This is a genomic window from Pedobacter sp. JCM 36344 (assembly GCF_046546555.1).
Classification (GTDB): domain Bacteria; phylum Bacteroidota; class Bacteroidia; order Sphingobacteriales; family Sphingobacteriaceae; genus Pedobacter.
The window spans coordinates 288,357-385,722 of the sequence record NZ_JBKHKK010000002.1 but is presented as its reverse complement, the minus strand read 5'-3'; the positions used below and the strand labels follow the sequence as shown (position 1 = coordinate 385,722).

84 protein-coding genes and 3 tRNA genes (1 of these 87 running past the window's edge) are annotated in these 97,366 nt (G+C 41.4%); 26 read left to right on the top strand and 61 right to left on the bottom strand.

The window, feature by feature from the left end; all coding sequences use genetic code 11:
• The first annotated feature begins 15 nt into the window (after positions 1-15).
• From ACHFIZ_RS03510 to ACHFIZ_RS03500, 3 genes are all read left to right on the top strand, one after another.
• On the top strand, positions 16-2,778 hold the full coding sequence (locus ACHFIZ_RS03510; protein ID WP_410882906.1) for an amidohydrolase family protein: 2,763 nt from the start codon (positions 16-18) through the stop codon (positions 2,776-2,778).
• Positions 2,771-4,081, top strand: a complete 1,311-nt coding sequence (locus ACHFIZ_RS03505; protein WP_410882903.1) for an amidohydrolase family protein — start codon at positions 2,771-2,773, stop codon at positions 4,079-4,081. The genes ACHFIZ_RS03510 and ACHFIZ_RS03505 overlap by 8 nt, the downstream gene beginning before the upstream one ends.
• A 126-nt stretch (positions 4,082-4,207) precedes the next feature.
• Complete coding sequence (locus ACHFIZ_RS03500; protein ID WP_410882902.1) at positions 4,208-4,972, top strand: glycerophosphodiester phosphodiesterase; 765 nt, start codon at positions 4,208-4,210, stop codon at positions 4,970-4,972.
• Between the two features lie 78 nt (positions 4,973-5,050).
• Here the strand turns inward: ACHFIZ_RS03500 and ACHFIZ_RS03495 are convergent.
• A tRNA-Asp gene (locus ACHFIZ_RS03495) sits at positions 5,051-5,195 on the bottom strand.
• 56 nt (positions 5,196-5,251) lie between these two features.
• A tRNA-Asp gene (locus ACHFIZ_RS03490) sits at positions 5,252-5,358 on the bottom strand.
• Between the two features lie 153 nt (positions 5,359-5,511).
• Between ACHFIZ_RS03490 and ACHFIZ_RS03485 the strand changes: the two genes are divergently transcribed.
• Entirely contained in the window at positions 5,512-5,985 is a 474-nt protein-coding gene (locus tag ACHFIZ_RS03485) for an Lrp/AsnC ligand binding domain-containing protein (protein WP_410882900.1), read from the top strand.
• A gap of 24 nt (positions 5,986-6,009) precedes the next feature.
• Here ACHFIZ_RS03485 and ACHFIZ_RS03480 read toward each other — a convergent pair whose 3' ends face one another.
• The 7 genes from ACHFIZ_RS03480 to ACHFIZ_RS03450 form a co-directional block, all read right to left on the bottom strand.
• On the bottom strand, positions 6,010-8,358 hold the full coding sequence (locus ACHFIZ_RS03480; RefSeq protein WP_410882898.1) for a Tex family protein: 2,349 nt from the start codon (positions 8,356-8,358) through the stop codon (positions 6,010-6,012).
• Positions 8,359-8,458: 100 nt separating this feature from the next.
• Positions 8,459-9,445 (bottom strand): pyruvate dehydrogenase complex E1 component subunit beta, encoded by a 987-nt coding sequence (locus tag ACHFIZ_RS03475; RefSeq protein WP_410882896.1) that lies wholly within the window; start codon positions 9,443-9,445, stop codon positions 8,459-8,461.
• Between the two features lie 300 nt (positions 9,446-9,745).
• Complete coding sequence (locus ACHFIZ_RS03470) at positions 9,746-12,598, bottom strand: PD-(D/E)XK nuclease family protein (RefSeq protein ID WP_410882894.1); 2,853 nt, start codon at positions 12,596-12,598, stop codon at positions 9,746-9,748.
• A 4-nt stretch (positions 12,599-12,602) separates the two neighbouring features.
• Complete coding sequence (locus tag ACHFIZ_RS03465; protein WP_410882892.1) at positions 12,603-15,824, bottom strand: UvrD-helicase domain-containing protein; 3,222 nt, start codon at positions 15,822-15,824, stop codon at positions 12,603-12,605.
• 35 nt (positions 15,825-15,859) lie between these two features.
• A complete protein-coding gene (locus ACHFIZ_RS03460; RefSeq protein WP_410882890.1) occupies positions 15,860-17,566 on the bottom strand; it encodes a glycoside hydrolase family 3 protein in 1,707 nt (568 codons plus the stop codon).
• A gap of 114 nt (positions 17,567-17,680) precedes the next feature.
• Entirely contained in the window at positions 17,681-17,857 is a 177-nt protein-coding gene (locus ACHFIZ_RS03455) for a hypothetical protein (RefSeq protein ID WP_410882888.1), read from the bottom strand.
• Positions 17,858-17,909: 52 nt separating this feature from the next.
• Positions 17,910-18,518, bottom strand: a complete 609-nt coding sequence (locus ACHFIZ_RS03450) for a porin family protein (protein WP_410882886.1) — start codon at positions 18,516-18,518, stop codon at positions 17,910-17,912.
• 451 nt (positions 18,519-18,969) lie between these two features.
• Here ACHFIZ_RS03450 and ACHFIZ_RS03445 point away from each other — a divergent pair, with 451 nt between their 5' ends.
• Together ACHFIZ_RS03445 and ACHFIZ_RS03440 are read left to right on the top strand one after the other, a co-directional pair.
• On the top strand, positions 18,970-19,146 hold the full coding sequence (locus ACHFIZ_RS03445) for a histone H1 (RefSeq protein ID WP_410882884.1): 177 nt from the start codon (positions 18,970-18,972) through the stop codon (positions 19,144-19,146).
• A 174-nt stretch (positions 19,147-19,320) separates the two neighbouring features.
• Positions 19,321-20,211, top strand: coding sequence for a bestrophin family protein (locus tag ACHFIZ_RS03440; RefSeq protein WP_410882882.1), 891 nt, complete (start codon positions 19,321-19,323; stop codon positions 20,209-20,211).
• A gap of 293 nt (positions 20,212-20,504) precedes the next feature.
• Here ACHFIZ_RS03440 and ACHFIZ_RS03435 read toward each other — a convergent pair whose 3' ends face one another.
• The 13 genes from ACHFIZ_RS03435 to ACHFIZ_RS03375 all read right to left on the bottom strand — a co-directional run bounded on the left by ACHFIZ_RS03435 (position 20,505) and on the right by ACHFIZ_RS03375 (position 41,973).
• The gene (locus tag ACHFIZ_RS03435; protein WP_410882880.1) at positions 20,505-23,087 is read right to left on the bottom strand and encodes a TonB-dependent receptor; all 2,583 of its coding nucleotides are present in this window, start codon (positions 23,085-23,087) and stop codon (positions 20,505-20,507) included.
• Between the two features lie 261 nt (positions 23,088-23,348).
• Complete coding sequence (locus tag ACHFIZ_RS03430) at positions 23,349-24,284, bottom strand: alkaline phosphatase family protein (protein WP_410882878.1); 936 nt, start codon at positions 24,282-24,284, stop codon at positions 23,349-23,351.
• 25 nt (positions 24,285-24,309) lie between these two features.
• Positions 24,310-25,698: an aspartate aminotransferase family protein gene (locus ACHFIZ_RS03425; RefSeq protein WP_410882876.1), complete on the bottom strand. Its 1,389-nt coding sequence runs from the start codon at positions 25,696-25,698 to the stop codon at positions 24,310-24,312.
• A gap of 12 nt (positions 25,699-25,710) precedes the next feature.
• A complete protein-coding gene (locus ACHFIZ_RS03420; protein WP_410882874.1) occupies positions 25,711-27,249 on the bottom strand; it encodes an Ig-like domain-containing protein in 1,539 nt (512 codons plus the stop codon).
• 24 nt (positions 27,250-27,273) lie between these two features.
• Positions 27,274-27,759, bottom strand: a complete 486-nt coding sequence (locus ACHFIZ_RS03415) for a hypothetical protein (protein WP_410882872.1) — start codon at positions 27,757-27,759, stop codon at positions 27,274-27,276.
• 11 nt (positions 27,760-27,770) lie between these two features.
• Entirely contained in the window at positions 27,771-29,408 is a 1,638-nt protein-coding gene (locus ACHFIZ_RS03410) for a LamG-like jellyroll fold domain-containing protein (RefSeq protein ID WP_410882870.1), read from the bottom strand.
• A 5-nt stretch (positions 29,409-29,413) separates the two neighbouring features.
• The gene (locus ACHFIZ_RS03405) at positions 29,414-30,253 is read right to left on the bottom strand and encodes a DUF5007 domain-containing protein (protein WP_410882868.1); all 840 of its coding nucleotides are present in this window, start codon (positions 30,251-30,253) and stop codon (positions 29,414-29,416) included.
• 9 nt (positions 30,254-30,262) lie between these two features.
• Positions 30,263-30,898, bottom strand: a complete 636-nt coding sequence (locus tag ACHFIZ_RS03400) for a fasciclin domain-containing protein (RefSeq protein ID WP_410882866.1) — start codon at positions 30,896-30,898, stop codon at positions 30,263-30,265.
• A gap of 17 nt (positions 30,899-30,915) precedes the next feature.
• A complete protein-coding gene (locus ACHFIZ_RS03395; protein WP_410882864.1) occupies positions 30,916-32,442 on the bottom strand; it encodes a RagB/SusD family nutrient uptake outer membrane protein in 1,527 nt (508 codons plus the stop codon).
• 69 nt (positions 32,443-32,511) lie between these two features.
• Entirely contained in the window at positions 32,512-35,577 is a 3,066-nt protein-coding gene (locus ACHFIZ_RS03390; RefSeq protein WP_410882863.1) for a SusC/RagA family TonB-linked outer membrane protein, read from the bottom strand.
• 5 nt (positions 35,578-35,582) lie between these two features.
• Positions 35,583-36,875, bottom strand: a complete 1,293-nt coding sequence (locus tag ACHFIZ_RS03385) for a RagB/SusD family nutrient uptake outer membrane protein (protein ID WP_410882861.1) — start codon at positions 36,873-36,875, stop codon at positions 35,583-35,585.
• A gap of 23 nt (positions 36,876-36,898) precedes the next feature.
• Positions 36,899-39,310 carry a TonB-dependent receptor plug domain-containing protein gene (locus tag ACHFIZ_RS03380; protein ID WP_410882859.1) on the bottom strand — a complete coding sequence of 804 codons (2,412 nt, stop codon included), beginning with the start codon at positions 39,308-39,310 and terminating at the stop codon, positions 36,899-36,901.
• Between the two features lie 176 nt (positions 39,311-39,486).
• Positions 39,487-41,973 carry a phosphocholine-specific phospholipase C gene (locus ACHFIZ_RS03375; RefSeq protein WP_410882857.1) on the bottom strand — a complete coding sequence of 829 codons (2,487 nt, stop codon included), beginning with the start codon at positions 41,971-41,973 and terminating at the stop codon, positions 39,487-39,489.
• Positions 41,974-42,089: 116 nt separating this feature from the next.
• On the opposite strand from ACHFIZ_RS03375, the gene ACHFIZ_RS03370 reads away from it, so the two are divergent.
• Positions 42,090-42,773: an HAD-IA family hydrolase gene (locus ACHFIZ_RS03370; protein WP_410882855.1), complete on the top strand. Its 684-nt coding sequence runs from the start codon at positions 42,090-42,092 to the stop codon at positions 42,771-42,773.
• On the opposite strand, the gene ACHFIZ_RS03365 is transcribed toward ACHFIZ_RS03370, so the two are convergent.
• The 6 genes from ACHFIZ_RS03365 to ACHFIZ_RS03340 all read right to left on the bottom strand — a co-directional run bounded on the left by ACHFIZ_RS03365 (position 42,770) and on the right by ACHFIZ_RS03340 (position 48,464).
• Positions 42,770-43,909 (bottom strand): TIGR03364 family FAD-dependent oxidoreductase, encoded by a 1,140-nt coding sequence (locus ACHFIZ_RS03365; RefSeq protein ID WP_410882853.1) that lies wholly within the window; start codon positions 43,907-43,909, stop codon positions 42,770-42,772. The genes ACHFIZ_RS03370 and ACHFIZ_RS03365 overlap by 4 nt on opposite strands.
• The gene (locus ACHFIZ_RS03360) at positions 43,906-45,252 is read right to left on the bottom strand and encodes a DUF5690 family protein (protein ID WP_410882851.1); all 1,347 of its coding nucleotides are present in this window, start codon (positions 45,250-45,252) and stop codon (positions 43,906-43,908) included. The genes ACHFIZ_RS03365 and ACHFIZ_RS03360 overlap by 4 nt, the downstream gene beginning before the upstream one ends.
• A 72-nt stretch (positions 45,253-45,324) precedes the next feature.
• Positions 45,325-45,909, bottom strand: coding sequence for a helix-turn-helix domain-containing protein (locus ACHFIZ_RS03355; RefSeq protein ID WP_410882850.1), 585 nt, complete (start codon positions 45,907-45,909; stop codon positions 45,325-45,327).
• Positions 45,910-46,420: 511 nt separating this feature from the next.
• Positions 46,421-46,511 (bottom strand) — tRNA-Ser (locus tag ACHFIZ_RS03350).
• Positions 46,512-46,539: 28 nt separating this feature from the next.
• Complete coding sequence (gene pyk / locus ACHFIZ_RS03345; RefSeq protein WP_410882848.1) at positions 46,540-47,970, bottom strand: pyruvate kinase; 1,431 nt, start codon at positions 47,968-47,970, stop codon at positions 46,540-46,542.
• Positions 47,971-48,044: 74 nt separating this feature from the next.
• Positions 48,045-48,464 carry an IPExxxVDY family protein gene (locus ACHFIZ_RS03340; RefSeq protein ID WP_410882846.1) on the bottom strand — a complete coding sequence of 140 codons (420 nt, stop codon included), beginning with the start codon at positions 48,462-48,464 and terminating at the stop codon, positions 48,045-48,047.
• A gap of 157 nt (positions 48,465-48,621) precedes the next feature.
• Here ACHFIZ_RS03340 and ACHFIZ_RS03335 point away from each other — a divergent pair, with 157 nt between their 5' ends.
• From ACHFIZ_RS03335 to rnc, 3 genes are read left to right on the top strand one after another with little or no spacing between them, the layout of a single operon-like run.
• Positions 48,622-48,858 carry an acyl carrier protein gene (locus ACHFIZ_RS03335; protein WP_008508386.1) on the top strand — a complete coding sequence of 79 codons (237 nt, stop codon included), beginning with the start codon at positions 48,622-48,624 and terminating at the stop codon, positions 48,856-48,858.
• Positions 48,859-48,883: 25 nt separating this feature from the next.
• Positions 48,884-50,137: a beta-ketoacyl-ACP synthase II gene (gene fabF / locus ACHFIZ_RS03330; protein ID WP_410882842.1), complete on the top strand. Its 1,254-nt coding sequence runs from the start codon at positions 48,884-48,886 to the stop codon at positions 50,135-50,137.
• A gap of 17 nt (positions 50,138-50,154) precedes the next feature.
• Positions 50,155-50,883, top strand: coding sequence for a ribonuclease III (gene rnc, locus ACHFIZ_RS03325; RefSeq protein WP_410882840.1), 729 nt, complete (start codon positions 50,155-50,157; stop codon positions 50,881-50,883).
• Positions 50,884-50,888: 5 nt separating this feature from the next.
• Here the strand turns inward: rnc and ACHFIZ_RS03320 are convergent, their stop codons facing one another.
• On the bottom strand, positions 50,889-51,599 hold the full coding sequence (locus ACHFIZ_RS03320; RefSeq protein ID WP_410882838.1) for a hypothetical protein: 711 nt from the start codon (positions 51,597-51,599) through the stop codon (positions 50,889-50,891).
• 110 nt (positions 51,600-51,709) lie between these two features.
• Between ACHFIZ_RS03320 and ACHFIZ_RS03315 the strand changes: the two genes are divergently transcribed.
• From ACHFIZ_RS03315 to nadD, 3 genes are read left to right on the top strand one after another with little or no spacing between them, the layout of a single operon-like run.
• Positions 51,710-52,573, top strand: a complete 864-nt coding sequence (locus ACHFIZ_RS03315; protein ID WP_410882921.1) for a YicC/YloC family endoribonuclease — start codon at positions 51,710-51,712, stop codon at positions 52,571-52,573.
• Between the two features lie 29 nt (positions 52,574-52,602).
• On the top strand, positions 52,603-53,172 hold the full coding sequence (gmk, locus tag ACHFIZ_RS03310; protein ID WP_410882836.1) for a guanylate kinase: 570 nt from the start codon (positions 52,603-52,605) through the stop codon (positions 53,170-53,172).
• A gap of 7 nt (positions 53,173-53,179) precedes the next feature.
• Complete coding sequence (gene nadD / locus ACHFIZ_RS03305; RefSeq protein ID WP_410882834.1) at positions 53,180-53,752, top strand: nicotinate (nicotinamide) nucleotide adenylyltransferase; 573 nt, start codon at positions 53,180-53,182, stop codon at positions 53,750-53,752.
• Here the strand turns inward: nadD and ACHFIZ_RS03300 are convergent, their stop codons facing one another.
• Positions 53,753-54,463: an SAM-dependent methyltransferase gene (locus tag ACHFIZ_RS03300; RefSeq protein ID WP_410882832.1), complete on the bottom strand. Its 711-nt coding sequence runs from the start codon at positions 54,461-54,463 to the stop codon at positions 53,753-53,755.
• 305 nt (positions 54,464-54,768) lie between these two features.
• Here ACHFIZ_RS03300 and ACHFIZ_RS03295 point away from each other — a divergent pair, with 305 nt between their 5' ends.
• Together ACHFIZ_RS03295 and ACHFIZ_RS03290 are read left to right on the top strand one after the other, a co-directional pair.
• The gene (locus ACHFIZ_RS03295) at positions 54,769-55,971 is read left to right on the top strand and encodes a DUF6600 domain-containing protein (protein ID WP_410882830.1); all 1,203 of its coding nucleotides are present in this window, start codon (positions 54,769-54,771) and stop codon (positions 55,969-55,971) included.
• Positions 55,972-56,059: 88 nt separating this feature from the next.
• Positions 56,060-57,640, top strand: a complete 1,581-nt coding sequence (locus ACHFIZ_RS03290) for a peptide chain release factor 3 (RefSeq protein ID WP_410882828.1) — start codon at positions 56,060-56,062, stop codon at positions 57,638-57,640.
• 31 nt (positions 57,641-57,671) lie between these two features.
• On the opposite strand, the gene ACHFIZ_RS03285 is transcribed toward ACHFIZ_RS03290, so the two are convergent.
• Both ACHFIZ_RS03285 and argH read right to left on the bottom strand, forming a co-directional pair.
• Entirely contained in the window at positions 57,672-58,925 is a 1,254-nt protein-coding gene (locus tag ACHFIZ_RS03285; protein ID WP_410882826.1) for a pyridoxal phosphate-dependent aminotransferase, read from the bottom strand.
• A 23-nt stretch (positions 58,926-58,948) separates the two neighbouring features.
• A complete protein-coding gene (argH, locus tag ACHFIZ_RS03280) occupies positions 58,949-60,280 on the bottom strand; it encodes an argininosuccinate lyase (RefSeq protein WP_410882824.1) in 1,332 nt (443 codons plus the stop codon).
• Positions 60,281-60,457: 177 nt separating this feature from the next.
• Between argH and ACHFIZ_RS03275 the strand changes: the two genes are divergently transcribed.
• Complete coding sequence (locus ACHFIZ_RS03275; RefSeq protein ID WP_410882822.1) at positions 60,458-60,652, top strand: hypothetical protein; 195 nt, start codon at positions 60,458-60,460, stop codon at positions 60,650-60,652.
• A 37-nt stretch (positions 60,653-60,689) separates the two neighbouring features.
• On the opposite strand, the gene ACHFIZ_RS03270 is transcribed toward ACHFIZ_RS03275, so the two are convergent.
• From ACHFIZ_RS03270 to ACHFIZ_RS03235, 8 genes are all read right to left on the bottom strand, one after another.
• The gene (locus tag ACHFIZ_RS03270; protein WP_410882820.1) at positions 60,690-61,757 is read right to left on the bottom strand and encodes a M20 family metallo-hydrolase; all 1,068 of its coding nucleotides are present in this window, start codon (positions 61,755-61,757) and stop codon (positions 60,690-60,692) included.
• Between the two features lie 2 nt (positions 61,758-61,759).
• A complete protein-coding gene (proC, locus tag ACHFIZ_RS03265) occupies positions 61,760-62,578 on the bottom strand; it encodes a pyrroline-5-carboxylate reductase (RefSeq protein WP_410882818.1) in 819 nt (272 codons plus the stop codon).
• 1 nt (position 62,579) lies between these two features.
• Positions 62,580-63,368: an acetylglutamate kinase gene (gene argB / locus ACHFIZ_RS03260; RefSeq protein ID WP_410882816.1), complete on the bottom strand. Its 789-nt coding sequence runs from the start codon at positions 63,366-63,368 to the stop codon at positions 62,580-62,582.
• A gap of 79 nt (positions 63,369-63,447) precedes the next feature.
• Complete coding sequence (locus tag ACHFIZ_RS03255; RefSeq protein ID WP_410882814.1) at positions 63,448-64,410, bottom strand: acetylornithine carbamoyltransferase; 963 nt, start codon at positions 64,408-64,410, stop codon at positions 63,448-63,450.
• Positions 64,407-65,540, bottom strand: coding sequence for an aspartate aminotransferase family protein (locus ACHFIZ_RS03250; protein ID WP_410882812.1), 1,134 nt, complete (start codon positions 65,538-65,540; stop codon positions 64,407-64,409). The genes ACHFIZ_RS03255 and ACHFIZ_RS03250 overlap by 4 nt, the downstream gene beginning before the upstream one ends.
• 49 nt (positions 65,541-65,589) lie before the next feature.
• Positions 65,590-66,561: an N-acetyl-gamma-glutamyl-phosphate reductase gene (gene argC / locus ACHFIZ_RS03245; protein ID WP_410882810.1), complete on the bottom strand. Its 972-nt coding sequence runs from the start codon at positions 66,559-66,561 to the stop codon at positions 65,590-65,592.
• On the bottom strand, positions 66,551-67,744 hold the full coding sequence (argG, locus tag ACHFIZ_RS03240; RefSeq protein WP_410882808.1) for an argininosuccinate synthase: 1,194 nt from the start codon (positions 67,742-67,744) through the stop codon (positions 66,551-66,553). The genes argC and argG overlap by 11 nt, the downstream gene beginning before the upstream one ends.
• Before the next feature lie 14 nt (positions 67,745-67,758).
• The gene (locus tag ACHFIZ_RS03235; protein ID WP_410882806.1) at positions 67,759-68,463 is read right to left on the bottom strand and encodes a GNAT family N-acetyltransferase; all 705 of its coding nucleotides are present in this window, start codon (positions 68,461-68,463) and stop codon (positions 67,759-67,761) included.
• Between the two features lie 436 nt (positions 68,464-68,899).
• On the opposite strand from ACHFIZ_RS03235, the gene namA reads away from it, so the two are divergent.
• On the top strand, positions 68,900-69,970 hold the full coding sequence (namA, locus tag ACHFIZ_RS03230; RefSeq protein WP_410882804.1) for an NADPH dehydrogenase NamA: 1,071 nt from the start codon (positions 68,900-68,902) through the stop codon (positions 69,968-69,970).
• 77 nt (positions 69,971-70,047) lie between these two features.
• On the opposite strand, the gene ACHFIZ_RS03225 is transcribed toward namA, so the two are convergent.
• A complete protein-coding gene (locus ACHFIZ_RS03225) occupies positions 70,048-70,650 on the bottom strand; it encodes a GIN domain-containing protein (RefSeq protein ID WP_410882803.1) in 603 nt (200 codons plus the stop codon).
• A gap of 330 nt (positions 70,651-70,980) precedes the next feature.
• Here ACHFIZ_RS03225 and ACHFIZ_RS03220 point away from each other — a divergent pair, with 330 nt between their 5' ends.
• Positions 70,981-71,286, top strand: a complete 306-nt coding sequence (locus ACHFIZ_RS03220) for a YbaB/EbfC family nucleoid-associated protein (protein WP_410882801.1) — start codon at positions 70,981-70,983, stop codon at positions 71,284-71,286.
• 15 nt (positions 71,287-71,301) lie between these two features.
• Entirely contained in the window at positions 71,302-71,979 is a 678-nt protein-coding gene (locus ACHFIZ_RS03215; RefSeq protein ID WP_410882800.1) for a metal-dependent hydrolase, read from the top strand.
• A 20-nt stretch (positions 71,980-71,999) separates the two neighbouring features.
• On the opposite strand, the gene polA is transcribed toward ACHFIZ_RS03215, so the two are convergent.
• On the bottom strand, positions 72,000-74,813 hold the full coding sequence (polA, locus tag ACHFIZ_RS03210; protein ID WP_410882798.1) for a DNA polymerase I: 2,814 nt from the start codon (positions 74,811-74,813) through the stop codon (positions 72,000-72,002).
• 371 nt (positions 74,814-75,184) lie between these two features.
• Here polA and ACHFIZ_RS03205 point away from each other — a divergent pair, with 371 nt between their 5' ends.
• Complete coding sequence (locus tag ACHFIZ_RS03205; protein ID WP_410882796.1) at positions 75,185-75,865, top strand: hypothetical protein; 681 nt, start codon at positions 75,185-75,187, stop codon at positions 75,863-75,865.
• Here the strand turns inward: ACHFIZ_RS03205 and ACHFIZ_RS03200 are convergent, their stop codons facing one another.
• From ACHFIZ_RS03200 to trmB, 3 genes are read right to left on the bottom strand one after another with little or no spacing between them, the layout of a single operon-like run.
• Positions 75,866-76,429: a DNA-3-methyladenine glycosylase I gene (locus ACHFIZ_RS03200; RefSeq protein WP_410882794.1), complete on the bottom strand. Its 564-nt coding sequence runs from the start codon at positions 76,427-76,429 to the stop codon at positions 75,866-75,868.
• Between the two features lie 16 nt (positions 76,430-76,445).
• The gene (locus ACHFIZ_RS03195; RefSeq protein WP_410882792.1) at positions 76,446-76,772 is read right to left on the bottom strand and encodes an MGMT family protein; all 327 of its coding nucleotides are present in this window, start codon (positions 76,770-76,772) and stop codon (positions 76,446-76,448) included.
• Between the two features lie 7 nt (positions 76,773-76,779).
• A complete protein-coding gene (gene trmB, locus ACHFIZ_RS03190) occupies positions 76,780-77,436 on the bottom strand; it encodes a tRNA (guanosine(46)-N7)-methyltransferase TrmB (RefSeq protein WP_410882790.1) in 657 nt (218 codons plus the stop codon).
• A 129-nt stretch (positions 77,437-77,565) separates the two neighbouring features.
• Here trmB and ACHFIZ_RS03185 point away from each other — a divergent pair, with 129 nt between their 5' ends.
• Genes ACHFIZ_RS03185 through ACHFIZ_RS03175 form a run of 3 tightly spaced genes read left to right on the top strand, consistent with a single transcriptional unit; the run spans position 77,566 to position 81,184 of the window.
• Positions 77,566-78,498, top strand: a complete 933-nt coding sequence (locus ACHFIZ_RS03185; protein ID WP_410882788.1) for a hydrogen peroxide-inducible genes activator — start codon at positions 77,566-77,568, stop codon at positions 78,496-78,498.
• A gap of 2 nt (positions 78,499-78,500) precedes the next feature.
• Positions 78,501-79,460, top strand: a complete 960-nt coding sequence (locus ACHFIZ_RS03180) for a formylglycine-generating enzyme family protein (RefSeq protein ID WP_410882786.1) — start codon at positions 78,501-78,503, stop codon at positions 79,458-79,460.
• Complete coding sequence (locus tag ACHFIZ_RS03175; RefSeq protein WP_410882784.1) at positions 79,448-81,184, top strand: arylsulfatase; 1,737 nt, start codon at positions 79,448-79,450, stop codon at positions 81,182-81,184. Before ACHFIZ_RS03180 ends, ACHFIZ_RS03175 begins: the two co-directional genes overlap by 13 nt.
• A gap of 341 nt (positions 81,185-81,525) precedes the next feature.
• On the opposite strand, the gene ACHFIZ_RS03170 is transcribed toward ACHFIZ_RS03175, so the two are convergent.
• The 4 genes from ACHFIZ_RS03170 to ACHFIZ_RS03155 all read right to left on the bottom strand — a co-directional run bounded on the left by ACHFIZ_RS03170 (position 81,526) and on the right by ACHFIZ_RS03155 (position 83,451).
• Positions 81,526-81,783 carry a hypothetical protein gene (locus ACHFIZ_RS03170; protein WP_410882782.1) on the bottom strand — a complete coding sequence of 86 codons (258 nt, stop codon included), beginning with the start codon at positions 81,781-81,783 and terminating at the stop codon, positions 81,526-81,528.
• A 148-nt stretch (positions 81,784-81,931) separates the two neighbouring features.
• Complete coding sequence (locus ACHFIZ_RS03165) at positions 81,932-82,540, bottom strand: superoxide dismutase (RefSeq protein ID WP_410882780.1); 609 nt, start codon at positions 82,538-82,540, stop codon at positions 81,932-81,934.
• Positions 82,541-82,626: 86 nt separating this feature from the next.
• Entirely contained in the window at positions 82,627-83,100 is a 474-nt protein-coding gene (locus ACHFIZ_RS03160; protein ID WP_410882778.1) for a nucleoside deaminase, read from the bottom strand.
• 15 nt (positions 83,101-83,115) lie between these two features.
• Complete coding sequence (locus ACHFIZ_RS03155; RefSeq protein ID WP_410882775.1) at positions 83,116-83,451, bottom strand: tRNA-binding protein; 336 nt, start codon at positions 83,449-83,451, stop codon at positions 83,116-83,118.
• A 259-nt stretch (positions 83,452-83,710) separates the two neighbouring features.
• On the opposite strand from ACHFIZ_RS03155, the gene ACHFIZ_RS03150 reads away from it, so the two are divergent.
• Positions 83,711-84,895 carry a class I SAM-dependent rRNA methyltransferase gene (locus ACHFIZ_RS03150; RefSeq protein WP_410882773.1) on the top strand — a complete coding sequence of 395 codons (1,185 nt, stop codon included), beginning with the start codon at positions 83,711-83,713 and terminating at the stop codon, positions 84,893-84,895.
• Between the two features lie 4 nt (positions 84,896-84,899).
• Here the strand turns inward: ACHFIZ_RS03150 and ACHFIZ_RS03145 are convergent, their stop codons facing one another.
• From ACHFIZ_RS03145 to ACHFIZ_RS03125, 5 genes are all read right to left on the bottom strand, one after another.
• Positions 84,900-85,139 (bottom strand): DUF6814 family protein, encoded by a 240-nt coding sequence (locus tag ACHFIZ_RS03145; RefSeq protein ID WP_410882771.1) that lies wholly within the window; start codon positions 85,137-85,139, stop codon positions 84,900-84,902.
• A 9-nt stretch (positions 85,140-85,148) separates the two neighbouring features.
• Complete coding sequence (locus tag ACHFIZ_RS03140; RefSeq protein ID WP_410882769.1) at positions 85,149-86,684, bottom strand: MFS transporter; 1,536 nt, start codon at positions 86,682-86,684, stop codon at positions 85,149-85,151.
• Between the two features lie 51 nt (positions 86,685-86,735).
• On the bottom strand, positions 86,736-87,791 hold the full coding sequence (locus ACHFIZ_RS03135; protein WP_410882767.1) for a nucleoid-associated protein: 1,056 nt from the start codon (positions 87,789-87,791) through the stop codon (positions 86,736-86,738).
• Positions 87,792-87,806: 15 nt separating this feature from the next.
• Positions 87,807-88,589 carry a TerC family protein gene (locus tag ACHFIZ_RS03130; protein WP_410882765.1) on the bottom strand — a complete coding sequence of 261 codons (783 nt, stop codon included), beginning with the start codon at positions 88,587-88,589 and terminating at the stop codon, positions 87,807-87,809.
• A 181-nt stretch (positions 88,590-88,770) separates the two neighbouring features.
• The gene (locus ACHFIZ_RS03125; protein WP_410882763.1) at positions 88,771-88,920 is read right to left on the bottom strand and encodes a sigma factor; all 150 of its coding nucleotides are present in this window, start codon (positions 88,918-88,920) and stop codon (positions 88,771-88,773) included.
• A gap of 194 nt (positions 88,921-89,114) precedes the next feature.
• Here ACHFIZ_RS03125 and aspS point away from each other — a divergent pair, with 194 nt between their 5' ends.
• Positions 89,115-90,860, top strand: coding sequence for an aspartate--tRNA ligase (gene aspS, locus ACHFIZ_RS03120; protein ID WP_410882761.1), 1,746 nt, complete (start codon positions 89,115-89,117; stop codon positions 90,858-90,860).
• A 34-nt stretch (positions 90,861-90,894) separates the two neighbouring features.
• Here the strand turns inward: aspS and ACHFIZ_RS03115 are convergent, their stop codons facing one another.
• From ACHFIZ_RS03115 to ACHFIZ_RS03085, 7 genes are all read right to left on the bottom strand, one after another.
• On the bottom strand, positions 90,895-91,353 hold the full coding sequence (locus ACHFIZ_RS03115) for a hypothetical protein (RefSeq protein WP_410882759.1): 459 nt from the start codon (positions 91,351-91,353) through the stop codon (positions 90,895-90,897).
• Positions 91,328-91,711, bottom strand: coding sequence for a phage holin family protein (locus ACHFIZ_RS03110; RefSeq protein WP_410882757.1), 384 nt, complete (start codon positions 91,709-91,711; stop codon positions 91,328-91,330). Before ACHFIZ_RS03110 ends, ACHFIZ_RS03115 begins: the two co-directional genes overlap by 26 nt.
• 17 nt (positions 91,712-91,728) lie before the next feature.
• Entirely contained in the window at positions 91,729-91,995 is a 267-nt protein-coding gene (locus ACHFIZ_RS03105) for a YtxH domain-containing protein (protein WP_410882755.1), read from the bottom strand.
• A 58-nt stretch (positions 91,996-92,053) separates the two neighbouring features.
• Entirely contained in the window at positions 92,054-93,100 is a 1,047-nt protein-coding gene (locus ACHFIZ_RS03100; protein ID WP_410882753.1) for an AI-2E family transporter, read from the bottom strand.
• Positions 93,101-93,133: 33 nt separating this feature from the next.
• Positions 93,134-94,531: a sigma-54-dependent transcriptional regulator gene (locus tag ACHFIZ_RS03095; protein ID WP_410882751.1), complete on the bottom strand. Its 1,398-nt coding sequence runs from the start codon at positions 94,529-94,531 to the stop codon at positions 93,134-93,136.
• 156 nt (positions 94,532-94,687) lie between these two features.
• Positions 94,688-95,470 (bottom strand): enoyl-CoA hydratase/isomerase family protein, encoded by a 783-nt coding sequence (locus ACHFIZ_RS03090; RefSeq protein ID WP_410882749.1) that lies wholly within the window; start codon positions 95,468-95,470, stop codon positions 94,688-94,690.
• A gap of 4 nt (positions 95,471-95,474) precedes the next feature.
• The gene (locus ACHFIZ_RS03085) at positions 95,475-95,894 is read right to left on the bottom strand and encodes a cobalamin B12-binding domain-containing protein (RefSeq protein ID WP_410882747.1); all 420 of its coding nucleotides are present in this window, start codon (positions 95,892-95,894) and stop codon (positions 95,475-95,477) included.
• Between the two features lie 78 nt (positions 95,895-95,972).
• On the opposite strand from ACHFIZ_RS03085, the gene ACHFIZ_RS03080 reads away from it, so the two are divergent.
• Positions 95,973-97,366, top strand: partial view of a glutamine--tRNA ligase/YqeY domain fusion protein gene (locus ACHFIZ_RS03080; protein ID WP_410882745.1) — the 5' portion only. The gene runs 268 nt beyond the window's last position; the window shows 1,394 of its 1,662 coding nt (coding positions 1-1,394); the start codon lies at positions 95,973-95,975; its stop codon lies off the right edge, out of view.

Here is a 97,366-nt window from a genome sequence, read left to right as displayed (position 1 = left end):
ACTTAACTATATTTTATGAAGAAAATTCTACTAAGCCTGGCTTTGTTCTTTTCTGCGACACTAACTTTTGCTCAGCAAACTTATCCAGTTAATGGGTCTTATGACATCAGACAGGGTTTATTTGCATTCACAAACGCAAATATTGTAGTAAATGCAAACCAAACCATCAAAAACGGCACGTTATTAATCAAAGGCCAGACTATTCAGTCAGTCGGTACTGGCACAACCATACCTAAAGGCTACGTAGTGATCGACCTTAAAGGTAAATTTATATACCCTTCTCTTGTGGACGCATTCACTTCATATGGTACGCCAGAGGCAGCTGTGACAGCTAGCCGCGGATTTGGCAGTGGTGCTGCTCGTCAATCTATTTTCACTTCGACAAAAAAAGGTGCATATGGCTGGAATGAAGCCATCAGACCAGAAACCCATGTTTCTAATACTTTCGCAGCTGATACTAAAAGGGCCGACGACCTTCGCAAGGTTGGATTCGGAAGTGTCAATGCAATCAGTCGCGATGGCATAGCAAGAGGAACCTCTGCCGCTGTCACCCTAACAGATGAGAAGGAAAATATCAGCCTGCTAAATGCTAAGGCTGCGGCTAATTATTCCTTTAATAAAGGAACATCACAGAACGACTACCCAACCTCCTTAATGGGGTCTATCGCGCTGTTGCGTCAGACTTATTACGATGCACAATGGTATGCCAAACAAAAAAAGGAGTACAATATTTCTTTAGCTGAGTTTAATACCCAGCAAGCAATCCCTCAGATTTTCGAAGCTGATAGCTGGCAAAACGTGCTACGTGCCGATAAAATCGGAAAGGAATTCGGAAAGCAATACATCATTAAAGCGGGCGGCGATGAATATCAACGCATAGCGGCAATTAAAGCAACAGGAGCTAGCTTAATCGTTCCAATAAGTTTTGTTAAAGCTTATGATGTCGACGATTCTGTGGAAACCAGAAACATAACATTGGCACAAATGAAGGGATGGGAATTAGCGCCAACTAACCCTGGAGTACTAGAAAAAGCCGGAGTTAAATTCGCGATCACCTCATTCGGATTGGAAGATATCAAAGATTTCTGGACTAATATTCGCACTGCAATCGAGAACGGACTAACAGAAAAACAAGCACTACTATCAGTTACGGAAATTCCTGCTACTATGGTAGGTATCGCGGACAAAGTCGGCACACTTGAAAAAGGTAAACTGGCAAACTTCATTGTCACTTCTGATAGCTTATTTAAGAAGACGAATATTATAGAAGAGAACTGGGTGCAAGGAAAACGTTTTATCCTGGTTCCAAAAAAAGATGGCGTGATTACGGATGCAGCGAAAGACAGCCTAACCAAAGCAGCAGCTAAAAAGCCAGAGCTTAAAAAACCTTTAGTTATGGGCTCCATAATATATCCGTTCACGGCATTTGGTAATGCTAGTACTCCTGTTCCCGAAACGGTGTTACTGAAGAATGCGACAGTATGGACAAATGAGAAAGAGGGCATCCTCCAAAATGCAGACGTACTAATAGAAAATGGAAAAATAAAGGCGGTTGGCAAAAATTTAAGTGCAGGATCAGCAAAAGTGATTGATGCAACTGGAAAACACATAACTCCAGGAATTGTAGATGAACACTCGCATATTGCCGGATCCGGAGGTATTAATGAAGGTGCACAATCCTCTTCCGCTGAAGTGAGGATCGCAGATATCATTAATTCTGAAGATGTAAATATCTACCGTCAGCTTGCTGGTGGGGTAACTACTTCCCACATATTGCACGGTTCTGCGAATCCAGTAGGTGGACAATCTCAGTTGATAAAGTTGAGATGGGGGAAATTACCTGAAGAGTTGAAATTCCAAGGCGCTGACGGTTTTATCAAGTTTGCATTGGGAGAGAATGTTAAGCAAAGTAATTTTGGTACAGGAGCACGTTTCCCGGTGACTAGAATGGGCGTGGAACAATCATTTGTAGATGAGTTCACTCGTGGAAAAGAATATAAAAATGCGTTGGCTGTCAAAGGTAATACGGTACGGAAGGATTTGGAACTGGATGCGATTGTCGAGATCCTTGACAATAAACGCTTCATAACTTGTCACTCTTACGTTCAATCTGAGATCAACATGCTCATGAACGTTGCCGACAGTCTTGGCTTCAAAATCAACACTTTTACGCATATTTTAGAAGGTTATAAAGTGGCAGATAAGATGAAGGCAAGAGGAATCAGTGCTTCCACTTTCTCTGATTGGTGGGCTTACAAATATGAGGTTGCAGAAGCTATACCTTACAATGGTAAGATCATGCACAATGTTGGTATCACTACTGCATTCAACTCTGATGATGCCGAAATGGCGAGAAGATTAAATCAGGAAGCTGGAAAGTCTATCCTTTATGGCGGCCTACCAGAAGAAGACGCACTTAAGTTTGTGACACTAAACCCCGCAAAAATGCTACATATTGACAATAAGGTTGGCAGTTTGAAAGCGGGAAAGGATGCTGATATTGTTGTTTGGTCGGACAACCCATTATCTATTTATGCCAGAGCAGAGAAGACCTTCGTAGATGGTGTTGAATACTGGGATATGGAAAAGGATGCTCAAGTTAGAAAAGATCAATTGACGGAACGCAAAAGATTGATCCAGAAGATGGCTGATAGCAAAAAGATAGGATTAAAAACGCAGCGGCCAGTTGGAGATGCACCTCATTTGTACAATTGCGAGACGTTAGAAGATTATTCTTCTGAACTTAATAAATTAGAAGGGAACCACACTGATGAATAAATATATTTTAACGCTGTTTTTAGCAGCGGCAGGAATCAAGACTTTTGCACAGGCAGACATAATACCTGCAAAGGCTCAGGATAAAAAGATTGCAATCATGGGCGCCAAACTTCACCTGGGCAATGGTCAGGTGATTGAGAATGGGTATGTAATGTTTGATAAAGGAAAGATTACAGATGTTGGAGATGCCACTGTAGCAAAGTTTGACCTTACGGGAGTAACAGTGATCACTGCAAACGGCAAACACGTTTATCCTGGTTTTATTGCTCCTATTACGACGCTTGGACTAACCGAATTTGAATCCGTAAAAGCAACATTGGATTTTGAAGAGATTGGCAACATCAATCCCCACATCAGGGCACTTGTTGCTTACAACACAGATTCGAAAGTTCCTGCCACACTTAGAAGTAATGGCATTTTGATGGCGCAGGTTACTCCCCAAGGAGGTACAATTTCAGGAAGTTCTTCAGTAATGCAACTGGACGCCTGGAACTGGGAAGATGCAGCCATAATCAAAGATGATGCTCAACATATGACTTGGCCGGTTATGCCAAGGCTAAGAGGTGGTTTCGGGAGAGTAGGCGGCTTAACGCCGGATGCTTTAAAGGAGCGCACACAAGCGTTGATCAACGAATTGGACGGACTCTTTGCGGAAGCTAAGGCCTACGCAGATACAGAAAAACCAGAGGTAATAAATGCACGGTTAGCTGCTATGAAACATCTGTTTGAGGGAAAACAGAAACTGTTTATCACGGCAGATTCACAAAAAGACATCATCGATGCGGTAAAATTCGCTAAGAAGTACGGCATCACGCCAGTAATCGTTGGTGCAGACGAGGCTTACCTGATCATTCCATTCTTAAAAGAAAACAATATCTCTGTAGTTGTTAAACAACCCCATGCGTTACCGAATAACAATGACGATGACGTGAACATGCCTTATAAAAATGCGGGTATTTTAGCGAATGCAGGTGTTGAGGTTGTAGTTAGTATCGATGGATATTGGCAGCAAAGGAATTTACCTTTCATGGCTGGAACTGTTGCGGCTTGGGGATTGGATAAAGAAAAAGCACTTTCTACAATTACGTTGAACACTGCCAAGGTACTTGGGATCGACAAAACTACTGGTAGCTTGGAGATCGGTAAGGATGCTACCTTATTCATTTCCGGAGGTGACGCGCTGGATATGAAAACCAACAATGTAGAAAGGGCATTTATTCAAGGTAGGGATATTAATCTGGATAACTTACACAAACAACTAGATAGAAAGTTTAGCGGAAAGTACAGCGCGGAAAGGAAATAAGTTAACAATGCACATCGCTAAAGCGACCATCCGAAGAGAGTGTTTTCTTAACACTCCCTTCACTTTCACGTAACATTACCGCTCTAAACTTTATTCATATTTGCATATCTTTAAATGTAGCACACTATGAAAAAACTATTCACATTAGCAATACTCAGTCAATTGGCATTATCAACTGTTACATTTGCGCAAACTAAAGTGGTTGCCCACCGCGGTGCCTGGAAAAACACCGGGGCTCCCGAAAACTCAATCGCCTCCCTGAAGGCAGCAATCAAAATGGGCTGTGATGGTAGCGAATTTGATGTTCACATGTCTGCAGACTCCGTACTTTTTATTAACCACGACGCACATATACAGGAGCTGCCAATTGAAACGACCTCTTCAACAATTTTATCTAACTTGAAATTAAAAAATGGCGAGGCCTTTCCTACGTTGAAAGAGTACCTAAAAGAAGGTATAAAACAGAAAAGAACAAGACTTGTACTGGAAATAAAACCATCAGCAATCAGTAAAGAAAGAGGAATCGCCTTAACGCGCAAAGTAGTCGATATGGTTAATTCAATGAAAGCAGCATCCAGAGTAGATTACATTAGTTTCGACTACGACATCTGCAAAGAGATAACAAAGATTGCCCCAAAAGCGACTGTTCAGTACTTGAACGGAGATAAAACACCTGATGAATTGTTGACCGATGGTATACATGGTTTTGATTACAACCTTAAAATATTGGACAAGAATCCATCTTGGATCAAGGAAGCCAAGAGCAAAAAATTGATTACTAATGCCTGGACTGTCAACGATGAGAAAAGCATGGACTGGTTATTGACAGAAGACATCGGCCTAATCACGACCAATGAACCAGAATTATTGTTGAAGAAAGTCCACAAATAGCTAAAATTCTATAAATAAAAAAGAGTGGCCCTATCCGGGGTCACTCAATTTTAACTAACTTATTATTCATAAAAAAACTGGCTGTTGGGGAAGGAGTCGAACCTTCAAGGGGTAGTTAGCTACAGTTCAAAAATTAATTTGTGGTCAACCCATAAACTGCGTTTATCCATTGGTCCCCACCACCGAGACAAGGAGGCGTGTCTGCCAATTTCACCACCCAACATTATATAAAGAACGAATAAAGTGACTTTTTTAGATTAAATAATTATCACTTAATAGCTGTAGGGGAAGGAGTCGAACCTTCATGGAGTAGTTAGCCCTTACGGGTTTCCCGATTCTCCACCACCGAGACAAGGAGGTGCGTCTGCCAATTTCACCACCCTACAGAGTATAAACAAGTTTTAAAGAACTACCTTTTTGTTACTTGCTTGACACAAATGTAACAACAACCCCCTTACGTTGCAAATATTTTAAGTAATTAATTTTATTATTGTGATATTAATAATTAACTTCGATGTTAGTTGTCAAATATTCAAACGATGCTAAAAAAAGAAAACCAAAATTTAGAAATTGATAACCTTGATATCGACATTCTGAAGCAACTCATGCAGGATGCAACCAAGCCCTACACTGAAATTGCCAAGGATTTGATCGTTTCAGGTGGCACTATCCATGTCAGGATGAAAAAACTGCATGAAATGGGAATCATAAGGGGCTCTCATCTAATTATCGACCCACAAAAAGCAGGTTACGATATCTGCGCTTTTTTAGGAATCTATTTAGAAAAGGGGATTCAATACAAGGATGCTGTAGCTCAACTCAGTAAAATCAAAGAAGTGGTAGAACTGCATTACACAACTGGCTCTTACAGTATGTTCGCTAAGATCATTTGTAGAGACACCAGCCACCTCAGACATGTCCTTAATGAAGAGATACAAGCGGTAAAAGGAATCCAACGTACAGAAACATTGATTTCTTTGGAAGAAAGTATAAAAAGGCAAATAGAGCTATAAACCAAGCTCGATTTGCCCTATGATTTATTTAAAGAGGTTCTTTAAGGCCTCTAATTTCATTTGCAGATCGCCATCGGCATTCTTTTTTTCCTTCTGCGGAGCCTTGGTTTGATTCGGCTTATTTTTTTGAGTTGCAATTACTGGTTTCCTTTGGTGATCCGTTCTGCCAGCACCAGGCTTAGCGCCTGAAGAAACTTTGGACTTCACATTTTCCCGTTTGCGCTCTTGCTTAGGTTTGGCAGCGGCAACTTCTGTTTTCATAGAGAGCGAAATGCGCTTTCTTGCCACATCAACTTCTACCACTGTCACCTCTACCCTTTGCGCTACTTTCACTACTTCATTTGCATTCGAAACAAATTTGTTGGCGAGCTGACTGGTATGAACTAATCCATCCTGGTGAACACCTATGTCGACAAATGCACCGAAGTTTGTAATGTTAGTTACAATCCCAGGCAATTTCATACCTACCTTAAGATCGGCAATCGCATTGACACCTTCTTTAAAGCTGAAAACTTCAAACTGCTCACGAGGATCTCTTCCAGGCTTAGCCAGTTCTGCTATGATATCATTTAAAGTTGGCAAGCCAATTTCTTCAGAAACATAATCCTGCAGTTTAATCTGTTTACGAAGTTCAGGATCCTTCATTAACTGCGCTACGTTACAACTTAAGTCCCTCGCCATTTTATTGACCAAAGCATATCTTTCAGGATGTACTCCGCTTGAATCCAACGCATGATCTGCATGTCTGATTCTTAAAAACCCTGCTGCCTGTTCAAAAGCTTTGTCACCTAAACGAGGAACTTTTCTCAAACTTTCGCGATTCTTAAATGCACCATGCTCATTGCGGTAGTTCACAATATTTTGCGCAAGCTGCGGCCCAAGTCCTGAAACATAGGATAAAATTTGCTTAGAGGCAGTATTGAGCTCCACACCCACTGCATTTACACAACTGATCACCGTATCATCTAATGAGGTCTGTAGCTTATTCTGATCTACATCATGCTGATACTGCCCAACACCAATCGACTTAGGATCAATCTTAACCAGTTCTGCAAGGGGATCCATCAAACGACGACCAATTGAAACTGCTCCACGAACAGTAATATCTTGTTTAGGGAACTCTTCCCTGGCCACGTCAGACGCGGAGTACACAGAAGCGCCATTTTCATTAACCATAATAACTAGAATGTCTGGCAAAATCAGACCACGAATAAAGACTTCCGTCTCCCTACCAGCAGTACCATTACCAATTGCAATTGCCTCTACTTTATAAGTAGCGATTAAATTCCTAACAACAGTTGCAGAATCCTGCTCAGACTTCTTGCCATTATGAGGATATATTGCCGTGTTTTCTAAAAGTTTACCCTGTGCATCCAGACACACAACTTTGCAACCTGTACGGAAGCCAGGATCAATTGCCATTACATTCTTCCCTCCCATTGGAGCAGCCAATAAAAGTTGACGTGCATTCTCGGCAAATACCCTAATCGCTTCTTCATCAGCTTTCTCTTTAGAGATTCCACGGAATTCGGTCTCCATAGCAGGGCCCAACAAACGTTTATAACTGTCTTTGATAGCTAACGTAACTTGCTCTGCGCTTTTATTAGCTGATTTTACAAACTGGTTTTCTAAAATATTGATGGCAGCACCCTCAGCAGGCATAGTTTCAACCTTCAATATATTCTCGTTTTCAGCTCTTCTAATGGCCAACAAGCGATGAGATGGAACAGATTTTAGTGGTTCTTCCCAACCAAAATAATCTCTGTACTTTACTCCTTCCTCTGCCTTTCCTTTGATCAATGTTGACTTGAACGTAGCATTTTGCTGAAAGTATTTTCGCATTGAAGTTCGTACTTCCAGATTTTCGGAGATCATTTCGGCAATAATATCTCTTGCGCCGGCTAAAGCATCGTCCAGAGAAGCAACCCCCAGTTCATCGTTTAGATATTTTGCAGATAGCTCTTCTAAGCTCCCGTTTCCTTGCTCAAGAATTTGGAGTGCTAATGGCTCCAAGCCCTTTTTGCGGGCTTCAGAAGCTCTTGTTTTACGCTTAGGCTTGTAAGGCAGATAGATGTCCTCAATAACAGTAATATTATTTGCAGCATTGATCTTTGCCTCCAACTCAGGAGACAACTTATCCAACGCCACCAGAGCTTTTAAGATCGCTTCCCTTCTTTTATCTAATTCCCTCAACTGCTGAAACCTATCCCGCACCGCAGCTACCTGCACCTCATCAAGTGTTCCTGTAGCTTCCTTGCGGTATCTGGAAATGAACGGAACTGTTGCCCCTTCATCCAGCAATTCAATAGTCGCAATAACTTGCTTTTCGGCTACGCCCAGTTCCGCAGCAATTATTTTAGAATGATTACTCATCTTTACTTTCTTTGATTTTAAACACAATGGCGCCAAAATTAACTAAAAAATCCCGCAGGCTTTTCGGCAGCGGGATTATATTTTTATGAATAAATACGTATTACTTTGATACGTACATTACTTCTTTAACTGCTTTAACAACTCTTTCTGCATTTGGCAAACTTGCTGCGATCAGCGTTGGGGCATATGGCAATGGAACATCAGCGCAAGTAATTCTTGTTACCGGTGCATCCAGGTAATCAAAAGCATTTTTTTGTATGTTAAAAGCGATCTCTGAAGAGATCGAAGCCAATGGCCATGCTTCTTCGACAATGACCAACCGATTCGTTTTCTTAACAGACGCAATTATTGTCGCATAATCAATAGGACGTACAGTACGTAAATCAATCACTTCAACATTTACACCCTCTTTAGTCAATTCTTCAACTGCAGGATTAACCACACGTGTCAACATTTTACCAAAGGTTACAATTGTAACGTCAGTACCTTCCTTAACCACATTTGCTTTTCCTATTGGCAAGTAATATTCCCCTTCAGGAACTTCGCCCTTATCACCATACATCACCTCAGATTCCATGAAAATTACTGGATCTGGATCAAGAATAGACTGTTTTAATAAGCCTTTAGCTTCATAAGGAGTAGATGGTATTACTACTTTCAAACCAGGGCAGTTTGCAAACCAGTTTTCGAAGTTCTGAGAGTGCTGCGCACCCAGCTGGCCAGCATTACCTGTAGGACCTCTAAAAACGATTGGTATAGAGAACTGACCACCGCTCATAGACAACATTTTTGCCGCACCATTAATTATTTGATCAATAGCTACCAATGAGAAATTGAAGGTCATATACTCAATGATGGGTACTAAACCATTCATAGCAGCCCCAATACCAATACCGGTAAAGCCTAATTCTGCAATCGGAGTATCGATAATACGTTTGTCGCCAAACTCATCCAGCATACCCTGACTAACTTTATAGGCACCATTATACTGCGCAACTTCTTCGCCCATCAAAAAAATGTTCTCGTTTTTGCGCATTTCCTCACTTAAGGCCTCACGTAAAGCTTCTCTAAATTGAATCTCTCTCATTATATATGAAAATATTAATGGGAACAAACTTAGATAAAATTGTTTTTATATGCAATTTATTCAAGGTCACCAGAAGTATTGAAAGTAAAGTGTTACACTTTACCTGAAATGTCTTCACCGAAGTGGATAATATTGCCATTATTATTCAAAATAGAGAATTGACCATCTTCCAAGGCATATCACGTCGCCATTATGCCTCAAATTAAACCAGACCTCCGTATCTTGCAAAGTATGTTTCTCGTAGGACCAATCGTTCTGTTTCTATTGTTGGAAACGCAGTGAAGCTCAGTTTTAACATAGCTATTTACCAAATAATGTTTTATAAATGGAATATTTATAGTTGTCTTCTACTTCAGAAACTTCAAAATAAGCACTTTCGAAAAGTTCAGTCAGCTTGTTACGCAGCTCTTTCAAAAACTCTGGCTTGATCTCTTCCAGGAATTCACCATTTAGATTCTGCCGACCTGTCTTAAACCAAACGCCATCCTGGGTCATAGTTTTCACAATATATAAATTAGGTTCCACGCAGGTTTTTCCTGAAAACTGTTCGTACGCATAGGTATACAAAAGCGTTTGTACCAATGCTTTATTTATGTTCTTCCCGTTGGTATTAAACAGCTCCGGAACATCCTTAAAAGTTAATTTATCGCTCCCTGTCTTGTAATCAATGATTTTAGTGACCCCATCTTTTAAATCTACCCTGTCGATAAAACCCAAAAGCTTCACAGTTGCTGGCTTTCCGTGTAAAGTGAAGCTCAGCTCTGCTTCTACCTTTTGTTCCAGACTGATGATTTGAAATGGCGTCTGTGCCTCGTCTTGAGTAAGAATAATATCTACATATGCGTCTACTATCGCGAGTATCACCTTCTGCATACCCTTGTACTCAATCACCTTATCCGGACTCTTGAACATGACCGCAGCGAAAGCACGTTGAATCAGGGCTGGCACTCTCTTTCTCCTCAACTGTATCGCCTCTGCGCTGATTTCAGATCCTTTAAGATCTACATAGAAATACTCCATCACCTGGTGTAGAATAGAGCCGATCTCATTCGCTTCCACCACAGCACTCACCTCTTTTGGTTCTTTAATTCCCGCAATGTAATTGAAGAAGAAGTCGATCGGATTGGAAATGTATTGAGTCATTGCAGAGGGTGAAAACTTTCTTTTCCCCTCCAGATAAAGCGCTAAAGTATCCTGGACAAACTTACTTCCTGTCTTTTCGATCTTGACTTCTCTGGCTACTTCTGTCTTGACGGTCATGTTGAGCTCATGATAATCAAACTTAAAGCCACTTTCATAGGTCAGTTGCTTTAAAATCCGACTCACTTCACCCGAAGTTGATTCATCAGTCAGATTGTTGTATACCAAGCTAATGTTCTTTGCGCGCTGTATTAATCTGTAAACCATGTAAGAAGAGATGGCGTCCAGATTTTCCAGAACAGGTAAACCGTATACTCTTCTTAAACTATCCGGAATAAAGCTATTTCCTATGGAAGACTTAGGGATAATTCCTTCATTGAAGCCTAAAATCACCACGTTATCAAAATTCAGATTCCTCGTTTCCAGCAATCCCATCACCTGAATTCCGTTTAACGGGTCACCGGATAACGGTACGGCGATGGCCTTTAGTGCCCTTTGTACTAAGTAAATCACAAATGAAGTCTCTTCACTCCCCACGTGTTTGCCAAACGTATCATGCAGTCTGTTTAACTCTTGAATGGTTTTTACAAAAAGCTCTGCATCAATCTTCTTCAATATTTGAGCCGTTGACAAACGGGTCAAAACAACCGTGAGCACGTTTATCAGCGTGGAAACAACCTGCTCAGAATTCTCAATTTTCTTGAAAAAGACCTCAAAAAGACCACTTTGTCTCAATAACCTTGGATGATCAATTTCCAACTGATTCTCATTCAACAAAGCCGTCTGGATTTTATCGCGCATCTTATGGCTGAGTCCACTCAAGGGGTGTGTCAGGAAAGCCTCGACATTCTGATAAGAAACTGTAGTCTTTTGTAGCAATTCAAGTTGGGTAGAGAGCCAAAGGTCAATTAACCCAAAGATACTAGAGGTAGCTAGCGCAAATCCCATAGTGACGTTTAGATCTATTTCCTGTCCATTACGCGAAGTAGGTATGGTCTGCAAAGTAGGGATTAGCAAACTTTCATCTGCGAGAACTACCACCGTGCTGCCCAAGTCATACCTTTCCTCATACTGATCAGCCAAAATATTGTTCAGGATTTTCGCTTGTGCGGACTGTCCCTGAACTTTATAAACATCGACATGGTGAGGCGTGGCCATCAGGCTTTGTTGATTAGCGAACACGTTCATCAAGCCCAACTGATGGATGTTCTTCCTTAAAAACAAGCCAGCCTCTTGCAAGGGGTCGTCAAGGTAGTAAGGGTCAGTATCGAAATAAAATAGTCCTTGTCCAGACTCTTGCAAACGGCTAAAGATTTTAGCTTCAGCACGGCTTAAGGCATTGAAACCAACAAAGACAATCTTCCCCTTATCAAACCCACGTAAAAAAGTCATTTCGCTGATTTGGCCCTCTGCCAGATCCCGGTAAACGGCGCCATTATTGATGTACTTCTGGGCTTTAAGGGTTGCATGGAATTTATGGTAAAGCTTTGGCATTCTGCGCCACATCCGAATGAAAAGTTCCTGCTGTTTCTTATGCTTTCCTTCAGAATACGAAGTCCAAAACTGAGACAAAAACTCATATTGTTCCGGACTGAGGTAGTCGAACTCTTGATTGATCAGCGATATATCCTCCAAATCAGAATACAACTTCCCTGCATCAACAAGGTCGATGTCGATCTGGTTGAAATCACTCAAGATGATTTTTGCCAAGGGGAAAAATTTATGGCTACTGATGGGATCAAAGCCTTCTTCGGCCAGCAATTCGTTGTAAATTTTATGCAATGTGAAGAACTGCAAATAGAAATCCGCCAACTTTTCTGGCGATGCAGCAGCAAAAAACTCTTGAACAGTATAAAGCGATGGACTAAAAAAAGGCTTACTAATGATGTTAGCGAGGTATTTCTGCAGGTACACTGCCGGACGCTTATTATTGAAGACAATGGCGCAATGATGGAGATTGTCTCCAAATTTCGTTACCAGATCTTCCGCAACTTCTTGTAAAAAAGGCTTCATAAGTTTACACTAGTTTTAATTTGCCGCTCAAGGCATAGAACAGATAGGTTTGAACGTTAGCATAGCCCATTGCAACCAGTAACTCCTTGTATTTGCCCACCTGCTTCAGGTGACTGTCACTCTCTTCCAGAGTAAACTTATAATCCAAAATTATGACGCCTTCTTCGGTGATTAGCACCCGATCTGGCCGATGCATCTTACCCTCAGCATCAACGATATTCTTTTCGGTAATACTTTCGGTCGCTTTGCTTAAGATGGATTTTAGTTCTGTATTATTAAGAACCTCCAAAACAGATGCTTTCAAACTATTAACCTCGTCCTGCTGAATGGCACCAAATAACACCAGCTCATCTACAAACTTATTTACTTCGCTTTCGGAGCTTGCATTGGCAAGAATGTCGTGCAGCAAAGATCCTTTGCGCCCAGACTTTTCTATGTTCAAAACATGCTTTAAATGCTTTTCTTCTGAGGGTACATAGAGCTCTGCCAATCTGGACGTAGTTGGATATTGAGACAAATTAATGAGGCTTAACTGCTCCTGAATGTTCTGCTTTTCGTAATGTTCTACAATCTCATACAGGCTATTGTCGTCGAAATTGCTCTCAAAAGTATAGTTAAGTACGTCTCCCATATTAGAGAGCTTGACTTCTTTTTTAGCCATTGTTCCAATATATAAGTAGTCTTTACACCGCGTAGTAGCCACATAAAGCATGTTCAGCGCGTCCATATTGTTATAAAGCAACTCCTCATAATATGCTTTCGCGATCGAAGAATCCGCAAGTGCCTCATTATACTTTAATGGTATTCCTTTGAGCTCCTTATACATGGTATCTTCCGAGGATACCCAGAAATTAGCATTTGTTTTTCCTTTGATATCCCAATTGCAAAAAGGGATGAAAACTGCCCTGAAGGCCAAACCTTTTGACTTATGAATAGTGATTACCTGAATCGCATCGGCCCCTTCAGGGGAAGGCAACGATTTGTTCACACCATCTTCCTCCCACCATGTCAGAAAGGATATAATTCCTTTTTCTCCCAACTTGTTCGCATGGGCCGTCAGGTCTCTGAAAGCAAGTAGGTAAGACAGGTGGTTAGTCAAGTCTTTTAAACCATAACTATCTATTAATATTTCTATCAGCTCTGGCAAAGGCAGTTGCAACCAGGATTGCCAGTTTTCACAAAGCGCTGGAGGCAGTACATGACCAAGCTGACTTAATGGCGTGATGGTTAGGTTGAGGTAATGAATAGCTTCGGGCGTTTGATGCTGCAGCCCTTGATAAAGTGCGATGCAGTTCGCTTTGTATAAGGCTATTTGAGCCTCGACCCCTACCAACATTTTGAGTGTGTTAATGATCAGTTGAATCGCCTTGTTATTGGCGATAAGTAAAGCATCTCCTGAAATAACCGGGAGGTTTTGTTCCATCAATTTTCTTACAGTGAGCAACGCTTCGGAATTAGACCTCACCAAAATGGCGATGTCCTTCAAAGCAAAATGATGATCGGCTCTAAGCTCATTGATTTCCTGCACAACGTTATCCAACGCAAGATCTTTAAACGTAGTTTCCGTAAATCGAGCCTCGGAGGGGGCATCCTCCTTACTGAATCTCTTAATCTTTATAGTGCCACCCTTAACTGTATTCCCGGCAAAGTTTTGAGTAGAACTGGTGTATATATCAGTTATGATCTGTTGATAATTCTCCTGTTGCCACCAAATTTTAAGCTCCTCTGCCCTGCCCTCAATGTTCTGGTTTAACTCATTTTGCAGCGTTTGAGGAATCTTTTGATATAGATAATTATTAAAGGTGATGATATTTTCTGCACTGCGGTAATTTTCGGCCAAGCTTTCCTCGAGTACGTTAGCCCCACCAATGTCCAATTTTGCATGCTTATGGAGAATGTTCCAATCTCCGTTTCTCCATCGATAAATTGATTGTTTGGTATCACCAACAATCAGGTGATCAATCATTTCTGGGTTCGGACTAGCGATCGCGTTAGCGATCAAGGATTTGAAGCTTCCCCACTGACTAGTAGAGGTATCCTGAAACTCGTCAAAAAGGAAGTTCTTATACCTATTACCAACCTTTTCCCAGATGAAGGAGGGATTATCCCCTGCATCTTTTGTGATCTCAGAGAGCAACTTTTGCGCATCACTTATCAGGAGGTTTTCGTTCTCATCCCGATATTGCTTTAGCAACACGGCGATTTCCTGCATCAGTCGCAAATAATAAAGGTTTTTGTTGAAAGCAACTGCCAGACTGTAGTTGGGGAGATGGGTTTGATAATGTGACCGTATTTCTTTAAGCAGAGGATTTACCACATCGTAGAACCTAGGTTCATTGGTGTTTTTCTGAAACCAGTCCTCAGGTTCGTCAATAAGGCAGAACAACCCATCAACTTTAGAGAGATCCCCCCTGGCAACCATTACAATTTTAAGCAGGCCACTTCTACTCTTACCTTTTAAACTTTCAGTTTTTATACCAAATCTGTCGAACGCTTCATAAGCCTGGGTTGCAAGCGCTATTATTTGTTCTTCAAAACGCTTTATCTCAGCTCTTGTGATCGAAATATAGTTTTTAAATAACTTATCAATATTATCAGGCCCTACCTCTTCGATTGCATCCTCAAATACCTGAAACCTTTCCGTAAAGATTTCCCCTATCAGACTGTAAAGCTCAGTTTTATAATTCCAGCTTTTATTGTCGCTGATTCGTTCGATTGCCAAATCAATGATCCATTGCAGAAGCTGCTCATTGTGATTCAGCGCTTCATCTAGCTTGGCAACCAAGTCGTCCTTCACCTTATTATAGTTCATTTCCAGACTATAATCAGCATTAAGTCCCAACTCGAATGCAAACCCGCGGATCACTTTTTGGACAAAGCCGTCAATGGTACTAACAGAAAAACGACTATAATCGTGCAGGATCTTACGGTAAATCTTATCCGCCCTGATTTGAAGTTCCTGAGCATTCAACAGCGGATGGGCCTTCAAAATAATAACACGATAATCTTCAATCTTCCTGGAAGTGTCTCCTTTAGCCAAGCCAAAAAGCACTTCCAAAATCCGACTTTTCATCTCCTCTGTAGCCTTATTGGTAAAGGTTACCGCAAGAATTTCCCGGTATTTATTATCTCCCGACAGCAATAATGTCAGATAATGTGCTGTTAAACTAAAGGTTTTACCGGAACCAGCTGAAGCTTGTAATATTTTAAGAGGCAGTTGAGGCATAAACGTAAATCTAGATAAATTTACATTCAATCCGTCTATTCTCCGTCGCCGTATTTAAAGAAGTTGTTCACCGTTACGGGAAGTTTCCCCGTTGCAATCAATTGATTTTTCAGCACTGAAGCAGCAGCCAGTTGCATGAATTCTTCTTTTTGGTAAGCAACGACAAGTGCTTTGCTATTTTCTAGTCCGGGTAATGCCGACAGGTTATATGGATTGGCAAACAAGGCGAAAATTGCTCCCTTTTTAGCCATCTCACTGATCAATATCTTGAGATCTGGGCTTAATACCATACCATTACCAGGTCTTGTGCGGGTATCGTGAATTCCAATAATGATCTGGCCAAATGAATCCATTTCTGCCATCATTTTAGCTATGGTATTTGCATTTGCGTTCTTGTCAAGTGCATAAAAAATAGAATTTGGATAATAAGCACCTAAGTTTCGCTGGAAGGTGGTGACATGAGGGCTACCAATACTGATAATCACGGTTCTCATTTCCTTTTTCAGCGCCCGAATGTTTGCTTTTCCCCTTAAGACAGTCATCGATGCATCTGCAAGTTGCTGTACGAGTGTTAAACTTTCTTTTCTGGTTACATCAGGAAGCACGTTTTGCGTTACAATGGTGTCTCGTCTATTTAGACCAGCCCAATATTTGGCATACAAGATTTTTTTAACACTTTCATCGATGCGTTCCATAGTAATCCTGTCTTTACGTACCGCTTTACGAACCAGTTTGATGGCTCGATCACTGTTTTCTGAAAGTTCTAGAATATCATTTCCGGCAATAACTGCCATTACATCTGCTTCACCATCCTTAAAATATTTTACCACGCCTTTCATCCCCATTGCATCAGAAACAATCAGGCCTTTAAAACCAAGTTCTTGCTTAAGTATACCAGTAACAATAGGTTTTGAAAGCGTCGATGGCATGTTCGGAGTAGAATCCAATGCCGGAATATTCATATGGGCAATCATAACTCCCGAAGCACCGGCTTGTACCAACTCCCTGAATGGATAAATTTCTACACTATCGAGTCTAGCCTTACTGAATCTTAGCTGTGGTAGGTCATAATGTGAATCTACATCAGTATCGCCATGGCCTGGAAAGTGTTTTAAGCTCACCAATAATCCTCCGTCCTGCATCCCTTTCATGTAAGCACCAGCTTTTTGTGCCACATTATATTTGTTCTCCCCGAAAGAACGATAGTTTATAACGGGATTTTTGGGATTATTGTTCACGTCAACATCCGGTGCAAGGTTCAGGTGCATACCGATCCGCTTGAAATCCTTTGCAACTTCCAATCCCATATGATAAATGAGTTCCTTATTTTGTACTGCACCGAGAGCCATTTGATAAGGATAAGAAATTGTGCTATCCAAACGCATTCCAAGACCCCATTCGCCATCTGAAGAAATCATCAGCGGCACTTTGGCCAACGACTGGTATTTGTTTGTTAATATCGCTTGTCGTCCAGGACCGCCCTGAAAAAAAACAACACCCCCTAAATGTTCCTTCTTAATTACCATCCCAACTGAATCCTCATATGTTTTACCAAGGTTTGTATGCGCCCTCACAAAGAACAATTGTGCGATCTTATCATGTTTGTTTAATTTTTTAAATACAGAATCAACCCAAATGTTCGGCATATTCAAGCTTTGAATAAAAGAAGGTTTTTCTGTTTGACCATTACATAAAGTGGTTAAAACCAGGAGAGGTAAGATTAGGAAATGTTTATAAGTCATTATCGGTAGATTGTTCAGAAAATGCAAAGTTATAAAAAAGCGGGTAAACAAAAGCCGCCTGTTTTATGCAGGCGGCTTATAATAGGGATGTTATCCTCACAAAAAATAACGCTTTTACTTCTTCTCGCGTTTACGTGCGTTGTCTTTGTTAGAAGTTTGGTCGGAGCGTTGTCCGCCACCATTCGTTATACCTATTTGCTTCTTATCATCTTTGGCATTATGAAATGCCCTGTCGGATGTAGGATTTCCCTGAGGACTTCCCGCATGCTTTAAATCTTCATTACTCTTCATAACTTTAAATTTAAGTTCGTATTGTTAATGCTGAAGCTCGGAAATTGTTTCGTTAAAACTTAACGCCAACGCCCACAGAAAATACCTGGTTTTTGAATTTAGGTGTTTGACTAGTTCCGTCTTCATTGTTTTTTTGGAAATCCAATGCATAACGTCCATGGATGTCAAATTTGTTATTGATGTCATATCTCAGGCCAATTACACCACCCAAAAGACTTTTCTTAAATCGATCAGAGTCCTCATTGTACTGCGACTGTGTAGTTCCAAAGCCATTATCAAACTTATTTTTTGTACTTGTTAAAAATGATACTTGAGGACCAACTACGATGTTCAATCCGCTACCTGCCACTTTAATACTTGCAAGAATAGGTACGTCAACAAAGTAACTAGTTTGAGTAAACTCTCCTAGTGCGGTAGTTGCTTTATATCCTTTTGAAGCAAATAATAGCTCCGGAGTAAAAGCGATACCCGCAACTAAAGGGATGTCAACAGTAACACCAGCATTAAATCCAGGATTTACCTTTGTGCTAAAATTGTTATTGCCATTGTCTTTAATAATGTTTGAAAGATTTAAACCTGCTTTAACTCCAAATCTGATGTCTTGTGCGTTTGCTGCTGTCGCTGCAAATAGGCCAAGTGCCAAAATAATTATCTTTTTCATGTGTGAGTAATTTATTTAATAGTTTAATTTTTATGGGTTATGAAAGAAATGTGCCACAAAAATTCACTGTCAACTTTTTAAGGCAATATCAATGGTTTGGACGGGGATAAGTGCATTTAGCGTATACTCTAACCGGAGAAAACAATTATATTAGGACGACAAAAAATGTATTCAATTTGATACATTTTTTGAAAACAAAGAATTTTTGAAGGAAAGCGCGAACACCTACCATCCATCTGAAGCGGGCATAGTAGCCGCAGAAACATTACACCTGCATTAACCGATAATGCGAACAAACTAGGTAGGCATTATTTGCAAAGGTTTTCAGCCAGTTCGTTGAAAACCTTTTTTATGACACAAAAAAGCCGAAAATAAATATAGTATTTAGATTTTTTAATATATTCACAAGTCAAAACCAATCAAATATAAACTCATAAAGAAAAATTAAACTATGGACAAGTTTCAAAAAGTAAAAGATCTTGTGGATTCAATCCAAAAAGATGCAGAGAAATTTTACACGGGCGGCAATGGAGCTGCAGGTACACGCTTGCGTAAAGGCATGCAGGATTTAAAAAACCTAGCTACTGAAATCCGTAAGGAGATCACAGAAAAAAAGAACGCAAAATAATATACCCTATTGTTTGTGAAAAAAGAAAGCTGCCCTGGACAAACCAAGGCAGCTTTTTTGGCATGCGGCGTTTGATGCAATTTCAACAATAAATACAACAATCTGTAAATTCAGTTTGTATTTAAGGATCATTTGCTGCTTATTAAAAAGAAACAAGTAGAACACCACAACAATATGCTATTAGTACAAAACATTCGGTTAAGCAGGATTTTAAGAAATACCTGGAAAGTTGATCTAATCATGATAGCCTCCTGCACTGGGGCATATCTTATCCGCGAGTACCTAATTGCTCATCATTTTGAGATTCCTGTTATCATTCCATCGTTATTAGGTACTGCCATTGCATTTTTCATCGGATTTAATAATAATCAGGCATATGACAGATGGTGGGAAGGCAGGAAGATATGGGGATCACTCGTCAACGATTCGAGGTCATTTGCACGATCCCTTATTAGTTATCCATCAGGAAGTGACGAAATATCGAGAAGAATGATTTGCAGACACATTGCATTCCTCTACGCATTAAAAGCAAGCCTACGCGGGGCCACAGATGAAGGACTTTCTAAATACTTGACTGATGAGGATATTTTAGAAATTAATAGTCAATCTAACATGCATAATGCTTTGTTAAATATACAGGCCAGAGATCTCCAAAAGCTTTCTCAGAATAACCAAATTGATGGTTTTAGGTTTATGGACCTCAATCAAATGTTGGTGCGGTTTACGGATTCTATGGGAATGAGTGAACGAATAAAAAACACCGTTTTTCCAACGACATATACCTACCTGACTAAGGTTTTCATTTGGCTTTTTGTGGTAAGCTTTACATTGGTAATCAGTCAATCTGCAGGGGTATACTCGATTTTTCTTGGATGGTTAATTGGCTTTGTATTTGTTTCCACACAGATAAATGGAATGAGCCTGGTAGATCCCTTCCGAAACAATTCATCAGGTGTTCCTTTGAACCAGATCACCAGAGCCATAGAGATCAATCTGCTCGAAATGCTTCAGGAATCAGACATTCCTGAGCCTGTTAGAGCAATTAATGACGAATATATTCTGTAAAAAACTTAATCTTTCGAGACTTTTTAACTAGAGCTAAGGCTAAACTAAGATAGGACAGTGGTTTGGTTGTAATTTGGGCAAGTCCAATGCAAGTCCAATACAAAAGCAATGCAAGTCCAATCTGATCCGACAAAACTTGGATTCACAATGAATTTGCAACGTAATTATAATGGATTTATATAAAGCCCATATGCACCTTTCTCTCTAAGACAACAGTATACCTGATCGGGGTTAAGGTCACTCCATATTTAAAGTAAGCCTCCGGATTGTCCGGAAGTTTACTTTATGAGTTTTTAGTAGAAAGCATAACGCAAGGTGGCGCCGTAAGTTTTTGGATCGCCAAGTACACCTGCATACAGCCCGGAGTTACCTGCTGCTGCCTGCAATTGTTCATAATAATTTGTGTTACCAATGTTTCTGCCCCAAACAAATATGGAGAACTTATCTGATTTGAATCCTAATCTCGCATTTAACAGGGAGTAGCCATCAACATTTAATACCCGTGATGGAGTTGGATTTGATGAGTAATCTGAACGGTAACTTGCGTCTCCCGCTATAAAATATCTGCCATCTTTCGTTGCAAGAGCACCCGGTATACTAAACTCGGCACCGCCAGAAACATTCCATTTAGAAATCCCCGGTAATCTTCCGCCTGAGGCGTCCTTAAACGCGACTTGGGTTGCAACACCATTAACAAGTTCTGTATGCCCCGTTTCTTCTAATGGAAGTGGAGCATTTTTGAACTTGACATATTTTCCATCAAGATAAGCTAAAGCAGCATTTAAACTTAGAAATCGCTCTACCTGGTAAGTTCCATCAAGCTCCAAACCTCTTACCTTCACTTTTTCTGCGTTTGCTAGGTACCCCCTGTTTACACCTAACTGTGGGGATTGAACATTAGTCTGATAATCTTTAATGTCTGTTTCGAAAATAGTAAGATTTACTATTGCTCCTTTAGCAGGCTTGGATTTTATACCTAGTTCATAATGTTGCACATACTCCGGTTTTACGACTGCTAAAGATAAATTTGCTTCGCCAGCAGCGGTTGTTGGCAAGCCCCCTACGTTGACTCCAACAGGTTTATAGGCTGTCGAAAAAGTTCCGTAGGCATTTAATTTAGCAGTTGGGCGATAGGAAACCGTGATGTTACCTGAAAGGTTTTTATTATCTACGCTGGTAACAAATTGCTGATTACTATAAACCGCGGCTTTCAATGCTAATAATACTGCATCTGAGGTCTGCAAACCACCGTAGGTCATCCTAGCATAATCAACATCCTTCTTGTCATACGTAAACCTTAATCCGGGTAACACATGCAGATTATTTAAAAACTCCCAATCGGCCTGTGCAAATATTGCAGCACTTAAAGATTTGATTGTCGAATTCGTTTTGATACCAAAGCCGTCTAATAATCCCGGTGTCGAATACAATGCTTGAGTACCTGTGGCGCTCGTTTGTACAAATCTCCACTGATCTTTACCCACCTCTTCAGTTTGGGCTAAACCTTTTAGGTTCTGACCAAGTGCGAATAAACCAATTACACCACTTAGCCTTTCGGTGATGTCTCCGGCATATCTGAACTCTTGCGAGTACTGGTCATGACGAGAGTTTCCTTGCGATTTTGTAAGCGCTGACAATTCAGAGAAATCTCGATCATTAGTAGGATCCCAGTTCCAGAATCTCCAGGCAGTTGTGGAAGTAAGCGTACCGTTACCTATTTTATAATCTACATTTAGGGATGTTCCTCCAATCGATTGATTGTGTCTCCATGGCGTGTTTGTATTGATCTCTCGTGAGAAGGGATCAATTTTAGGTTGCTGATAGTCAAGGTCTGAAACAATCTTTGCATACTGACGGTAAGCACTTCTTTCTGTAGTTGTAACACCTGCGATTACCAAAGGATAACCTGCCGGATGTTGTATACTTACATCTCCACTAAGCAGTACTTTCAATCTTTCTGATGGAGTGTAGTAGAGCTGACCTTTGAAACCAAGGTTATTCTGACCACTATATTTCCGTTCTTCTCTGGTGTTCCAGATGGTTCCATCTCTCTGGGTTCCAGAGATCGATATTTTTGCCGCAAGATTTTTTGCAACTCCACCGGAAACAGATGTTTTAGCCTGTATAAAGTTATAGTTACCAAATCCCAGTTCTATTTTGGCCGTTGGGGTTTGGGTTGGCTTTGTCGTAGTAATGTTAAATGCTCCGGCAGTTGTGTTCTTGCCGAACAATGTCCCCTGAGGACCGCGGATAACCTCTATTTGCTCAATGTCAAGAAAGTCTGTAGAGGTAGCAGCAGGACGAGCGTGATAGACACCATCTACGTAAAAACCGACTCCCGGATCAATACCATCATTGGTCAGCCCAAAAGTTGAACCTAGTCCACGAATATTAAGCGTAGTATTTCTGGCATTTGATGCGTACAATTGTACAGAAGGAACCAGTTCTTTCAAACGATTCACATTGAAAGCGCCAGCATTTTCAGCTGCTTGTCCACCAATAACAGTGATGGCAATCGGAACTTCCTGTAACACCTCTGATCTTCTTCTGGAAGTTACCATGATTTCGTCCAGCAAAGCACTCTCTACCAATACTAGTTCCAATGGGGCATCCTGAACCTTTAATACCTGGAAATCCTGAGCTTTATAACCCACTGAACTTACTTGAAGATAAAATGGTGGTTCTTGTTTAGTAGTGATTGTGAAAACACCATTTGTATCCGCAATGGTTGTTATTTTAGTCCCTCTTATAATGATTGTCGCGTTGGGAATTGGAGTGCCCTTATCACTTTTTATAACCCCATTTATTGAGATCTGTGCGGATGCGTATCCAACTGAAAGCAGCATTATTAAGGAAATGAGTAAGCTTTTCTTCATGATTTTTAAAAATTTATTCGGCAAATATAATACGATTTTCTTCATTTGCAATTAAATCTATAGATTTAGTAGTTATTAAGAATCCTGAGGTGTTATCGTTTTGTATATTTTAGCCTAAGTCGACGACTAGAATCTAAATAAAATACCTTTAACTCATGAAATGAATTTAAATTACCTGACTGTTGCTAACTATTACACAAATGAACGCACAATCGCTTAAGCCTTTCGTAGATGGAGACAGGGTAGCGTTTAGGTGAAAAACTATAGACCAACCTTAAGGTTAGTTGGCTCAGAGAAGCCTTTGAAAGCAGCTTTAACCGGGCGTGAAGTCCAGGAATAAGGCACCTCAAGATTGAAAACAAATGCAACAGTGGCCGCAACGTCATACTGGTAAACTGGCTGCTGAATCTTATAGCCTTTCTTTACCCCATTGCCATAATAGATAACAGGTATATTGATCTCCTCATCAGATTCGCCGCCATGGCCCATTTTGATACCACCATGATCTGCAACAATCATCACCAAGGTATTGTCTTTCATCCCTGCTTTATCAATCGCGGCCAAAACTGTTCCGACCAGACTATCTGCTTTTGCAATAGATTGTAGATACTTCGGCGTCATGTGACCGTCTTCATGACCCGCATGGTCTACATGATCCAGATGAAGTAAAGCAAAAGTTGGCTTTTTAGCGCTGATATATTGAGCGAACTTTGCGGCGGCTTCTGATTCTGTTTTGGCATATTCATAATGGTTCACCATATCTTTTTGCAACAGACGGCCATAATCATCCCAATGAAAAACAACACCTTGCTCTGCCTTAGGGCGTTGCTGACGAATGATATCATAAATACTTGGAGAACGGCCAATACCATTTACTGCAACAGGCGTCATATGCTTGGCATCTGGCTTCCAGTCATTTGAAGTAACACCGGTGATTTCCGGACCTGCACCAAGAATCTGCGCCGACCAGTTAGAGGAACTCGAAGAAGGCAACACGGTTCTTGCATCTTTTTTAAATGCACCTTCGGCAATCATCTTGTGCATCACAGGGGCATCTGCGGTCAGCAAGCCCATCACACTTAAGCCGTCAATACCTATAATCACGACATGTTTGAATAGCTCTTTACCCTTTTTCTGCTGAGCCTGTGCATTCATACCTAATGTGACTAGGGCCAATACGCAAAGAAAATGTTTCATAGTTTTAAGTTCTTAAAATTAATATTTATTTCTGCTGCGCTCCATGTGCAAGCACCATAGCCTGCTCTAAAATATTCAAGGCCTCATCCAATTCTTCAATTGAGATGATTAGCGGGGGGTAAAGGCACAGCACATTACCATCCGAAACTTTTAGACTCAATCCCAATTCCAAACATTTATAAAGGGTACGGTCCGCCGTCTGGTTGTCTTTTTCCCTGGTTACCCTATCTTTCACCAATTCCAGTCCCCACAATAGTCCCTTCCCCCGTATGTCTCCGATAAAATCATGACGCTCTTTCATTTCATGAAGGCGCTTTGCGATGAATACTTCGCTCTGGACCGCCTGTGCCAGGATATTGTTGTCTTTCATATAGTCTAAAGCAGCCAGAGCTGCAGCTGAGCCCAGCGGACTTTTCTCATGGGTAAAATGACCGAGCGATACCTCTGCGGCAACATTCAATTCTTCTTTACAGACAATCGCAGCCATGGGTATAATTCCTGCACCCAAGCCTTTCCCCAGAACAAGTATATCTGGTACAATACCATAATGCTGATAAGCAAACATAGCTCCCGTACGACCCATCCCTATTGAGATCTCATCAAAAACCAATAGTACGGCATGCTTGTCGCAAATCTCGCGCACCTTTTGCCAGTAGGCCTGTGATGGTACATGAACAGTTGTACTGCGGATGGTTTCTGCAACCAACACGCCCACATCACCTTCTTTTTCAATAACATACTCCAGGTAATCGGCATAAGCCAGATCGCCATTCTCCCTTTGATCTGGATTGAACCATATTCCTCTATAAGTGTCGACAGGTGGTACGTGAACGCTGCCCGCCATTAGCGGACCAAGGCCCTGCTGAAAAACAAACTCCCCGCCCAGGGAAATACTATCCATTGACGCGCCGTGAAAAGAATCGTACATGGCGAGCGTCTTATATTTACCTGTATAAATGCGGGCAAGTTTCAGTGCCATCGCTATGGCAGAAGTGCCGCCTGGCGCAAAAAGTACCCTGGTAAGCGCATGACCGGTTAAGGCCGAAAGTCGCTCCGCAAGGCTTATCGCCGGCAAGTTGGTGTAACGCCGCGGACTAAAAGCAAGTGTGTCCAGCTGGGTCTTTACCCGCTCAATAATAAACCTATTGTTGTAGCCCAACTGGTGAACATTGTTTCCATGAAAATCAATGTATGATCCGCCAGATACAGTATTGATCCAGATCCCATCAGCAGATTCCAACACATCCAGACATGGTGTAGACAATGCCTGATGCAAAAAGCTGTCGGAATCCGCCTTTAGTGCTGTCAACGTAGCAGGGTCCTGAATACCCTTATTCCAGCGTTGGCGGCCTTCACCGAGATTGAGGTCACCTTCTGTATGCAAATAATTATGGGGCACTGTCATTTTGTTCATGTATCTGCTTTTCTAATCAACCACATATAATGCAGCTACCTCAGCTGCGTTCAGGGCTTTTTTATAGATCCTGACATTGTCTACCAAACCGCTTAGGGTTTTACGTGTATCGTCTCCGGAATTGTATTTCCCGGTCCCATCTTCCCAAATGGTAAATGGATAATCATTTTTACTATCCCAAAGCGGACCCTTCAATGTATTCAGATCGAAGCTTGCGGGCTTAGAAGCTTGCATGTAGGCTTTAGCATCTATATATACTACAAGTCTCTTAGTTGCCTGATCAATCACGGCGGTTATCATGTGCCATTTGTCATCTGCAAGAGCAGCGGCCTGTGGAACAGTCTCGTTTGCCCTCCAGTCCATCCGGTTGCTTACGCCGCCTGCATCGCCTGTCATCTTCAATAACCAGCCCCTCCCTGATGATCCCGGACCTGTGTAGGTATCGCCATCATCAGTTGCCAAGACAAAACCTGGGTTACCGCCGCTATCCCAATCGGAGTTGGAGAATATTGCAGGATCAGATCCTATACCCTTAGTCTTTACCCAGAAGTTGAAACTGAAGCTCTGTGTGAGAGATGGTCTTAATAGGTCATGCTTAGGGAATACGGCATAAGAACCGGCTCCAAATGACGCTACTTTTCCACGTTCTGCATCTGTTACAAACACAACGTCAGTAGTCGCAAAATCGCCCAGCATCGCATCCAGTTTATTGCCGCTGGCGTCAGACAGGTCATTATCCATAGGTAACCAGGCAACAAGTGCGTTACCGCTACCACTTGTCGTGGTAAAGCTCCAGGAAGCTGGAAGTAAGAAGCCTTCAAAGGCCTTACCATCGTTGCTCATTACAGTACCTGCATCAGCAAGCACATAATAAGCAGTCGCAAATTTCAAAGGAGTTCCCAACTTTAAGGTTACCTTTTTGCCACTTACTACTACTCCTTGTCCTGTAACGGCAAGATCCGCGACCTTCACATTACCCGCAGCTTCAAAGACGCTGAAGTTACCGGTACCCCTTTTTATGTCGGCTGCAAAATTCAATTCCAGTTTAATTATCGAACCGGTTGCACTGCCCGGGATTGGATTCAATGCTACAATAGGAAGCCCGCTTGCACCAACCGTTTTAAATTTCCAGGAAGTGGCGTCAGGAAATCCCATATACTTGTTTCCTAAAAGATCAGTCACAATACCCTGATCCATAGTTACGGTATAGATTTCATCCGATTTCAGATCTTTTGGTGGGTTAATCGTTAAAATGTGCTTGTCTTCTGAGATGCTCACCGCATCTGAATTCATGCTTACCCTTTGTGTGTCTATAGCGCTGGCGATAACGATCATCCCTTCCGCTTTTTTAATAGCCTCATTAAAGGTCAATATTAGGTTACTATTAACCGCAACGCCTTCTACAGCCGATGTAGGATTGTAGCTAACTACAATTGGGTTACCTGTATCCGTTGTGTGATCGAGTTCCTTCTTGCACGACTGGAACAGAGCCAGGCCAAGCAGCGAGATTGTGCAGCTCAGCGCAAACGATTTATTGTACATATTTTTCATATCTTTTCTTTATCAATTCAGGTATTATTGGCGGCTAAGTGTTACCTTAAAATTTCCTTTGCCAGTCGCTTTGGTATCAGTATTTTCCCAGCCCATAAAAAAGGAGAGGTTGAGCGAGTTAGCCGAAACCTTTACTTTGAAATCATCTACAGGTCCTACTCCAATAAGATTGACCTGCGCACTATCCGCATTACCGGTGATTCGCCATGCACCCGCGACAGCATTGCTAAATACGATCGGACAATCCTGGCCAATAAACTTGGATGGATTTCCAGATTCATCAGTAGTAAATACCAGACGCATAGCTCCAAAAACACCAGGCGGAACGCCTGTTGGTGTTACAATGTTTGTTGGTTTTGTCCAGGTGCCATCCAGGCGACTTGAAATCAATCGATCACCACTAAGAACATCAGGGCGTAACATCTCCTTGGCGCAGGAGCTTAACCCTACCAACAAGACGAAAGCCGCCAGCAGCGTAAAGAATGCTTTAAAATTGAATCTCTTTTTCATATCAATCTATATTAATTATTGACTTTAAATAAGCGAAACGGTACGTTCGACTTCAGAACAGTTCCTTCAAGTCCCCAGCTACCGTCGGCGCGAATGCCCATATGATTTAAAATATTAACAGATACATCGGTAAGGCCAATCGGGTAATATGGATGACGTTCGCTTGCGATACCCACCAGTTCTCCATTGTTGTTTTTACCGCTATAGTCTTTCACTATTGTACCTCTTAAATCATCCATTTTCAGGTAAAGGTTTAAAGCGGCTTTATTGGGGTGATTGCTGCTTTCAATATTGCGGAGAAACATATATTTTTGAATGGTCTCGGTTGACAACACGTCTGTCCATATCCTGACCTCGTTGAAAGAACCAGCCCAGTTGGGTTCACCTCCACTATAGACTTGCGTACCATCTTGTCCCAAGCAAAGGTAATCGTATGGAGAGGCCATGTTGTCAGCCTCTTTATAGGTCAGCACAGATTCTGCTACAACCACACCATCCTGATAAATCTTACATGATCTGGTTTTATCGAAAGTCACCGCCAGATGGTGCCAGTTACCGTCTTCCAGTGCTTTGGTAGAACCGATATCATAACGTTCTGACTTCTGATTGGCGATATTGATCTTCCATGTAGACCCGCTCCTACAGATTGTATATCCAGGTAAACCCCCGGAGTCCCAGTTCTTATCGCCAATTATGGATGGATCACTGTCATTAGGCCCTGCTTTAACCCAGGTCTCGATGGTAAACTTACTCATTCCCTGAAGTGCCGTACCTTTGATCGGCACACGTACATAGGTACGGTCGCCCGAGCTTGCCTTATTCAAGGTTAGGATATTGTCTGCACCTTCACGCGGCGCGAGCGCCATCCCAATCAGTTCTTTATTGTCCATTTCACTTCCTGAAAGGATGATTGGTACGTTCACTTCTTCAGGGCTCGTGCTCTGTGGCTGACCAGATTCGGTACCACCGTGAGTAGACACAAAAAAAATACTCCAGTCCTCATTTGCATAAGTTGCTCTGGATTGAATACTGGCGTGTAAGCCTGCAACATATTCATCTACCTTTTGAATAGCGAGCACGTAGCTGGCCTTTCGAAGCTGGAAGCCTTGTGATTGACCAATATCGCTGGGGCTACTTAGCTGTACGAACACAGCAGCCATATTTGGATCTTTTAATAGTTCTGCTGATTTCTTGTATACCTCCTCATCAGTATTATACTGGAATTTCTGATCGGCAGACTGGTTCAGCAGGGTATTGATTTCGGAAGTGCGAACTACCGAAGCCACTACCAATGATGGCGCTGCAGTTTTGATGCGACTTACCACTGAAGGATATTGAGTAAATCGGTTACCGGAATAAGATTTATTTACGGATACACCATGCTTATCAGCAGATACACCTGTAAGCAAGGTTGCCCAACCAGTACTGGAATAGGCAGGTATACCACTGTAGCCATTCATGCTGTAAGACGCATCTGCAATTAACCTGTCGATGCCTGGCGTTGCAGCATATTCTATCGCATTGCTGATGATACCGTCCACACCAATCATTAATAACTTTTTAGTTTTAGCGGTCTGGGCAAAAGAAACTGTTGTCGCAGTCAACATTACAGCTAGGACCAGGCAAGAATATTTAAAAATGCTTTTCATATCTTTTATTTATATAACCGGACAACGTAATTGCCCGGCAGGCCTATCACAAAATTGAAGTTTTCGCTCAGGTAACTCACAGCACCACCATTAGGGTTAGTAATTTTCCAGGAGCAGTAGGTATTCGATTCCTTGACAGGAAATTTTACCTGCCAGATCTCGCCATCATTGGTATCGTTTATAAAGGTGCCTTTAAAGCCTGCTGAGCGCTCTTTGGTAAAATCTATCTGATCACCGGAGAGCGGAATATTATTTAAATAGCCTACAAAGCGAATTTGGTTGGGTGCATCACCAATACGTTCTATTTCAGGTTGCTTAAGCATGCCTGACGACCATGACTTCACCTCTAACTCTTTGAACTCTATTACCAGTGCATCCTTTAAAATCTTAGCGCCTGAATTGTTGGCTACCTTAATGTCAAAATGGTATTCTCCAGCAGGGATCTTATTGCCTTCCAGTATTTCAAGCTGACCGGTAAAGGGATTTACGCTTACGGCAGGAGTCATTACGGTATCCGTTTTCAGCAGTAGCTCAGCCGCAGTTTCATTACCAACAATCGGCTCTTTAAAGCGCACTACAGGTATATTCTCAGTCAACGAAGCAGTCACTTTGCCGGTTAGCTCCCGCACTTCCACGATCTCAAATTTCAGCGGTAAAGTAGAAGTCGAAACTTGAAAATTTCCGATATTCTGCTGCAGACCTGAGATAGCATATTGCTTTCTATTTTTATAACTAATATCGGGGGCTAAACTACCTTCCATTGGAACCTTTGTACAGGATCCTAAAAGCAGTGTTCCACATAGCGTAATTGCATTGAGGAGGCCTTTGTTGTTATTGCATTTCATTACCTTATTCTAATTAAATCCAAAAATGTGTGCGTCTGAAGCCAGCACGTGCAACACTCCCGTAGTAGAGCGGAGATCGGTAGTGGCTACCGATACTGTCTCGTACTGCTCTTTACTTCCCGGTGGGGCAACGTTCAGAGAAAAATTTACGAATCTGGCGCCCATGTTAACATTACCCAGATAATCGGTAGTCACCACATTGAAGCGTGCTTTTTTACCAGCTGCAGTGACCTCATAGCTATAGGTGGTCGCCAATCCACTGCTGACGATTTCTTTTTTGGGAATGATATAGTTTTTAATGATCCCTGCAATTTTATCCTTCTCTTGCTGTGGCAGGGCGTCTAAAGTTGCCGGCATGTTCGCTGGATCCGGATATAATAATTTAAAATAGTTGTGGATAGAAAAATCCCTTGGTGCCAAGAAAGTGCTGCCTTTTTCATTCACAGCAGTTTCAAGTCCGGTCAGTTTGATCAAACGTGCGAGCGTATCAAAAGTAGATGGGTTATTTTGCAGGTATTGCATCGTCGTAATGCCTAGTTCTCCCGATTGACCATTGGGCTTAAGATCATCTGAAAAGTAGTCGTCTTTACAGCCCATCACGAACAAGGCAGAGATCAACGCGATGGCTTTTATCAATTTTATCATATCGATGTGTATTAAGGTTATTGATTAAACTGCCAGTAATAAGTTTGCTCCATGTTTGGGTTGTTGTTGAAAGCCTCATCACTCACAGGGAAGAAACCGGCTCCATCCCTTTCGCCTTGAGCTGTCACAAAACTGTTGAACTCGTGAAGGCGGCCTAAGCGTACCAGGTCATACACACGGTGAAACTCGCCAATCAGTTCCCGGCGTCTTTCTGCCAATACTTCTTCTATGACGATAGGCGCATCATCTCTGGTAAAGGCAGGAATGCCGGCACGTATACGTACTTTATTCAGGTTTTCTAAAGCATCTGCTACCCTTCCTAACCTTGCATCAGCCTCAGCTTTCAGCAACAAGATCTCTGCATACCTGAAAATAGGTACGCTACCGTCCATTAGATTATAGCTTCTGTCTTTCACTTTTCTAAATTTGGCAAACATGATGGCACGTTCACCATTCTGTAACGGGTCTGGAAGTACCGGGCGCAGTTCGCTGGAGCTGACAGAGAAATCAATACTCTGGAAAAATTCAGCAACTCTTTTGTCTGACTTGTCTCTTGCATAATCTGGATAGATCTCCAGGATCTTCGACCTTGGCACCGCTAAAGAAAGGTTGCCCCTGTCTGTGTAAGGATTGGTTAGGTAATAAGTCATAATGTGACCATAGTAGCCAGAATACTCCCCTTTTTTAGCGTTATAGTACATCTGAAAAATCATCTCCTGAGACTCACCAGTATCGAATAAGGTCCGAAATTGATTGATCGGCACTAATCTGTAGACATTCGCATCTATGATCTGTTTCATGGCGTCTGATGCCCCTTGATAGTCTTTTAACCACATCAACGCATGGGCTTTTAAGGCCAATGCTGCACCTTTTGTTGCTCTGGAACTCGACTCTTTAAGCGTTCCTTTATTAGCCAAAGCCAGGCTTGGCAATGCTAGGTCTACCTCAGTAACCACCATCTTCATGACCTCATTAAGCGGCGACCTACCTAATGGCTGCACATTACGTGCACTCATGTTGATTGGAATATCACCCCAAATACGTGCAGCATAAAAATGTGACATTGCACGCAAGAAACGGGCATCAGCTATTAATTGGGCTTTTCTTTCTTCCGTAAGGTTGGTCTTAATTGCCGGAATCTTTTCCAGAACCAGGTTACATTGCTCGATGGCACGGTAGAATAATCGCCAGTTGGTCATCGGTTCCAGCTCGGTGCGGGAGATCAGATGATTTTGAAAACCAGCAGCCCAATCACCATCATTGTTTGGTGTGATCCAGTCGCCTGAACGTGAATCTCCCCAGAAATAGTAATCTCCCCAGGATCCATTACGAGTGGTTGAAGGTGTATCATCCTTGGTAAGGCCCGACAGGCCCCTGCGAAATATGGAGTACGCTGCTGCAACTGCTCCCTCGGCATCAGTACCGTTCTGCAATGCCTGGTCTTCTGTCACCGTATTGATGGGTTGCTGATCCAGCCACTTTTTACAACTTGTTCCAGCAAGCGTTACAACGAGCAGAAACAAGGCAATTAGCTTATTTTTCATCTGTCTGTTTTTTATATTTTGATAATGCTTTTTGATCTTCATGGTAATGTTATTTCTAAGTCTTTGACTTTATAATCCAATCGAAACTCCGAACAGTAGCATCCTACGCATAGGATATCCCCCAGAAACGTCGAAACCATCTACACTAACCAGCTCTGCATCCGGTCCGCTATATTTTTGAAAAGTAACTACGTTGTCCATAGTGCAGTAAACCCGCATTCTCTCTAGCGGAAAGCGTGGCATTGCGTTTTTAGTAAAGGTGTAAGAAAGTGTAGCTGACTTGATCTTTAGATAGGAACCATCCTCTATGTACTCAGAGTCCATGTTGACGATTTGAGAAACGCCATTCCAAGGGTTTAGTGTCGGGTATTTGGCATCGTCGCCGCTTTTTTGCCAGATAGAATAGTTGTCGAAGTTTGGCATGGAAGAACTTCCTGCAAAATCTTTCCCATACCTAAGCCTGTTCAACAGCGTACTGTTAATGATATCTCTTCCTATTACAAATGTGGAAACCAGATTTAGACCAAAACCTTTATAGTTAAAATCATTTGTCCAACCGCCTGTCCATTTCGGATTAGGATCCCCGGCATAAACGCGATCTGAAACGTCTATCTTAAAATCACCGTTTTGATCCTTAAAATTCCGGTCACCTACAGCCAGCTTCTTGTTCTGAAGACCAATGAGGCGTGCACCAGTCTTTGGATTTACAGGTATTTGATTTTCAGCCTGGTAAATTCCTTGGGACTGGTAAAAGAAAAAGCCGTTTAGCGGGATACCAACCCTCACAACGGATCCAAAGTCTTGTCCGGAAGTACTTGTTTTAATAATATCGGCATTGCCATCTGGAAGTGCCACAACGCGGTTTTGATTGTAAGCGAAATTCAACCCCATATTCCAGTTAAAATCCTTGCTTGAAGTAATATTTGTATTTACCGTGAATTCTAATCCTCGGTTTAAGACATTGGCTGCGTTTCGGTAAACTTCATTATATCCTGATGTAGTAGGCAGTGAGGTAGTGAGTAGCAAACCTTTTGTAAACTTGTGGTAGGCATCAAAAATAAACTCTACCTTATTATTAAAGAGTGAAATATCCAGTCCAATGTTGCCCATTTGTGTTTTCACCCAGGTTAGATTCTCGTTTTTAAAACCATCATACCAGGTAGGTGTAAAACCGGATATTCCACCATAAGAAATCTGCAATAAGGAATTATACTGATCCAGTGCTCCACCGCTCATCACGCCTAATGCTAAATAGTCATTGTTCCATGTAGTACCGGTCAATCCATAACTTGCGCGGATCTTACCGTTGCTAAGCCACTTTAAGCCTTTGAAAATCTCTTCCTTATTGAAGTTCCAGCCGGCAGAAGCGGATGGGAAAACACCCCAGCGGTTAGCAGCTCCGAACTTTGACGAACCATCCGTACGTATTGAGGCCCCAACTAAATATTTACCATCAAAGGAATAGTCTAAACGGCTAAAGAATGACGCTAACGTACTTGCCGTAAAATCACTTCTACCAATAGTGGTACCTTGAGGTCCATTAACGGTCTGTGATAAACCAGCCATACTGCTCACATTGTTCACTTGGGTTAATTTGGACTCTACTCTTTCGGCACTTTGACCAAGAAGAACACTGATCTTATGTTTACCAATCTGTGGTGCATAAGTCAGGGTATTTTGAAACAACAAGTTTCTATTCTCACCTGCCCCACTCCTGGTATCCGCCCGCAGTGTACGGCGTGACATAGAATAAGAATCCTGCATTGACCGCAGATATTCCATACTCAGATTGACATTGTAGCTTAAATCCTTAATTAGGTTCAGGGTCGCGTCTGAGCTAAAACGCACCCTATCGTTCAGGTTTGCGCTCTTACCAGGTTGATAAACTTCTGCACCACTTACGAGTACATTATCAGGAAGGGGTAGCAATGCAGAATAACCAGTTGAAAGTGCATCGGGATTGCGGCCCTGATCAGTCCTGGAAACCGCCAACGTGTTATTGATGATCAGCTTTTTATTCAGCGCATAGAAGGTCGTGCTGGCCAAAGAACTGTAGCGTTTGAAGCCTGTATTAAATAATATTCCCTTATTGTCCATGTAACCCAGACTGATGCTGTATTGTCCATAGTCGCCGGCACCCCGGATTGAAGTATTGTAATCTTGTGTTACTGAAGTGCTGTATAAATAACCTTGCCAATCGGAAGAATTGTTGTAAAAAGGGTTGGTGATATCTGTATACATAGCTGGCATGTAAGTGCCGTAAGGTGCGTATTGCTGATATAGACTAAGCACCTGAGCACGTTCTCTGGCTCCCCCTGCAACATCCAGTAACTGCGGTACAAGGTTTATACCAGTACGAATGTTGAAGTTGATCTGAGGCTTGCCAATCTTACCTTTCTTTGTGGTGATCAGGATTACACCGTTAGCTGCACGGGAACCGTAGATCGCTGCAGCCGAGGCATCCTTTAGCACAACGACGCTTTCTATATCACTTGGATTCAGGTCGGCTAACACGTTGGTGCTGGTAACGGAAAACTCACTGCTGGTACGGGAGATGATTGGCATTCCATCTACTACGTATAGTGGCTCAGATAATGCAGAAGCATCATCGCGGCTTACGGCAGCTAAGCCCCTTATGATAATTGCAGGCGTTGCACCTGGTTCGCCAGAATTCAATTGAATGTTCACCCCAGCAATTCTGCCTTGCAACAAGGATTCAAAAGACTCTGCTGTTTGCGCTTCCGTAACTTTATCCATCTTAATGGCAGCAACTGAGCCTGTTATCTCTTGTCTCGATTGACTCCTATAACCAACTACCAAAACCTGTCCCAAAGTTTTACTGTCTTCGGAAAGACGGATGATAAGATCTGTTGCACTTCGGTAAGCCACCTTTTTTGGCTGAAAGCCAATAGATGTACAAAGCAATGAATCGCCTATGCTTGCTGATATACTGAAACTACCGGAAACATCACTGATGGTAGCTGCCTTTTTACCGATTATCCTGACAGTAGCGCCGATGACCGCGCCACCTTTATCGTCGATCACCTTGCCGGTATGTTCCGACTGTGCGAGCAGACCCATCGGGATCAACAATACCGCAAGAATAAGGCAGCCTCTTTTTATTAATGACTTCATTAGATTTAATTTTTTGATAACCAATAACTGTTTTGATTCAATGAATTGCCACTTAAACTATTTGCCGACAAAGGCCAGTATGCTGCGCCCTTCTGCACATCCGCAGCAGTAAATGCCGGAATGAAGACCGTTACTTTAGCTAGCCTGATCAGATCAAACACGCGCTGACCAGTGCCCATTAGCATACGCCTGCGTTCTTTCAAAAGCGCATCTCCAAAGTTTGCCTGGGTCAAAGTGCTATAATCTTCTGCTGCACCAGTAGCTGCTTTAATCAAGTAAATTTTAGCCTCGGCTAACCTTGAACTGCTCCATGCGGCCTCAGCCAAAAGAAGATTTATTTCCCGCAACGGCAGCAGTTCCAGTACATCTGCCTCAGTAACAACTAGTGTTGCTTTGTTTTCGCCGGCAGAAATGTTGTACATGCTGCGGCGTGTATCAGTTGCAGGGTAGATTGCATTGAACCGGTCTAAAGGCACGCTTACTACATTGCTTGCCAGGGGTAATAGAGGCACTTCTGTACGGCGGTCTGCACCTAATGACAGACCAAAAGTTGAAAGGCTGTCCGTAGTGGAAGCAGTAAAAGTATTCGTTAGCAAAGTATAGGCATCACCAGCCTTGCCAAGCCACAATTGTTCTTGAGCTAAAAGAGAGGTAACTGCTGTTTTATTGAAACGGACGCGGGTTAATGCCAGACTTTCAATGCCATCATCATTGATAAGCATCCACGGCAAGATGGCCTTTGCTTCGCCAGCAAAATTGCTTGCCAGGATAACCGCCTGTTTATTGGTAAAAACTTTTCCAAAATCATTCTTCTCTGCAGAAGGAATGTCTGACCAGATGCGGGCCAGATAGAAATAGCTGATGCTTTTAAGCGCTAGGGCTTCTCCTTTGAATAAATTGCGTTGATAGGCATTAAGAACCTTATTATCAGCTTTGCTTATGATGTCTAGCAAATTATTTGCATCGCGGATCACGTCGTAAAAATAGCCCCAGTCGCTAATCTGCTTCACATATCGCTGGTCTGCCGTCAGTTTCTGGTCTGATACAATTTGCTGGAAATCTACGGCAACTTTAAGGTCACCTGTACGTGCTTCGCCGTACATTAAAAAGGCATGATTAGCTAGCAAAGCCCTTCTAAGATCTACATACCCACCGATCACGGCCTGCTCTACTTTTTGGGCAGAGTCATAGTAGCCATCAGCAACTGTCCTGTTATCTGGCTGGATCGTCAAGCTATCCTTACAGGAAGAAAGATTTAGGAGCAGCACCAGGATAAGAATTGGTCTAAAGAATTTCATATCGTTCATTTAAATCGTCGTTTTTATAGTGCCAGTTTAAGGCCCAGCACAAGAGATGAAGGTAGTGGAGTGCCAGTTAGGCTTAGGTCACGTCTACGGATACCGGTTATATTTTCCTCTGGATTGACCCCGCTGTAATTCGTCAATGTGATCAGGTTATCAGCACGAAGGAATACCTGTATATCACTGATGGATGCGATACGTTTGAGTACTGGCCCGAGATGATAAGTGATCGCCGCTTTGTTTAAGCGGATAAAACTTGCATCCTCAACTGTTCTTATACCCTGGTAAACAGTGCGACCTGTAACATCCCTTGAGCTGAAGTAATATGGAGTCTCTGCATTTTTGAGCGGGAAACTGTTACCTACCAGATCTGCAAAATAAGTACTGGTGAATGATTCGGTAAGCACCTCTGCACCCCAGGCATAACTGGCCGTGAAGCTGGCTGAGAACTTTTTATATCTAAAGGTATTACTAAAGCCACCAAATGCTTTGGCTTCCGTATTGCCCACTACTTTTGCTACACCTCCTTCATAAGCCACCAGCGAAGTCACCGCATCTCCTTTAGATAATGCAGACAGATAGTTAAGGTTTGTACTTTGAATATTAATTGGCAATGACCTTACCATATTTTTATAAGCTGCAATGTTTACAGCTGTAGACCAGCCGAAATTAGGCGTATTGAACCAAACACCTTGAACTTGTGCTTCGAAGCCCGAAAGGCCCAGAGAGGCACCTGTTTCGTATTGATAGTCGGTACCACTAATGTTAGGAAGGTTTCGCTGATAGGTAAAGTTCCTATACGTTTTGTCGAAGTAGTTGACATCAAGATTTAACCCAGGTAGGATATTGAACGACAGTCCGGCGTCAAGCTGATAAACACTCGCGCTTTTTGCATCTGGGAAGGCAGAGTAAAGAAGGCCCACTCCGAGCTTGTTTCCACCGCTGTAATCGCCGTAAGCTCCCAGTTCACCGCGGTAAACATCTGAGCCACTAAGTATTCCCGTTTTGCCGTAGGCAACGTTGGCTTTTACAGGAATGTTTAAAGTATTTTTAAGATTGTAATGAATTCCTAATGCTGGATAAAATGCCCATTTATCATCATATAATGAACTTCCATCGGCACGAATTATCATATTTACATCCAGATCATTTTTATAATTCCATTTCCATGTACCAAAAAACGATAGGATCTTTTCCATTTGATGGTCAGAGAAAGCGTTGACCTGATTGGCATTGTAGCCAGTAACTACCTTTACAAAGTCAGAGCCTCCGCTTTTCAACCCGCGACTTCCATCAATGGAAGTTAGCCTGTCATCATTGCTCCTTAACTCATTGCCAATAGTCATATCCAGCTTCAATACATCAGAAAGCTGTGTAATGTAATTTAATGAAGTATTGATCGTGAGTAATTGTCTCTTAAGTGTTCCGCTTATTGCGTAAATCCTCCCGTCTAGGATATTAGATGGTACATATGCATCACGACTTGCAGCATCATAGGAAAGCGAGGGAACCGCAGTGATTTTCAGTTTAGGGTTAAATGCGTAGGATAACCTAAGAGAAGAGACCAAACCAACATTTCTGTTCTTATCCATCAAAAAGCCTTCTTCATTGATGATCGGCAATACCATTTCGCGATTAAACTCGCCAGCATAACGGCCGTCTCTTCTGGTTAGCGAAAGATTATTATAGAAATGCGCTGACAACTTTGGGGTGATGTTATACTTAGCATTTAAAAATAAAGACTGGCGGCCAAAGCCTGAGTCCTTTATATATCCTTTGTCTTTGTAGTTTGTTAACCCGAAGAGATAGGAACCATAGTCACCACTACCATCTACTGTGAGATTCTGTTCGTTTACAAAGCCTCCATTACCGTATACTTCTCGGCGGGCCTGAGTATTGAAATTATAGAAAGCATCATCCCGATAGTCCATTCCTTGCAGAAAGTTTGCGCCTGCAAATGCATTGGCACTTACATGAATGGCACCTGATACTCCTTCTTTCATAATAATGTTGATGGCTCCGTTTGGTGCTTGCACACCAAAAGCAGCCAGACGATCGATCTCTTTGATGACTTCAATCTTATCAATCTGATCCACAGAAAAATAGGAGAGTGGATTGATCCCGGTTACATCAGAGGGGCTGGCGACAATTGGAACACCGTTGATCAGAATCAGCGGCATGGTAGATTTACTGGTAGGATTCAAACTTAGACCGCGCAAGTTCAATATCGACTGGGAACCGGGGGTACCAGACCAGTTTTTGATCCGGAGTCCAGGAATGTTTCCTGATAGAATATGCTCTATCCCGCTTCGGTTGGATGTTACAACGCTGTCTACCACCAGCGTATCCTGTGCACATACATCCATAACCACGCTGCTGATAGCAATCAACAGAAACATAGCTTTCCAAATGCATTTTGGCAATAACTTCATAATATCGATTAAAATTTTGTGACTATCCCTAACCTTAAGGGGCTGTCTTATCGACTACCCTAAAAGTTAAGCAATACTAAACAATGTTTATTAAGATAATAGTCTACAAAAATTAACGAATTGTGAATACGCGACTTTTTAAGCCTTCTTGATGTTAAATAATACTACCAATCCTCCTATGCACCTATAACCGGATCTGTGAAGCCGTGTAGCCCATTCTCAACTCGCCCGGCATAGCGACGGGAATAATTGTTGTAACCTGTTACCCCAATATGCAGATCGTACCATTGATGGCTCTTTTGAAGATCTATCATTCTTCCAATTTTTTGTCCGCCTTTAAGGCTGATGATTTGATCGGGCAGTTGGTAAGCCTGATCTATAATAATGATCTGCAAATCTTTCGTTTTATTCAGGTTGACCAGATTGATTACCAGCCCTGCATTTCTATCGGCGAAAACCTGAATGGCAAGCTCCGGATCACTCTGATTACCTGCGAATAATCTAAAGAAACCATTCGGACCATTCAATACTAAGTCGTATCCCCCATCTTTGAACGCAGAGAGCGGCCAGGTGTATCTCAGCTCGTCATTGCTTTTTACTGCAAAGTTCCAGTTCCGCATGGCCTCTGGGTTTTCAGTACCCTCCTTATTAGGCTTGTGTGTAGAAATGTTAAAAGGTACACCACTACCTTTTCCGCATTTCATCCGAATCTCAAAGTCATCGCGCGAATGACTCAGTTCTCCATTGACGTTTAACTCATATGGCAATGCGCAAGAGCGTCTTTTACCCCTTTCTTGTCGAGGGAAAGACTTGAACGAAGCCGGACTTTCATTTACTTTCGCAATCTCTTGGCTGCTAAGCGCTTTAAAGTTATCCGGCAATGCCTTAAACTTTGCATTGTATATGCCTTGTATGGTTCCGTTTCTATCTAATGGCGTTGGGTAAGTGATCTTTTCCCCATTGTAAGGCCTAAACACTGAAGTCAGGTCGCCACAAACTGTACGTCTCCAATCGCTGATGTTTGTTTCTGTAATTGCTTTGCCTGTTTTCTTTTTCAAAAAGGTTTCCAAAAATTGCAGGCATGACGTATGGTCGAAGATTTCTGAGTTTACCCAGCCCCCGCGACTCCATGGCGATGCAATCACCATTGGCACTCTGAAACCAAGTCCGAGAGGACTTTCGCGACGGCGGTCGCCTTCTTTATCGCCCAGTTGATCTACTTGCTCTTTTGTCACATGCTCTACACGGGTATCTATACCGGAAGAACATTTACCTGTCCCCGGTTTTCCTGTTTGAGGAGGCACATATGGCGCAACATGGTCAAAATACCCATCATTTTCATCATAATTAAGTATGAAGATTGTCTTCTTCCATACTTCAGGCTTTTTGGTTAAAATATCCAATACCTCAGAAATGTACCAGGCGCCATACCATGGTGAGCCCGGATGATCTGAAAAGTTAGATGGCGCTACAAGCCAGCTAACGACTGGCAGCTCATTGTTCTTTACATCTTGCCTGAACTGATGCAAGACATCTCCCTTAGGCACCTTCAGTTCACGTTCTACGCCGTTATCATTGTAAATAAGCTGTTCCAACTTGTGATAATTTGGATCACCTGTATTGGTTACGAAAGCTTTTTTATGGATACTTTTTTCAAAATCAGACAGCCGATCGAACCGCTCATCAGTCCATTCTAAATTCGCTTTTTCTAAGAGCAATAGCTCTGCCCTTCTTTCTGTTATTTCATTTAGAACCTTAGGCGTCTGCTCTTGCTGTAGCAACTCCCGTATCGATTTTTCTACTTCCGCTAGTCTAGTTGGAAGATAGTCCCGATGGGCCTTGTGCAGCCGGACATGATATTGTTTAAAAAACTCCAGGTCATTATCGGTAAAATTAGTGAGCCAGTCATCTTCTTCACCATTTAACCCAACACCGATACTAAGTTCATTTTGATAAACTTTCCAAGAGACACCTGCTTCTTCCAAACGCTCAGGATAGGTTTTCCAATGGATGTCTTTGTGATCTATTTCACCATTATAAACCTTCGCGGGAGAATGTTCTTGCTGCTGCTCGCGGAGGGTACCTGACCAATACATGACCCGGTTTGCACTTGTACCGGTAAGCACAGAACAGAAGTTCTGATCGCAAACAGTGAATGCATCGGCAAGTGCATAATAGAAAGGGATGTCATTACGATCATAATAGCCCATGGTTAGCGGCATTTTTTCATAGTCTGGATTCCCCGATTTCTTACTTTCCAACCATCCATCCATCATACCTTGGTTGCGCGCATCGACCTGGTTGTCCCAAGAATGCGGCAAGGACTGCATCCAGGTAGCCTTAGAGTTTTTGATGTCTAAATTAAAGGGTATAAAAGTTTCGTTTATCTTGTTAGTCTGCAGCCATACCGTGTTCTTATTCGGCAACTGCATTGCACGGGGATCATCAAATCCGCGGACTCCCTGTAGCGTACCATAACAATGGTCAAAGGAACGGTTCTCCTGCATCAGAAAAACAATATGCTCGGCATCCAAGTAAGTACTACCCTCTTCTGCTTCGATGGCGAGGGCCTTTATGATCGAATCTGGCATTATTGAAAAGAGCCCGGCTGCACCTGTTAGCAGTGATGCTTTTTTTATGAATTCACGGCGTGTATCAGTCATGGTTTGTGTTTTATGATTGTTTGTGCCAAATATAACAAACCCATGTTAACTGAAATTTAACATAGTGTTTGTTTATTGTATATAAATATTGTTTAGTTTTGCTAAACAATATTTATATGGGCAAAAAAATAAAAATGGTTGTTTTCGATATGGCCGGGACAACTGTAAACGAAGATAACATTGTGTACAAAACAGTTAGAAACGCAATTAATAATACCGGATTTAACTTTACACTAGATCAGGTTTTAACGGAGGGTGCAGGAAAAGAAAAATTACAAGCTATAAAAAGCATTTTGAAAACTTACGGTAATAATACCGACGAGAAGCTGGCAAACGAAATCTATATCGACTTCTCAGCTAAATTAACAACCGCTTACCAAAATGCCAGTCTGATTCCTCAGCCAAATGCTGCTGAGTTATTCTCAACTTTGAAAGAACGCGGTATATTAACGATTTTAAACACGGGATATCAAAGGACAGTAGCTGAGTCGATCATCGAAAAGCTAAAGTGGAATGAAGGAACAGAGTACGACAAACTGGTTACTGCGACAGACGTAAGTGGTAGTCGCCCAGAACCTGACATGATCCAGTTTGCTGCAGAAGAATTTGGCATTGTACCCTCTGAAGTAATAAAGATAGGCGATTCAATTATCGATATTCAAGAAGGGAAAAACGCTGGCTGTGCGCTAAGTATTGGCATTACAACTGGGGCACATACAGCTAAACAACTCCAGTCTGCTAATCCTGATTACATCATAGATAACTTATTGGAGTTGTTGCCGATAATTGACCGGTATTAAGCACTTTTGCCATGACGAGCTTCGATTAGCTGTTCACAAAGGCCGAAAGATAATGTCATGCCGTTGCCCCCCATGCCATTAATGATGGTTACACCATCTGCGGGCTCAAGTATCAATTCAGTCTGACCGTTGGTTAGCTTAGGCAAGATGCCATTCCAGGTCTGTATGATTTGGGTATCTTTAAGACGTGTGAAGGTGGCGAGGTAAGTAAGGATCAGCTTGTTGATAAAATCCTTATTGAAAGGGTCGTGAACCAGGCCATATTCATGCGAATCCCCAATGGTCAATTCGCCAGTATGGTTTTGCGAGGCCATGACGTGAATTCCCCACTTCAGGTATTCTGCATATTCTACCTCATACCTTTCACGAAGTGCGGGTAGTGAAGGCGCTACCTGAAAACCAGGATAATGTACCATGGATAAACTACCACATAATGAAGGACCAATACGCCAGTTTTCTGGCTGTGCGATCATGCGCATCATTTGCAATTTACATTTGGTAATAGGTGTAGCTGCAAATAGTTCGGGATAAAGCGTTTCAAATTCATCGCCACCACAAACAAATATTTCATCTGCCGACCATATACGGGTTCCACTACGCACCGTATTCTGGTTAATTTCAGTAATGGCTGTGTTCCAATGAAAAGCAACGGAATATTTTTCAGATAAGTACTTGGCGATCTGCCCGATGGCAGCGCGTGCTTCAACAATCATTTCGGTACCACTCCACAAAGCGCCTTTCAAGCCATCGGGATTTACAGCGGCAGATTTTGCCAGAGTCTGATCAGGCGTTAACAGCCTGCAGTCTCGAAGATCACGGTTGATCCCGACGTACTCTTCCATCACGCGAAGCTCGTCGTCATGGTATGCCATATGTAAGGAACCAAGCTCGTCATGCCAGATACCCGCCTCTACGGCGATTTCCTTCCAGATGCAGCGGGACAACATGGCACGTTCGAAAAGCGGACCGTTTGGTTGACCAATTGGCCACACCATGCCAAAATTACGGATGGAGGCCCCTACCGCGTGCTCGTTACGTTCAAATACAGTAACTTGATGACCACGCATAGCCAATGCTCGTGCAGTGGCCAAACCAACAATACCAGCACCAATCACGATGGCTGTTTTTCTACTCATATAACTGATAAATTTAATGTTTTATTTTGAGCGAGCGAACGACGTGCGCTTTGAGAGAAATAGATTGAGGATAGTAAAGCCGCCGAAGCGCCGACTACAGACATGATTATAAGCCCATTCTGAAAAAAAACGTTCCAACTGACCTTAGAATGACCAAGTTCCTTTACCATTAATACACTGATGCTGCCCAAATATCCTATCGCATCGGCGACGTACATGATGAAGCCGACGTTGCTTTTATAATTGAAGGCTGCGATCATCCGTTCAAAGAAAATAGCGTTGTAAGGAACATAGCCTGCATATAAACCCAGACCAGCGAGCGTCATCCAGGTCGTGGGACTAATTATGTCCGCCTTGAACAATATGGTAGAGCCGCCCGCTAGTAAACATCCGCAGAAAATGAAAACGTGAATAATACTGAAGGCTTTTAAATTGTCTTTCACCAGTATCAGCAAACTCATCCCTATAAGTACCGCTACTGAAATAATAGAATCTATATAAGTGTAAATACTATTGCTATTGACGCCTAACCCTGCCCATATTTCTACTTCAAAATTGTCGCGAACATCACGCATAACAGTGAGCAAAACATAAACGATTATGGTAAGGATGATCCCTGGTAAAAACCGGGCTATAAAGGCGCGGCGGTCCGAAGCACTCATGGCAACGCGCTCAGTACGCATTTGCTTATCCTTCGCATCTGGCGGCGGCATTAATTCCAGCAGCAATACAAATAAAAGCAACGGGATTGCGAAAATAGCCCCCGTTAGAAAAGGCATCTGATATTCACTGACTTGAAAGTCGGTGATCAGCGTGCGTCCAACGGTTTTGACAAAGCCGGAAGCAAATATGAGGCTAATGGAAAGTACAGCAGCCATAAATTCAGTTGCTCGCCGACCTTCAAGATAACCAAATACAAGACCCCAGATCATGCCTAACGGACAACCGTTTATGAATAAGAAGATAATATTATAAGGTGCGGGCACAATTGAAAAACCAAGTAAAGCGAGCCAGGAAATACCCACCAGTACCAATATCGCTTTGCCGCGATTCATAGCCTTTATCTCTGCTATGAACTTTATGCCATAGAATTTACTCAATGTATAGCCCAGAATCTGGGCAATAACCAGCCAAGCTTTATAATCGACATTCAGGAATTCGAGTCCGGAGTAACTGCCGGCAGCGAAAGCTTTACGGAAGGCGTACATAGATGTATATGCCCCGAATGCCGAGACAGCCCCCAATACCGAAAGGGCACCATAGGGCCAGGTGGCCATAGTTAATTTTAAGGCCTTGATCCAGCCTGTTCCAACAGGCCTTTCTGGTGTTACTGACTGCCCCATGCTAAACAATTAATGTTTAGCAATTATAAACTATGTTTATTAATAATAAACTAACTTAATGTTAAGATAACTTTAAGAAGCAGAGCGTTCTTCGAAGAAATAAACCACCAGCATGCTTGCAGGTTTATCGGTATTGTTTTTTGGAGTGTGCGGGATGCGGCCGTCGAATAACATGGAATCGCCCTGACTCAAATAATAACTTTTATCATTAAAGAGATATTCTACTTCTCCCGACAAGATATATTTGTATTCATAGGCTTCGGTTTCTACCAGATCGCGGTGTGAATCTGGCGCCAGCTCCAATATCACCACATCTACTGTAGAATTTTTTATGGATTGGGAAAAGATGCGCTGGTAATGGAAACCTTCTGCATCTTCTTTCTCAAAATGCTCGTAATCGGCCTTGCGTTTAATGATTGGCTCCGTTTCTTCGCTTTTGTGACGAATATCTTTAAAGAAAGCATTCAGATCGATGTCTAAAGATTTGATAATATCTATCAGCACAATCAGCGAGGGTATTGTCCGGCTGTTTTCTATTTGAGAGATTAGCCCTTTACTTACACTAGCCCGGGTTGCCAATTCCTGTACGGTGATGTTCTTATCTCGCCGGCGTTCCTTTATTCGGTTGCCTATTTGTATTAATATATCGTCTTGCATGGGATATGCTTAGTTTGAATCGGTTAAAATATGGATTATTTTTTATGGAACAGACCGATGGCTGGATTGATTTATATTACAGTTGTCCCTTTTTAATCTCTTTAAAGACTGATCAGTTAAACTATCCACTCTTTAAGTTCCATCATTTATACTGTAGGCAATCAAGATATCCTTATCAAAAACCATATAGTTATGTGGTTCCACTGAACTGAAACAGACCAGGTTGGACACATCATGTCTAGCAGTAATCATCGTATGCATCTTAACTCCGCCATTTTTTTCCAGGTAAGGGATTGCATTCCGCACCCATTCAAACATCACTAAACAAGCTGGTCGTGTAGGAATCTAAGATCCTTTTTAGGCAGTGTTCTTGGCTTGATATCCTATAAAAAATTCTTGTATTGCCCAAAGATAGCACGATACTTTAGCGCTGATCCACGACTACTTCTTAGAAATAGCACCAACGAATAATGCCTTTAGCTGTTAACCAAAGGCATTAAATCAATTTACTTGGCGGAGAGTGAGAGATTCGAACTCTCGATACCCTTTTGAGGTATACACACTTTCCAGGCGTGCTCCTTAAACCACTCGGACAACTCTCCTTTTTGCGAGGAGTGCAAAAGTAAAAAATTAATCGATTACTGTTACTTTTAACATATTCGTTTTCCCTTTTGCTTCCATCGGAATAGCCGCAGTGTTAATAATCACATCGCCCTTTTTAACCAATTTATATTTTTTTAACAACTCGTTCACGTCTTCGATCGTTTCATCAGTACTTTCAAACTTGTCATAGTAGAAACCTTGAACACCCCAGATCAAACTTAGGCTATTTAATAAGCTTCTGTTGCTGGTGAAAATATAGGTTAATGCTTTTGGTCTGTGGCTTGAGATTTCGAATGCAGTGTAACCACTAACAGTCATGGATACGATCCCAACAGCGTTAGTCTGTTTAGAAAGAAAACAAGCTGAATCACATACCGCATCACTCAAGAAAGTATCAGCTTTAGGCTTAAGGAACTTCTCAGGATGGAAAGGGTAATTGTTATGCTCTATATTCTGAATGATCTTTTGCATGGTTTCAATAACTATCAATGGAAATTCTCCAACCGAAGTTTCACCACTTAACATTACAGCATCAGCGCCATCAAGTACCGAGTTAGCTACGTCATTCACCTCAGCACGCGTTGGTCTCGGAGTAGTGATCATACTTTCCAGCATCTGGGTTGCAACAATAACAGGTTTTGAAGCTGCACGACATTTTTGAACGATCATTTTTTGAAGCAAAGGAACTTCTTCCATTGGCATCTCTACACCCAAGTCTCCACGGGCAACCATGATTCCATCAGAAACAGCAATGATCTCATCGATATTCGCAATTGCTTCGGGTTTCTCAATCTTAGCAATAACTCTCGCTGTTTTCCCTCTCGCTTTGATAATTTCCTTTAGCTCGACGATGTCTGCTGCATTACGTACAAACGAAAGACCGATCCACTCTACGTCATTCTGTAAAACAAATTCCAGGTTATCTCTGTCTTCTGGGGTTAGCGACGGAATAGAAACTTTGGTATTAGGAAGATTAACGCCTTTTCTTGAAGTAAGAATCCCACCATGAACTACCTCGCAGATCACCTCATCTTTAAGGTTGGTTTCGATCACGCGCATTTGTAATTTTCCATCATCTAAAAGGATGATTTCACCTGGCTTAACATCCTGAGGAAAAGTATCATAAGTGATGTAGATACGCTCTTCATTACCTACACATTTTTCTGTAGTAATGGTAGTTCGAGCACCGTTAATAAGGTTTATTCCACCTTCTTTTACCGTGCCGATTCTGATCTTAGGACCTTGCAAATCGGCAAGTATGCCTACATTATAATTATATTTTTCATTAAGGCTTCGAATGGTGTCCAATACCGCCTGGTGATCTGCTTGTGATCCGTGAGAAAAGTTTAAGCGGCACACATCCAGTCCGGCATTAAACATACTATATAAAACTTCAGGTTTGGCGGATGCAGGACCTAAGGTGGCTACAATTTTTGTTCTTGAATGAAATGGTTTCATTAGGTTATTAATATTATTTTGTCTGATATACTAGATTCAAATATAGTGTATTTAATACACCTACAATATAAAATTTACATTACCAAGTTTTCTCTGGACTTCAATCTTTTTGGGTCAATTTGCGCAGCCACCTGAATATCAGCTAGTTTGTTTAGCCCCGTAAGTATGTAATTCAAATCTTCCTTATCGACATATTGATGGATGACCATAAAAAAATCAACTTTGTTCATCTCAGGAATTAAAAACCCTTCTGCATTTCTATTGTTAATCAGGTAATATTCAAGCTCGCCCTGCTCGACGAAAAAGTAATATTTAGAAAAGGCAAGAGGTTCTTCGTCGATGTTAAAGTAGACTTCATGGTCGCCTATTTTCTGAAAATCGAAGTTAAGGCTAGTATTGATTTTATGACACAAAACATAATCCTTTAGAGAAGCGGTGATCGCGATCAATACAAAATCAAGGTCTAACGATAGCTTTAAATAAGTTTTGTTCAAATCAGATATATTAGGGGAATGCGAAATTATAAAACTAATTTTACTTTAATGTTCCGAATAAAAACATTAAAATTGGTAGAGAAATAAAAACATTTGAAATGTGTTAGAATTTATTTTTCTTTGCACTGAATTATTTAACCATTAAATTATAATCATTATGTCTGATATTGCTTCAAGAGTTAAGGCTATTATCGTTGAAAAATTAGGTGTAGATGAAAGCGAAGTTACACCAGAAGCTTCTTTCACTAACGACTTGGGTGCGGATTCTTTGGATACAGTAGAACTTATTATGGAGTTTGAAAAAGAATTCAATGTAGCAATCCCTGATGATCAGGCTGAGACCATTGGTACAGTAGGTCAAGCAATTGCTTACTTAGAGAAAAACGTTAAGTAATACGGTCTCCGTATAATCCGTATAAATGGAATTAAAAAGAGTTGTAGTTACGGGGTTAGGTGCGCTCACTCCGATTGGTAATACCATCCCAGAGTTCTGGGAAGGTTTGCTGAATGGTGTGAGCGGCGCCGGTCCTATCACTGGTTTTGACACGTCGAAGTTCAAAACCAAATTTGCATGCGAGCTTAAGAACTTCAAAGCTGAAGACTTTTTGGATAAAAAGGAAGCGCGCAAGTTGGATCCATTTGTTCAATATGCGTTAGTATCTACAGACGAGGCCGTTAAAGATGGGGGCTTCGATTTTTCACAATTAGACACGAACCGGATTGGCGTAATCTGGGGATCTGGTATTGGTGGATTTAAAACTTTTCAGGATGAAATGAAGAACTTCTTTCTAGGTGATGGTACTCCACGCATAAATCCGTTCTTTATCCCTAAAGTAATCATTGACATTGTTCCCGGCCATATATCGATAAAATATGGTTTACATGGTCCAAACTTCGCTACAGTTTCTGCATGTGCTTCTTCCACAAATGCTATGATTGACGCATACAACTACATCCGTTTGGATATGTGTGACGTTGTTATAAGCGGTGGTTCGGAGGCGATCATAAACGAAGCTGGAATAGGCGGTTTTAATGCAATGCATGCGCTTTCTACTAGAAATGATGATCCAAAAACAGCCTCCAGGCCTTTCGATAAGGACCGCGATGGTTTTGTCGCCGGTGAAGGAGCTGGAACAATCATTCTTGAGGAGCTAGAACATGCTATAAAACGTGGAGCTAAAATATATGCCGAACTGGTAGGTGGCGGAATGAGTGCCGATGCCAATCACATTACTGCTCCACATCCTCAGGGCTTAGGTGCAAAAATGGTAATGACTAATGCATTGAGAGACGCGAGAATGACCACTGCTGATATTGATTACATCAATGTTCACGGCACTTCTACTCCACTAGGAGACATTTCTGAAAGCCAGGCTATTGTAGACCTTTTTGGAGAAGATGCCTATAAGCTTAACATTAGCTCTACAAAGTCGATGACAGGTCACTTATTGGGAGCGGCTGGTGCTATTGAGGCTATCGCTTCGATTCTTGCCCTTAAGAATGGCGAGGTACCTCCTACTATCAATCATTTTAATGATGACCCTGCCTTTGATCCAAAACTGAACTTCACATTCAATAAATCACAAAAGAGAGAGATTCGTGCTGTAATGAGCAACACCTTTGGCTTTGGTGGTCACAATGCGTCTGTGATTTTCAAAAAATACGAAGCGTAACAGTCTTAATTTAATTAATGTCAATATTTGACCTATATAAGCTTTATCTATCTGCAGATAAAGACTTTATAAAAAAGTTGAACAACATTTTGGGCTTCGTGCCAGGCAATACCGTTTTGTACAAAATGGCGTTCAGACATAGGTCTGTGGCAAAGCTTTTAAAGAACGGGAGCAAAAGCAGCAACGAAAGACTGGAATTTTTAGGTGATGCTATTTTGGGATCTGTGATCGCAGAACTTCTCTTTAAAAGTTATCCCTACAAAGAGGAAGGCTTTCTAACAGAAATGCGCTCCAAGATTGTAAACCGCGCCAACTTAAATCAATTAGCTCGTAAAATGGGCTTCGACCAGCTTATCGTTTTTGATCAAAAGACGGTTAACATACAGACCAAGCATCATTCTATGTTAGGTGACGCGTTCGAAGCATTGATCGGAGCAATCTATCTAGACAAGGGCTACAACTTCACGAAAGACTTTTTAATTAAAAGAATCGTAAAGCCTTATGTTGACATCCATACGCTGGAATTGACAGAAACAAATTTTAAGAGTAAGCTCATCGAATGGTGCCAGCGCCATGGTAAAGACATCAGTTTTGATATGGTTCAAAATGGAGAGGGTGAAAGCGCTAAACTATTTACGATAAATGCAGTAATTGAGGGTGAAAGTTTCGGTGTAGGCAGGGATTACAATAAAAAAAATGCCGAAAAACTTGCTGCTGAAAAAGCTTGTGAAGCTTTGTCGATTTAAAAGGACTATTTCTTAAGGGTTGCTTTGTGAGTTTTGTATGCTTCCTTAATGTATTTTAAAGCATCATACCGCGCCCAATTTTGAGCTTGTTCGTATTCCGGTCTGTAATTGAGCATAAAGTTCTCCAGTTCCTCACCCTTAAGATCGGTATTCGCCTGAATGATGGTTTCATTAAAGAAGCCGTCGATTAGGGTTTGTTGCATTTCCGTTTCATAATACCTCCCAAATCTTCTGGCATTCTTCGGTGTACGTCCAAACGTTTCATACAAAGCTGTTAACGGTTTGAACAAGAAAGACAAGACTGGAGGTTTTCCTGAGTAAAAAGCACCCTTGTTCCGGTACTCTTGTTTCATATCCGTCAGCTCCTGCTTCTTACTTATTCGATTGATGTTTACCTCACTCAGCATTTGACCCCGGCGCAGTCTAATAACAAGATCCTTTGCTGAACTAACTGTGATATTGGAGTCCGTATATTCTCTCTGGTAAATTTGAATGGTATCACCTATTGCGGCCTTGATCTCAAAAATACCCAGACTGTTGGTTGTAGAAGTGTAAGTTGTGCGTTTATTGTACAGCTGTGCCCCAACTACCCGGCTACTGTTACCCAATTCCATTAGTACTCCTTTGAGCATAAAATCCTGCTGGGCAAATGTTGGTGCCACCGAAAAAAGGCAAACCAATAAAGTCAGGAAAATATTTCGTTGATTACTTGGCATCAGTGATTGTTAATTTGTAAAATTAAGTAATGTTTACCAATCCAATAAGTTAAATAAAGTTAAATGGCGAGTACAGCCAATAAATTATATCTTTGCACATGATAAAATCGATGACAGGATATGGCCTGGCTGTTGCTGATCAGGAAAATGTAAAGTTTTCAGTAGAGATCAAATCGTTGAATAGTAAGTTCCTGGAACTGAACCTAAAGCTGCCCCGCGCATTCTCTGAAAAAGAACTATTACTTCGTAATATTTGTAGCAAGGACATTGAACGTGGTAAAGTTAATATCGCAATTAATGTTGATCGCGGCGAAGAAAGTCTAAAGGGTGCTACAATAAATGCCACCTTATTAAGCAAATACTACAAGCAACTACATGAAATCAATCTTTCATTAGGAGCAGATTCCACCAATTTGCTTCAGGCGGTGCTGAACTTTCCGGAAGTGATTAGTTACACAGAAGAAGAAATAAATGAGGGGGACTGGGATATCTTGAACAGTACATTTCTTAAAGCACTAGCAAATTTTAATGAATTCAGAGCTGATGAAGGAACGGTATTAAAGTCCGACCTCGAGTTGAGAATCAAAAATATACTGCAATTTTTCACCGAAGTTGAGGTATTGGAACCTTTAAGGATTCCTTCAATCAGGGCCAGGCTTAATCAATTTCTTGAAGAAAATGTAGGCAAATTGAATATAGACCAGAACCGTTTAGAACAAGAGCTTATTTATTATATTGATAAACTCGATATTACTGAAGAGAAGATCAGGTTAAGAAGTCATTGCGATTACTTCATCGAGTCTTTAAAAAGTAAAGATGCAAATGGTAAAAAACTAGGATTTATATCGCAGGAAATTGGTAGGGAAATCAATACCATGGGGGCAAAAGCTAACGATGCGCAAATCCAACAACTTGTTGTGGGCATGAAAGAGGAATTAGAAAAAATTAAAGAGCAATTATTAAACGTTCTTTAAGCCAATTGCTTAAAGAACATAAGAATAGAATGAAACAAGGCAAACTAATCATATTTTCAGCACCCTCAGGAGCAGGTAAAACCACCATTGTTAAACACCTTTTGCAAAAGTTCCCTAACCTAAATTTCTCCATTTCTGCCACCACCAGGGAATCAAGGGGAGATGAACAAAATGAAAAAGACTATTACTTCATTTCCAAAGAAGACTTCTTACACCGTGTAGCCAGACAGGAATTCGTAGAATTTGAGGAGGTCTATAACGGAACATTTTACGGTACATTGAGGTCTGAGATTGAACGTATCTGGAATGAAGGCAAACATGTGATCTTCGACATCGACGTAGAAGGTGGTTTAAGATTAAAACGTAAGTATGAAGACTTCGCACTTGCGATCTTTGTTCAGCCACCATCTCTTAAAGTTTTAAAAGAGAGGTTAAGCGGTCGGGGCACTGACAGTCCGGGAAAGTTACAGGAACGTTTTATCAAAGCAGAAAAGGAACTGGAATATGCAGAAAAGTTTGATGTAATCTTGAAAAACAACGATTTAACTACGGCTTGTTCGGAAGCGGAGGAACTGATAGGAAACTTTATAAAAGCCTAATTTGATAATGAAAACAGGGTTATTCTTTGGTTCTTTTAACCCCATTCATATTGGCCATCTTGTAATTGCCAATTACATGGCGAGCTTTAGTGGACTGAAAGAGGTTTGGCTCGTAGTTTCGCCACAGAACCCACTGAAGCAAAAAAGCAATCTGAGCAATATGTACGACCGGTTGGAAATGGCGAAGTTGGCAACAGAAAACGCTCCCCAAATTAAAGTCAGCGATATTGAGTTTGGGCTACCCCAACCATCTTATACCATTGATACGCTTGCCTATCTTCAGGAGAAGTATCCAAGCAGAGAATTCGTCCTGATCATGGGGGCAGACAACCTTGCTTCATTCAAAAAGTGGAAAAACTATGACATCTTGTTAAAAAACTTTGAAATCTATGTTTATCCAAGACCTGGCATTGACCTAACCGACTGGCTGAATCATCCATCAATCAGAATAACAGAGACGCCGCAGATGGACATTTCCTCCACTTTCATACGTAAGGCAATCGCCGCAGGGAATAATGTTCAGTATTTCGTTCCGGATGCGGTACTTTCTTTTATAGATGGCAAAAGCATGTACCGTTAACTAGCTACGGTACAGTAGAAATATTGTCGGTTTCTTGTGAAGGTCAATACGCTCCTGTTTCCACTGTCCCACAGACATAGTTTTAATGTATTCTTCTTCGGCAGTGATGTTACAGGCTACACAAAGCAAAGTCTGTGCCGCTGTATTTTTAAGAATATCCTCGAATAGGTGGTTATTCCGAAATGGCGTCTCAATGAAGATTTGAGTCTGTTTTTTCTGCTGGGCAATTAGTTCCAGCTCTTTAATTTTCTTGACACGTTCTACCTTATCAATTGGCAAATAGCCGTTGAACGTAAAGCTTTGCCCGTTGAAGCCGGAAGCCATCAAAGCCAATAATATTGAGCTGGGCCCAACTAAAGGAACTACCTTTATTCCGCGCTTATGCGCTTCGGAAACGATCTCCGCACCGGGATCTGCCACACCGGGACAACCTGCTTCACTCATCAAGCCGACATCTTTGCCTGTCATCAGCTCTTTAAAGTAAGGCACCATGGAATCGCTTCTCTTGTGCTTACCGTAATCATGGATGATCAGATCTTGCTGAGCAGTTTTGATACCTGCTTCCTTTAAAAATTTACGGGCAGTTTTCTCATTCTCTACAATATACGTCGTCAGTACATTAATCGTTTCGCCAAGGTAAGCGGTAAAAGACTTTTGTGCAGCGTTTTCCGCCAATGGGACAGGAATCAGAAAAAGTGTACCTTTTTGCATAAATTTTAGTGTGATTTAATCCAGGCTGGAAATGAGATACCATCTGACTTCTAAACGCAAAGGTGGCAAAATATTGCAATCTGGATGCAACCTTATCGGATTAAATATCATCATTACAAAAAGGTTTTGTAAATTGTCTACAACGGAAGCAGATTATAAGACTGCATTTAACAGACTTAAACCAATTAAATTACGTTATATCACATAACCATAATGTAATATTTTATAGCTGATTAAACTTTTGAGTTGGTTCGGAACTCAAATTGATATACAAAGAGCGTTAGGAAAATTAAAACACACACACAATGAAAAACATGATCAAATTACCGGCTATTGTGCTGGGGCTCATGCTCCTTCTAACCGGAACCACGCAAAAGGCTGTGGCGCAAGATGAGGACATCTCCATGCAGTCCTTTTATGATGAATTATCGCCTTATGGCACTTGGATCCAGGACCCTCAGTATGGGTACGTATGGAGACCTGATGTAGAGCAAGGTGAATTTAGGCCCTATTACACGAATGGTCGTTGGGCAATGACCGAATACGGAAATACCTGGGTATCTGATTATGATTGGGGATGGGCCCCGTTTCATTATGGGCGCTGGGTTTACAACCGTTACAACCAATGGGTTTGGCTACCCGACACCGTATGGGGACCGGCATGGGTTAGCTGGAGAAGTGGTGGAGGCTATTATGGCTGGGCACCTATGGGTCCTGGTATGAACATCAATGTCAACATCAATATTCCCAGTTTATGGTGGGTATTTGTACCACAACGAAATATTTATTATAACGGATTCCCACGTTATTATTCTCGTAGAAACACGGTGATCATCAACAACACGACGATAATCAACAATACTTACGTTAGAAACAACAGGTACTATTCAAGTGGTCCACGTGCAAATGATATCAGACGTTATACTGGTCGTGATGTAACTGTTTACAATGTGAACCGAACCACAAGACCAAGCCGGACTAATCTTGATGGAAACAGGATTGACATGTACACTCCCGGCAGAAGCGGCAGAACTGGAAACAATAATGGTGTAGCTGCACCAAGAGAATCTGTAAGAGGAGAAGGTTATGCTTCTGCAAGACCGGATCGTGCAGTTCAAGATGGCAGACAAGGTAGTTATACGAGAGATGACAGGACAACATCTGAGCGTGTTGGAAAACAGAGACAAACCACACCGCAAAGAATTGATCAACCTCAAAGACAAGTACAACCTCAAAGGGTTGATCCAAGAGTAGAGCAGGTAGAGCAACCTCAAAGGCAAGCAAGGCCTGAGCGGCAAGCGCAACCTCAACCTCAGAGACAAGTTCAACCTGAGCGCCAACCTCAGCCTCAAAGACAGGAAGCTCCACAACGAATGGAAAGAAGACCAGAAGTTCAGCAGGCTCCGCAGCGAATTGAACGTTCTGAACCGGCACCGAGCAGGTCATCAGGAAATGAAAGTCGCGATAATTCCGGATCAGCAAGACCAGTAAGAAGTGGGCGAGGGTAGTTTAAAAAGCGAGTAATGAGAAAGCCGGCAGACAGCCGGCTTTTTTATTATCTTTGCAGCTTTGCAAAAAGCATACGCTTAAATCTTTATGATTAACCCGGAAATAGAAAAACGAAAAACATTTGCCATTATCAGTCACCCGGATGCAGGGAAAACTACTTTAACAGAGAAGTTTCTTTTGTTTGGTGGTGCCATTAATACCGCAGGTGCCGTAAAACGAAACAAAGCCAACCAAAGCAGCACATCAGATTTCATGGAAATTGAGAAGCAGCGTGGAATTTCTGTAGCAACCTCCGTAATGGGTTTTGAGTATAATGGCAAACGTATTAATATTTTGGATACTCCTGGTCACAAAGATTTCGCAGAAGATACTTATCGTACCCTTTCTGCTGTAGATAGCGTGATTCTGGTAGTGGATTGTGTGAAGGGGGTAGAAGAGCAAACAGAAAAACTTATGGCGGTATGCCGCATGAGGAACACTCCTGTAATTATCTTCATAAACAAGATGGACCGCGAGGGTAAAGATGCTTTTGACCTACTGGATGAAATTGAAAATAAGTTAAATATCAGTCTGTGCCCGCTTTCATGGCCAATTGGTTTGGGTCATACCTTCAAGGGTGTGTATAGCATTTACGATAAGCACCTGAATTTATTTGAACCCGACAAAACCAAAATTAGCGAGCCGGTAATTCAGGTGAGCGACCTTAATGATCCCAATCTGAATAATTTTTTAAAGCCAAAAGAACTTGACGGACTTAAAAGCGATCTGGAGTTGGTTGATGGCGTATACGGTTCTCTAGATAAATCAATGTATATCGAAGGATTGCTGGCTCCCGTATTTTTTGGAAGTGCGATCAATAACTTCGGAATTAAAGAACTTTTAGACACATTCATAAATATTGCGCCAAGCCCTAAGAGTCGCGAGGCCGAGCAGCGTGAAGTGATGGTAGATGAAAAGAACTTTACTGGATTTGTATTTAAAATCCATGCTAACCTTGACCCTAAACATCGTGACCGAATCGCCTTCTTAAGGGTATGCTCCGGCAAGTTTGAAAGAAATAAGTTTTATTACCATTCCCGACAAGAAAAGAAGCTGAAGTTTTCCAATCCCATGGATTTCATGGCTAATGAAAAAAGCATTGTTGAAGAAGCCTGGCCGGGAGACGTTGTTGGCTTATATGACAGCGGCAACTTTAAAATTGGCGATACATTGACTGAAGGAGAAAAACTTCAGTTTAAAGGCATCCCTAGCTTCTCTCCGGAGATATTTAAGGAGGTGGAGAATAGAGATCCACTTCGTACCAAACAACTTGAAAAAGGGATTCAGCAGTTGACAGAAGAAGGTGTAGCACAATTATTTGTACAGCAACCCGGAAATAGAAAGATTATTGGTGCCGTTGGGGAACTTCAGTTTGAAGTTATTGCCTTTAGGTTAGAGCACGAGTATGGCGCGAAAGCCCATTTCAGGATGCTGACTTACGGCCGTTCCAATTGGGTAACTTCTAAAGATAAAAAGAAATTAGAGGAATTCTTGAAACGTAAGCAAGCACACATCGGACAAGATAAGGATGGTAATCCCGTATTCCTCGCAGATAACGATTTCATGATCAATATGACCATGAGGGATTATCCGGATATTGAATTCCACAAGACTTCGGAATTCAAATAGAAAAAGGCGACCCCATCGATCGCCTTTTTTATTATTTAAGCTGATCTAGAGCTACCTTAATCCTTGGCAGCATATCTTTAATGTCCTGCAAGGTACAAGCACCTACAGAAGCTCGATACCACGGCATGTTATCATCGTTACCAAATGCCGAAAAAGGAACCAATGCCACTTTAGCTTCCTTGATTAAATAGAAATTTACCGCAGCGCTATCCTTCAGGATCTCTCCATTGGGTGTAGATTTACCGATATAATCAATTTTAATGGTAAGGTAAATTGCGCCCATGGGCTGAACGGCATCGACCTCAAAACCTTCTGCTTTTAGGGCGAGGAAGCCCTTATATAACGCGTTCAGACTATCTTGGATCTTAGACTTAAATAGATTCAAAAAGGAATCAAGCACCTCTTTTTTTCCAAAGTAGCCTGCCATAGCTACCTGCTCGGCCTTGGGAGCCCATGCACCCATATGACCAATCAATGCTTTCATCCTGTTTATAATGTCGGTAGGACCGAATCCCCATCCCACCCGAACTCCTGTAGCTGCCAGGCATTTAGAACTTCCATCCACAAAGATCACATAATCTCTAATCTCTGGTCTCAAACTTACTGGATTGACATGGTCAACCCCAAAGGTCAATAATGAATAAATCTGATCATACATGATGTAGAGTGGCTTTTCATTTATGCCCCTGGAATGATTCTCTTCAATCACCAAGTCACAGATTTCTGTTAGTTGGTCTCTAGTAAACATGGTGCCGGTTGGATTCAATGGGGAACACAATGCGAGTAGCGTTGCGCCCTTTAAATGTGGCTTCAGCTGTGCCGCAGTCGGCATAAAATTATTAGTTTCATCTGTTTCTACCGCAATAGCTCTTGCAGATGTAAGGTGACAGTAATGATTATTGTTCCAGGACGGTGCAGGAAATACTACAGTGTCTCCCGGATCAATCAATGCCAGATAAGTGGCATAAATTAATGGACGTGACCCTCCCGAAACCAATATTTCCGAAGCATTATATTCCAATCCGAAGCGCTCTTTCAAAATCTCTGAAATCGTTTCACGTAATGGTAGAACACCATCTGCAGGCGGGTAATTGGTCTGGTGATCATTATATGCGCTAACGATACCGTCTTTTAACTCTTCAGGAATAGGAAAAATCGAGGGGTCAAAGTCACCAATTGTCAGGTTGGCAATCTGTGCACCTTTGCGCTTCATCTCATTAACCTCGTTACCTATTTTAATGATTTCCGACCCGATAAGGGAGCTCGCCAAAACTGATACATTCATTTTCTTGTTTTTTTATATAAATATTAGGCCAATAACTTCTCTATCGCCACCCTTGGTTTTTTAAAATTAAACTGTTCAAGCACTTCTTCCATCATTGCCTCAATTTCAGGATTACAAAGATTACCAATACTTCCTTCATGAGTATGGTTTACTTTGGTGCCGGGAGTAAACGTTCGATTATCTATCGTTTCACCAACAATCTTGTAGGCCTCTCTAAATGGGGTTCCACTCAGAACCAGTTCATTAACAACCTCAACACTAAACAGATAAGCGTACTTTTTATCGTCAAGAATGTGATCTTTTATGCTTATATTCTGAAGCATAAATGTACTCATCTCCAAGCAGTCATTAAGTGAGGTAATGGCAGGAAAGAGATTTTCTTTTAACAGCTGCAAATCACGATGGTAACCGGAAGGAAGATTGGTTATCATCATAGCAATTTCATTAGGCAGCGCTTGAATTTTATTGCAACGTGAACGGATCAACTCGAACACATCTGGATTTTTCTTGTGAGGCATAATGCTGGATCCTGTCGTCAATTCATCAGGAAAACTAATAAATCCAAAATTCTGATTGATGAACAAACAAACATCCATGGCCATTTTAGCCAGTGTAGCTGCGATAGAAGACATCGCCTGACCAAGGATCCGCTCGGTTTTCCCCCTACCCATCTGCGCATAAACTACATTGTAGTTAAGCTTTTCGAATCCAAGCAACTCTGTAGTCATCGTCCGGTTCAATGGAAAAGAAGATCCATATCCGGCTGCAGAACCTAAAGGATTTTTATTACAAACCTTGTATGCAGCCAGCATAAGCTCCATATCGTCTACAAAACTTTCTGCATAAGCGCCAAACCATAATCCGAAGGACGATGGCATTGCAATTTGCAAATGGGTATACCCTGGAAGTAGCTTGTCTTTATGGGTATTGCTAAGCGAGATCAGCTGGGCAAAAAGCATGGCCGTATTCCCCACCATCTTCTCAATGGAGTCTCTAAAGTATAATTTTAAGTCTACCAGAACCTGGTCATTTCTAGATCGTCCGCTATGGATCTTTTTCCCTGGATCCCCAATGCGCTGCGTAAGCATCCATTCAACCTGCGAGTGCACATCCTCCACGTTATCTTCAATGACAAAATTCCCGCTTTCAATCTCTGAATAAATGCTTTTCAACTCCTTTTGAACTGCTATCAATTCATCCGCAGTCAAAAGACCTATGCTTTCCAGCATCTCCACATGGGCCAATGATCCAAGTACATCGAATGCTGCCATCTGTAAATCCAGTTCCCTGTCTTTGCCCACAGTAAAAGTCTCTATATCTTTGTTAACGGTAACGTTCTTTTGCCAGATCTTCATTTATTTTTCAATTAGCTATCGCTGCAAGGGCAGCTTAAGTTTCCTTACAAATATCATAAAAATATGCTTAATCAAAAACGCAACTCCATTGCACAACAATCTTGTCATGCGGGCAATAATTAGGGATAACTGTACTGGCCCAACGGAGATTCAAAATATGCCGCATTTAAAGTTTCAGTGATTGACGCAGAAGCAAAGACTGCCCGTAAGACGATGAAACTTACCTACGATAAGTTGATCGTCGTTTCTCTGCCAACAAACGACAAAACCACGTTTGAAAAGGTAAAAAGCTTTAGTTTCTCCGGTGATCTTCATGATTGGATAGCAATACAATTCGCCAGTCTGAAAACAATGCTAAAGAGCGTGATCTGAAGAATTAAATATGCTGAGACAGGGCTACCTAGCTTATTTATTTGCCGTTTATAACGGGCTTAAGCATAGCAATGTACAATTCAATTCCTTCAGCGATTTCTTCAATAAAGATAAACTCATCGGCCATGTGAGATCTCCCAGAATCCCCAGGGCCAACTTTAACTGAAGAAATACTTAGCAAGGCCTGATCTGAGGTAGTTGGAGAGCCATAAGTAGTTCTTCCCAACGCAATTCCAGATTGAACAAGCGGATGACCTTTATCTATTGATGAAGGTTTAAGCCTGATGGAACGCGGCTTAACGTCGCAAGCAACATTAGTTCTGATAATTTTTAGTACTTCTTCATTAGTATAGGAATCCGTAACACGAACATCAACAGTGAACGTACAAGTTGCAGGAACTACGTTATGTTGAGAACCGGCATTAATTATAGTCACCGTCATTTTTAGGGGCCCGAAAACTTCGGAGACCTTTGAGAAACGATAGTTCCTAAACCATTCGATATCGCTTAAAGCTTTGTAGATCGCATTGTCGCCTTCTTCTCTTGCTGCATGGCCCGCTTTTCCTGTTGAGGTGCAATCCAGCACTAACAACCCCCGTTCAGCGACAGCCAGATTCATTTGCGTTGGCTCACCTACTATAGCAAACTCCAAGTCACCAAGGTCTGGCAGTACGCATTCTAATCCATCATTTCCAGAAATCTCTTCCTCAGCAGTCGCAGCCAGACAAATGTTATAGCTCAGCTCCTCTTGCTCATAGAAGTACAAGAAAGTGCCGATTAAAGATACTAAACAACCCCCGGCGTCATTACTTCCCAGTCCAAATAATTTGTCTTCTTCCACAGCAGCATCATAGGGATCTCTGGTATATCCGGAATTGGGTTTTACAGTATCATGATGTGAATTGAGCAGCAAAGTTGGTTTAGCCGAATCAAAATACTTGTTATACGCCCAGATATTATTTAGCTTTCTAGTCGTTTTAATATCTCGATCTTGCAAAAATTGTTCAATAGCATCAGCTGTTTTATCTTCCTCTTTACTAAAAGATTGAATACTAATCAACTTTTTTAAGAGTTCAAAACTATCTTTTTGCAGTTGTGCTATCATAATTAATCTTTTGTATATAGTGCTCCGGCTTTTATCGCCGATAATTTGATGCCTTTAATTAACGAGGAGCTGAAACCATTGTGCTCCATTTCATTTAACCCAGCAATTGTACAACCTTTAGGGGAAGTGACCTTATCAATCTCTTGTTCCGGGTGAGATTGCATTTGAAGTAATAGGTCGGCAGCTCCTTTTGCGGTTTGCACAGCCATCTTAAGTGCCTCATCTGCATGGAATCCAATCTCAACACCTCCTTGTGATGCCGCTCTTATTGCTCTTAGGAAAAATGCAATGCCGCAGGCGCACAAAGCTGTGGCAGAGGTCATAAGATCTTCATTGATCTTTACCACAGAACCAACTGTTTCAAACATTCTAACTACCTCTTCTACGTTCTCTTTTGCTGCATTATCGGTCGCAACGCAAGTCATAGATTGGCCAATAGCGATCGCAGTATTGGGCATAGCTCTTACGACCTGCACCTCCTCACCAATTTTAGTTCTAATATCTAAACAGCTTACACCAGAAGCAACTGAGATAAACACTTGCTCACCGGACCTTATTGAAGGTTGGATTTGTTCCAACAAATTATTTAATTGTTGCGGCAAAACCGCCAGCACGATGATATCGGCACCAAAAACTACGGATGCATTATCTACACTTACCACAAAGCCTTCTTCAGCTAATGCAGACAGATTTGCGAGATTACGCCTGGTTAGGGTGATCTGCTCAGGTTTAGCATAATTAGCTTTAACTAACCCTTTAGCTAATGATACACCAATGTTTCCACTTCCCAAAATGGCGATATTGCCTTTAAACTGATTCATATTATTGTGTTAATCTAGTTCCAAAATTCTGATTGTCAATCTGCGGAAGCTCGTCAGCCTTCCCAATGTAAACATCCTTAACCCCGCTTTTAATGGCTTCGAAAGCATTGTGAATTTTAGGGATCATACCACCAGAGACAGTCCCATCTGCTTTTAGGCCATCAAACTCGGCCAACCTTATTTCTGAAACCAGTGAGTTGTCGTCTTCGATATCCCTTAAAACCCCTTTTTTCTCAAAGCAATAGATTAGAGAGGTTTCATAAATAGCCGACATTGCAATTGCTACGGCAGACGCTATCGTATCCGCGTTCGTATTTAGTAACTGTGAATCCCCGTCATGTGTAATTGCGCAAAGTACTGGAATTAAGCCTGCTTTGAGTAGGTTTCCAAGTGTCTCTGATGAAACAGAACTTTCGTTAAGATCGCCGACGAATCCGTAATCGATGTCTTTAACTGGTCGCTTAACCGCCTTTATAATATTGCCATCCGCACCGGTAAGACCGATCGCATTACATCCCTTGGCTTGAAGCTGAGCAACCATATTCTTATTGATGAGTCCGGCGTAAACCATTGTAACGATCCTCAAGGTATCGATATCGGTGATCCGTCGGCCCTCGACCATTTTAGCTGTTACACCCAGGGAATCGCCAAGCTCAGTAGCGATTTTCCCCCCCCCATGAACTAGGATTTTATACCCCGGAAGCGCCTTGAAATCCAGCAGAAACTTATACAGCTTTTCTGAGTTATCAATTACATTTCCACCTATCTTAATTACGCTTAGTTTATCCATTCTTAAACCTCGTCATATTGAGCCTCGTCACATTAAGCCACATCTTACTAAGCTCCGTCATGCTGGCGACGCAAAACTACTACAATTTCTCCAACATTTGCTTCAAAACAGCCTGCGCTGCCCATAAACGATTACCTGCTTCGTGAATCACTAATGAATTCGGACCATCCAATATCTCAGAAGAAAGTTCCAAATCACGACGGACAGGCAAGCAATGCATCACCTTGGCATCGTTTGTTCCTTTCAACTTATCATTGTTGAGCATCCAGCCATCAGGGTAAGTTAACACTTTTCCATATTCCTTATAACTCGACCAATTTTTTACATATATATAATCTGCCCCGTTTAGCGCTTCATTAAGATCATGGGTGATCGAAGCACCTGGAGTAAAATCTTCATTCAACTCATACCCTTTAGGCTGTGCAATGGTAAAATCAACCATACCATCCTCCTGGGCTTTACACATCCACTCTGCGAATGAATTAGGAACAGCTTGAGGAAGCGCCTTAATATGAGGAGCCCAGGCCAAAACAACTTTAGGTTTTCCTTCCCCTTTCCAGGTTTCTTTAATCGTAATTAAATCCGCCAGGCTTTGTAAAGGGTGCCTTGTCGCACTCTCCAAACTCACTACAGGAACACCACAGTATTTTATAAACTTACTGAAGAAATCTTCGTTGTAATCTTCTTCCCTATTAATCAGCTTGGGAAAAGAACGCAAACCAAGAATGTCGCAATACTGACCCATTACTGCTGCGGCTTCCCGAATATGCTCGACTGTAGAGCCATTCATCACTACACCATCCTGCGTTTCGAGCGCCCATCCCTCCTTGTCCATGTTCATCACCATCACATTCATACCCAGGTTCAATGCCGCCTTTTGTGTGCTCAACCGGGTGCGTAAACTTGGGTTCAAAAAGACCAATCCTAAGGTTTTATTCTTTCCTAAGTCCTGAAGGCTGTAGGGATTTTCCTTAAGTATCAAAGCATCCTTAAGCAATTGTTTGATGTCAGTTACATCATGTACGGAAGTAAATTGGTTCATCCTTTTAAAGCGATTTTATATTCATTAAGAAATTGGTCTGCATGAGCCTTCGTTAAATTTAATGCAGGTAAAAGTCTGATCACATTTGGCTTGGCTTCACCGGTAAAGATCTTATGCTTAAACAATAAGTCTTTTTTTACATTAGATAATCGCTCCGGTAGCTCGATGCCAATCATTAAACCTCTTCCACGAACTTCAATAATTTCAGGGAGCTCTTTCAAGGCGTTAATCAAATAATTTCCTACCTCTTCTGCATTTTTCATCAGGTCATCCTGCGCCATTATTTCCAGAACAGCCAATGCCGCGGCACAAGCAAGGTGATTTCCACCGAAAGTAGTCCCTAACATGCCATGCCAAGGCTTAAACTTAGGAGCAATAGAAATACCGGCGACTGGAAAACCATTGCCCATACCCTTTGCCATGGTGTAAACATCTGCATCTACTCCTGCGTAATCATGGGAATAGAAAAGCCCTGTTCTACCATAGCCACATTGTACGCTGTCTGCAATGTAAACTGCATTGTATTCATCACAAAGCGAACGGATTAATTGTAAAAATGGAATAGATGCTTCCCTAATCCCACCCACACCCTGGATTCCTTCAATAATTACCGCGGTAATATCCTTACCGTATTCAGCAAAGGCTTGCTTTAATGCAGCTTCATCATTAAGTGGGAGGAATAAAATATTATCAGTTTCATTTACAGGTGCAATGATCTTTGGATTATCAGTTGCCGAAACTGCTAATGAAGTTCTACCATGAAAAGCGCCTTTAAATGCAATCACTTTTTTGCGACCATTGTAAAAAGAAGCAAGCTTTAAGGCATTTTCATTGGCCTCAGCTCCAGAGTTACAAAGAAATAACTGGTAGTCTGTCTTGCCAGAAACTTCACCCAATTTATTGGCGAGCTCTGCTTGTAGTGGAATTAATACAGAGTTGGAATAAAAGCCTACTTTGTTCAGCTGATCGGTTACACGCTTTACATAATGCGGATGCGTATGTCCAATAGAAATTACAGCATGACCGCCATAAAGATCTAAGTATTCTGTACCTTCAGCATCCCAGACACTGCTGCCGGATGCTTTTACTATTTCTATATTGTTTAATGGATATACGTCGAATAAGTTCATTTTAAAAAAGTTTTAAGTTAAAAATTAGTTCAAGGAATTAGGACCCCAGCTAAAATGCCTGGGCCTTAAGCCGTAAACCTTCGCTTTCGGGCAACCCAAATATGAGATTCATATTTTGTACCGCCTGACCGCTCGCACCTTTTAACAAATTATCTATTATACTTACGATGAACAGCTTGCCATTATGCTTTTCTACATACACCAAGCCCTTATTTGTATTTACTACCTGCTTTAAATCTATGTTTTTCCTGCTCACATGGGTGAAAGGATGAAACTCATAAAATGAAGTGAATAGCGCAACTGCCTCCTCTTGAGTCAAATCACTATCCAGATAAACTGCTGCTAAAATACCTCTAGTAAAATCGCCTCTTTGTGGTATGAAATTGATTACACTATCAAAATTAGGACTCAGTTGTTTTATGCTCTCTCCGATCTCATTCAAATGTTGATGCCCGAATGCTTTATAGACAGAAAGGTTATTATTTCTCCAGCTAAAATGGGATGTTGATGCTAGACTTTGTCCGGCGCCTGTAGATCCTGTAGTTGCATTGATATGGATTTCTGACTTTAACAGCCCTTTTGACGCGAGCGGAAGCAATGCCAATTGAATGCAGGTGGCGAAGCAACCAGGGTTAGCGATATACTTAGCACCTTTAATTTGATCACGATTCAATTCAGGCAAACCGTAAACCCAATCGGCACCTGCATTAGATTTTAGCCTAAAATCCTGACTCAAATCAATAACCTTAATACCTTCGGCTATGGGATTTGCATCGAGAAACTTCTTCGCATCGCCATGTCCGACACATAGAAATAACACATCGATATCAGAAGAAAATTCTCCGGTAAAACGAAGATCTGTGTCACCAATCAAATCAGTATGAACATCAGAAATCAGATTGCCTGCATTGCTTTTGCTGTTTACAAAAGCGATTTCTACCGAAGGATGGTTGATAAGCAAACGCAGCATTTCGCCACCTGTATATCCCGCACCTCCCACAATGCCTGCTCTAATCTTCATCACCGTTCACTTTATGCCAGATCATAACCTGGTTGCCGAATATTTTTGAGAAGCCTTTTACATCATCACCGCTCCATGCATTATTCATTTCACCATAGCTTCCAAATTTATTGCTCATCAGGTCATGATCAGATTCAATGCCTATGATCGTAAAACGATAAGGCAACAATTCAACGAATACTTTTCCGCTCACCATCTTTTGTGTATCAGTTAAGAAGGCTTCAATATTGCGCATGATGGGATCATGAAACTGACCTTCATGCAACCAGTTTCCATAAAAAGAAGATAGTTGCTCTTTCCAGGAAAGCTGCCATTTCGTAAGCGTATGTTTCTCTAAAGTATGATGAGCTTTGATAATCACCATCGGTGCCGCAGCCTCAAAGCCAACACGGCCTTTTATTCCGATAATAGTATCACCAACATGAATATCTCTTCCTATTCCGTAGGGCTGAGCAATTGCCTGCAACTTTTGGATCGCTTTTACAGGCTCCAAAGTTTCGCCATCTATGCCTACCAATTCACCTTGTTCAAAAGTAAGTTCCAGTTTACGTGGCCTAGCCTCAGAAACCTGCGTAGGCCAGGCTTCTTCAGGTAAGGTTTGATTAGAAGTTAAGGTTTCTTTTCCCCCGACAGACGTTCCCCATAAGCCCTTGTTGATTGAATACCTCGCTTTTTCTGCGCTATATACTACACCACGGGTAGCTAAATATTCTATTTCAGCTTCGCGGGATAATTTTAAATCTCTGATTGGTGTGATGATCTCCACATTCGGTATGATAATATTAAATATCATATCAAAACGAACCTGATCATTACCTGCCCCGGTACTGCCGTGAGCAACATAATCAGCACCAATTTTTTTAACATAATTGGCTATGGCTGTTGCCTGACTAACACGCTCTGCACTAACAGAAAGCGGATAGGTAGCATTTTTAAGCACATTCCCATAGATCAAATACTTAATACAGCTATCATAATAATTAGTGGTTTCATCAACTACCGCATGGGAAACAACACCAAGGGAATAAGCACGTTTCTCAATTTCCTGTAGTTCCTCATCAGAAAAACCACCCGTGTTAACAATTACGGAGTGAACCTCCAAGTCTCTATCCTGAGACAGGTAAATACAACAAAATGAGGTATCAAGACCTCCGCTAAACGCTAAAACAACTTTCTTCTTCATCTTAATATTAACAGCTATTTAAATAAAATTGTAACTAATAAAAACAAGGCTTTTAACCCCTTTTTTCCAGACGGTTTAGCTTTAACCACCAACCTCGACTTTATGCTCATGAAACGTTCATAGAGCTTCGGCTTTTTATGAAGCTCTTCTGCAAACTTTTTAGCAACATCATGCTTCTGTTCAACAGGATCGTAAAGCATCGCTGTACACATACAATTCTTACGCTCTTTCATCTTCAATATCTCGAAGTTCACACAGCTTTGACAGCCTTTCCAAAATTCTTCATCCTGGGTAAGCTCAGAATAAGTGACAGGTTCATAACCTAAATCTGAATTAATCTTCATCACTGCCAAACCGGTAGTCAAGCCAAAGATCTTTGCCTTTGGGTATTTTACTCTTGATAGTTCGAAGATTTTCTCTTTAATGGCATGTGCAAGACCTACTTTACGGTATTCCGGACTTACTACAAGGCCCGAATTTGCAACAAATTGGCCGTGCGACCAGGTTTCAATATAGCAGAAACCTGCCCAGGAACCATCTTTATGAAATGCGATTACAGCCTTACCATCGGCCATTTTACCTGCAACATATTCGGGCGAGCGTTTAGCTATACCCGTACCACGAGCTTTTGCTGATTCTGCCATTTCATCGCAGATTTGTTCTGCGAAGACACGATGTTCAGGAAGTGCAACCTGCACTATAAAATCGTTTATGTTCATTATTAGATAACGAAGAAAAATAAATGTTCTGATTAATTGTTTTTTGAGAGGCAATCCTCTGTGGAATCTACTGGGCTAATGCCAGAGATCTACTCAAATGCGCGGCGTATAAATCCGCCGGTCTGTGATCACAAAAAATATGGGCTGCAAACGCTCAATAAACGCAATCCTGGAAGCAAATGAATTTGCCTGTCCGAATGATAGTTTATGTGTTTGGTGATTGGTCATTTTCTGTTTATAATGAATATTTAAGTATGTTGATGCGCAAAGGTTTAAATAAATATTGAGTTGTGCAATACGTTTTTGATTTTTTTACATTTTAGCAGTACGGAATTAACATATAATTAAGTTCAATTTCCTTGCCAAAGATGAAACTTCAATGATCAAAGTTAAAACCATTTCAGCTGATCTTTGATTGTAATAAATAAAGAATAATATGAGTTTATTGTTTTCGCCACTAAAAATAAAAAACGTACACCTTAAAAACAGGATCGTTGTCTCTCCAATGTGTCAATATTCCGCTATAGATGGCTATGCGAGCGATTGGCATCTCGTTCATTTGGGCAGCAGGGCTGTTGGCGGCGCAGGACTAATCATTCAGGAAGCGACAGCGGTATCCCCTGAGGGAAGAATCTCTCCGGGAGATCTAGGGATATGGAGCGATGACCACGTTCCAATGCTAACACGAATAACGGACTTTATCCATAAAAATGGTTCTATCGCCGGTATCCAACTGGCACACGCAGGTAGAAAAGCGAGCTTTGACACTCCTTGGAAAGGAAGCAAATGCCTCGGTGCACAAGAAGGTGGATGGATCCCTTATGGACCAAGTGCCATTCCCTTCAACGAAGGTGACACCATTCCTCATGAATTGACCATTAAAGATATTGAAGAGGTAAAGGCAGACTTTAGAGCCGCCACAGTACGCACATTAACTGCCGGCTATAAGGTTATTGAATTGCATGCCGCGCATGGTTATCTCATCCATGAGTTTTTTTCTCCATTGAGCAATAAACGTACGGATCAATACGGGGGGAGTTTCGAAAACAGAATCCGCTTTCTTCTGGAGATTATTGAAGAAGTACAGAACGAATGGCCTTCAGAAAACCCTTTGTTCGTAAGGATCTCTGCGACCGATTGGGCAGAAGGCGGATGGAACATTGAGGAATCTGTCCAGCTTTCTAAGATTTTAAAAGATAAAGGTATTGATTTGATTGATTGTTCGTCAGGAGGGTTGGTACCTTATCAGAAGATTCCTGTCTCCGCTGGGTATCAGGTTCAGTTCGCTGAAGCCGCTAAACAAGGTGCAGATATTTTGACCGGAGCTGTAGGATTGATTACGGAACCCCAACAGGCTGAAGATATTTTGAAGGAATCGAAAGCAGACTTAATTTTTCTTGCCCGGGAATTGTTAAGAGACCCATATTTCCCACTCCATGCTGCAGCAGTTTTAAATGATGACATCAAATGGCCTGATCAGTACGATAGGGCAAAGCGCAAGCATTAAGGAAATTTACTAAACGCGAGAGGCATCAGGTAATTAAACCAAATGCCTCTTTCATTATCTCCCTCACTGATCCTTTTCTATTTGCTTAGCGCTAACTCAGTTGTCATAATCGCTTCAGAAGCATATTGCACTGATTTCAAGCTTGCAAAATCAGCCATCTTAACATTTTTAATGTTGCTGGCTACCATTGTGCTCTGCTGTGCTGTACCTGTCAATTTCAATACTGCATCATCTTTCACCACGGTATATATGCTCCCTGCCGTAGTGTTGATCTTTGCTTTTGCACTTTGGTTTAGAAACAATTGAAGGTATTTCACATCAAAGTTGTTGCTAGTTACAACTACTGAATGTCCATATGCTTGTACACGCTGCAAATCTTTTACCGTAATATTTAGTGTGACCCTATCTGATTCTGTCGAATTAATGTATAACGTCTGTCCTTTACTCAATACAGAAGTTTTTTTTGCATCAAAATTTTGCATTCCTATAATTGATTCTTTTTCGCCTTGCGTCAATACAATCTTCACATTTCCACTTACCCAGATTTTGTTGAAGCCGGATAAAGCAGGAGTTGATTTGAAAGTTATAGCTGGCTCAGCTGCGAAAGTTGTCGTTGCTGATGAAAGGGATACTAATGCGCTTAAGGCTACAGCGAATACTGTTTTTGTTAGAGATTTCATGTTTTTATGTTTTAAGATTTCTTTTGTTTTTCTGTTATTAAGACGTCATCAACTCCAAAACGTTGCAGGCAAAAACCCCATAATATACCAGCATCAGTAACTTCTAGACGAACGCCTGTAATTTCTCGACGAACGGGCACAACATTTATTTTCCCAACAGACAACCATTGGCACTATTCTTTCGTAGGTAACAATACATAAGCTTGAAAAACATATCATCTACCAATGATGTTTAGCGGTTTGCCCCAAAGCAAGCCGCTTTTTTATTTTAATCCTTCGCCGAATAAACCAATTCTCATTAATTTCGTTTAATTAATAAAATCAAATCATATGTTCGATAAACTAATGGCAGCCCAGCAAAAAGCTGATGAAATAAAAGCAAGATTAGATACCATCTCAGTATTCGGAGAGGTGGAAGGTGGTGCAATTAAGGTAACTGCAACCGCTAATAAAGTAATTACCGGAATCGAAATCGACGAAACATTCTTAAAGGATGCAGATAAAGAAGAGCTGGAAGAACTACTGTTAACAGCCGTTAATAACGCGTTAACACAAGCAGAACAAGTGAGCGCAAATGAAATGTCGGCCATGACTAAAGACATGCTTGGCGGTCTTGGCGGAATGTTTGGTCAATAGATTTAACTCTTAAATATGAAGTATACATATTATGGCCAATCTTGTTTCCTATTGGAAGCAGAAGGCAAGAAACTCCTTTTCGATCCTTTCATCAGCCACAACCCACTGGCAAAAAATATCGATATTAAAAGCATAGAGGCCGACTATATCTTTGTTAGTCACGGTCATGCAGATCATTTAGCCGACTTGGTAGAAATTGCAAAGCAAACTGATGCACAGGTAGTGGCCATGGTTGAGGTTGCCGCATGGGCAGGTAAACAAGGCTTGAAAAAGCTAATTCCTATGAACTACGGCAGTATGAAGCTTGACTTTGGAAAGGTAAGGATGGTTTGGGCCACGCATTCGAGCGCTTTACCTGATGAAAGCTACGGCGGAAACCCAGCCGGCTATGTGCTGGAGCTGGAAGAAAAAGCGATCTACTTTGCCGGTGATACCGCACTAACAATGGAAATGAAACTCCTGGCTGATCTTTACAAATTAGATTATGCTATTCTTCCTATAGGTGGCCATTTTACTATGGACGTTGATGATGCCCTAATTGCAACCCAATACTTTAACTGTGATCAAGTAATCGGAGTACATTATGATACGATGCCCCAGATAGAAATCGATAAAGATGAAGCTCTTTCTAAATTCAAGAGAGAAAACAAGACGCTTTTATTGCCAGCCATAGGCGAGACAATTGAGCTTTAACAAATAAATTTAACGACTGGTTAGTGTGCGGCTAACCAGTTTTCTCCTTCTCCTATCTCTACTTCAATAGGCACCGAAGTCTTTATCGCTGTTCTCATTCGATGCGTAATAATCTCTTTCATCACCTCAACCTCTGTCTTTAAAACGTCGAATACCAACTCATCATGCACCTGCATGGTCATCTTGGACTGTAATCCCCTTTCCTGAATGTCCTTATGAATATTGATCATTGCTACCTTAATCATATCAGCAGCAGAACCCTGGATAGGTGCATTTATGGCATTTCGTTCCGCAAACCCTCGAACAGTCTGATTAGCCGAATTGATATCTCTCAGATAACGCCTTCTTCCTAAAATGGTCTCCACAAAACCGTTTTCCCTAGCGAAGTTCATCGTATCAGCCATGTACCTCTTAATACCGGGATACTGAGCAAAATACTGTTCAATGATTTCAGCGGCTTCCTTACGCGGAATACCCAGATTCTGTGAAAGGCCGAAGGCCGACTGCCCATATATAATTCCAAAGTTGACTGCCTTTGCATTACGCCTTTGGGCGGAGGTTACTTCTTCTATACCAATACCATAAACCCTTGCAGCGGTAGCGGTGTGAATATCTATGCCATTGTTAAAAGCATAAAGCATATTTTCTTCTTTACTGATATCAGCGATAATCCGGAGTTCTATTTGTGAATAATCGGCAGATAACAAAACATGATTTTCATCACGAGGAATAAATGCCTTTCGTACTTCCCTACCGCGTTCTGTACGGATGGGTATATTTTGGAGGTTCGGATTATTAGAACTTAATCTGCCTGTGGCCGCTACAGCCTGATTGTAACTGGTATGAACACGTCCTGTTTTCGGATTCACTAATAATGGCAAGGCATCCACATAAGTAGATTTAAGCTTTTGTAACTGACGAAAATCCAGGATGTCTTTAACTACATCACTCTTCCCCGCAAGTGCCATCAACACATCTTCTCCCGTTTGGTACTGACCAGTCTTGGTCTTTTTAGCTTTCGGATCGAGGCAAAGCTTATCGAAGAGCACTTCTCCCAATTGTTTTGGAGAAGCAAGGTTGAAGGTTACTCCGCATTTTTCGTATACATTCTGCTCAAACTTCCTAATCTCTATTTCCAGTTCTTTGGAATAATTGATCAGGGTATCCATGTCTATACGAACACCCTCTTTTTCGATATCTGCAAGGACATAGATTAAAGGATTTTCTACCTCTGTAGCCAGTTTTTCGGCATTTAATTCTTTGAGCATGGGCTCAAAAGTATCTGCAAGTTGAAGGGTTACGTCTGCATCTTCGGCCGCATAATCCACCACTTTCTCCACTTCCACGTCACGCATATTGCCTTGATTCTTTCCTTTTGTACCAATCAAAGTAGTGATAGATATAGGCGAGTAGCAGAGATAATTTTCAGATAACACATCCATATTGTGCCTTGTATCCGGATCAATTAGGTAATGGGCTAGCATCGTATCGAAAAGCCTGCCCTTAATATTTATGCCGTACCACTTCAAAATCAGCATATCATATTTAATATTCTGGCCTACCTTTACAATATGGTCACTTTCCCAAACTGGTCTGAATTCTTCAAGAATTAGTAGCGCTTCGTTTCTTAGGGCAGATAAAGGAATGTAGTAACCTTCCCCTGGTTTGATACAAAATGACAAGCCAACTAGATCGGCAATATTGGCATCGATACCTGTGGTTTCTGTATCAAACGATATCCGTTCCTGTTTTAACAGCAGTTCAATTAATTCCTTCCTGCTTTCCGGAGTATCAACAAGCCTATAATCATGCGGCGTATTCTCAATAGTCTTAACCTCTCTTGCTTCCTCGAACATTTCAGGTGTTGTCACAAAAACCTTTGCAGTCGATTCAGGCTGTATAGCTGTGTTTCCAAAGAGATCAAACTGCGATGAAACCTGCCCTTTGGAATCTACAACGCTAAATTCTTCACCAAACACCCTTCTTCCAATGGTCCTAAACTCTAACTCTGTAAATAAAGGTTCCAATAGTTCCCGACTAGGCTCCTCCAGAATTAGAGCCTCTTCATCAAAGGCGACAGGAACGTTTAGTATAATCGTTGCCAGTTTCTTGGAAACCATCGCCTGTTCTGCAAAGTTCTGAACGTTTTCTCTCAATTTACCTTTGAGTTCATGGGCATTAGCGATAATGTTCTCGATTGACCCATACTGCTTGATCAGCAGTTTTGCAGTTTTTTCTCCCACGCCGGGAACACCCGGAATATTGTCAACAGCATCACCCCAGAGACCAAGGATGTCGATGACCTGCTCAACATTCTCAATCTCCCACTTATTTAGAATCTCTGTAACACCCATAATTTCCATATCATTACCCATTCTAGCTGGTTTATAAATGAAAATATTCTCTGATACCAACTGAGCGAAATCTTTATCAGGCGTCATACAATATACTTGAAAGCCTTGTCTTTCTCCCTCCTTAGCCAATGTTCCAATTATATCATCGGCTTCAAAACCATCCATGGTGATGACAGGAATTTTAAACCCTTCAATAAGCTTAAAGATATATGGCAGAGCCGCCGAAAGGTCTTCCGGCATGGCTTGTCTATGGGCTTTATAGGCCGCAAAATCTATGTGCCTTTCTGTAGGTGCATCAGTATCAAACACCACGGCAATGTGACTAGGTTTCTCTTTTTTAAGCACTTCCATCAAGGTATTGGCAAATCCCATCACTGCTGAAGTGTTTATTCCAGTAGAAGTGAAACGTGGGTTTTTGCTGAGGGCGAAATGAGCTCTGTAAATGAGCGCCATACCGTCAAGAAGAAAGAGTTTTTTCATTGTATTCTTTTGCTGTTGTATGGATAAAGGTAAGAATCATTCATTGATATGAAAAGAATTCTTACGCTCCTTTTTAACAGCTGGCTGGCATGATCACGAAACAAATCGGAACAGAAATGTTTCTCAACGCAGACGCCGTAGGTTCAATCCTGAAGAATAAGGAGCTGAATAAACACTGGGCGCCTATCTTCTTACAACCTATATTGTAACTAAATTCCTGGCGCATGCCAAGAATATTAAGGATCGAAAACAATACGCGACAGATAAGATAAAAGATAACTTCAGGAAACCTGAAAGACACCCAAAAATAATGTTTTGCTGTTCTTATACAACTAGAATAGAATTCCCGTTATTTGACTATGGTTAAGTCAATGCGTATACTTTTTCTTCTTTATGTCCTTTCAGCGATTCCCTTTAACATTTACGCACAAGATGCCGTAGTAATTTCTGAAGGAAACTTTGTTAGGGGCACCATAAAGGGAACAGACCTTTCCAACGTGGTGCTAAAGAAAGATGATGAGTCGGTCGTTATGTTCAAATCTAAAGACATCAAAGAGTTTCTTTGGAACGGGGAGACTTTTGTAAGTAAACCTATATTGATCAACAAAGACCTGGAGTACCGCTTTTTCAAAGTCGTAGAGTTGGGAGCTGTTAATTTATACTCGATAGGAGGCAATGTACCTGTTGAGGAGCCTGTTCAAAAGAGAGCTAAAGTCAGGCCATCTTTTGGCATTGGTGGTGGTACCGGCGGATTTGGGGGTGTTGGTATGGGAGCTGGTATTAGCCTGGGAGGCGGTAGGAACAACGCCACTTTGCCAACAAAAGCTATGATGCCGACAACTTATTTTATCGAAAAGTTTGGAACAGGACCAATGCAGGAAATTTTAGTTGATAATGCCACTGCGGCTGCAAAAACGCCGACGATTAAGGCTATCTTACTCCAAAAGCTAACGAACGACGATGAACTTGCTACTAAAATAAAAGCAATGGAAACAATTGATGGCAAATCTTTGGTATCGATTGTTTCCACCTACAACACTGCTAAAAAATAATTATCTAGCAATGCAATCCAGATGGTGATCATTTACCATTCCAGTAGCCTGCATGTGTGCATAGCAAATCGTTGAGCCAAAAAACTTAAAGCCACGCTTTTTCATGTCTTTACTGATGGAATCAGAAATTTCTGTTCTAGCCGGCACATCTTCCATTCCATGAATTTGATTTTGAATAGGCGCTTTATTGGGTAGGAAACCCCACATAAAGTCAGAGAATGAGCCGTGTTCTTGTTGAATTTCTATAAACAACTGCGCATTTCTAATTGCCGAGTTCACCTTCAACTTATTCCTTATAATGCCCGGATCGTTAAGCAAACGCGCAACATCATTCTCATCAAAAGCAGCTACCTTTTTCACGTCGAAATCTGCAAAAGCTTTTCGATAACCTTCACGACGTTTTAAGACGGTAATCCAACTCAAACCCGCCTGTGCACCTTCAAGAATAAGGAATTCAAATAAGGTTTTATCGTCGTAAACGGGCTTGCCCCATTCCTCATCATGGTATTCCACATAAAGCGGATCAGTACCGCACCAGCTACAACGAACTTTTATTTCTTCCATGGTTTCTATATACAGCCTAAAGCTCCAGCATTGGATCCCAAAAAACAACTTTAAAGTTCTTTATTTTATTGTCTACTACAATAATACCCTCTGCTTGCAGAAGTTCTTCCATCTGTTCTGGAGGCGAAAAATGAAATTTACCAGTCAGCAATCCTGTGCTGTTGACTACCCGGTGCGCGGGGACTGGAGGATGAGACAATCCTGCATTGCTCATCGCATAACCCACCATTCTTGCAGAACCACCAGAGCCTAAGCTCCTGGCAATGGCTCCATAAGAAGTCACCCTCCCTTCAGGAATCAATCTAACCAATTCAAACACCTGATCATAGAAAGACTCTTCCATAGTGCAATTAAAGTTTATCCAAAGAGAATTGAATGTAATTAATATTCTTATCGTGTTTCAGATAGATGCGTTCATAATGAGTTTTGATAGATAAAACCTCGTCATAAAACTCGGACTTATACAGCTGATTAGTGTTTTTAAAGGAACTCAAACCCAATTCCGCTACCATTTCAATAGTATAAAGATACAAGCCATCGTTATCTGTCTTCAAGTTGATCTTACCGTCCGACTTAAGGAAATGCCTATATTTTGCAAGAAAGCCCGGGTAGGTCAATCGCTTTTTTTCACGACTTTCTTGAGGCTGTGGATCTGGGAATGTAATCCAAATCTCGTCAACTTCATCTGTTCCAAAGTATTCTACAATGTCTTCAATTTGAATCCTTAAGAACGCAAGGTTCATAAGGCCTTCATCTACACCTGTACGTGCACCTCTCCAAATTCTGTTGCCCTTAAGATCTATGCCGATGAAGTTCTTTTGTGGAAACATTTTAGCAAGATTTACTGCATACTCACCTTTACCACAAGCAAGTTCCAACACAATAGGATTGCCATTTTTAAAATGATTTTTTCCCCAATTGCCTTTAAGTACCTTACCTTCTTCCATCTGGTATACATTTGGAAAGGTGTCTATCTCTGCAAACTTTCGTAATTTGTCTTTGCCCACGTGTATTAATTAATTTGACTGGCTACAAACTTAAAGAAATTGTCATTCTGCTTCATATAGTAACCGGAATTTAATATTGAACGATAGCTAAAATTGATATCTTTGAGAAAACAAATAAGATTTAACTATATGACCTTAGTACAGTTGGAATATATCGTGGCTGTTGATACCTACAGAAGCTTCGTGGGTGCTGCAGAGAAGTGTTTCGTAACCCAGCCAACGTTGAGCATGCAGGTGCAGAAGCTCGAGGAAATGCTAAACGTAAAGATTTTCGACCGAAGTAAGCAACCAGTAATCCCAACGGAAATCGGCGCTCAAATTATCGAGCAGGCAAGGGTTATTTTGCAGGAGAGCCATAAGGTTAAAGAACTGATAAGCAGTCAGCAGCTAGATGTGGTTGGCGAACTTAAAGTCGGCATCATCCCCACCGTTGCACCCTACCTTTTGCCGAAAGTCATCGCTGCTATGATGGAAAAATACCCCGGCCTCAATCTTTTGATTTGGGAATATACTACGGAAGATATCATTCACCACTTAAAAACAGGGGTGTTAGATTGTGGAATTCTTGCTACTCCTCTTGCAGATGCCACAATTCAGGAAACGCCACTTTACTACGAAAACTTCGTGACTTATATCAGCAAAAATAGCAAGCTGTTTAAAAAGAAAACAATTGATGCCGATGATTTGGAAGACGAGAACATCTGGTTGTTAAATGAAGGGCATTGCATGCGTTCTCAAGTGTTAAACATTTGTCGCTCCACCAAGCAAAACCGCCTTCAGGGCCTAACCTACAACACTGGAAGCGTAGAAACACTGATCAGGATGGTCGATATGAACAATGGTGCGACATTGTTACCGGAGTTGGCTTTAGAGGAATTAAGCAACAAACAATTGAGCAAAGTTCGTTATTTTAAGTCACCTGAACCCGTTCGGGAGATCAGTTTGGTAACGCATAAAAATTTTATTAAAAAGCGCACACTCAATGCGCTGAAAGAAGAAATTCTTGCCGTGATACCCAAAACAATGCGCCAAAAAAAGAAAAAGGACGTTATAGGGATATAGTCATGAACAAAGTTATTGTGTATTTCTTGCTAATAATATGCTGCACTTACGGATGTAAATTCGGCAGTAATGATGACGCTGGTAAAAACCAAGCAATAGTAGCGGCCGACTGCTCTAGCAATCTGCCTAAGCGGTTTGGGGTAATGCCGTCAAAGGCGATCCTAAAAAACGGGACTAGCAGTGACACCGGCATGGTATGGATCCCCGAATCAGAAGGCCAGACTGGCTTTTGGATGGATGAAACGGAGGTGACCAATGCACAATTCTCAAAGTTCGTTGCAGCAACAAAATATGTTACCACAGCAGAGCGCGTTCCCAAGTGGGAAGACCTGCAAAAGCAACTACCTCCAGGTACGCCTAAGCCACCTGACAGCGTCTTCGTGGCTGCTTCCCTAGTATTTCATGCGCCAACCAAACCAGTTAATGTGAACAATCCGGGAGCATGGTGGGTATGGACGAAAGCCGCAAGTTGGAAACATCCACAGGGGCCAAAAAGCAGTCTTAAAGGAATCGAAAGACAACCAGTGGTGCATGTTTCCTGGGAAGATGCTGTCGCTTATTCCAATTGGGCGGGTAAACGCCTGCCTACTGCTGCAGAATGGGAAAAAGCAGCGCATGGTGGCAAGTCCGATTCCAAGTTTCCATGGGGCAATGAAGACATTGATCAGGATAAGGTAAAAGCCAACACTTGGCAGGGCGACTTCCCCTACAACAACACCAACCGCGATGGCTTTTACCGCGCTGCACCAGTAGGCTCTTTTCCTGCTAACGATTATGGTGTGTATGACCTTGCCGGGAACGTTTGGGAATGGTGCGCTGATGATGAACATGGGGAAAAAGTAGTGAAAGGTGGCTCCTTTTTATGCAACGTTTCCTACTGCGAAGGATACCGCATCGATAAGAAAATGACCAGTTCTGCCGATACCGGGCTGGAGCATACTGGCTTCCGATGTGTAAAATAATTCTCGTATCTTTCCTTAAAAATACCATTTACATGAAGCTTCATTACCTCAAGCATGCTTTTATAGGTTTTATTATTTTAACCGCCTGCGCTCCCTACGCTGCATTCGCAGCCAACCCTAAACCAAAACCTAATAAGCGTCCTAATATTATTCTGATCATGGCAGATGACCTTGGCTACTCAGATCTAGGTTGCTACGGAGGCGAAATTAACACGCCAAACCTAGACAAAATCGCAAAGCAAGGCATTCAATTCAAACAATTTTATAATGTATCCAGGTGTTGTCCAACCCGGGCTTCTTTGTTAACAGGGCTATACAACCATGATGCCGGTATTGGTGACATGACCACTCCTCAAAATGACGAGGGCTACCGTGGCTACCTCGGAAAAAACACAGTAACCATTGCTGAGGTATTAAAGCAAGCAGGTTATCGCACAGCGATGACTGGTAAGTGGCACGTATCTAACACGATTGTACAGAAAAATTCGCAAGATCAGATGAATTGGCTGAACCATAAAACGGAGCATCCGCTATTTTCGCCTCTTGATCAATACCCTACAAATAGAGGTTTCGAAAAGTTTTATGGAACAATATGGGGTGTAGTTGATTTCTTTGACCCATTTAGTCTGGTTGAAGGTACAAAGCCTGTAACTACAGTTCCGAAAAATTACTACCATACCGATGCGATCAATGAAAAGGCATCTGAATACATTAAGGAGTTCAGCAAAGGAAATGCTCCTTTCTTTTTATATGTGGCTCATAATGCACCTCACTGGCCTGTGCAGGCCCTGCCGGAAGACATAGAGAAATACAAAGACACCTACAAAATGGGCTGGCAAGCCATTAGAAAGGCGCGCTATGAAAAGATGGCTAAGCTTGGTTTAATCGACACGGCGACCACAAAACTATCAGACAGAAACCCGGCAGACAGGTTATGGGCGAACAATCCAAATCAAGAATTTGACGCAAGAACAATGGCCGTTCATGCCGCAATGATCGATCGCATGGATCAGGGCATAGGAAAAATGATGAAAACATTAGAGCAGACCGGTCAGATAGACAATACGATCGTGATCTTTCTAAGCGACAACGGAGCCAGTGCAGAAATGAGTGATGGTTATGGGCCCGGTTTTGATCGGCCGGATCAAACCAGAGCTGGGGCACCAGTTTCCTATACCAGATATAAAAACGTGATGCCAGGCGGAGAAAACAGCTTCTTTTCTATCGGACCAAACTGGGCCAATGTAGCCAATACACCTTACAAACTATGGAAATATCAGTCGTTAGAAGGTGGGATACATACACCTATGATTGTTTCCTGGCCAAAGGGAATCAAAAATAAAGGCTCAAGAACGGACGAAATCGGCCATGTGATGGACTTCATGGCAACCTGTATTGATGTTGCAGGCGCAAAATATCCGAAGGAGTTTAACGGCAACGACATCACCCCGCTTGAAGGCCGAAGTTTAGCTCCGGTGTTTCAAGGCAAGGTTCTAACAGGCGAAAGACCTTTGTTTAATGAGCATGAAGGCAGTAAGTACGTACGGTACCAAAACTGGAAACTGGTAGTTGCAGGTCCCGACCGCAGCTGGAGGTTGTTTGATATGAAAAACGATAAGGCAGAAATGAAAAATCTAGCTGCACAATATCCGGAAAAAGTGGCTAAGCTGACCAAAATGTGGGATGAATGGGCGACTAAACACCACGTGCTACCTAAACCATAATACAGACTGATATTCCCGATAATTCAACTTAACTTTAAAGACATTAATTAGGGTCCTGTAGTTAACAGATTATGGAATAATCCGGGAACTGGTCTTAATTAACAAGGAGATAACAGGGACATAGCAGGGACGTAACAGGGAGGTAACAGGGATATTATCCCTATCAACTCCTTTTTAACTCCTACTTAACTACCTGTTACATACTGTTTACCTAAAAGCAGTGTACAATCCCAAATCGAGCGCAGCTAGTATCTGAGATAGCCCAGGCTATTAATACTTCAAGTGGGCGACCTATTTAGAAAGGTAAAGTGGGTGAATATGCCAAGTCCGGCGATAACTCGCTAAGTGTTGATCTTAGTTTTGATGGTTGTTCTGTATTTAGTGATTATCCAAACAAAAATCCCTACTAAGGCTAAGTCGTACACTAAATTGAGCTTTACATACCTGAATACTGTATAATTCATCTCCGGATGATCAACAATCGTTATATGCAGGTAAGGAAACGGAAAGCCTGCTTCAACAAATGAAAATTGATTCCAGAGAAACGGGAGTGCTGATATTAATACAAAGGAAACAATAAACATTAAAATATACTTCATACGCTCAATTTAAGTTACCGGGTATTAAAATTAATATTGAATCAATGTTACATCGAACGTGTAAAATAATCTAAAAAACTATAAGCACAAAAAAGAGGCTGATCATTTTTTATCAATGATACAGCCTGTTTTACATATTAAGCTAGTACTATTTCGCCTTTTTGAAACGATCAGCAACAGCATCCCAGTTTACGACATTCCAGAATGCAGCAATATAATCTGGTCTTTTGTTTTGATATTTTAAGTAGTAAGCATGTTCCCAAACATCCATTCCAAGAATTGGCGTGCCTTTAACTTCAGCGATATCCATTAATGGATTATCCTGATTAGGGGTAGAAGAAACGGCCAATTTACCGTCTGTACCTACGCTAAGCCAAGCCCATCCAGAACCGAAACGGGTAGCACCAGCTTCAGCAAATTTAGTTTTAAAGTCGGCGAATGATCCAAATGCAGCATTGATTGCTTCAGCAAGGTCAGCTTTTGGCTCGCCACCTTTGTTTGGACCGATTACTTCCCAAAACAAAGAGTGATTGTAATGACCACCACCGTTATTTCTAACTGCAACTGGAAATTTAGATATGTTTTTAACGACTTCTTCAATGGTTTGAGTAGCCTCTGGCTTACCTTCTAATGCTTTATTTAGGTTGGTAACATAAGCCTGATGGTGTTTACCATGGTGAATTTCCATAGTAGTTTTATCAATATGCGGTTCTAATGCGTCTGTTGCGTAAGGTAACGCAGGTAATTCAAAAGCCATGTGATATGTTTTAAGGTTAAAAATTTATTTCTAATGCAAATTAAAGTAATTTAACCTGCATTGTTCCTACCAAATATAACAACTTTTTACCCTCTTTTGTTCTGAAAAAACTTAGTCATCAGTACGCCGCAAGGTTCAGCAAGTATGCCACCTTTGAGTACTGTCTTGGGATGAAGCAAGCTAACTCCCTTGCTAATGAAGCCCCTTTTTGGCTCGGAAGCACCATATACAATTCGTCCAATTTGGGTCCAGTAGCTTGCACCGGCACACATTACACATGGCTCAATTGTGACGTACAAAGTACAATCGCGCAAATACTTTCCTCCAAGGGTTTGAGCTGCTGCTGTAAATGCCTGCATTTCTGCATGTGCGGTTACATCATTAAGCTGCTCCGTTAAATTATAACCTCTCCCAACAATTCTACCCTTACATACCACAATGGCTCCTATAGGAATTTCTTCTGCGTCAAAAGCTTTCTTAGCTTCCAGCAAAGCCAGATTCATAAAGTGCTCATCTTCCGCTTGCGGGTTATTGTCATCAGAAAAATTGTAAAAACTCATGTGCCAAAGATATAACTATATCATTTTACTTCCATTAGGAACCGTCCCCGCCAAGGCAGTTAGTACTATATTTCCATGTTCGTCTGCAAAGCCTGTGACTAAAAACTCAGACATAAACTTACCAATCTGCTTTTTAGGGAAATTAACCACTCCAACAATCTGCCTTCCAACCAACTCAGAAATGGTATAACGACTAGTAATCTGCGCACTGCTCATTTTAACACCAAACTCACCAAAATCCACCCTTAGCTTGTAAGCAGCTTTCCTGGCCTCAGGAAACTCAAATACCTCGAGTATCGTTCCTGCTCTCAGTTCTACCTTCTCAAAATCATCCCAGGTTATCTCTTCCATAACATATCGTTTAACTAATCGAAATTACAATTTCCCAACAAAAGACGGCTACAAAGTTTATATCCCGCCCTTCCCCTCTTCTTCCCCTCTTCTTCCCCTCTTCTTCCCCTCTTCTTCCCCTCTTCTTTCCCTCTTCTTTCCCTCTTCTTTTCTAAAAAATTCAGCTTCTCATCGTCGGCCTAGGAAATTTTGCACTTCTTCAGTGCAAAAGATTCCAGCCGTAGAGGAGAACGCTTAATTTTTCTGTTACTTTTGCGCTATGATCGATATCATCCTTAAAAAAGGCAAAGAAAAAGCTGCAATTCTTCGCCACCCCTGGATCTTTTCAGGAGCGTTAGACAAGATTAAAGGCAAACCAGCTAATGGCGAAATTGTAGCAGTGTGGTCTGCCAGCCAGGAATTTCTTGCTTATGGGTATTTTAACGACCAATCCAGAGTTGCTTTACGATTAATGGAATGGGATCAGGAAGTAACGATCGACGAAGCCTGGTACACGCAGAAGCTGGAGAAAGCAATCGCCTCTAGGGCACACATTCTGGATGAGCATACCAACACCTGCCGACTGGTATTTAGTGAGGCAGACTTGTTACCAGGATTGATCATCGATAAATATGCCGACTTCCTATCGGTTCAAATCTTAAGCGCGGGTATTGAAAACGTTAAGGATACGATTATTAACATCCTGAGGTCTTTATTGAATCCGAAAGGGATCTTCGACAAGAGTGATGCTGCTGCGCGTAAACATGAAAACCTGGAGTCTGAGCAGGGATTATTATGGGGAGAAGAGCCGCCTGAGTTTATTGAAGTAAAAGAGAACGGTGTGGTTTACCACATTAATATTGCCGACGGGCAAAAGTCTGGTTTTTACTGCGACCAACGTGACAATAGAGAAATTCTTGCGGCGTATTCAAAAGAAAAAAGTGTTTTAGACTGTTTCTGCTACAGCGGAGGCTTTACTTTAAATAGTCTGAAAGCTGGCGCATCGCATGTGACCAGTGTAGACAGTTCTGCATTAGCGCTCGAAACTTTAAAACATAATCTGAAACTCAACGGCTTTTCCGAAGAGAGCCAGACCAGCATACAATGTGACGTAAACAAGCAATTACGGATATTTAAGGACGAAAATAAAAAGTTTGGGGTCATAGTACTAGATCCACCAAAATATGCGCCATCACGCGCTGCACTTGACCGTGCGGCAAGGGCATACAAAGATCTTAATAGACTGGGGATGCTTTTATTGGAGCCAGGAGGTATTCTTGCAACCTATTCCTGTTCTGGCGCGGTTGATATGGAAACTTTTAAACAGATCATTGCCTGGGCAGCACTTGACGCAGGTAGAGAGGTTCAGATCATCAAGCAATTCCATCAGCCGGAGGATCATCCCATTAGGTTGTCTTTCCCAGAGGGAGAATACTTGAAAGGCCTGCTGCTTAGGGTATTATAGGCTTTTATTCTTCAGGAAGCTTATCGTATTCCCCTTTGTAAGCATAGTATCCGAAGATTACTAATCCTGCACTTATTGGAATAAAGATGAAAAGTATGATTCCCCATTGAAGGGCGGTGTTTGTTTTGGCAACTCCTTCAGGCGCTAACCCTACTTTGTCAATCGCCTGGATAAACATGAATAGGATAGATGCTGGTCCTAAAACCATCCAGAATAAGCCTAATGCTTTTTTTAATGCGTTCATCTTCTTTATTTAGTTGTTGCCTTCTCCATGGTCAGGTTTTTTATTGGACAAATAAATTGCTCCGATTACAAAGCTTAATGCGGCGATTCCGATTGGATACCATAGTCCGGAAAGCGGTGTGGAGCCGGAGAAACTTGCGATCAAAGTAGCGATAAATGGTACGAGTCCGCCGAACACCCCATTCCCAACATGATAAGGTAAGGACATGGAGGTATACCTGATCTTGGTTGGGAAGAGCTCTACAAGAAAGGCGGCTATTGGACCATATACCATCGTAACCAATAAAATTTGGAAGAACACCAATCCTACAAATTTCCAAAAGACTGGAGTAGAAAGCTTTTTATCTTTATAGACATCAGGCGGGATTAAGGAGATTTTGTTTGGGTCTTGAAACTTTGTATAGGATTGAACCTGCGTATAGGAGCCTCCACTTTTTAGTGTAATAATTGAAGTTGCCGTCATTAAAGTATCTCTGGTATTCGCTACCTGAACGCGGGTAATTACCGGCTCAGAGAAAGATTTTATGTCCTGTCCAGTAACTTTCTTGACATCAGTATCATCGAGAAATACCTGATAGATTGGTCGGTAGAAGATAATTCCAAGTAGCATTCCAGTAAGCATAATCCATTTACGACCAACCTTATCGCTCCAGGAGCCGAAGATGACAAAGAAAGGTGTAGCGAAAGCTATTCCCCACAGCAAGATGTACCGCGAATCATTGAAATCAACCTTACAAGTATTTTCAAGGAACGATTGGGCATAAAACTGTCCGGTATACCAGATCACCCCCTGCCCCATAGTTGCACCAAATAGCGCAAGGAGCACCATTTTGAAGTTTGCTTTGTTACTAAAGCTTTCTTTTAGTGGATTTTTGGAGACTTTACCTTCTGTTTTCAGTTTAGTGAACATCGGCGACTCATGCATTTTCATGCGGATGTAAATAGAAACGCCGACTAAAAGAATTGATAGTAGGAAAGGTATTCTCCAACCCCAATCAGCGAATACTTCAGCTCCTAAGAGGTTTTTAGTTACAACAATAATTCCTAATGAAAGGAACAAACCGCCTGTAGCGGTGGTCTGAATCCAACTGGTAAAGAAGCCGCGTTTATTTGCCGGAGCATGCTCAGCAACGTAGGTCGCTGCACCACCATATTCTCCACCTAAAGCAAGACCTTGCACCAATCTTAAGATAAGTACCAAGATAGGAGCAGCATAACCGATGGTGGCATAGGAAGGAACCAAACCGATAAGAAAAGTAGATCCGCCCATCAACACAAGTGTCAACAAGAAAGTATATTTTCTACCAATAAGATCGCCAAGGCGACCGAAAACTAAAGCCCCAAAAGGCCTAACAATGAATCCTGCAGCAAAGATGGCAAGGGTATTTATGAGTGCAGACGCACCTGCATCAGCAGGGAAAAGTTGAGCTCCAATAATAGTGGCAAGGCTTCCGAAAATGTAAAAATCATACCATTCTATTAATGTGCCGAGGGAGGAGGCACCTATTACTTTAAAAATACTGTTCTGTTGAGGTTCATTACTCATTAATGCGGGTCTATTTGGCTATGAAAATAAATCTACAATTTATTATGAAAACTACTGCTCTTCCTTAAAATAAACTTTGTAATAGTTCATGGATTTATCGTCATCATACCCCTTTTCTATCAACTCCTTATTTCCATGGATATAGATGTGAAAGTTCTTATCCAGCTTGAGAACGCTTTTATAAACCCTGGCCTGTTTTTTTACCGCAGCTCCTGAAATATCAAAGTTATCGGGTATTGGCGCGTCAAGTTCTTCTTCAAAGTTCTTTTTGTAGTTTTTAAAAGAGTTGATCCCTTCTTCGTTCCCAATAACTTCATTAGAGAACTCATCCAGATCAAAGCTTTCCTTCTCCTTGAAATATTTCATGGACTTATTTAACAAGTCAATTTTATCTGCCTTAGAGATCTCAAAATCTTGATCCAATTGCTCTGTTACAAAGTTTTTATACACACCAAGCACGTTGTTGGTCTGATTAAAGCTATCATTTCTGATCTTCAGCTTGAGGAATTCATCTTTCCAATATACCGCTTCAGCACTTCTGTTGGTCTGGTCTATGACTGCTACTCGAAAACCCTCATCTTTATCTGTGTTGAAGATTAGGCATCCCTTATCAAGCTTATTGATATTGATCGCACCTTCTTCATAGCTAAGTCCGAAGCCACCATTTTCAGGGTATACTTTTAGAAAGGTTTCCTTAGTTTCAGATTTGAATATACCAATGGCATCGTGTAGCTCTCCCTCTATCTGGACATTCTCAAAAAAAGCTACATAGAGCTCACCGGCTTTGATTTTTGGATGTCCGGATACATCGTATAGATATTTTGCCAGCTCCTTACTGTTGCTGTGGAACTTTTCTCCGTTTTCAAAGATCTCTGCAGCAAAATGATAAACTTCATTAAGATTGAGGTCTGTATTTGGATGGAAAAACCGATAAGCTTCATTAGTTTTTTCAAATGGACTTAAGAAATATTGTTGAAGCAGGTTGCTTAGCAGGTTGTCTTTTAAGGCAATTGACTGCTCAGACAAGATATAGAACTCGTCCTGCGATTTGTTTCCGATCCTATGGATGGAAAGTTCGGCCAGTGAGGCCTCAAAAAATGAAATCATACGTATTTATTGAACCTACTTGTCTTCAGTGGGTGTGTTTCTAAGATGGACAGGTTCTTTTTTATCCCCTTTCATCTTCAGGTTAAGCATCTCAACCAGTACTGAGAAGGCCATAGCAAAATAGATGTAACCCTTAGGAATATGTTGATCCAGTCCTTCTGCTAATAGCGAAACACCGATTAACAGTAAGAAGGATAATGCAAGCATTTTAACAGTTGGGTGGTTGTTGACGAAGTTACTGATGGCCGACGCAGATACCATCATAATAGCAACTGCAATAACAACGGCAGCAACCATGATTTCGATATGGTCTGCCATACCAACTGCAGTAATTACAGAGTCTAACGAGAACACGATATCAAGAATCAGAATTTGAACGATGATGCCAACAAAAGACTGCGCTTTTCCTTTAATGCTTTCCTCTTCATCGCCTTCCAGCTTATTGTGGATTTCGTGGGTGCTTTTGTAGATCAAGAAAAGCCCTCCAATGATCAGGATCAGGTCCCTTCCAGAAATGGCCATTTTCTCCAGCCATTCTGCATTGGTCACGCCGATTAAATCGCCGATATTGAACAGAGGGGTAGTCAGCTTCATCACCCAACTTAACGAGAACAAAAGCAATACCCGGGTAAACATAGCAAGTCCGAGACCCATTGTACGCGCTCTTTTTTGCTGGTCAGCAGGCAGTTTACCTGCTAGAATGGAGATGAATACAATATTATCGATACCCAGTACGATCTCGAGTATCGTTAAGGTGAGGAGTGAGATCCAGGCTTCAGGACTGCTTAAAAATTCCATGTGGTAGTTTTGATGCTGGCTAAGATAAAAAAAGCTTGCTGATTAACTCAACAAGCTTCGATACTATTTGGTTTTAATCTGGTACTCTAGGCCTTCCTTAATATGTGCTGATTCATCCGGGAGGTCAGTCCTATCAAGACTCATAAGCTCCGCTTTACCCTTTCTGACCTGGTTTATCGATTTATTGATGACTATTTGTTTTAGCCACAGCCCCAAAAGTTGTTTCATCCCTAAATGTCTCCAGCCTGGTAAAGGCATCAAGAAAAGCTTTTTGCAGAACATCTTCGGCTTCATCTTCATCTTTTACAATTCGAAGCGAAACGTTATACATTGCCTTCGCATACAATTTTTATAGCTCAAATTGTGCCTTTCTTATTCCGACGCGAAGATTAACTGTTTTCTATAGGAAAGCTAATTTTTTGAATCGTTGCACGCTGCCTGAATAATTTAATATACCAAGTAAAATCAAGAGCTGTTACAATATGTGGTTCAAAATCAATATTTTTGCCGCTTAATAAATTTAAGATGTTAAGAACAACTACTTGCGGTGCTTTAACCATAAAGAACTTAGGGGAAAATGTAGTCTTGTGCGGTTGGGTGCAGAAATCGAGAGATTTAGGAGGAATGACCTTTATCGATATCAGAGATAGGTATGGAATTACTCAGCTCGTTTTCAACATGGATGATAATACTGATCTTTGTGAAACAGCAAGAAGCCTTGGGCGTGAATTTGTAATCAAAGCTAGCGGCCTTGTTGTTGAGCGTTCTAATAAAAATTTAAAAATGCCAACCGGCGAAGTGGAAATCAAAATCACTGCGCTTGAGATATTAAATGCAGCTAAATTACCACCGTTCATGATTGAGGATGAAACGGATGGAGGTGATGATTTGAGAATGAAATATCGTTATCTGGATCTGCGAAGAAATCCAATTAGAAATAATATGGTATTGCGCCATAGGATGGCCCAATCTGTTCGCAGGTATCTAGATGCGCTTGACTTTATTGAAGTTGAAACTCCTGTTCTAATCAAATCTACACCTGAGGGTGCACGTGACTTTGTAGTTCCAAGCAGGATGAATGCCGGTGAATTTTATGCCCTGCCACAGTCGCCACAAACTTTCAAACAATTGTTAATGGTTTCTGGATTTGACAGGTACTTCCAGATCGTAAAATGCTTTAGAGATGAGGATTTACGTGCAGATAGGCAGCCTGAGTTTACTCAGATTGATTGTGAGATGTCGTTCATCGAGCAAGAAGATATATTGAATACTTTCGAGGGCTTGATTCGCACTTTATTTAAGGAGATTAAAGACATAGATCTCCCAGAAGTTCCAAGAATGCAATATGCTGATGCCATGCGTTTATATGGTTCTGATAAACCTGATACCCGTTTCGATATGGCCTTTGTTGAGCTTACGGATATTGTGAAGGGCAAAGACTTCCCTGTATTTGACAATGCAGAGCTGGTAATTGGAATCAACGCATCAGAATGTGCAAGTTATACCCGTAAACAGCTTGATGAGCTTACCGACTTCATTAAACGCCCACAGATTGGCGCAACTGGGCTGATTTACTTAAGGCACAATGGAGATGGTTCCCTAAAATCTTCGGTGGACAAATTCTACGGTGAAGAAGAATTGCAAAAATGGTCAGCCGCATTAAATACACAGCCTGGTGATTTGGCATTGATCATGGCTGGCGGTACTGATAAAGTGCGCAAGCAACTGAGCGAGCTTAGATTAGAAATGGGTAACAGACTTGGTTTGCGTGATAAAAATAAATTTAGTGCACTCTGGGTACTTGATTTCCCTTTATTGGAATGGGATGAGGACTCTGAAAGGTATCATGCCATGCACCATCCATTTACTTCACCTAAACCAGAAGATATCGATATGCTTGATACCAATCCTGGCGAAGTAAGGGCAAACGCTTATGATATGGTAGTTAATGGTACTGAAATCGGCGGTGGATCGATTAGGATCCACGACAGGGCTTTACAAGCTTTAATGTTTAAGCATTTAGGGTTTTCTACTGAAGAGGCACAAAAACAATTTGGCTTCCTGATGGATGCGTTTGAATTTGGTGCTCCGCCACATGGAGGTATTGCATTTGGTTTCGATAGATTGTGTTCAATATTTGCTGGCTTGGATAGTATCAGAGATGTGATTGCTTTTCCTAAGAACAATTCCGGAAGAGATGTAATGATTGATAGTCCATCAACAATCGACGACAAACAGTTAAAAGAATTAAAGATTCAAACTACAGTATAACAAAAAAGGGAACTTAATTAGTTCCCTTTTTTGTTTAATAAGTTTCACTATCGGGCGGAATGCCGTAATCCACATGTTGCGGACCTTGTATAAGTTTTTGTTTCTTTTTTGTTCCTCCAAACCAAGATTTCACTTTATTGAATAACCCCGATAAGTGTTCTATATCAAGAGATTGACCTACTTTTCCGGAAGCAAGACCTACGATCGCTTTAGTTATAAAGCCAGAGCCTCTGAATATTGTATTGTTCATTAGCAATGGTAAGACCATTGACATCACTTTACCACTGATATTTAGTTGCTCTTCTGCTTTTAGAAAATTGGAAGGAGTAGCATATTTCCTAATCAAATTAGCTGGGCTGAATTGTTGCAGGTATACTTTACCATCACTAATCAACGCCTCACCTTGCATTTTATTCTGAGCCTTCAAACTATTTAATATGAGATGAAGCTCATCCAGGTTATTGATATTATACTTTTTTTTGTTCGTCGTCATCCTTGTCAGCCAATTTATTAAAGTAATTCTTTATTGTAAAGTTTACTATAGCCTTTTCGATATACTTATCTTTAGTAAAATAGACAATAAGAGCCAAAAGGACGTAAATAAGAGCAACACAACCAAAACCTTCCGTATAGCTCTCCAGTACCTCCGATAGAAATAATGCAAGTGTGAAAGTACCAAACAGAAACGCCAATACGAAGCAGATTACGACAAAGGCATTGGTCACTACATTTGCAAATATTTTCGACACCTTTTCCACCAAGTATAATCTGGTGTACTCTACTTTGGTGTCTAAGTACATCTTAGCATCATCATAAAGGTCTTCAATACTTTTTTCTTTATTTTCCTGCATTATTTCACCTATTAAAGTTAAGCGTGCTCAATGTCATCTGCAACCTCTTCTTCAGTTTGCTGAAGTTTACTTTTCACTGAACCCACCACTTTTTCTTTAAGTGCAGTCAAGTTATTAATTTCATCTGCTGCTCTATCTTTAATCGATTCTCCAAGATCTTTAAGGGACTGACTTAATTTGTCTCTTGTTTCGCTTCCTTTTTCTGGAGCAAACAGTAAACCCAATGCTGCCCCAGCAGCTAGACCTGCTAATAACCCTACTAGTACTTTTGAATTATCATTCATAACTTTAATTTTTATAGTTAACATTAAACTTTAATCGTGGGAATTTATCTATTTATAACTATTCCTGTTCGGAAATTGTTTTAATTCTTTCCAATCTACCAGATGCCATTGCGCTCGTTTCATAAATTTTGACCAACAGAATAAACCAGGATAAAAGCAGTGGACCAAACACTAATCCGAGAATCCCAAATAAGGGAATACCAATAACGACACCAAGCACGGTGATTACCGGATGAATGTTCCCTACCCTCTTTGCAATCATAAAGCGCAGAACATTGTCAATGTTTATGATCACGACAAAGCCAAATATTAGCATTGCCCAGCCCGCAAAGTTATTTCCATTAGCCAGTTGCAGAAGTGCTGCGGGGACGAATACTATTGGTGGACCCAAGATTGGGACGAAAGAGATAAAGGTTGTTATTACCCCCCAGAATATTGGATCCGTATAGCCAAGAACAAAAAAGCAAAGTCCCACGAGAGAACCCTGTACTAGTGCAATGAACCCCTGGCCAAGTACATTCGCATAAGTTGTATTGCGCATTTCTTCTGCAAACCGCTGAACATTCTGCTCTCTAAATGGTGCATACTTGATCAGTGCCTGCTCAAATGCTTCCATCTGAACTAACATAAAGAATAGGAGGAAGTACATAAGTAAAAGGCCTAAAACAATATTGAAAGCTCCAGAAATGATAGAAGAAAATAGTTCTGTGGCCCAGGTTCCGATTTTTTTTATGCCGTCTTCCACTAAGCTCTGAACCTCCCCATTTACCGGAACCAGATGTTTAACCTTCTCCAACATGGTCTTAAAATATGCTGGATTATTCTGGAGTTCGGCGATCTTATCCAATACCATACTGCTTAGCGCATAAAAAGGGAGAATTAGTATGATTATTAAGGTGAAAAGTAGAAGAACGGCAGAAAAGCTTTTATTCCATGACCTTACCTCCACTAAATAAATATAGCCTGGTCTTAAAATAGTATATAAAACGAGAGTACTAAGAATAGATCCAAATATGCCCTGTAAGGAATAGGCAATCAGGCACCCCAGCGCTACAATGATAAGTAGAGTGATGTTGTTTCTTTGCTTATAGCTGAATATTGACATACTTGAAAGTTGTTGCGCTTACCAATACCAAATCTATGTGTCGAGATTAATGGCTCTCATCTTATTGTAAAGAGTTTTTCTGTCTATATTAAGAATTTTGGCAGCTTTGGTTTTATTAAAATTGACCTCCCTTAAAACTGAAAGGATAGTATCATACTCTGCCTCCATCGCTGCATTCTTCAAATCTCTTGGCTTTTCTGACCTGACAATAGAATTTTCGATTGCCGAAGCTTTTGCGTAAGTAGAGATTTCCAGTGGAAGAGCTTTAAGCTGAATTTCCTGGCTTTCTGTAAGCAGCGTAGCTCTTCTAACTACATTCTTCAACTCTCTGACATTACCTGGCCAATTATAAGTAAGAAAACATTCAATTACTTCTTCCGAAAAAGTCTGGACATTTCTGTTCAGTTCCTGATTTGCCCCGTTTAAAAAAGTATTAGCGAAAATCATAATGTCCTTACCACGAAAGCGCAAAGGAGGGAGATCGATCGAAAATTCATTAAACCTATGGTAAAGATCTTCCCTGAACTTGCCTTTTTGAATCGCATGACCAAGGTTTTCATTTGTTGCAACGATGATCCGTACGTCCAGATCGATTTCCTTGGTACTACCTATTCTCTTGATTTTACGTTCTTGAACGGTACGAAGCAGTGCCGCCTGGATTTCATAAGATAAGTTACCTACCTCATCTAAAAATAGCGTACCACCATTAGCCATCTCAAAATGACCGATCTTTGTATATAAAGCCCCAGTGAAAGACCCTTTCTCATGTCCAAAAAACTCACTTCCCGCAAGCTCTTTAGTTAACGATCCGCAATCCATGGCAACAAAAGGATTGTCCCTTCGTGGACTATTCAAGTGAATCGACTTCGCAACCGATTCTTTACCGGTACCGCTTTCGCCCGTTAAAATCACGCTGTAAGTAGTCGGTGCTACCAGCTGAATCTGTTTTAGCAATTCTCTTGAAGCTGGACTTTGACCCGCTACAAAATCATCAGCCTGCATATAGCCTTGTTTGACCTTTTGTTTTGGAGAGTCGCTTATTACTTCTGACTGATGTGCATTCAATGCAATCTGCGTTTCTATTGCTTTATTAATTGTGTTGAGAATCTCATCAGGATAAAGTGGTTTCGTAATGTAATCATAAGCACCCAATTTGATAAGCTCGACGGCTAGCTTGATATCAGAGTAGCCTGTGATAATAATTACACCTGTGCCCGGGGAGCGCTCTTTGATCTTGATCAGCATTTCCTTACCGTCGGTATCTTCTAGCCTGTAATCGCAAAGCACAAGGTCATACGTTTCCTTTGCAAGATATTCCAAAGCACTAACCCCGCTCGTTGCTGTTGAAACACTGAAGTTATTTCTCGTTAAAAATTTTGAAAGAAGTAATCCAATGTTTACTTCATCATCTACAATCAATATTTTTCTCATAACAAAAGTGGTGGGGCCTGATTAGAAAATAAATATATAAACATTTTTTCTAAACGGGTAAAATATTCTACACTTAAAGGAAAAAATATTCCATAATGGAATCCTTACAAAAATTGTACAAAAAATGAGGGTTGAAGACTTTTTGGATATAATTTCCTATTTTCCAGAAAATATAGGTTTTCTCTTCTCTATAAATGCGGCTGTGCCTTCTTTAAAATCTTGCGTGTTGAAACACCTACCGAATTCCCGTATCTCAATTTCAAATCCATCAATTTTAGTATCAGCCGAAGCGTTTATGGATCTGATGGCACTTGCTACTGCAAGAGGGGCTCTTAATTTTATTTTATTTAGCAGCTCCTCTGCTTTAACAATCAGAAATTCAGGCGCTACAACATAATTAACCAAGCCAATGCTTTCTGCCTGCGTAGCAGAAATCATCTCGCCAGTAGTGATGATCTCAATTGCTCTACCTTTACCAACAAGTTGGGTAAGACGCTGTGTACCTCCATACCCTGGTATAAGTCCTAAGCTAACTTCAGGAAGTCCAAGTTTAGCGTTATCGGAAACTATTCTCATGTGGCAGGCCATTGCCAGTTCCAACCCTCCACCTAAAGCGAATCCATTAATAGCCGCAATAACGGGCTTAGCTGATTGCTCTATCGCGTTAAAAACAGTTTCCTGCCCATGTCTTGCAAGTTCTTCTCCTTGAACTCCATCAAACTCTGCAAACTCAGATATATCTGCTCCTGCAACAAACGCCTTTTGGCCAGCACCGGTTAGTAAAATTCCTCGAACACCTTCGTTATTTTGAGCGGAGGCAATCGCTTGAGCCAACTCAGACAATGTCTCTTTGTTTAAAGCGTTTAGTTTGTTTTCGCGGTTGATTGTGATATAAAGAATCTGATTTCTTAGTTCTGAAATAATACTTGAGTAAGTCATGATGTTAAAAATTTCGATGTTCAGCAACCCAGGATTGAATATAGTCCGCGATAGTAGCCATTGCCGTACCAGGAGAAAAGAGCTCACCAACTCCAATGGCCTTAAGCTTTTCAATGTCTCCTTGCGGGATAATGCCTCCTCCTGTGATCAAGACATTTGTCAAGTTCTTTCCTTTCATGATGTCTATGAGCTTTGGAAAAACCGTCATATGGGCACCTGATAATATGGAAATACCAATGGCATCTACATCTTCCTGAAGCGCAGCATTGACTACCATTTCAGGAGTCTGTCTTAGACCCGTATAAATCACTTCCATCCCCGCATCACGTAAAGAAGTGGCGATTACTTTTGCACCACGATCATGACCATCCAACCCAACTTTGGCTATTAAAACGCGAATTGGTCTTACTAATGACTTATCCATAATTTATACTTAGTGCATTGTAAATGTAACTAAATTAGCTGTTTTATGTTAACTTTGAGAACCTAATTTTACCATTTTATGAGCGAGGAAAGATCATTGAATTTCATAGAAGAAATCATTGAGAACGATTTAAATACAGGAAAATATAAAACATTGATCACCCGTTTTCCTCCAGAACCTAACGGGTATTTACACATCGGGCATGCAAAGGCGATCTGCCTGAACTTTGGCCTTACCAAAAAGTATGGTGGCTATACAAACTTAAGATTCGACGATACCAATCCTGTGACAGAAAAGACAGAATATGTTGACAGTCAGCAGGAGGATATTAAATGGCTTGGCTTCCAATGGAAAAATGAGCTATATACATCCGATTATTTTGATACGCTTTATAATTATGCGGTAAAGCTGATTGAAGGTGGTTTAGCTTATGTAGACCATAGTACGGCGGACCAAATTGCGGAAGGTAAAGGGACGCCTACCGAACCGGGAACGGATAGCAAATATCGGAATAGGAGTTTCGCTGAAAATCTTGAACTTTTTGGCAGGATGAAAAATGGTGAATTTGCTGACGGGGATTGTACGCTTCGCGCCAAAATTGATATGACGAGTACGAACATGTTAATGAGGGATCCGATAATCTATCGCATTAAACATGCGGAACACCACCGTACCGGAGACAAATGGTGCATTTATCCAATGTATGATTTTGCTCACGGACAGAGCGATAGTATCGAAACCATTACGCATTCTATCTGTACTTTGGAGTATGTGGCACACAGGGAGCTTTATGATTGGCTAATAGAGAAGCTGGGAATCTTCCCTTCGAAACAATATGAATTTGCGCGATTGAACCTTTCCTACACAGTCATGAGCAAGCGCAAACTGCTACAGCTGGTAAACGAAGGTGTTGTTAGTGGCTGGGACGACCCAAGAATGCCTACGATCAGCGGACTACGCCGCAGGGGATATACTCCTGAAAGCATTAGAGAATTTTGTGAACGCATTGGCATTGCAAAAAGAGAGAACTTAATTGAACTGGGCCTTTTAGAGTTTTGCGTTCGCGAACACTTGAATAAGACCGCTACAAGGGTTATGGCAGTACTTGATCCAATTAAACTAGTGATCACAAATTACCCAGAGGACAGAGAGGAAACCTTGATTGGCGAAAACAATCCTGAGGCAGAAGATAAAGGTGGTTATAGAGAAATTCCTTTCTGCAACGAACTGTGGATTGAGCGAGAAGATTTTATGGAAGAGCCTGCTAAGAAATGGTTCAGACTTGCCCCGGGTGCTGTTGTACGACTTAAGCATGCTTACATCGTTAGATGCGAAAGCTTCAAAAAAGATAATCAGGGAAATATTACTGAAGTTGTGTGTACTTATATACCAGAATCCAAAAGTGGAGAAGATACTAGTGGCGTCAACGTTAAGGGCACTATCCATTGGGTGAGCGTAAAACATGCTAAAAC

Coding starts and splice junctions, on each gene's coding strand:
- ACHFIZ_RS03100 (WP_410882753.1), bottom strand. CDS start 93,100: ATGTCAATATTCAGCTATAAGCAAAGAAACAACATCACTCTACTTATC.
- ACHFIZ_RS03175 (WP_410882784.1), top strand. CDS start 79,448: ATGTGTAAAATAATTCTCGTATCTTTCCTTAAAAATACCATTTACATG.
- ACHFIZ_RS03105 (WP_410882755.1), bottom strand. CDS start 91,995: ATGAATGATAATTCAAAAGTACTAGTAGGGTTATTAGCAGGTCTAGCT.
- ACHFIZ_RS03225 (WP_410882803.1), bottom strand. CDS start 70,650: ATGAAATCTCTAACAAAAACAGTATTCGCTGTAGCCTTAAGCGCATTA.
- ACHFIZ_RS03470 (WP_410882894.1), bottom strand. CDS start 12,598: ATGAAGCCTTTTTTACAAGAAGTTGCGGAAGATCTGGTAACGAAATTT.
- ACHFIZ_RS03270 (WP_410882820.1), bottom strand. CDS start 61,757: ATGATAGCACAACTGCAAAAAGATAGTTTTGAACTCTTAAAAAAGTTG.
- ACHFIZ_RS03355 (WP_410882850.1), bottom strand. CDS start 45,909: ATGCAAGACGATATATTAATACAAATAGGCAACCGAATAAAGGAACGC.
- ACHFIZ_RS03445 (WP_410882884.1), top strand. CDS start 18,970: ATGGACAAGTTTCAAAAAGTAAAAGATCTTGTGGATTCAATCCAAAAA.
- ACHFIZ_RS03155 (WP_410882775.1), bottom strand. CDS start 83,451: ATGGAAGAGATAACCTGGGATGATTTTGAGAAGGTAGAACTGAGAGCA.
- ACHFIZ_RS03360 (WP_410882851.1), bottom strand. CDS start 45,252: ATGGGGCAGTCAGTAACACCAGAAAGGCCTGTTGGAACAGGCTGGATC.
- ACHFIZ_RS03395 (WP_410882864.1), bottom strand. CDS start 32,442: ATGAAAAATAAGCTAATTGCCTTGTTTCTGCTCGTTGTAACGCTTGCT.
- ACHFIZ_RS03440 (WP_410882882.1), top strand. CDS start 19,321: ATGCTATTAGTACAAAACATTCGGTTAAGCAGGATTTTAAGAAATACC.
- ACHFIZ_RS03205 (WP_410882796.1), top strand. CDS start 75,185: ATGCGTATACTTTTTCTTCTTTATGTCCTTTCAGCGATTCCCTTTAAC.
- ACHFIZ_RS03085 (WP_410882747.1), bottom strand. CDS start 95,894: ATGGATAAGTCATTAGTAAGACCAATTCGCGTTTTAATAGCCAAAGTT.
- ACHFIZ_RS03130 (WP_410882765.1), bottom strand. CDS start 88,589: ATGGAATTTTTAAGCAGTCCTGAAGCCTGGATCTCACTCCTCACCTTA.
- argB (WP_410882816.1), bottom strand. CDS start 63,368: ATGGATAAACTAAGCGTAATTAAGATAGGTGGAAATGTAATTGATAAC.
- ACHFIZ_RS03255 (WP_410882814.1), bottom strand. CDS start 64,410: ATGAACCAATTTACTTCCGTACATGATGTAACTGACATCAAACAATTG.
- ACHFIZ_RS03335 (WP_008508386.1), top strand. CDS start 48,622: ATGTCTGATATTGCTTCAAGAGTTAAGGCTATTATCGTTGAAAAATTA.
- ACHFIZ_RS03480 (WP_410882898.1), bottom strand. CDS start 8,358: ATGAGTAATCATTCTAAAATAATTGCTGCGGAACTGGGCGTAGCCGAA.
- ACHFIZ_RS03300 (WP_410882832.1), bottom strand. CDS start 54,463: ATGCAAAAAGGTACACTTTTTCTGATTCCTGTCCCATTGGCGGAAAAC.
- ACHFIZ_RS03415 (WP_410882872.1), bottom strand. CDS start 27,759: ATGAAAAAGAGATTCAATTTTAAAGCATTCTTTACGCTGCTGGCGGCT.
- argC (WP_410882810.1), bottom strand. CDS start 66,561: ATGAAGATTAGAGCAGGCATTGTGGGAGGTGCGGGATATACAGGTGGC.
- ACHFIZ_RS03500 (WP_410882902.1), top strand. CDS start 4,208: ATGAAAAAACTATTCACATTAGCAATACTCAGTCAATTGGCATTATCA.
- ACHFIZ_RS03485 (WP_410882900.1), top strand. CDS start 5,512: ATGCTAAAAAAAGAAAACCAAAATTTAGAAATTGATAACCTTGATATC.
- ACHFIZ_RS03380 (WP_410882859.1), bottom strand. CDS start 39,310: ATGAAGTTATTGCCAAAATGCATTTGGAAAGCTATGTTTCTGTTGATT.
- ACHFIZ_RS03450 (WP_410882886.1), bottom strand. CDS start 18,518: ATGAAAAAGATAATTATTTTGGCACTTGGCCTATTTGCAGCGACAGCA.
- ACHFIZ_RS03420 (WP_410882874.1), bottom strand. CDS start 27,249: ATGAAAAATATGTACAATAAATCGTTTGCGCTGAGCTGCACAATCTCG.
- ACHFIZ_RS03370 (WP_410882855.1), top strand. CDS start 42,090: ATGGGCAAAAAAATAAAAATGGTTGTTTTCGATATGGCCGGGACAACT.
- ACHFIZ_RS03400 (WP_410882866.1), bottom strand. CDS start 30,898: ATGATAAAATTGATAAAAGCCATCGCGTTGATCTCTGCCTTGTTCGTG.
- ACHFIZ_RS03285 (WP_410882826.1), bottom strand. CDS start 58,925: ATGAATGTATCAGTTTTGGCGAGCTCCCTTATCGGGTCGGAAATCATT.
- ACHFIZ_RS03315 (WP_410882921.1), top strand. CDS start 51,710: ATGACAGGATATGGCCTGGCTGTTGCTGATCAGGAAAATGTAAAGTTT.
- ACHFIZ_RS03090 (WP_410882749.1), bottom strand. CDS start 95,470: ATGACTTACTCAAGTATTATTTCAGAACTAAGAAATCAGATTCTTTAT.
- ACHFIZ_RS03135 (WP_410882767.1), bottom strand. CDS start 87,791: ATGATTTCATTTTTTGAGGCCTCACTGGCCGAACTTTCCATCCATAGG.
- ACHFIZ_RS03170 (WP_410882782.1), bottom strand. CDS start 81,783: ATGAAGTATATTTTAATGTTTATTGTTTCCTTTGTATTAATATCAGCA.
- ACHFIZ_RS03165 (WP_410882780.1), bottom strand. CDS start 82,540: ATGGCTTTTGAATTACCTGCGTTACCTTACGCAACAGACGCATTAGAA.
- ACHFIZ_RS03140 (WP_410882769.1), bottom strand. CDS start 86,684: ATGAGTAATGAACCTCAACAGAACAGTATTTTTAAAGTAATAGGTGCC.
- ACHFIZ_RS03215 (WP_410882800.1), top strand. CDS start 71,302: ATGAAGTATACATATTATGGCCAATCTTGTTTCCTATTGGAAGCAGAA.
- ACHFIZ_RS03145 (WP_410882771.1), bottom strand. CDS start 85,139: ATGAACGCATTAAAAAAAGCATTAGGCTTATTCTGGATGGTTTTAGGA.
- ACHFIZ_RS03425 (WP_410882876.1), bottom strand. CDS start 25,698: ATGAACAAAATGACAGTGCCCCATAATTATTTGCATACAGAAGGTGAC.
- proC (WP_410882818.1), bottom strand. CDS start 62,578: ATGAATCAGTTTAAAGGCAATATCGCCATTTTGGGAAGTGGAAACATT.
- ACHFIZ_RS03455 (WP_410882888.1), bottom strand. CDS start 17,857: ATGAAGAGTAATGAAGATTTAAAGCATGCGGGAAGTCCTCAGGGAAAT.
- ACHFIZ_RS03405 (WP_410882868.1), bottom strand. CDS start 30,253: ATGAAATGCAATAACAACAAAGGCCTCCTCAATGCAATTACGCTATGT.
- argH (WP_410882824.1), bottom strand. CDS start 60,280: ATGAAGATCTGGCAAAAGAACGTTACCGTTAACAAAGATATAGAGACT.
- ACHFIZ_RS03180 (WP_410882786.1), top strand. CDS start 78,501: ATGAACAAAGTTATTGTGTATTTCTTGCTAATAATATGCTGCACTTAC.
- ACHFIZ_RS03390 (WP_410882863.1), bottom strand. CDS start 35,577: ATGAAGTCATTAATAAAAAGAGGCTGCCTTATTCTTGCGGTATTGTTG.
- ACHFIZ_RS03150 (WP_410882773.1), top strand. CDS start 83,711: ATGATCGATATCATCCTTAAAAAAGGCAAAGAAAAAGCTGCAATTCTT.
- ACHFIZ_RS03375 (WP_410882857.1), bottom strand. CDS start 41,973: ATGACTGATACACGCCGTGAATTCATAAAAAAAGCATCACTGCTAACA.
- ACHFIZ_RS03125 (WP_410882763.1), bottom strand. CDS start 88,920: ATGTATAACGTTTCGCTTCGAATTGTAAAAGATGAAGATGAAGCCGAA.
- rnc (WP_410882840.1), top strand. CDS start 50,155: ATGTCAATATTTGACCTATATAAGCTTTATCTATCTGCAGATAAAGAC.
- ACHFIZ_RS03410 (WP_410882870.1), bottom strand. CDS start 29,408: ATGAAAAGCATTTTTAAATATTCTTGCCTGGTCCTAGCTGTAATGTTG.
- ACHFIZ_RS03510 (WP_410882906.1), top strand. CDS start 16: ATGAAGAAAATTCTACTAAGCCTGGCTTTGTTCTTTTCTGCGACACTA.
- ACHFIZ_RS03220 (WP_410882801.1), top strand. CDS start 70,981: ATGTTCGATAAACTAATGGCAGCCCAGCAAAAAGCTGATGAAATAAAA.
- ACHFIZ_RS03185 (WP_410882788.1), top strand. CDS start 77,566: ATGACCTTAGTACAGTTGGAATATATCGTGGCTGTTGATACCTACAGA.
- ACHFIZ_RS03095 (WP_410882751.1), bottom strand. CDS start 94,531: ATGAGAAAAATATTGATTGTAGATGATGAAGTAAACATTGGATTACTT.
- ACHFIZ_RS03460 (WP_410882890.1), bottom strand. CDS start 17,566: ATGACTTATAAACATTTCCTAATCTTACCTCTCCTGGTTTTAACCACT.
- ACHFIZ_RS03365 (WP_410882853.1), bottom strand. CDS start 43,909: ATGAGTAGAAAAACAGCCATCGTGATTGGTGCTGGTATTGTTGGTTTG.
- ACHFIZ_RS03475 (WP_410882896.1), bottom strand. CDS start 9,445: ATGAGAGAGATTCAATTTAGAGAAGCTTTACGTGAGGCCTTAAGTGAG.
- namA (WP_410882804.1), top strand. CDS start 68,900: ATGAGTTTATTGTTTTCGCCACTAAAAATAAAAAACGTACACCTTAAA.
- nadD (WP_410882834.1), top strand. CDS start 53,180: ATGAAAACAGGGTTATTCTTTGGTTCTTTTAACCCCATTCATATTGGC.
- ACHFIZ_RS03235 (WP_410882806.1), bottom strand. CDS start 68,463: ATGAACATAAACGATTTTATAGTGCAGGTTGCACTTCCTGAACATCGT.
- ACHFIZ_RS03320 (WP_410882838.1), bottom strand. CDS start 51,599: ATGCCAAGTAATCAACGAAATATTTTCCTGACTTTATTGGTTTGCCTT.
- ACHFIZ_RS03295 (WP_410882830.1), top strand. CDS start 54,769: ATGAAAAACATGATCAAATTACCGGCTATTGTGCTGGGGCTCATGCTC.
- gmk (WP_410882836.1), top strand. CDS start 52,603: ATGAAACAAGGCAAACTAATCATATTTTCAGCACCCTCAGGAGCAGGT.
- ACHFIZ_RS03195 (WP_410882792.1), bottom strand. CDS start 76,772: ATGGAAGAGTCTTTCTATGATCAGGTGTTTGAATTGGTTAGATTGATT.
- ACHFIZ_RS03200 (WP_410882794.1), bottom strand. CDS start 76,429: ATGGAAGAAATAAAAGTTCGTTGTAGCTGGTGCGGTACTGATCCGCTT.
- ACHFIZ_RS03435 (WP_410882880.1), bottom strand. CDS start 23,087: ATGAAGAAAAGCTTACTCATTTCCTTAATAATGCTGCTTTCAGTTGGA.
- ACHFIZ_RS03505 (WP_410882903.1), top strand. CDS start 2,771: ATGAATAAATATATTTTAACGCTGTTTTTAGCAGCGGCAGGAATCAAG.
- argG (WP_410882808.1), bottom strand. CDS start 67,744: ATGAAGAAGAAAGTTGTTTTAGCGTTTAGCGGAGGTCTTGATACCTCA.
- ACHFIZ_RS03385 (WP_410882861.1), bottom strand. CDS start 36,875: ATGAAATTCTTTAGACCAATTCTTATCCTGGTGCTGCTCCTAAATCTT.
- pyk (WP_410882848.1), bottom strand. CDS start 47,970: ATGAAACCATTTCATTCAAGAACAAAAATTGTAGCCACCTTAGGTCCT.
- ACHFIZ_RS03250 (WP_410882812.1), bottom strand. CDS start 65,540: ATGAACTTATTCGACGTATATCCATTAAACAATATAGAAATAGTAAAA.
- ACHFIZ_RS03110 (WP_410882757.1), bottom strand. CDS start 91,711: ATGCAGGAAAATAAAGAAAAAAGTATTGAAGACCTTTATGATGATGCT.
- ACHFIZ_RS03160 (WP_410882778.1), bottom strand. CDS start 83,100: ATGAGTTTTTACAATTTTTCTGATGACAATAACCCGCAAGCGGAAGAT.
- ACHFIZ_RS03290 (WP_410882828.1), top strand. CDS start 56,060: ATGATTAACCCGGAAATAGAAAAACGAAAAACATTTGCCATTATCAGT.
- ACHFIZ_RS03465 (WP_410882892.1), bottom strand. CDS start 15,824: ATGCCTCAACTGCCTCTTAAAATATTACAAGCTTCAGCTGGTTCCGGT.
- polA (WP_410882798.1), bottom strand. CDS start 74,813: ATGAAAAAACTCTTTCTTCTTGACGGTATGGCGCTCATTTACAGAGCT.
- fabF (WP_410882842.1), top strand. CDS start 48,884: ATGGAATTAAAAAGAGTTGTAGTTACGGGGTTAGGTGCGCTCACTCCG.
- aspS (WP_410882761.1), top strand. CDS start 89,115: ATGTTAAGAACAACTACTTGCGGTGCTTTAACCATAAAGAACTTAGGG.
- ACHFIZ_RS03115 (WP_410882759.1), bottom strand. CDS start 91,353: ATGACGACGAACAAAAAAAAGTATAATATCAATAACCTGGATGAGCTT.
- ACHFIZ_RS03430 (WP_410882878.1), bottom strand. CDS start 24,284: ATGAAACATTTTCTTTGCGTATTGGCCCTAGTCACATTAGGTATGAAT.